Consider the following 113,055-nt stretch of genomic DNA (forward strand, 5'->3'; position numbering starts at 1 on the left):
AAATCCTGCAGCTTGTGTGCAAGCGGCGAAGATGAGGATTAGAGCGGTTACCCGCTTACCCTCCCCTTTTACGCTCGCACTGAACATGACGAGGTAAAGCGTGGCGTTAGGTCATGAAATAGAAGCCGTTCTGGGAACGCACACATTAGAACGCGGGTGCGATCTCGTGGACGATGTTGTGCATGGGCGGGTCTATGGCAATCCGGATGGCCCTATTGTTCTAGTTTTGGGCGGAATTTCTGCAACGCGCTTTGTCTGTGACGCCCCCACCCATAAGCAAGGCCGAAATAATAGAGGGTGGTGGTCGCGTTTAGTCCGTGAAGGCGGCGCGATTGATCTGAACAGGTTTAAAGTCATCGGTTATGATTTCGCGCCGAACGATGGCGGTGAAGCTTGTCCCGAAACGATTACAACGACGGACCAAGCTCGCCGCATCAAAGCGCTCCTTGAGAGCCAAGGCATTTCGAAAGTCGCCGCCCTGATCGGCAGTTCTTATGGCGGTATGTGCGGTCTCGCCTTTTCGCGCGATTACCCAGAGATGATCGGACAGCTTTGCGTGATCGGCGCAGCCCATCGGCCCTATCCAATTGGCGTTGGTTGGCGCGGCATTCAGCGGCGTGTTGTGCGGTTGGGATTGGATGCTGGCAATCCAGAAGCGGGCCTCAAACTTGCGCGCGAATTGGCTATGACGACCTATCGCACGCCCGAAGAGTTTGCGGATCGTTTCAGCCTGACCGAAACTTCGTCTGATCCCATCCAATTCGATATTTGTGATTACCTCGGCAGTCGCGGTGATGTCTTTGCAGCCAATATGGATGCCCGACGTTTTTTGGCGCTCTCAGAGTCTGTCGACCTGCACCGCGTAGAGCCCGAAAGCATTTCGACCCCGACGCTGTTAATGACGGCAATATCGGATCAGCTCGCGCCACTGCCAGATATGCGAGAACTGCGAGATCGTCTATCTGGACCGTCCGAGCTGTTCACCTTTACCTCTCTTTACGGGCATGATGCGTTTCTCAAAGAATATGACGCAATGGAACCGCGTTTGAGCGCCTTTTGCGCAGGACTGGTTTAAAATGAAATCATCACTTCATTTCCTCTGGCTTGTCATCCGCTGCGTAGCCTTCATTTGGATTGTCTCGACGATCTTGATTTTGATCCTTTTCGTCGTGGGCAGTGAAGCCGAAGGCTATAGCTGGGGCGAGCGTCTCGTTATCGCGGTCAAATATGGTGGGTATGTTGGCGGGATATTCGGAACGCTGCTCGCGATTACGCTGGCGCTGAAAAGCTGGCGAATTGAACGTTCGAACAAGAAGAAACTCGCGCGGCGGAATATGAACGCGACCTCAAAGCGCACGAAATGAAACGCTTGCTCGAAATTCTACAGTTTTGGGCGAAGGTCATGTTCGTAGTTTTTGTGCTGACGGGCATGATTGCTTTTGTCTTGCTCATAACGGCAGGAGGTTGGAGTGAAGTAACGCTTTTGGAACGGGTTAAATATGCCCTCAAGAGTGGCGTCGCTAACGGTGTTTTCGTTGGCACGATTGCCGCGCTAATTACGGCGCTATTTATGGTATGGAAAACGCGGCGCGTCATAAGACAAAATCAAAAGAAACTCGCCCTGAGAAACCAGAGCCGAGAGAAAACACAATCATGACCGAACCTAAAACTAAAATCGTCCAAGCAGGCATTGGCAGCGACCCGGCACATGGCTCTGTTGCGCCGCCGCTCTATTTGTCCTCCACCTATCTGTGGCCCAGTCCGTCAGAAAAGCGCGAGTATGATTATGGCCGGTCCAACAACCCCAACCGAGATTTTCTTGCCGAAGCCCTGACCGAGATGGATGGCGGCGCGGGTGCCGTTGTGACGACATCGGGCATGGCGGCGATTGATCTGGTTCTGAACCTGATCAACGCCGATGATCTCGTGATCGCGCCACATGATTGTTATGGCGGGACCCATCGCCTGCTGACCCATCGCGCCGCGCAAGGCCGCATCCGCGTGGCGTTTGTTGATCAAGGCGATGCCGCGGCTTTGGCCGACGCCTTGTCCCGTTCCCCCGCGCTGGTCATGATCGAGACGCCGTCAAATCCGCTTATGCGTATATTGGATGTAAAGGCGGTCTGCAGTGCCGCGAAAGCCGCTGGCGCAATTACAGTTGTCGACAATACCTTTCTCTCGCCGCTGCGTTTGCGACCGCTCGACCTTGGCGCAGATATCGCGCTGCAATCGACGACGAAATATATCAATGGTCACAGTGATATCATTGGTGGCTGCGTTGTTGCGAAATCCCCTGAGCATGTTGAACAGCTGGCTTGGTGGGCAAATGCGGCAGGCGTGACTGCCAGCGCCTTTGATTGTCACCAAACTTTGCGCGGTTTGCGAACCCTCGCGCTACGACTAGATGCCGCTGAATCCAATGCAAAAGCGATTGCGCAATATCTGACGCAACAAACCCATGTCACAGCGGTGCATTATCCCGGACTGAAAACGCATGAGGGCCACGATATCGTCATGGCCCAGCAAGCAGGACCGGGCGCAATGTTGTCGTTTGAAGTTGCGGGCGGTTTGGACGCCGCGACGCGTTTCTGCCAAGCCCTTGAGCTATTCAAACTCGCGGCAAGTTTGGGGGGCGTGGAAAGCCTAATCTGCCTGCCAGAGACGATGACCCATCGCGGGATGGAAGAAAGTGCGCGTCGTGAAGCTGGTATTAGCGAAAGTCTGCTTCGCCTTTCGGTTGGAATCGAAGCTAAAAGGGACCTTTTTGCCGATTTGATGAAAGGTTTTGCCGATATACAGTAGTTTGTCGGAAGAATTATCCGCACAAGGGTCAAAATTCTTGGCAAAGACGCAAATTATTCGCTTGAGGGCAACCATTTGACGCGTTAACGAGATATGAGCTTAAGGAAGATCATGCACCCGCAAGATAGAAACGAAGTCAAAGTGAAGGTCGCGACGCGTCAACAGACGCTTCCGAACGATGCCGCCATGTTTGGTGGACTCATTCTCCTCGTGCTTCTATCTGTCGTCGTCCTCATCGGACGAAGCGCGGGCGGTATGTAGGGAGAACATCCTGGACACAGACCACCCGCTCCGAGAGGAAGCGGGTTTTTTTGTGTTTGGAACCCCTTTGGTTGAGACACCAAAGGCATTGGGACTGAAAGAGTTGAGTATGACAAAACGTAGTGATGCCATCGTCAAAGGCCGTGATCGCGCCGCCGCGCGCGCCATGTTGCGTGCCACGGGCATGGATGACGAGAACTTCGAAGGGCCGATCATCGCTGTGTTTAACACATGGACCAACATGGGTCCGTGTAACATGCATCTCGACAAATTGGCTGTACCCGTCCGTGCGGGCATTCGTGCCGCAGGCGGAACACCTGTCGACTTTAACTCCATCGCCGTATCAGACGGTATCACTATGGGAAGCGAAGGCATGCGCGCCTCGCTCATGTCTCGCGAAGTTATCGCAGACTCCATTGAATTGGCCGTCAAAGGCCACAGTCTTGATGGTGTGATTATCTTGGTATCTTGCGACAAGACCATCCCTGCTGCGGGCATGGCGCTGGCGCGGATGAATATTCCTGGCGTTGTCCTTTATGGCGGCTCCATTATGCCTGGCCATCACAAGGGCAAAGACCTGTCCGTACAAGATGTTTTCGAAGCGGTGGGGGCCTGTGCCGCCGGCATCATTGATGACGAAGAATTAAAAGACATAGAAAAAGCCGCCTGTCCCGGTGCGGGCGCCTGTGGTGGTCAGTTCACCGCCAACTCTATGGCTATGGCGATGACTTTCCTCGGCTTGTCTCCCATGGGCGCGAATGACGTCCCTGCCGTATCCGATGATAAAAACGCCAGTGCTTACCGCGCAGGGCAAATTGTCGTTGATTGCGTGAAAGAGAACCGCTTGCCGCGTGAAATGATTACGCAGCAATCCCTGATGAATGCCGCGATTGCGCTCTCCGCCACGGCGGCCTCCACCAATGCGATTTTGCATTTGCTGGCGATTGCATCCGAGGCCGAAGTCGACGGCTTTGACATTGACGCTTTTGATACGATTTCGCGGACAACACCTGTGATCGGCGATTTGAAGCCAGGCGGGAAATATATGGCCTTTGACCTATATGCCGCTGGCGGATCGGGCTTAATCGGCAAGCGCCTCGTTGCAGAGAAAATGATCGAGGACCAGAAAACGGTCACAGGCAAAAGCCTGTTCGAAGAAATTGAAGCCTCTGTCGAAACTGAAGGCCAAGACGTTGTTCGCTGCTTTGACGATCCCGTTAAATCCCGTGGCGGTTATGGTATTCTGTATGGCGATCTTGCACCTGAAGGCTGCGTTGTGAAACTCGCAGGACATGGCGCGCTTTTCTTCGAAGGCACAGCGCGTGTGTTTGAATCTGAGGAAGATTGCATGGCCGTGGTCCAAGACAATGGCATCCACAAGGGTGATGTTGTCATCATCCGAAATGAAGGCCCCGCTGGCGGCCCAGGTATGCGCGAAATGTTAGGCGTCACAGCCGCCCTCGTTGGACAAAATCTGGCCGATCACGTGGCCCTGATTACGGATGGCCGCTTCTCTGGCGCGTCCTATGGTTTCGTAATTGGCCACGTCGCACCGGAAGCCGCGCATGGTGGGCCGATTGCCCATGTGCGCGATGGCGACAAAATCACCATCGATGTCGAAGCCCAGTTCATCAATGTCGACGCAGATCTTGCAGAACGTGCGAAGGGCTGGACACCGCCCAAGCCTAAGTACCCCTCTGGCGCTTATGCCAAATTTGCTAAACTTGTCGGCTCTGCCTCTAAGGGCGCCGTGACCTCATTTCCATTTGACACCTAATTAGAAAAACTAAGGACTCACTCTCATGTCATCACTCGATATTTATTACGATAAAGATTGCGATCTTTCGATCATCAAGAAAAAGAAAGTCGCTGTTCTTGGTTATGGTTCGCAAGGTCGCGCCCATGCGTTGAACCTAAAAGATAGCGGCGTTGAGGTCGTTGTGGGCCTTCGCCCTGACAGCTCCACTAACAAAAAAGTTATTGCTGATGGCTTGCCGGTCAAAGCCACAGCAGACGCTGTTAAAGGCGCAGACGTTGTCATGGTTCTGACCCCAGACGAGCTGCAAGCCCGCATCTACCGCGAAGACATCGAGCCAAACCTCAAGGAAGGCGCAGCCCTTGCTTTCGGTCACGGATTTGCCATTCATTACGGACAGGTCGCGCCACGCCGTGATCTTGACGTTATCATGATCGCGCCAAAAGCGCCGGGTCATACGGTTCGTAACGAATTTGAAAACGGCCGCGGTATCCCTGATCTGATCGCGGTTGCCCAAGACGCCAATGGCGGTCACGCTTTGGAACTCGCAAAATCATACGCCTCTGCCATCGGTGGCGGACGCACAGCGATTATCCACACAACATTCGGCGACGAAACCGAAACAGATTTGTTCGGTGAGCAAGCTGTGCTTTGCGGCGGTGTCGTTGAGTTGATCAAGATGGGTTACGAGACCCTCACAGAAGCGGGTTATCCGCCAGAGCTCGCTTACTTCGAATGTTTGCACGAAACCAAACTCATCGTCGATCTGATCTATGAAGGCGGCATCGCCAACATGAACTACTCGATCTCCAACAACGCCGAATATGGCGAATACGTCACGGGCGAAGCGGTCATCAATGACAGCTCCCGCGAAGCGATGCGTACCGCGTTGAAGAACATCCAAAATGGTGATTACGCAAAGAGCTTCATCCAAGAAGGCGCGCTTGGCTATCCAAGTATGACAGCGCGTCGCCGCAATACGGAAAAGCACTCGATCGAAAAAGTCGGCGCGAAACTCCGTGGCATGATGCCTTGGATTTCGGCGAATAAAATTATCGATAAAGACGTGAATTAGGGCAATTTACCCAAGGTAAAATGACCAACCCTGCAGCTTTTGCTGCAGGGCAACTCGCTCAGGAAATAAAATGACAACCGCAACACAATTCGATCGTCAAGAGACAGAGATCATCGCAGACCGCGCGCCCAAATCGGGCTCCAAGCTCCTGCTTGAATCCATTGCCGCGCAAGGCGTGGATTTGATCTTTGGCTATCCGGGCGGGGCGATCATGCCTGTTTATGACGAGTTGCCGAATTATCCGCAATTACGTCATATCCTGTGTCGTCACGAGCAAGGCTGCGGCATGGCCGCGATTGGTTACGCGCGCGCGACAGGCAAAGTCGGCACGGCATTTGCCACATCTGGCCCCGGCGCAACGAACCTCGTCACCGCCATCGCCGATGCCTATTTGGATTCCGTTCCCGTTGTCTTCGTCACGGGCCAAGTGCCGACAAATTTGATGGGAACAGACGCGTTTCAAGAAGTCGACATCATCGGCATCACCATGCCAATTGTGAAACATAGCTATATCGTGCGCGACCCTGCAGATTTGCCAGGAATGATTGCCGAAGCTTATTTCATCGCGGCCGAAGGTCGTCCGGGTCCTGTGCTGATCGATATTCCAAAAGACGTTCAAAATGCACTAACAACAGATCGTCACAAGTGGCGGCCTTATCCGAAACAAAAACCTGAAATGGGCCAGAGCGAGGATATTGCAAAGGCTGAACAGTTAATGCGTGAGGCCAAAAAACCCTTGTTCTATATTGGCGGCGGCGTGGCCCAAGGCGACGGCGTTGCCGAATTACGAGAGCTGGTTGAACGCACCCAAATTCCAGGCGTGTCGACGCTCAAAGGCCTCGGCTCTCTGCCATCTGATCACCCGAACTATCTCGGCATGTTGGGCATGCATGGTCTGCGCGCCGCAAATTATGCCGTGCAAGAATGTGACTTGCTGATCGTCGTTGGCGCGCGCTTCGATGACCGCGCGACAGGTAAGCTCGATACATTCGCGCCCGACGCCAAAGTCATTCACATGGACATTGATATTGCGGAGATAAATAAACTCCGCCGCGTGAATGTCGGTCTGGACGGCAGCCTCAAGAAAAACCTCGCCGCGCTGGATCCATTTGATGGCGGGGCTGCCCCTGACATCTCGGATTGGACGGAGCTTTGCTATTCGCGCCGCGCGATGCACGAATGGGATTATGAGGGCGCACAGGCCAAAGCCTCGCCCGGCATTTATGCGCCAAAGCTGCTGCATGATCTGTCGCGCCGTGCCGACGCCATGTTCAAAGATGAATCCGCGGCGATCTTCACCTGTGACGTGGGCCAGCATCAAATGTGGGTTGCGCAACATTGCTATTTTGATGAGCCGAAAGATCACATCACATCGGGTGGTTTGGGCACGATGGGCTTCGGCCTACCAGCAGGCCTCGGCGCGAAACTTGGCGCACCTGAACGTACCGTCATTACGGTATCGGGCGATGGCTCGATCATGATGAATATTCAGGAGCTTGCCACACTGCATCGCTATGGCATTCCGTTGAAAATTGTCCTGCTAGATAACTCCGTGCTGGGCATGGTTCGTCAGTGGCAAGAAGTGTTCTTTGATAAGAATTATTCCGAGACGAACTTGGATGATAATCCAGACTTCGCCTTGGTCGCAAAAGCCTTCCAAATTGACGCCTTCACCGTCAACACAGCCGACGAAATGGATGCAGGCATTGATCGCCTGCTTTCAACAGATGGCCCTGTCCTGATGCATGTTAAAATCGATCCCAATGAAAATGTCTGGCCGCTCGTTCCTCCGGGACGCAGCAATGCCGACATGATGGAGCGGTAGGGTGAGTAACGATAAGATTCAGTTTATTGCGCTAATTGTCCTGGGTGGAGTACTGCTCCTATTCCCCTTTTTTCAAGACACTTATAGTGACGAATTATTCAACGATGCTAAGTCCACGTTAGCTTTCAGCTTGGGCGTCATTTTTTTAAGTGAGGCTTTCACCGATAGCGAAAATTCAAAAGGGCGAAAACGGTTTTTAAGAACCCTGCAGATTATCGCATTAGTGCTCTCAGCATTAATTTTATTAATGCTGTTTTTAGAGGCAATGTCATGACCGAAGAACTCCAACGCGATAAAATTTTTGTGCCTTCCGGCGTATCCGGTAAGTTGAAAATCGTGCTCCACGATGTTTCGGGCACACTTATCAGGGCGCTCGGCACGATCGAGCGCCGTGGATATGACTATCGTGATGTACATTGTACGCAACGCGTTGACGGCGATTTCGATCTGCTCGTCGCGGTTGAAGATACAGGTGGTCCAAATGATTTGGACACGCTCTGTCTTCAACTTGAGCGCCTTTACAATGTCGTCAGTGCAGAAAAAGTCGGCCGCCGCAAGAGAGCGGAACGGGCCTAGATTACAAACCCCTATCATCCCGACGAAAGTCGGGACCCAGCTCCTAAATGAGCACGGAGTTGATAGGTAAGATGATGGGCCCCGCTTTTCAGCGGGGTGAATGGAGATAAAGTGAACCACGTCAAAATATTCGACACAACCTTACGCGACGGCGAGCAAGCGCCTGGATTTTCTATGACAGGCGGGCAAAAACTCCGTCTGGCGAAAGCGCTGGAAGCCCTGAAAGTCGACGTGATGGAAGCGGGCTTTGCCGCTGCCTCCGCTGGGGATTTCGAGGCGATTAAAACAATCGCCACGGAAGTCAAAGACTCGGTAGTGTGTTCCCTCGCCCGTTGCAATGAAGGCGACATCCGTGCGAGCGGCGAAGCCTTGAAACCGGCTGCACGTGGGCGCATCCATACGTTCATCGCGACCAGTCCTTTGCATCGCGAATTCAAACTCAAAATGTCCAAGGCCGAAATACTACGCCGCGCTGTGGCGGGCGTGGAACTGGCGCGGACCTATACAGATGACGTCGAATTTTCCTGCGAAGACGCAATCCGCACAGAACGCGATTACATGAAAACGGTCTGCGAAGCCGTGATCCGCGCGGGCGCAACGACGATCAATATGCCTGACACCGTCGGCTATACCACGCCCGAAGAAATTCAGGACTTGTTCGAGTTTTTGACGACGCAGGTCGAGGGCGCGGAAAACGTTATTTTCTCGGCCCATTGTCACAATGATTTGGGCTTGGCTGTGGCCAACTCCCTCGCGGCTATTCGTGGTGGCGCGCGTCAGGTTGAATGTGCGCTCAACGGCATTGGCGAACGGGCGGGGAATTGCGCGTTGGAGGAAGTCGTGATGGCGCTGCGCACGCGCAAGGATTTCTTTGGCATTACCACGGGCATCGAAACGCAAGGCCTTTACGCCGCGTCGAAATTGCTCGCGACCATCACAGGTAACCCCGTGCCGCGCAATAAGGCCATCGTTGGCAAGAACGCTTTCGCCCATGAAAGCGGCATCCATCAACACGGGGTTTTGGCGAACCGTGAAACCTATGAAATCATGAAGCCTGAAGACGTTGGCGTCAGCACGGATAACCTCGTGCTGGGCAAACATTCAGGGCGCGCCGCATTGAAAGCCCGCGCAGAAAAGCTTGGTTTCACTTTGGCCGACAATCAACTCGCGTCTGTTTTCGCCGCCTTCAAAACACTGGCCGACGACAAGAAAGAAGTCTTTGATTCCGATATCGAAGCCTTGGTTTTGGGCGAGGCTGTTGGTGTTCAGGGACCGTGGACTATCGACTCGCTCTATGTTTCCGCAGGGTCCGACAATAACCGCGAACCCGAGGCGATTGTCCGCCTGTCTCATGAAGACGGCCGCACGGAAACACATGTCAGCCGCGCCAAAGGCCCGATGAACGCTGTCTTCGCCGCGATCTCTGAAATCGCGCAAATCCCGATGCACCTGGAGCATTATGCGGTGACATCTGTCTCCAGCGGCAAAGACGCGATGGCCGAAGCCACCGTGCGCGTCGCAACAGAAGCCGAGACCTATCAGGGGCGCGGCACGGATACGGATACGGTGCTGGCCTCGGCCCTCGCCTATCTCGACGTCATCAACCGCATCGAACGCCGCCAAGCCAGAAACGCCACAGAGGACCGCCCCATCGCGGCGCAGCATTAACATGGCTCAAACTCTCTTCGACAAAGTCTGGAACCGCCACGTTGTTGTGCCCGAGACGGACGCGCATCCTGCGACGCTGTATATCGACCTGCACCTCATCCATGAAGTGACGTCACCGCAAGCCTTTACGGTTCTGCGTGAGCGTGGCCTGAAGGTACGGCGTCCTGATCGCACATTGGCGACGATTGACCATTCGACACCGACCCTCATTAACGCAGATGGCTCTCGCCCCTACGTGACCGAGCAAGCGGGCAAGCAAGTCGAAATGTTACTGGCCAATACCGCCGAGCACGGAATTGAAACCCATGGCTGGGAGTCGGCCAACCGCGGCGTTGTCCATGTTATGGGTCCAGAGCTGGGCGCGACACAGCCCGGCATGACGATTGTCTGCGGCGATAGCCACACCTCAACCCATGGCGCGTTCGGCGCGATTGCCTTCGGCATCGGCACCACACAGGTCGGGCATGTTCTGGCGAACCAATCTATCCTGATGCGCAAACCCAAGACCATGGCGATTGAGGTCAATGGCGAGCTGCAAGCAGGCGTCACGCCCAAAGATGTTATCCTCGCGATTATCGCCAAAATCGGCGTGGGCGGCGGAACGGGCTATGCGCTGGAATATCGCGGCAATGTCTTTGAAGAAATGAGCATGGATGGCCGCATGACGGTCTGTAACATGTCTATCGAAGCGGGCGCGCGTTGTGGCATGATTGCCCCAGATGTGACGACATTTAATTATCTCGAAGGCCGTAAATTCGCACCTGCTGACTATGACGCGGCTTGCGAGGACTGGGCATCTTTGGCGACAGATGATGGCGCGACTTTCGACAAGGTTGTCACCATGCGGGCCGAAGATATCCGCCCTATGATCACCTATGGCACACATCCTGGGATGGCGATGCCGATTGATGCGCTGGTTCCGATTGCCGCCGACGAGACAGAAGCTGCAGCATTAAATTATATGCAAGTCACTGGCGGTGAACGCATGACGGGCTTGCGCGTGGACCGCGTCTTTATTGGGTCCTGCACGAATGCGCGGATCGAAGACATGCGCGCCGCAGCGGGCGTTCTCGCAGGGCGCAAGGTCGCAGACCACGTGACAGCCATCGTCGTACCCGGCAGTGAGCAAGTTAAAATCGAAGCTGAAGCCGAAGGCCTGCATGAGGTCATCATGGCCTCTGGCGCAGAATGGCGAGAGCCGGGATGTTCCATGTGTATTGCAATGAATGGCGACAAGGCCGCCCCGGGAGAGCTGGTTGTGTCGACATCGAACCGTAACTTCGCTGGTCGACAAGGCCCTGGAGCGCGGACAGTTTTGGCCTCCCCTGAAACCGCCGCTGCCGCCGCCGTCATGGGCGTCATCACTGATGCCCGCACATTGGGAGCCGCAGCATGAGCTTTCAGCCCCTAAAAACGATCACGTCGACAACATTGGTTCTGTCAGCGGAGAATATCGATACGGATCAAATCATTCCCGCCCGTTTCCTGACGGTGACGTCCCGCGAAGGTTTGGGCAAACATGCCTTTAATGATTGGCGCTATCATGATGATGGGTCGGAAACAGATCACCAGTTAAATAGCGACGCGGCGAAGGCTTGCCAAATTCTGGTCGGCGGACATAATTTCGGTTGCGGGTCCTCACGCGAACACGCCCCTTGGTCGCTCACCGATTACGGCTTGCGTGTAGTGATTAGTTCGGAGATCGCTGATATTTTTCGCGGCAATAGTTTGAAGAACGGCCTCCTGCCAGTTGTGATCGAAAAACGCGCACACGAATGGTTGCTCGACAATCCCGGCGCGGAAGTGACCGTAGATTTGGACGCCTGTGAAGTGCGCCTACCGCGCAATGGCGGGACCTATAAATTTGAAATTGATGCCTTCTCTCGGCACTGCCTGATGGAGGGCGTAGACGAGATGGGCTACCTGCAAGGGCAATCCGATGCGATTGCAGAGTATGAGGCAAAACGTGGCTGAGATTCATTTCACATATCTTCCGGGTGACGGAATTGGCCCTGAAGTAGGCGCTGCGTCGATCGCGGTATTAAATGCGGTTGCGACCAAGTTTGGCCATAGCCTTAACATCGAGGAGCACCTGATTGGCGGCGCGGCGATTGATGCGGGATTGAAACCGCTTCCCGATGCGAGTTTCGAGTCCTGTCAACGCACGGGCGCCATGCTGCTGGGCGCTGTCGGGGGACCGAAATGGGATTTTTTGAAAGGCGCCGAACGGCCAGAACTAGGATCCCTTCTGCCTCTGCGGAAAAATTTGAACCTCTATGCCAATATCCGTCCGTGCAAACCCTACCCCGCGCTGATCGATCGTGCGCCATTGAAACGCGAACGTCTGGAAGGCGTCGATTTTGTTGTCATGCGTGAGCTGACAGGCGGCATTTATTTTGGCGATAAAGGCCGGGATGAACGCGGCGCATATGACGAATGCCGCTATAGCGAGGCCGAAGTCCGCCGTATTGCGATCAAAGCATTCGACCTTGCCATGACACGTCGCAAGAAAGTGACCAGCGTTGATAAATCCAACGTCTTGGAAACCTCCCGCCTGTGGCGCGAGGCTGTGATCGATGTCGCGAAATCCTATCCTGAGGTCGAGTTAGAACACCTGCTTGTTGATGCGATGACGATGCACATGCTGACCAATGCCCAGAGTTTTGACGTTGTTCTGACTGAAAATATGTTTGGCGATATCCTGACAGATGAAGCGTCGGTTCTGTGTGGGTCCATGGGCGTCATTCCGTCGGCGTCGCTCTCGGACGGCGGCATGGGCATGTATGAGCCTATTCACGGCAGCGCACCCGATATCGCAGGCCAAGGCAAAGCCAACCCGCTCGCGATGATCCTATCAGCCGCATGGATGCTTCGCCTGAGTTTCGGCCTCGAAGCCGAAGCCACTGCCATTGAAGACGCTGTGTCTGCGGCGTTGGAGAAAGAGCAAACAACGGGCGATTTAGGTGGCGCGCTGAGCACCGCCCAAGTCGGTGCGTGGATCGCGGAATATGTCCAAAACTAACTCTCCAACTGTAAATTTGGATGATCTGTGCGCGCGCATTGATGCGGCGCAGGTTTATGGGCTGGCCCGACGTACACCGACGGAATACGCACCAAAATTGTCCAAGGCTTTGGGCCGCGATATTTGGTTCAAACGCGAAGATTTACAGGACGTGTTCTCCTTTAAAATTAGAGGGGCCGCCAATCGTATTTCTGGTTTGAATGATGATGAGCGCGCACGCGGCGTCGTGGCCGCTAGTGCTGGTAACCACGCGCAGGGTGTTGCGGCTGCGGCACGTCACTATGATACGCAGGCCATCATCTTCATGCCAATCACGACCCCGCCAATCAAAGTCGCTGCTGTTGAAGCCATGGGTGCAGCAACGCGACTGACGGGCGACAATTACGACGAAGCCTGTGCGGCCGCGATTGCACACGCCAATGCGACCGGTGCCGTCTTTGTACATCCATTCGACGAACCAGAAGTCATTGCGGGCCAAGGCACGGTTGGCAAAGAAATTTTAGAGCAGATGCCGCGCACACCCAGCGCCGTCTATGTCTGCACGGGTGGTGGCGGCCTTGTCTCTGGCATAGGGGCCTATTTCGATCGCCATGCACCCCAGACCCAAGTCATCGCTGTAGAACCTGCTGGGGCGCAAACTTTAGGAGCAGCTTTAAAAGCTGGCGGACCTATCGCCTTAGATAACGTCGACGGCTTTGCCGATGGTGTGGCCGTGCGCACATTTGGCGCCTTAACCTATCAGATCTGCACCCAAGTCGTTGATCAACACATGTCAGTAACGAATGATGAAATTTGTGCGGCTGTGCGCGATATATTTGAAGCCACCCGCACAGTTGTGGAGCCTGCGGGTGCAGTCGGCCTAGCCGGAGCTATCAAACATATTCGATCTGGTGACGCCCCCGATGGAGATTTGGTTGTCACGATCTCTGGGGCCAATGTAAATTTTGATCGCATAGGTCACATGGTCGATCGCGCCGAATTTGGTGCTGGCGAAGAAATGCTTTTTGCGGCGACGATTCCAGAGCAAGCGGGCGCGTTCCTCAATTTTGTACGCGCCTTGGGCCAACGCGCCGTGACGGAATTTAACTATCGTTTTGCCGATAGTGCGGAAGCGCATGTTTTGGTCGGTTTAAAGACGCGTGATTTAACAGATCGCGCGCAGGTCATTACCGATATGGCGGCGCAGAATATCAATGTGACGGACCTGTCTCACGATCGTCTGGCCAAACGCCATCTACGCCACATGGTTGGCGGGCGCGGTGATAATCAACCCGAAGCCGTTTATCGATTTGAATTCCCAGAGCGCCCCGGGGCCTTGACGCAATTCTTGGAAACGCTGGATGCGCGGTGGAATATTTCCCTGTTCCATTACTCCAATCATGGCGCGGCCGAGGGCCATGTGCTGTGTGGATTTCATGTCGCTGATGATGATATCGGGGCGCTTGAAGCCCAGCTAGGCGGCACAGGCTATCCGATGGCACGGGAGACAGACAACCCGGCCTATGGGTTCTTCCTCAGAGGTTAAACTTACAGAAACAGTCAAGGGTTGAGCGTCTCTCACGCGCATGTGATATCAGGATTCTTGACCGTTCAGTCTATATTCACATATAACGCTTGCAGACAGTGAGAGACTTATGACGAATTTGATTGATACATATTTGCTGAAATCAGGAATGCCCAAGGACGAACTTTGCAAAATTGGTCGGGCAAAGCGGGCTTTTTACTATTATGGCATGGGAACATTAGCCATTGTCGCGATTGCCCTTGGCACCCTCGGCCTCTTTAAAATTTTCGGCTAAGCTGACGCCTTACCTGTCCATCCAGTACGCGTTTTATAAGTAAACTGCCCGCGATCATTCAAGCGACGGCTGATAACGCCTCGATTTTTCAAGCAATTTAAATGTGCGACGGATTCCCCGACCGCCATGATGCGGTTGCTATCATCAATTTTGCGACGGAATAGGGCGGAATAAACACCTGTTGCGAGACGCGGTTCACGACAATGCTCCGCCAGACGATCCAGTGCTTTTTCATGATGCTCAATGAGCTTTGCCAACCGTTTGTGCGCACCGCGAAACGGAATACCATGGGCCGGACATACTAAGACGTCTTCGGGCAACTCCGCAATGAGCAAGTGACAGGATGATATCCAATCTTCCAGTGGGTTGCCTTCGGGTTCAGTCGGCCAAACGGACACATTCGAGCTGATATTTGGCAAAAGCTGATCGCCCGTCAGCGCGACATTGAGTGACTCAGAATACAGACACGCATGTTCTGGGGAATGACCTGACCCGATGATAATGCGCCATTCATTCCCACCGATCATCCCGATTTCACCGCTAACCAAACGGTCATAGCTCTGCGGCAAAGGCGCGATGGCCTTGCCGAACCCACCAAAACGCATTTTATAAAGTTCGATTTGATCGTCGGTAAACCCGCATTTCCGGTAGAAGCGAATACCTTCTTCAGGGGCAGCTTTGCCGGTATCGGCCGCCATCAAACGACAGAGAAAATACTCGCCGCGTGTCATCAAAAGGGGCGCGCCAAATTTGCGACAGAGCCAACCAGCCAAGCCCGTATGGTCGGGATGGAGGTGTGTGCAAATGACCCGGTTCACGGGACGTCCGCCCAAAAGGTCAACGAAGTGCTTTTCCCAAATCTTCCGGCTTACTTTATCGCCAATGCCCGTATCGACAACGACCCATCCATCACCATCTTTTAGCGCCCAAAGATTGATGTGATTAAGCCCCCGCATTGGCAGCGGGAATCGCAACCAAAAAACGCCGGGTGCGACTTCCGTTGCACTGCCGTTTTCAGGGGCCTCCTCGGCAATAAAACTCAGACCGCGACCTTCGTAACCGCTTTCACGGACAAGCGATTGGTCGGCGGGAGTTTTTACGGCGGATCGGGTCATGGACGATAGATAAGCGATTGAAACGCAAATTACAGCAATGAATTGCGCATAGACAAGGTGCAGCGTCGCGGAGCGCATGGACATTGCGCAAGGCCCGACATAGTTTCTGGTAAAAGACCCCGTCTGGGGCAGACAAATTAGGTGGGACTTTTGCCAAAACTGGTTTCAAAAATAAATCCGGACAGCGAGGCCTTTCGCGCCAATCGCGAGGCTATGGACTCACTCGTAAAAGACCTCCGAGAAAAGGTCGCGACGATCTCCCAGGGCGGCTCAGAACGTGCCCGTGAGAAACATTTGGCCCGTGGCAAGCTGCTCCCCCGCGAACGCGTTGAGCGTATTTTGGACCCCGGAACGCCCTTCCTCGAGCTCAGCCAAATGGCGGCTTACGGCATGTATGACAATCAAGTTCCCAGCGCTGGAATGATCACAGGTATCGGCCGCGTTGCAGGTCGCGAAGTCATGATCATCTGCAATGATGCAACCGTCAAAGGCGGGACCTATTACCCGATTACTTGTGAAAAACAGGGGCGCGCGCAGGAAATCGCCCAAGAGAATAAACTGCCCTGTATCTATCTGGTCGATAGTGGCGGCGGAAACCTGCCGAACCAAGCTGAAATTTTTCCAGGCAAAGGCGACTTTGGCCGCTGTTTTTATAACCAGGCCAATATGAGCGCCGAAGGCATCGCCCAAATCGCCGTGGTCATGGGCTCATGCACCGCAGGCGGTGCCTATGTTCCCGCCATGGCGGACGAAAGCATTATCGTTGCCGACCAAGGGACGATCTTTCTGGCGGGACCGCCGCTGGTGAAATCAGCAACAGGCGAAGACATTGATGCCGAGAGCCTCGGCGGCGGCGCGCTTCATGCGCGGACGTCTGGCGTGGTCGATCATCTGGCCGCCAATGATGCACATGCGCTGCAAATGGCGCGGGATTGTATTGAGACTTTGGGCAAAGCAAATCTGTCTTACACCCCTGAGGAGTCACACGAACCACCTGCCTATGACATTGACGAGTTAGATGGCGTTGTTCCGTCTGATCTGCGCCAACCCTATGATTGCCGCGAGATCATTGCCCGCATAACGGACGGCTCAAAGTTTACCGAGTTCAAAAAAGAATTTGGCACAACGCTCGTTTGCGGCTTTGCCATGATCCACGGTTATCGCGTCGGCATACTTGGTAATAATGGCGTGTTGTTTTCCGACTCGGCTGTGAAAGGCGCACATTTCGTTGAGCTCTGCGCGCAACGTAAAATTCCGCTCGTGTTCTTGCAGAACATTACGGGCTTTATGGTTGGCTCCAAAGCCGAAGCGGGCGGCATCGCCAAACATGGCGCGAAGATGGTGCATGCTGTCGCCTGCGCCAAAGTCCCGAAATTTACGATCATTGTTGGTGGCAGCTACGGCGCGGGAAATTACGGCATGTGTGGACGGGCCTACTCGCCGCGCTTGCTCTTCATGTGGCCCAATGCGCGTATTTCCATCATGGGCGGGGAGCAAGCCGCAGATGTCCTGGCGACCGTCAATCGCGACGCAAGCACATGGACAGACGCCGAACGAGAGGCGTTCAAGCAACCGATCATCGAACAATTCGAACGCGAAGGTCATCCCTATTTTGCCAGCGCCCGCATTTGGGATGACGGCATCATCGCCCCCCGCGATACACGGCGAGTTTTGGGCCTAGGTTTGGCGATGGCGGCAAATGCACCGCTAGAGGAGACACGCTTCGGCGTGTTTAGGATGTGACGCAAACATTTGATCCCGTGAATCAAATGGCCAGGAACCGAGGCCGCAGGCATCGGCACCATAAGTAAGAGAAACATGACGAAATCAGTTATAAACATCAAAAAAATCCTGATCGCCAATCGCGGTGAAATTGCGTGCCGCGTGATTAAGACCGCGCGGAAAATGGGCATTGCGACTGTGGCTGTCTATTCGGACGCCGACCGCAAAGCGTTGCATGTGCGCCTCGCAGACGAGGCCGTACATATCGGTCCCAGCCCAGCGGTGGAGAGCTATCTCGTCATAGACAAAATCATCGCAGCGGCCGTAGAGACGGGCGCGGATGCGGTCCATCCCGGCTATGGTTTTCTATCGGAAAATCCAGATTTCGTCCGAGCGTGCGAAAAAGCGGGGCTCATTTTCATTGGGCCATCTGCCGAAGCCATGGAAGCCATGGGCCTGAAAGATGCCGCCAAGAAATTGATGGATGAGGCGGGTGTTCCGATCACCCCTGGCTACCACGGTAAAGACCAATCGCCGAAATTGCTGAAAGCGAAAGCCGGCATGATTGGCTATCCTGTCCTCATCAAAGCCGTCGCAGGCGGCGGCGGTAAGGGCATGCGCAAGGTCGAAGCGGACACCGATTTCGATGCGGCGCTCGCTAGCTGCAAACGCGAAGCCGCCAGCAGCTTTGGCAATGAAGATGTCCTGATCGAGAAATATATCCAAAGCCCGCGCCATATTGAAGTGCAGGTCTTTGGCGACACCCACGGGAACGTCGTTCACATGTTCGAGCGGGATTGCTCGCTGCAACGCCGCCACCAAAAAGTGATTGAGGAAGCCCCTGCCCCCGGCATGACAGACTCCGTCCGCAAAGCCATGACCGACGCCGCGATCAAAGCTGCAAAGGCTGTGAATTACGTTGGCGCAGGCACAGTCGAATTCATCGTTGACGGCTCAGGCAAACTCCGCACGGACGGGTTCTGGTTCATGGAAATGAACACTCGCCTGCAAGTGGAGCATCCCGTGACGGAGATGATTACGGGTTTGGATTTGGTCGAATGGCAGATACGGGTGGCGCAGGGCGAGAAATTGCCCGCTCAAGAGACGATCGAAATCAACGGCCATGCAGTTGAAGCGCGCCTTTACGCCGAGGATCCAATTGGCGGTTTCTTGCCTAGCACAGGAAAGATAGCGCATTTGTGGGACTTCGGAAGCCACGGACGTCATGACAGATTGCGAATTGATACAGGTTACAAAGCACCATCCGAAGTGACAATTCATTACGACCCGATGATCGCAAAAATTATTGGTCATGGGCGAGATCGCTCGTCGGCGATCCAAGAAGTTTTTTCGGGCCTAAATAAAATTTTCGTTCATCCGCTAAAGACTAATAGCTTCACAATTTTCGCTTGCTTGGACCATGATGAATTTTGGAACGAAAATTTATCGACGCATTTTTTCGAAACTTATAAAGACGACCTAATTCCATTCGACATCCGTGAAGATGATCGAGCCTATGGCATTTTAGCCCTAAAACTCGTCTCCTCGCTCACGACTTGTAACAACGATTGCCGGGACGCCAGTATCGAAGGTTTCAATCTCAGAGATGGTTGGCGGATGAACCGACCCGATAATTCTGTCTTCCGTTTCAAACGTGGTGACGGGATTTGCGAAGTAAAAATTATTGGCCGCTACGAGGGATTTGATAAAGTAGAGGTAGATGGAAAGCCTTACGTTTTCCAAGATATAGATTACCCGCCCGGAGGCACGATAAAGGAGAAGCTTGATTATCTTCACGCTTGGTATTTCATCAGAACAAAAGACTACATGATCTTAGACTTTCAGCGGGCGCTGTTTAAATTCGAAATTGCTGATGGGCATCTCGATCTGCTCGCAGCCTCCTCCGACGCCATAACCGCCCCCATGCCCGGCAAGATCATTGCGCTGAATGTCGCTATTGGCGACACAGTCTCCGAGGGGGACGCGCTTGTCGTCATGGAAGCTATGAAAATGGAACAAACGCTAACCGCGCCACGCGATGGCGTTGTGGCCGAAGTTGGGGCAGAGCTTGGCGAGCTTGTAACTGACGGCGCTGTCCTCGTCAGTCTTGAAAAAGAAGAGAAGAAATAGATGTCTACGACCTCCTACCCGACACTCGGCTTTGGCCATTCCGAAACCACCGAGATGATCCGCGAGACGGTGTATCAATTCTGCCAAGCCGAATTGATGCCCATCGCCAATGAGATTGACTCCAAGAATGAGTTTCCGCGCCACCTCTGGGAAAAAATGGGCGCGCTGGGCATGCACGGCATTACCGTGGATGAGGCAGATGGTGGATTGGGTCTTGGCTATCTGGAACACACGATCGCGATTGAGGAAGTCTCCCGCGCGTCGGCGTCCGTTGGCCTGTCATATGGCGCGCATTCGAACCTCTGCATCAACCAGCTCCGTCGTTGGGCGAACCCTGAACAGAAAGCCAAATATTTACCGAAGTTAATTAGCGGCGAACATTTGGGATCCCTTGCCATGTCGGAACCGTCTGCGGGTTCTGATGTTGTCTCCATGCGCCTCAAGGCTGAGTCCGCGCAGGGCGGCTATCTCCTGAACGGCAATAAAATGTGGATCACCAATGCGCCCACGGCCAACCTGTTGATCGTCTACGCCAAGACCGACCCCAGTGCAGGATCTCGCGGGATTACGGCATTCCTGATTACGCCGGATATGGAGGGTTTTTCGACAGCACAGAAACTCGACAAACTCGGCATGCGCGGCTCGGACACTTGCGAACTCGTCTTCGAAGATTGTTTCGTCTCAGAAGAAAACGTTATGGGCAAACCAGGCCAAGGCGTTGAAATTCTGATGTCGGGGTTGGACTATGAACGCGTGGTTCTATCGGCGGTTTCCACAGGTATCATGCAAGCCTGCCTCGATACGGTTTTGCCCTATATCCACGAACGCAAGCAATTCGGCAAAGCCATTGGCGAGTTCCAGCTCATGCAGGGGAAGCTGGCGGATATGTATGTCTCGCTCTCAACGGCGCGGTCTTATTCCTACGCCGTGGCGGCCGCTTGTGATCGCGGCGAAACTACCCGCAAAGATGCTGCGGGCTGTATTTTATACGCAGCTGAACGCGCCACGCAGGTCGCGCTGGACGCCATTCAAATGTTGGGCGGGAATGGATATATCAATGATTACCCAACGGGCCGTTTCCTGCGCGATGCGAAATTGATGGAGATTGGCGCAGGTACGTCAGAGATCAGACGCTGGCTGATCGGACGTGAGTTGTTCAACGAAACAACGTAATAATTTAGATTGGAAGAATGAAGCTCCCGACCACACGGGGCGCAATGGTGGCCAGGAGCTGTCAGTCAAGCTTTGCAGCTCGTCTGCGCCCCTTAATACCGAAATGTTTAGCGCTGTCACCCCATCTAGCTGTGGAAAACACAACTTTTGGGAATTATTTCGTCCAAAAACGCATCAACTTATTGAGATCAGGACGGGCGCGTGGCGAACTGTGCGCTGTTGTCGCACCGATATAGATATAGCCTGCAACACGTTCGCGCTCGGATAAACCCAAGGCTTTATTGATGCGCGCGTCATAGGCAAACCATTCGGTTAGCCATTGGGCGGCAAATCCATGAGCTTGCGCAGCCAGACATAAGTTAAAGCAAACTGCGCCTGCCGATAACTCCTGCTCCCAAACGGGTGTACCCCGCACGCAGTCAACCGGCGATGAGATCACGGCGACAACAAGCGGTGCGCGGGTCAGGCGAGCGCCCTCAAAAATTGCGCGGTCCGCAGGTGCGTCGGGGTTATCGGCCATGAACGCGCTGGCGATATGTTGGCCGAATTGACCCCGTGACTCGCCTTCGAAAATTGTAAACCGCCAAGGGGCTAATTTCCGGTGGTCGGGGACGCGGGCAGCGATTTCTAAAAGCGTGTCACGGGTCGAGGCATCAGGGCCTGGACCCTCCATCAGCTTTGCCATATTTGAACGTCGCGTCGCCAGAAAATCGATCAACTCTGGGCGGTGCGTTGGAAGCGGGAAATGTGTTGGCGTGTCGGTCATGACATCGACATAGCGCCTAGACGCTAGGTTTTAAACGCCTTAACCTCTCGAATGTGAGAAAAGACACTCAGCCAAAGCCCTGCTCAGGAAAGGTACGCATCTGTCCAAATTGCGCAGGGCGTTTTGGGGTCGCAGAGTTATCGGATTTTTTGTTTGGAGAACATTGGAATCGCCTGCGATGTTTCGATTGCAAAAGCTGGAACCGATTTTCAAAACCGTCTCTTATTAGGTTCCTCTTCTACGGGGCCCTTGCCCTACCGTTTCTAGCCTTTGCCTGTGTTCCAACTTTTATCTTGATTGAAATTGGGTACGAGTATGTGGTGCTAGGACGAAATCGAAGCGGCAGAGGGATTGGCATTGTTTTTATTGCGATGTTTTCTCCGGTCATGAGTTATTTCATGATCAAATACCTGATACAGACTCTTCGATTTATGTCTTTCACCTTGGAGCCTTTCACCCATGACACCCGAACAAAAACTAAGTGAACTTAGTCTCACCCTCCCGACACCTGCCGCGCCCGTCGCGAATTATGTACCCTTTGTTAAAAGCGGCAATCTCGTTTTCATATCGGGACAGATTTCGAAGATCGGCGATGAGGAAGTCAAAGGCCGATTGGGCGAAGGGTTGAGCGTTGAACAAGGCCAAGCCGCCGCCAAACTCTCCGCATTGAACCTCATCGCGCAGATGAAAGCCGCCTGCGGCGGCGACCTTTCAAAAGTCAAACGCATCGTCAAATTGGGCGGATTTGTTCAAGCCACAACAGACGCCACCCAAGCCGATATTCCCAAGGTCATTAATGGCTGTTCCGACCTCATGGTCGCGGTCTTTGGAGATGCGGGTCGTCATGCGCGGTTCGCCGTCTCGGCCCCCAGCCTGCCACTGGATGTCGCAGTTGAAATCGATGCCGTTGTGGAGATTGACGCGTAAACAGGCGCTATGTCAGACCCTACCTATACTGCGCGCATTCTCACTCAAATTTCTGACGTCACGGCGTCTGACTGGGACGCGCTTATCCCGCATGGAACGCACCCGTTTCTCTCGCACCGCTTTTTACTCGCGGCGGAAGAAAGCGGCTGCGCGAGCGCGGAGACGGGCTGGATGCCGCGTCATATTTGGGTCGAGGACGATACAGGCACCGCCATTGGCGCCGCCCCGCTCTATGTGAAATCTCACAGCCAAGGCGAATATGTTTTTGATCACGCGTGGGCAGACGCCTTGGCGCGGGCGGGAATGGAATATTACCCCAAGCTGCAATGCTGCGTGCCTTTCACCCCTGCAACGGGGCCGCGTTTGCTGGCCGCGACGGAACTAGGTCGTCAAGCGGTCGCGGGGGCAATGATGCAAGCCTGCGTCGAATGGGATATGTCGGGTGTGCATTTGACATTCCTCACCCCACAAGATCGCCAGACATTGAGCGAGTTGGGCTTTGCTGCGCGGGAAGATCGACAGTTTCATTTCATCAACCGCGACTATGCCGATTTCGATGCGTTCCTCGCCAGTCTCAGCTCTCGCAAGCGCAAGAACATCCGCAAGGAACGCAAAGCCGCCCAAGAAGGCGTCACGATCAAGCGCCTAACAGGCGATGATCTGAAGGACGAACATTGGGACATTTTCTACCGCTGCTATCTTGATACCAGCCAGCGGAAATGGGGACGTCCCTATTTGAACCGCGAATTCTTTGATCGGATGCAGCAAACCATGCGCGATGATATTATTCTCGTCATGGCCTTCGGCAAAGGCGGCGCGATGGATGGAGACCCGATTGCGGCGGCTTTGAATTACATCGGCAGCGACGCGCTCTATGGTCGAAATTGGGGGGCTTTGATCGACAAGCCATTCTTGCATTTCGAGCTTTGTTACTACCAGGCGATTGAAGCTGGATTAGAGCTTGGTCTGCCGCGTGTCGAAGCGGGCGCGCAGGGCGAACATAAACTCGCGCGGGGCTATGAACCCGTCGTCACCCATTCTGCCCATTGGCTCGCCCACCCCGGTTTAATGGGCGCGGTGGAAGACTACCTGACCCGCGAACGCGCCGCGGTTGAATATGAGGTCAATATTTTGGCCGATCATACGCCGTTCAAGAAAGCCTAAATGCACCTCGCCCTATTTCATATAACGAATAATTGGGACGACGCACGGATCGTGCAATCTTATCTGGAATATTACGGGCTCAACCCTGTCATTCCCAATTACCTGCAACTCTCGATGAACCCGTTCAAGATCATGGCCTTTGGCGGGATCCGCATTTACTTGCCCGAGGACCAACTGGAGCTGGCGCAGGAAATCCGCGCCACGCAGGGGGAATACGAAAGCCCCGATCTGGAACCCATGTCAAAAAGCCTTGTCGGTATGAAAATTCGAACGGTGTTCGCCGCCCCTAACTATTTCGTCGTGGCGCTCATCGCCATATGTCCGCCGCTGCTGACTGCGATTTTCTGGGTGGCCCTTTTCCCGTGGCTTTATATGACACTCTATTGGTGGCTCTGCGCGGGGATTATTTGCATTCCGCTTCATGCAAGATACATAGCGGTACCACGTCTGAAAAAGGATACGGCATGAGCCTCCACGACCCCTATAATGATCAGAATATTTTCGCGAAGATTTTGCGCGGCGAGATGCCTTGCGCGAAAGTTTATGAGGATGGCGGAACGCTCGTCATCATGGACGCCTTCCCGCAATCGCGCGGTCATTGCTTGATTATCCCGCGCAATGCCTCAACCAATTTACTCGGAGTTTCGCCCAAAGATATTGGTCGCCTGTTCGGGACCGTACAGCGTGTCACGGTCGCGGTTGAGAAAGCCCTCAAACCTGACGGCATTGTCGTCACACAATTTAACGGCGCGCCCGCAGGGCAAACGGTGTTCCACACCCATGTTCATGTCATCCCGCGCTACGCGGATGTCGCGCTTGGCGCACATGCCAGTGAAATGGCGGACATGAACGAGCTGACTGAACTCGCAACACTCATCCGAAACGAATTGGAGAAATAAATGCGTTACTTCCTCACCACAATCGCCGCTGCCGCCTTGCTCGCAGGGTGTGAAAATGGCGCGTCTTTGAAGCCTTTAGATATGGACAAGGTCGTCGTCGAAGAGGGTGGCTATGACATCGATCGTCAATACGCCAAATTCGCCGAAGTTCCGATGAACCCTGATGTTTCGTTCCTGACCGACACGGAACGACGCGTCGTAAATAAGTTAATCGAAGCCAGTGATTACCTGTCCCAAATTTATCTGCTGCAACGCGGAGCGGATTACCCTGAACGTCGTGCGGAACTCGCCAAGACAGGCTCCGAGATCGAACTAGCGATGTTCGATCTGCATTACGGACCCTGTGATAGCTTGGAGGACGACAATACGGTTTTCACGGGCGACACACCTTGCCCCAAAGGTGGCGGCTTCTATCCCACGGATATGACTAAGGCTGAGTTCGAAAAATGGATCGCCGATCACCCCGCCGATAAAGCCGCTTTCACATCGGGTTATACCGTAATCCGCCGCACGGATGATGGTGGATTGAAAGCCATTCCCTATCACGTCGAATATGCGGAGTATTTGAAACCCGCAGCCGCGCTGATGCGCGAAGCGGCGGCCATTACAACCAATGCAAATCTCAAACGTTTCTTGACGCTGCGCGCTGATGCATTCCTATCAGATGATTATTTCGAAAGCGAAATGGCGTGGATGGATTTGGACGGCCCCATTGAGATCGCGATTGGCCCTTACGAAGTTTATGACGACGGATTATTCGCCTATAAAACGGCTTACGAAAGTTTCGTCACCGTCAAGAACCCAGAGGAATCTGCCGCGCTTGATAAATACAAAGACTTCTTAAAAGACATGGAGAAAAATCTTCCTGTTGAAGAGCGTTATAAAAATTTCGCACGCGGCTTTGAAAGTCCGATTGCCGTGACGTATCAAGTTCACGGTGGCGGCGATAATGAAAATGGCGTCCAGACAATTGCCTTCAACTTACCCAATGATGAGCGTGTCCGCGAAGCCAAAGGTGCGAAGAAGGTCATCCTCAACAATGTACTAGGCGCGAAATATGACCGTATCTTAGCCCCAATCGGCGAGCGCGTTTTGGTGGCCGATCAAGCCAAATTGACAGCGAAGAAATGGATGAGCCACAACACGCTCTTCCACGAACTTTCCCATTCACTGGGACCAGGTACGATCACCGTCGATGGCGAAACGACGACGGTTAATGCGCAGCTCAAAGAGCTATCCTCGGGTCTTGAAGAAGGCAAAGCCGACGTTATGGGGGCCTATAATATCCTCTATATGATGGATCGTGGCGAGCTGCCGATTGCGGAAAAAGAAGCTTATCTGGCGACATATTTTACGGGTAAATTCCGCTCCATGCGTTTCGGCACAGGCGCGGCCCACGCCAAAGGCGCGGCGTTCCAGTATAATTATATCCGCGAAGTCGGGGCCGCCGAGTGGTTGCCAGAAGAGGGCCGTTTCAAGCTTGATTTCGACAAGTTGGAACAGGCGATTTCTGACCTGACAGGCAAGGTCGTACGCATCCAAGGCGACGGGAATTACGACGCGGCCAAAGCATTTTTGGACCAGTATCTGCCGCTCGACGCGGCAGCAGAAACAGTCCTGAGCAACTTGGACGATATCCCCTATGATATCCGCCCGATCTATCCAGACGCGCTGTAAAGCTTATCGCTCCACCTGCTCACCCCGATGAAAGTCGGGGTGAGGGCATTACCCTATAAGGATATTTGAACATGACGGGGTCGACACATCTTCCAAATCTCTTGGCGTCCATGAGCCCTGAATTGCGAGACGAGACGTTTGTCTTTACTACCCTCGCGCCCGATGCGCCCGTCCCTGACCTTGGCGCCGTCATGCAATTTCAAGAAGCAGAAGGCCTCACACTCATCGCGCCTTTGGAGCGGGCCAAACAGCAAGGTTTGGCCTATGAGTTTCCGTGCCGCATGATTACGCTCAATATCTATTCGTCGCTGGAGGCCGTTGGGTTTCTAGCCGTTATTACGACCCATCTGGCGAAACTGAATGTCGGCGTAAATCCTGTCTCAGGATTTTACCATGATCACCTATTCGTCCCAGAAGACCGCGCCACAGATGTGATGACCGCTCTGATCGAATTGGCGCATAGCTATCGCGATCAGGATAGAAGTTAAACGCGAAAAGCCGACTCCAATCTCTTTCCCGTTTTCCATGAAGATAGAATCGAATGGTTTCAGAACCTTACAATTAAATCCAACTATCGTCTCCCCGCTTTCGGATTCTGTGTCATTTTAAAGCTGTCTTCTTTCAACGGGCGGTCATGTGCACATTGACAAAGTGCAGTTCTGTTTATTGAGAATCGAAAATTGGGCGAAGCTGGCCCATTTTTCGATACTCATTTGCCTAAAGCAAAACAGAATTGCACGGACCGGAAAGAAGCGACGCTTGTCATTGGAGGACGCTGGGTAATGTCAGTGAAATTGGGTGGCCTAACGCGAGCTGATTACCCCAAGACTGGGTTGTTCGGCCGTTAGTGGAAAAAGGCGTCGTCGCGTGGGTCCCTTCGGGGCCGAAAACATATTAGCTCTTTTCCGGTTCCGCCGGGCCCTTTGAATACCCACGCGAACATCCCGACTTTCGGGGCATTTTTCCAGACTAAAAGATACAGGAACCGAAATGGGTCTGAGGAGAGCAAAAGCGACGGCCTTGGGGTCGTCCGATCAGCCCGCTTGAGAAAACCGCAACTCATCCCCATCGATGAGGTCGACTTTTGCTGCGCAATTTTCACCATCTGCTTTGCAAAGAACTTCGGGGATTGTGAGCGTGTCAAATGCATCGCAGCTTTGGCCTTCCAAAATAACGCGCGCTTCAGAGCTCTCGCCCGCGGCTGCGGCTGGTGCAAACATATTGCCTTTGGTGTCATCCCCGGGCCCCGTCACGGTAAATCCAATCATGGTGACATTGACGTCGGCGTCTAATCCATTTTCCACGCGGATCGGCACGATACAGGCCCGAGGTTCGGCAACGGGATCGAGCAAGCGGAGCTGCACGATGCCCTCTTTCACAGCGATAACATCGACGGGGGCTGCTGTGTTCAGCTCTGTATCAGCCGTGACTTTGGTCTCATCCGTATTGGCCGGTTGGCAAGCGGCGAGAAGAAAAGCGGCTAGGCAAAAACGTTTCATAGGAGGGCTCGACTTAGATCGGGATAGCATTTTGGGCACAATAATCTTGGATGACACCGCGAAGGGATGAGGAACGGGACTCGATACTCATCTGCGGGATAAGGACCTTGGCGAGGTCATCTGCATCTAGTTTTAATAAGGCCGCTTTCACGGGACCGATCCCTGTGACAGGCATAGAGAGCGTCCGATATCCCAAGGCGGTCAATGCGACAGCTTCCAGCGGACGGCCCGCAATTTCACCGCAGACGGACACAGGGGTATCATTGGCTTTGCAGCGGTCAGAAATGAATTTCAGCACGGAAAGCGCCGCAGGATGAAGCGGATCATAACGGTCTGATACACGGGCATTGTCACGATCTGCGGCAAAGAAAAATTGCATCAGATCATTTGCGCCGACGCTCACAAAATCGGCGTGATCACAGACGGCCGAAACTTGCCACGCCAAGGAGGGCGTTTCGAGCATCACGCCCACTTCAACCTTTGCGGGGAGGTCTAAATCAAGTGACGCCGCGCGTTCAATTTCTCGATCAAAGAGCGCACGCGCTTGCATCATTTCATCCACGGTGGTCACCATGGGGAACATCACGCGTAAGTGCTTTCCAGCGCCTGCCGCCACCAAAGCCCGCAATTGATAGCGCATCAGGCCAGGGCGATCCAAAGCAATGCGAATGGCGCGCCACCCGATAGCTGGGTTTTCTTCGGGCACAGGGTCGATGTAAGGCAGGATTTTATCGCCGCCCAAATCGAGTGTACGGAAGGTCACAGGTCGAGTGCCCGCCGCCTCAATCGCCTGACGATAGAGCGCGGTTTGCTCTTTTAACTTCGGCATGAAGTCGCTGACCATGAATTGGAATTCAGTGCGGAATAGACCGATGCCATCAGCGCCAGCTTGATCAAGTTGCGGCAGATCAACGAGCAGGCCTGCGTTCAATTGCAGGGCGACCGCATGACCATCCTTCGTCACGGTCGGTTGGAATTTCAACGCGTCATAGGCGCGGGTCAGCTCGCCCTTCACATTCATGCGAAGGTTAAAGCTGTCCAAAATACTTGGCAGAGGACGAACATGTACGACGCCCGCTTCGCCATCCACCAGAACGGGATCGCCCGTTTCAATGATGTCCAAGATACCATCTGCTCGCCCGACCAATGGGATGCCTAAGGCGCGGCAAATAATGGCCGCATGAGACGTTGCAGAGCCTTCTTCAAGGACAATGCCACGCAGTTTTTTGCGGTCATAATCGAGCAGTTCTGCGGGACCCAATTCCCGTGCAAAGAGGATCGCGTCATCGGCGAGTTTTTTATTCCCGGGTCCGAGTTTTTCTCCGCTCAGCGCGCGGATCAAACGGTTGGCGAGATCTTCCAGATCATGCAGACGCGCGCGCAAATACGGGTCACGCGCCTTCATCAATCGCGCGCGGTGTTCGTTGCGCACACGTTCAACGGCCGCTTCAGAGGTCAGGCCTGACGACACCGCTTCGCGTAAGCGTCCGACCCATTTTCGGTCATAGGCGAACATGCGGTAGGTCTCGTAAATTTCTTTCGAGGCGCGAGAGAGCGACGCCGCCTCGCCCGACACCATGGCGTCCACACTGGCGCGCAGGATTGTAATTCCCTCTTCCAGTCGATGTTGTTCAACAGGAATATTTTCAGCCAACAGGTTTGCGGGCGCGACGGGCGGAAGATGTAGATGCGCCGAACCACGGATCAAACCGCCAGCGAAGGCTTTGCCCTGAACGGTCTCAGGTTTGGTTGGCGCAAGGGAAATGCCTTTAAGCGCGCCTTTTTTACCGCCCACACGTTCATCATCAATGATGATCTCGGCCAGAACCATCGCGACGGTCAGAAGGTCTTCAACCTCGGCCTCGGTGAAGGTGCGAACCCGGTTAGATTGAACAACCAAGACACCAAGCGTGCGACCGCCTCGCAGAATTGGCACGCCCAAGAAGCTCTTAAATGGGTCTTCGCCTGTTTCGGGGCGGTAGGAGAAAAGCGGGTGCGTCGGCGCATCAGCAAGGTTAAGCGGGCGCGCCGTCAATGCCACATGACCGACCAAACCTTCACCGGGTTTCATGCGCGTCTTATGAACCGCAGATTTGTTCAACCCTTCCGTCGCGGAGAGCTCTAGCTCAGAACCTGGCCGCAAGAGATAGATCGAAGCGACTTTGACAGCCATCGAAGATTGGATCGCGGCGACAAACGCGTTCAGCCGCTCCTGCACCGACTCGGTGCCGCCCATAACACCGCGAATCGCGCGCATCAGCTTGGGTGGCTTGGCCGTTATGTTGGGATCAACGTTCACCGCATTGTCTTAGCAGTCCAAAGCTGAAAAGGCCTATGAAAAACTGGGAAGGTTACGTGTTTTTGTCGGCCTGCTCGGAAATCAGGCGGAAACGGGAGACGTTAGACGTTAGACGTTTAGTCAATCGGCTCATTTGTTGCGGGGTCGTCAATTTCATTCTCGTCTGAGGCTTCAGCGTCAGTTTTATCCCAGTGGGGGTCGCGCCCCATGATGGGCTCTTCAATGTGAATGACAACGCGCCGCCCTTTGATGTCGACTTTGGGTACAGCCGTTTTTGTGAAGGGGTGAAAGAAGCTCGATTGCTTTTCCGCTGATTTAGGAGGCTGGATCTCCAACATGTCACCGGCTCCGAAATCATGGACGCTACGTATGGTGCCGACACGTTTTCCATCCGTGGTTTTCACGTCCAGACCGACGAGGTCCGTGTAATAGAAATCATCTTCATCGGGTTCCGGCAGAACAGAGCGAGGCACGAATAATTGCGTTCCGCGCATGGCCAAAGCTTGCTCGCGTGAGGTAATTTGCTCGGATCTCATAGTGAAGGCATTCCCGACGGGGCGAGGATTTTTGGGGACCAAGATTACCGTTCCATCCTCACCTAAGAGCGGACCATATTCGGCAAAATCTGATGGAACAGCAGTGAAGGATTTGACCTTCACCGCGCCATGCACACCATGCGCGCCAGCTATCACAGCCACACATGTAAGGTCTGTTGGGGATTTTGGTTGATCATCTGACATGGCCGGTCCCTATCCCTCGCCACCTATTTTAGCAAAGGTTTAATCAGACGCATGCGCTCTGAGAGCGCAGTGCATAACAACGACAAACTAGTCTTTAGAGTTTTGATCGAATCTCATCAATCAAGTCTGTTTTCTCCCAAGAGAACTCGCCATTCGGTCCAGGGTCACGGCCAAAGTGACCATAGGCCGAGCTTGGCGCGTAGATGGGCTTGTTTAGGTCCAGATGCTTGCGGATACCATGAGGCGTGAGATCCATCACTTGACGAATAATGCGCTCGATCTTGTCACCTTTGATCGGGTTATTGTCATCCACGTTGACGTAAATCGATGTCGGCGACGCCACACCAATCGCGTAGCTCACCTGAATTTCGACCCAAGGTGCAATGCCCGCCGCAACCAAATTTTTCGCGAGATAGCGCGTGGCATAAGCGGCCGAACGATCAACTTTCGTCGGATCTTTGCCAGAGAACGCACCGCCGCCATGCGGCGCCATTCCGCCATATGTATCGACAATAATTTTACGACCCGTCAGACCCGCATCTCCATCAGGTCCACCAATGACGAATTTGCCAGTCGGGTTGATGTGAAAGATCGTGTTATCAGTGATCCAGCCAGCCGGCAGAACATCCTTGATATAAGGCTTTACGCGTTCCGCGATTGTTTTGGAGTCCAGCGAGGCATCGAGATGCTGCGTTGATAAGACAATCGCTGTCGCTTCGACGGGGCGACCATTGTGATATCGGACTGTGACTTGAGACTTGCTGTCCGGACCCAACCAATCCTGACCCTCTTCTTTTCGGGCTTTGGCCAAGCGTTGCAGAATTTTATGCGAATAATGAACGGGCGCAGGCATTAGCGCATCAGGCACATCGCTAGAGGCATAACCGAACATGATACCTTGATCGCCAGCGCCCTCTTCTTGGTGGAGGCCAGCCCCCGAATCGACACCTTGCGCAATATCGACACTTTGCGGATGCAAGAGCACATCGATATCTGCATGTTTCCAATGGAAGCCATCTTGCTCATAGCCAATGTCGCGAATGGCCTCGCGGGCTACCGCTTCAATACGCTCCGGCGTGATGGAGGCTGGGCCCCGTGTTTCACCAGCGATGACGACTTTATTTGTCGTTGTCAGCGTTTCCGCTGCGACGCGAATTTGCCAAGGGTCCATGCCTTGGGCGATGGCTTCGCGAAAGAATAGATCGACGATTTCATCAGAAATACGGTCACTGACTTTGTCAGGATGACCTTCTGAGACGGATTCAGATGTGAACTCGTAAGATTGGCGGCTCATGGCTCGCTCCTCGATTTTAAGGCTCTACGCTTTTTATTATTATTTAGAGGCAGTGTAGGTGGCCCGATATTGAGCCACCTCGGATTTTCAGTAAGTTTAGTAGCGGTAATGTTCCGGCTTGAATGGGCCTTCTTGTTTCACACCAATATAGTCCGCTTGTTCTTGCGACATTTTCGTCAGCTTCACGCCAATCTTCTCAAGATGCAAACGCGCGACTTTTTCGTCCAAATGCTTCGGCAGCATATAGACTTTATTTTCATACTTCTTGGACGCCGCGTGCGCGTCTTCCCAAAGTTCAATTTGTGCCAGAACTTGGTTCGTGAAGGACGCGGACATAACGAAAGACGGATGTCCTGTGGCGTTGCCGAGGTTCAATAGGCGACCTTGAGAGAGTAGGATCATCCGGTTTCCGCCCGGGAATGTGATCATATCAACTTGGTCTTTGATGTTCGTCCATTTGTGATTTTTCAAAGCTGCGACTTGGATCTCATTATCGAAGTGACCAATGTTACCGACAATCGCCATATCCTTCATTTCGCGCATATGCTCCAAACGAATGACGTCTTTATTGCCTGTTGTTGTGATGAAGATATCAGCTGTTGCGACTGTGTCTTCGAGGGTCGTGACTTCGAAACCATCCATCGCGGCTTGAAGTGCGCAAATTGGGTCAACTTCCGTGACTTTAACGCGTGCGCCTGCACCTGCAAGTGAGGCCGCAGAGCCTTTGCCCACATCGCCATAGCCCAGAACCACGGCCGTCTTACCAGCCATCATCGTATCTGTAGCGCGACGAATGCCGTCAACGAGCGATTCTTTGCATCCGTATTTGTTGTCGAATTTTGATTTCGTAACAGAGTCATTCACGTTGATCGCAGGGAACGGGAGACGTCCTTCTTCGACCAACTGGTAAAGGCGATGCACGCCAGTTGTAGTTTCTTCGGACACGCCAACGATTTGGGCGTGAACTTTCGTGAACCAACCTGGGCTGGCGGCCATGCGCTTCTTAATTTGCGCGAAGATTGCCGCTTCCTCTTCTGAAGCAGGCTCACCTGCGATGAGGTCCGTTTCACCCGCTTCAACGCGAGCGCCCAAGAGAACGTAAAGTGTGGCATCACCACCATCATCAAGAATGAGGTTTGGACCTTCTGGGAACAAGAATGATTTATCGAGATAATCCCAATGCTCTTCGAGAGACTGCCCCTTGATTGCAAAGACAGGCACGCCACTTTCCGCAATAGCTGCAGCCGCATGGTCTTGTGTCGAAAAGATGTTGCATGACGCCCAACGCACATCCGCACCCAGAGCCGTAAGTGTTTCAATTAGAACCGCCGTTTGGATGGTCATGTGAAGAGAGCCGACAATGCGGGAGCCTTTGAGGGGTTTCTCTTCGCCAAATTCTTCGCGCAGAGCCATCAATCCTGGCATTTCGGTTTCGGCGATGTCGAGTTCCTTGCGCCCAAATTCGGCGAGGGAGATGTCTTTTACAATGTAATCTTGTGCGCTCATGGCCAGATGTCCTGATCGATAATATCTTAAATTAGACCGCCACATACGCGCCGCCACACCTATCGTCAACACGATATAACGTTTTTCTTATATGCCCTACTCACCTTATGGCATAGGGTGACTTGTAATCTGTCGCGGGTTAGGTCGTACCCAAATCATTGAGGAACCCACCATACCCGCTATTTCAGTCATTATTGTCAATTACAACGCCGGCGACTATTTACGCCGCAGCGTCGAAAGCCTGCTGGAACAAACCGTATCTGACTTTGAATGTTTCATTGTCGATAATGGTAGCACGGATGGTTCAATGGCGGCGCTTCCAGGTTTGGACGCACGCTTCATCAAAATGGAAATGGGTGAAAACCTCGGCTTTGCAGTCGCCAATAATCGCGCCGCAGACCGGGCCAGCGCAGATTGGATTGCCTTACTCAACCCTGACGCTTTCGCCAGACCCGATTGGCTCGAGCAGGGCCTCGCAGCGCGATCACGTCTGCCAAACGTCGCAATGGTCGGCAGCACGCAGATCTTGGCGCTCGAACCCCATAAATTTGATGGCTTAGGCGATGAGTATCACGCCTTCGGCGTCGCTTGGCGCGCGGGATTTGGCGAGCCCATCAGAGACATTCAGACGCGTGAAGCGTTCGGCCCTTGCGGTGCGGGCGCATTTTATGACCGCCACGTCTATCAGGCCTTGGGTGGGTTTGATGAAAGCTTTTTTTGCTATCACGAAGACGTCGATCTCGCGTTTCGTATACGGTTGGCAGGATATCGTTGTGTGCAGAGTGCGGAGACTGTAATTGATCATGTCAGTTCCGCCATTTCTGGGCGCGCGTCAGAATTTGCCGTTTATCATGGCACGCGCAATCGAATCTGGACCTTTTTCAATAATATGCCCGGACCTCTCTTGATCTTGCTAACGATTCCACACCTGCTCTCAAACCTCGCATTTTTGACCGTTAGTTTGTTTCGCAAAGGGCGGTTTTCCCCGACTTTTCGAGGCATGCGAGACGGGTTTTTTACGCGACCAAATAGTCGGTCTGCAAAGGTGGTTCGGAAAGCCTCCCTTCTGAGCTTATTGAAATCTATGGGATGGAACCCGCTGAAGGTTGTTAAACGGCGCTGCGTCAATGAACGCCCCCTTTCAGATCATTCGGAATAACTCACCGCTGACAGTCACGAGTTGGCCCCTTCTGAAATGTCTGATAGATGCACCAAAAATATGCAGCTGATACAGCGCAGACGGGGTTAAAATGGACAGTAAATTAACACGACGAGGCTTGATGGGTCTAACCGCTGGCGCGGGCTTAGCCGCCTGCTCCGCGCCTAATCCAATCTCTGCGCGGAATGACGGAACCGTCTCTTCGGGCGCTTTCGCCCATGGCGTCGCTTCTGGTGACCCCTTTGCAGAAAGCGTTGTGCTTTGGACCCGTGTGACTCCTGACACGGAAGGCGACATTGAGGTTCTCTGGGACGTCGCTCAAGAACGAGACTTCACCAGTCTTATCGCGACGGGCGCCCTGCAGACAAATGCTGCTAAAGATTATTGCGTCAAAATTGTTGCGGAAGGCCTGTCCCCGAGTACGGAATATTTTTATCGCTTCCGCTCTGGAAACGCCTTCTCTCCCGTCGGGCGCACGCGGACTCTACCTGTGGGATCGCCTGAAAAATTGCGCTTTGCTGTCGTGTCCTGTGCCAACTGGCAGCACGGCTATTTCAATACCTATGACGCCGTGGCCAAACGCGCGGCGGTCGACCCATATGATGCGATGATCCACCTCGGTGATTATTATTATGAATATGGCGAAGAAGCAGCGGGACGGCTACCCGATCGTGTACATGAGCCCAAACATGAGATCGTCAGCTTGGATGATTACCGCACACGTCACGCGCAATATCGATCAGATGCCGCACTACAAGCCGCAACCTCTGCGATGCCGCTGATTGCGGTCTGGGACGATCACGAAACCACAAATGATAGTTGGAAAACGGGCGCCCAAAACCATCAACCCGACATAGAAGGTGACTGGGATGTACGTAAACAAGCGGCCCTGCGCGCGTATTACGAATGGATGCCTATTCGGGAGCCGAAGGTCGGACGCGTTCGCTCCGATATTTACAGGAACTTTCGCTTTGGTGATTTAATGAATTTAACCTGCGTCGAAACACGCCTGACAGCACGCGCGGAACCGATCATTGTCGAGTCCTATTTGGACGAGATCAGCGCAGAAGGCGGCGCAGACAAATTCCGGAAGGACGTCCTTTATGCGCCTGATCGAGAAATGTTTGGGGCAGACCAGAAAGAGTTTATCATCAATGCATTGCGCAGTTCAAAAGAAGATGGCGTCCAATGGCGTTTCTTAGCCAACCAAGTTATCATGGGGCGGTTGCTTACGCCTGATTTCTCGCCTTACATTACAGAAGAAGCCTTCGCGAACATCGAACCAGATTGGCCAGGGGTGCGCGATTTTGTTACGCTCAGCCAATATAATATGCCTGTTTATCCCGACAGTTGGGATGGATATCCGGTCGCGCGCGAAAATTTCTACGCCGCGCTGGATGCTGAAGGCCTAAACGACTTGTTGGTCCTAACCGGCGACGCCCATGAATTTTGGGTCAATGATCTGACGTCAGAAACTGGCACCAAAGTCGGCATGGAAATTGTGACCAGCTCAGTCTCGTCCGAAACGCTGCAGGCTTATCTGGGCGACGGCACAGCTGACCACAATTTACTGCTGACGAAAGAAAACCCAGATGCGCGCTATTACAATGCAACGATCAATGGGTTTATCGATTTGACGGTGACGCCGAAGAAAGTGGATGCACAGATGGTAGGCGTAAATACGGTTTTATCGAAGGATTACACGACGGTCGAAACCGCGCGCTTCGCGTTGAAAAAATCAGGCGAGACGATCAAGGCTAAATCGCCCAAGGGTTTGAGCTTCACCCAACGCGTGTTATTTCACGGGCTCGGTTAAACCCCAGAGGTCATGCTACGTCCCGACGGGGTAGCCCCGGCTGCCCCGAAAGGTGAGGATGGGCCGCAACGTGATCCGCTTTCAATTGCGCCGAGCCTTTTCGAGATCCGTCATGCGACCAGCCGGGCGGCGCAAAGAGATACTTCAACCGCTGACTCACTGATAAGCCGGGCGTAAACGCATCCTTTACCGCGGCCCACATTTCCGCAAATGCAATCTTGATCGGATTATAAGTCCCGACATTTTTCACGAGGCCATATTGGATCTCAACAGTGTCATCCTCTGGCACAAATGTTCCAAACATCTTGTCCCAAATAATTAAAATGCCCGCATAATTTGTGTCCAAATATTGCGGGTTTGTCCCGTGATGCACCCGGTGATGTGAGGGCGTGTTAAAGACAGCTTCAAACCATTTCGGCAAACGTCGGATTGCTTCCGTATGGACCCAATATTGGTAAAGCAGGTTCAGGGAGCCGACAAAAGCCAAAAGGAGCGGATGCACACCCAAGACCACAAGCGGCGTGGAGAGCAAAACAAAGCCCGTAAAGTGATTATTCCAAGGCTGCCGCAACGCCGTTGAAAGATTATAGTGTTCGCTACTGTGATGAACGACATGAGCGGTCCAGAACCATCGAATACGATGGGCTGCGCGATGCTTCCAATAATAAAGAAAGTCTTGCGCGACCAGCGCCAAAATAATCACCGGTAACGTTACGCCCCAATCTAAAACTCGAAACTGCCACGCCCACATTAATACGCCGAGGCTGATAAAGGTCATTGCAATATCTGACACTAAATTTCCGAAGCCCATCAACATTGAGGTGAGCGCGTCTTTTGTTTCATATCGCCCTGCGAGCTTCCCTCGGCGAACAAACCACCACTCTAGCGCAATGGTGATCACAAAGAAGGGCACAGCCAGCGCGAGTACCATTGGAAACTCGGGTGGAGGTATCGGGAGATCAGAATTCATACGCTAATTTCTGTCACATCGTAAGCGGTGTCAATGCGACGCCATCACGCGAGAATTCCCGATTTATAACTGACACGAAACGGTCAACATGCGAGAGCGGCGCAAACTTTAATAGCACGAGCCCGTCTATGACTGAGGTTAAAACACCTGAGCCCAAACAACTAAAGCGAACCGTAGGTTTTCCAGGCGCGGTTTTGTTGGGTTTAGGCTCTATACTTGGGACTGGCGCTTTTGTCGGTTTGGCTCTGGCGGTCGGAATTTCTGGGGCGATGACGCCTTATGCGCTTTTGCTGGCGGGTTTACTTGCAGGCTGTAACGCCCTGTCGAGCGCGCAACTCGCAGCAGCCCACCCTGTTTCGGGCGGAACTTATGCCTATGGCTATCGGTTCTTGTCGCCGGCGGCTGGGTTCACCGCCGGAACCTGTTTCATGCTGGCAAAATCGGCCAGCGCCGCCGCGGCAGGATTGGGGCTGGCAATCTATCTGTTCCCACAATTTAATACGAATATAGTCGCTGCGTACCTTATCATTGGGATTACGGCGCTTGTCGCGCTGGGTCTGCGCCGCGCGAATGTCGTCAACACAGTCCTCGTCATCATAACAGTCAGCGCGTTAATTTGGCTGGCCGTTGCAGGCCTATTTTCGCCCGCGTCCGCGCCATCTATTGAGCGAAAAATTTCATCACCCGACTTTCTGCAAGCCACCGCCCTGCTCTTTGTCGCCTTTACGGGGTACGGACGCATCGCGACCTTGGGCGAAGAAGTGAACAACCCTCGTTCCACCATCCCAAAGGCCATCATCGCCACTATTTTTATTTCAACGGCATTATATTTCGTGGTCCTTCTTTCGGGATTAAATGTTTTGGGCGTCGACGGAATCGAAAAGGCAGCTCTCGCGAAATATGCTCCGTTACAAATGGTGGCCGAAACTCTAGGACACTCTCCGCTTACACTCACAATATCCATTGCCGCAGCGACGGCCATGGCAGGGGTCGCGCTGAATTTACTTCTCGGACTAAGCCGCGTTTTACTAGCAATGGGTCGACAAGGGGACGCGCCAAAAGTCTTTGCCAAGCTAAGCGCAAAGTCTGAGCCCCTTATCGCGGTTTGGGGGGTGGGCATCGCCATTGCGCTTATCGCTGCCTTTGGCGGGCTAAAACTCGTCTGGAGTTTTTCTGCGTTTACCGTTCTCGTCTATTACGCCATCACCAATCTTTGTGCCCTGCGTCTCGCGCCCGCTGATCGTCTTTGTCCACGCGTCATCAGTTGGTTGGGCCTCATTGGGTGCGCGGGCCTCGCGCTCTTCGTCGATCTGTCTGTGATCTTCGCAGGCACGGCGTTAATTGTTGTGGCATTAGGCCTACGGTTCGTTTCTATTCATAAATGAATTTAAGTCACGATGGTGGATCGAGAACTTCAACTCTGATTTTTTTGACGTCCATATTCAAAACCTCCGCCATTTCCCCAGGCCAAACAGACGCATGATCGAGACCCTGCTGTGCCGTCAATGCCCCTGGGCGGAACTCTATAGAGTAGTCTGTCCAACTCTCGGTGAGTTCTCGACGCGTCCACCCGCTATCGCCTGATCCTGCCGAAAAATACCCCATGTCAAAATGCTCAAGGGGATTAATACGAGAGGCGCGCGCCGTCACAGTCATACGCAGCAATCGCGTTGCGAAAGCGCGCTCATATTGCGGTCCCAATGGTGCGAAAACACCCGGTCCGGGAGGAAGGCTCTCCCTTGCAGCGGTGCTGGACAGTCGCGCAAAAGCACTTTCACCACCCGCCGCAGCCACATAAATCGCCTGAGTACCAGGTTGAGCGGTCAAGCGAACCAACTCCTCGCCTTCCATTGTGTACCCATTATCCCAAATCTCGCGGTCGGTCAGGTCGATACGCTCCCCAAGTGACAGTGCAAAGACGATCATTGCGGCAACAATGATGGCGGCGAGCGGGTAAAAATAACGGTCTTTGAGCATGATATGTAGATCGGGTTCAGGGGAGGTTCAATTTTATGCTATAAGGACAAGGAGACGATAGGCCAATGGATTTACGGCGGTCACGAAATTATTCGAAGGCGTAGCCATGACTATTAAATCCATTTTTCATCTGTCCATCTTGACAACAGCTCTGATATGTCCTGCCGCCGCTTTCGCCCATCCTGACAAACCAGAAGCAGGTTCTGAAACGACTGTCGAGCTCTCGACCCTTGATCCAGATGGAGAGCTGTCGGATAAAATCGACGCTAAACTTTCAGAGCACAAACTCCGGATCGCGAAATCGTCGGCGCGTTTGAAACGAAACCTCGATAAGAAGCAGGCTGCCGCTGATGGCGACGTGTCTGAAGAAATCGAAGCGGTCGCCGATCTATTGGAAGATGTCTTTGCCAAAGATGGTCTGTTCCGCGACCTCACCGCACTCGTGAGGGATTTCGCACAAGATGTTGAAGTTGATAAGCAAGACGGAAAGACCGTTCTGCGGTTTGACGGCGCGACCGTCGGCCAGATTGAAACCCGAAAAAGCCGCGATAGCGACGACCGCCTTTCCATTTCAGGGCTTGGTAAGAACTTGACCTTGGACCGCGAAACCATCGTCAAAGATGGCAAGTCTAAGACCCGGATTGTGATTGAAATGGACGGCCAAGACTCTGTCGATATCACGCTTCCCCAAATTGATTAGAACCAGATTGATTAGACTAAAAACAGCACAGCGCGTTCGTCTGCGCGTTCCCGCAATGCACTGCCCAACATATCCGTCAGTTCGCCCGTGAAGCGGGTGGAGGCGGCATCGGTCCACGCCGTCTGGACTGCCGTGATCAAATCTCCGCGCTGCTTATTGACGGCAGATCGGATACGGCCATCGGTCAAAATTTGCCGCGCCACCACAGGCATTTTCGCGCTGCGGACTTTTCCTGAAATTGCCTTCTTCCCAAACAAATAGGTCCCACCCAACATTGCGCCGCCGAGGATAACGCCTAACGGGTTGAGGAAAAGGATGGCAAAGACATTCGCATGCGCCAGTAGCGAACCGATTAAAATCGCTGACAATGTCGTCCCAACTAGGGCCGTATCGCTTTCCACGGATCCGACATTTGGCATGGCGAGTGACATACCCTCCAGATGCCGGGACACATGTTGCGAGTCATTGAGCGACAGCACCATAGCAGGCAGTCCATGATCGCGGCAGAGCGGATCGGTTACCGTTTCAATATCGCGCTGTAGCCCCGCGAACCAGACATCAATCACGGGCCGTAGCGCGGCTTGGGCGGCATCAGACCCGAGCCACTCGGCGACGCGTTTATTTAAGTCGCCTTCAACTTCGTCCAAGGTCGGTATTTTGCCCGTCCGCCAATCGCGAAACGCGGGCAGAATACAAGCATCCGTAATGGCGTCGACCAAAACGGGGGCGAGTGTTTTGCCAAGACCGCCTGAGGCTTTCGCAGCCTTGGCGGCAATGTCCCCGCCTTCGCGTGTGTGGCGGCCGACTTCGGTTTTGAAACTGGCGTGAAGATGTTCGAACCGTCCGAGCCAGGCTAGACCGCGTGCAATCGCGAATTCCGGTTCCGCACCCCGAACAACGCGGGCTTTGGGGAACGCGGCTTTGGTCGCCGGAAGGACCAACGGCAAGCGGGACGCCCCGCCCGTGAGTAAGATCGTGTCAGGCGCGCGACCCCCGAGATTTTCAACCGTTTCCTTCAACGCAAAATCGAAAGCCGAACGCCAGCTATAGCCGTGAAGCGCGGCGAGCGGTTTGTCCAAAATCATGTCGGCATCGGCTTTGTCGAGGCGAATATCGAAGACGACGCCGCGTCCAATCGGGAGCCGTTTCAGGAGTTCAACCGTGACTTCTTCGCCGGTAAAATAGGCTTCTTTAGCTTCACGGCACCAATATTCCATGATCGGGCGGTAATGCGGATATTTTGCTATCAGTTGTTCGATCTTTTTACGGTCTTTCTGCCGCGCTAAGTTCAGCTCGAAAATTTCGGTGTCGAGCAAGCCTGAACCCAAAACATTATGGCCCACATCCTGCGCATCCAGATCGCGGCAATAGGTGAAGTCCGTGGTGGACGACCCGATATCGACGATCAAGACGGAGGCGCGAGTGTCTTCGATGGACAGATAGCCCTGCTCTAGCGCGGTCATCAGGGCCGCGCGGCTCTCTGGCACGATGCGCACCTCGCTCAGCCCTGCGGCTTGGAACACGGCGCGATAGTCTGTGCGGTCCTCGGACGTCCAGCCAGAGGGACAGCCGACGATGAAGCGGCTTTTCTTAGCGCCCAAAATCGTGCCGTCCGCCGCCAGCCCGTCGATCAGCGTTTGCGCGAAGGCGATGGTCGGTTCGCGCACCGAACTTACGTCCAAATCGCGAGATTTAAATTTCACCGCGACATTGGCTTTTGGGCCGAGCGCGGCGAGGTTCAGCGCGTCTGCGCCGATTTTCACGCCGCTTTTATCCGTGGCGACAGCGGTGACAAAGCTGCGCCGGCCGCGCCATTCCAAAATTTCAGGCTCGCGGACCGTTGCCCCGAAGGCACGACCCAGCGCCGTTTCGCCATGACCGAGATCAAAGCCGATAAATTCTAGCTGCGAAACAGGTCCTTTTGCCATCATGATCGCACCCACACCGTCCCGCGCCGTAGCACGCTGCCGTCTTCGCGGAGCAAAGCTGGCGCGGCCATTTCCACTTTTGCGCCCTCGCCCATTCCGGGGAGTTCGTCGAAATAGCTGGCCGTTTTCTTCGAATACTCCACCACAGAAATCCCGCCACTGCGGAGCAATCCGGGGAGTTCTTTGTCAATCAAGTCCAGCGCGAAGCCCGTGTCGCCTGCCCCGCCCGCTTCGAGCAAGTTTTGCAACAGCGCGGCCAAGCGTGGCGTGTCGGCCCAATGGGTCTCGGCTTGGGGTTCGGCCAATCGCACCAAGATGTGGTCGGCGGTTTTCAGCGCGTCTTCGATCTGGCCGATCAAGCCCTGCGCATCGGTGGTCAGGCGCGCCTCGGCGGTGAATTGCCGCCCTGTGTGATCTTCCAAGGCTGCGGGTGGTTTCCTGTTCGGCAAGATCGAGAGCAGCTTTTTGAACCGCTTTGGCTCGAGCGTATGTAACCCCGCGAGGACGGCGGCCGAAAGCATGACCAACCCCGCGCCCTGCACCAATCCGACGAGGCCCAAGACGGCGGCCGCGCCATAAAATAACGTCGGCTGTCCCAAGAGGCTCGACACGCCAGCACGAGGTGTCCCTGTTTCGACATAGGCGACCTCTGCGGAGACCGCGCGGTCCAACACGCCCGTGCCGGATTTAATGACCTCGATCAGCCACAGCCCCGCCTTTTGCAGGGCGGGGTCTTCGGTCGTCCGCGCAAAGGCCGCGCCTGTGCGGTCCAAAGCCGAGCGGATCGCGCCGACGGTTTGCGCGGAAGAGTTTTCACCGCGAAGCGCCACTTCCAATTCCGCGCGCTGGGCCGCAAAAGCGGGCAAGAGCGACGGTGCGGTTAAGGCGGTCGCGGCAGGGTTGGAGAGCGACTTATTTGTATTTCGGGGCCCAAGTGACATGAGTCAGATGTCGTGGCCGCAGACCAAAGTGTCAACCCAAGGACCATAGAGGTTTATGTGACGTTCAGACAAGCGATCGCGCGCACTGCCCATCTAGGGAGCAGCTAGTTTCCAACGCGGTTCGGGCTGTTGAATTTTCCGTAGGAAAAATCAACGGGGCGGCGAACCGCAAATAGAGGGCGAAGCCCTCGAAAAAAGGACAGCCCGCGTTGCCGATATCCGCGACGGATACCGGAGTGTTTAGTGTTGTTTTACGCGAAGATCAGCAACGCGGCAGCGGTTTTTGAAGAAGCGGCCAGTCATAAACCCCGCAGTTGGCACACTTGGAACCAGCGGTCGGCTCTCACTCCTAAAGCCCCGGCACCTCCAGATGTCTCACCACCTGACGCTCAGACCCACCGTCCCTCGAACCAGAAGATGAGCTCAACCTGTCCCATGTCCGAGAGAACGAGTTTAAAAATAGGCGTAAAGGGTGGGGGCGGGGACGCGATTTTTGAGATTTTTTATAAGCCGTTGAAACTGGGTATTATTTGTCCCGCAAACGTCATGCATAAACAGGGAAAGACTTTCAAAGCACAGCCTCGTTTCGTGTCTAATCCCGTTTCCAATCCCGTCATCACAAGACCCGTTCTTATGATCCAAAAGTAACTACCCGTGGATTGCAAGGCCAAGCCTTGCAATGACGGACGTCGAGAGGGTTGAAGGAAGGCGGGGACGCATCTCGCCCGAAAAGGGTCTGGGAGACCTCTTTTAGAGATGCGCCGAGCAGCTAATCTGTTCGGATATAACGGAGCTTTCGGTGTTGGAAAATGAGCGCTGAAAACAATTTATGCAGCGATAATCAACCACTATCTGTCAAAACTGCTGTTTCATGAAGTGCTTGAGACAAGATGCTGAAGGTAGTGCCTAAATTTAACCTTACCCTACTATCGGTGGGTCACCCGAACGGTTCCCTGAACAGGGATTGACCGATGAGGAGCTATACAAATAGAAATGAGGTAGTATTATAGGGAATGGCCATTCAAGTTTTAGCGACATCATACGACAAAGTAATTAAAAGTTACGTAGCAACAGGAACATGCACTTATCAGTATGCTCTTGATAATATTTTTCCTTTGATCAACAAATTTCCTGCTCAACGAAAACTCCAGAACCAGAAGTTCTACAAACGTTTACGAAGTGACATAGTTGCTGGATGCATAATGCCCGCAATAACGTTGGCAATAGTAGGTGAAACGACCGAACAACTACTAAACAAAGGTAATTTTGAAACTAGGTTAGTGGACGAAATATCTAACTCCGTTGTTCTTGACGGAATGCAACGATTAAACACTTTGCATGCAGCAAGTGAAGACGAAGGTTTCGATGCTGATCGGTTACTTTACGTCAACTTCATCCTAGCTCCAGACCAAGATCGACTTTTGTATCGTATGATTACGCTAAACAATGGTCAAAAACCTATGACCGCGCGTCATCAGATCGAAATTCTTACTCACAGTATATTTGACTTTGACGCATTCGAGAATTTCGAAGTGCAAACAGAGAAAGAAAGTGAGTTAAAACGTAAAAACAGAGCCTTTAAATTAGCCGATGTTTCTAAGTCCTATACCGCATTTCTGACGAGAAATGTTAACAATGAAAACAATAAAATCATAGACCAGAAAATGGATGATATCTTAGTGTCAAGAATCATTGCCGAAGGTGTTGAAGACGATTCTGTGAACTTCGAAAACGTATTGAATTTAATCGATCGATTTTGTGTATCAGATGCAGCTCTTTCCTGGTTCAAGGTGAATAACAACCTTATAGGATTCACTGCGGCAATAAAAAATTCATTTGATATTTTATCAGACATGTCAGTCAAAGAATTTGAGGTCGCCATTCAAAACTTTGATAATGCATTTAAGATAATTAAAGTTTCTGCGGTCAATTTAGGTAAGATGAGACGAAGTTTAGCACATGAGTTTATAAACCATATTGATAGGTTTAAAGACTTTAATCTCGAAGATTTAGAATCGCATTTTATCGACTTTACTGCCTAGAAAACATGAAACAGTTTGAACTTGGAGAACGTTTTAAAAACCAGTCGCATCTGGCGCTGCCCGCTCAGTCTAAGTTTCCCTTATGCAGAAATTATGAGAGCTGGTCTTTTCTTAAGATAATTTCTGCATCCGCGTCTTACAAACATTACAAAAGCAATCGATTTGTTGCGCAACGTAAAAACTTTCTTCGGCCGAACCTGTCTGACTTTGGCGGACATTGGCATACTGGGTTCGCGAAGTACCTATCTGAAGACGCGCCCTTCGAAGACATCTTCGAGCAATATGAAAATAGAGGTACTTTAGAAAACGCTTTTTATAAATCTTTAAACGTTGAATTATTAAATTTTCTAAGATTCCAAAACCTAGGGCACCATACCTCAGCATTCATCCATTTATACCGTATGCTTGAACATTCTGCTTATGCAGCTCCCATGTTGTTCGTTTTGTCGGAGCGTTCATTTGTTAAATCATACAACGAACTATCGAGATGGTTCACGGCTGAAAAACAGAGGTCAGAGTTAGCGTTTTTCAAAAAATTCGTAGAAAGCGTTTTCGACTCTAGCATGATGCTGACGGAACTCGAATTCAGTTTGTTAGCACCAACTGACGAGATACGAGAAAAGCACTATAAGACACTAAAAAGAATGGCGGGAGGGAAGTCATATAACTTTACAGAAATTGTCCTAAATGAAAATTTCTCTGTCCCGTTCAGTGAAGTAAGTAGCTTTATTATCACCATCAGAAATAGGTTTTTTCACTACGGCATTACCAATAATGGAAATATTTCTTCTGATGACTTAATGGACAGTGACGATTTTTTTTATTCATTAAACGATATGCTAATGCACTGGTTATCAACTTTGTTAGTGAGTTTGGCACAGCGCTCAATTTCTACATAAATATACTCACTCTTATTAGTCGACCAACGCCGCCGCCCGTTCTTCAACCGCCGCGACAATCTCATCGACCATCACGTCATTATCGGTCTTCCCCGTCTTTTTCCCCGCGTGATACATCATGCCATATCCCGCACTGCCGCCTGTGAAGCCGATGTCGGTGAACATGGCTTCGCCGGGGCCGTTGACGACGCAGCCGATGATGGAGAGCGTGATTGGGGCGGAGATATGGGCGAGCCGTTCTTCCAGCGTTTGAACCGTTTTGATGACGTCAAAGCCTTGGCGGGCGCAGCTGGGGCAGGAAATGATATTCACACCGCGCGTGCGCAGGCCGAGGGATTTCAGCATATCAAAGCCGACTTTGATTTCCTCCACCGGATCCGCCGAGAGCGACACACGAATTGTATCGCCAATCCCCGCCCAGAGCAGATTGCCCATCCCGATTGAGGATTTCACCGTGCCAATGCGCAAACCGCCTGCCTCTGTGATGCCCAAATGCAGCGGCGCGTCCGTGGCATCGGCGAGTTGGTGATAGGCCGCGACGGTCATAAAGACGTCAGAGGCTTTGACCGAGATTTTGTAATCATGGAAGCCTTCGTCATCGAGCATGCGGGCGTGCATTAGCGCGCTTTCCACCATGGCGTCGGGGCAAGGCTCTCCGTATTTTTCCAGCAGGTCGCGTTCGAGTGAGCCACCATTGACGCCGATACGGATGGAGCATCCATTGGCGCGGGCGGCGGCGACGACTTCTTTCACGCGATGTTGCCCGCCAATATTGCCGGGGTTGATGCGCAGGCAGGCCGCGCCTTGGTCGGCGGCTTCGATCCCGCGTTTATAATGGAAATGAATATCGGCGACGAGCGGCGTTTGCACTTGGTCGACAATGGCGCGCAGGGCGGCGGAGCTTTCTGGGTCGGGGACGGAAACGCGGACAATATCTGCGCCAGCCTCTTGCAGGGCGAGGACTTGGGCGACGGTGGCGTCAATGTCATGGGTCAGCGTGTTCGTCATGGACTGCACAGCAATGGGCGCGTCGCCGCCGACTTCGACGGAGCCGACTTTGATCTTGCGGGACTTGCGCCGCTCAATCGTGCGCCAAGGGCGAATGGAGTTAATGTCTGTGGGTGTGCCGCTCATGCGCTGGCTATAGCGCGGCGGTGTGGCGGGTCAAAGGCTTGATTGCGCCTGAAATGCGGTGAAGCTTTGCGCGAGATTATTGATTGAGCGACAGGGTCAGGCCGTCAATCGGCTCGCCCACTTCACCCAAGGGACCGACAAGACGCGCGCCGTGGTAAAGCTCGACCGCGCCTGCATCACGAACCGACACGCGGTAGCCGCCATTGGTCGGGCCTTGCCAGGTTTCGCCCGTAACGAAAATGCGGCTGATGAGGGTCGTGCCGCTCGCGTCGGTGACTTTGACCCAGCTGGGCGCGGTGGTGCGCAAAGTGAACAAATCGTCGCTGAGGATGGGTGCGGCGGGCGCTAGCTCTGCGAGGTTGGGCTGGGCCGTGAGCGGTGTCGTCGCTGGCGCGGCAATGGCTTCGGACTGCGTGCCGTACCAAAGGCCGACCATCAGCGCGACAGAGGCGACACTCACCGCCGAGAGAAACCCGCGCGGCAGGCGCAACTGGCGACGTAAAATGACATGCGGCGCATCGCGCAGTGGGACTTTGGTCAGGGCGATGTCGGCTTTATATTCCTTGACCGCGACATTGCCGTCCATGCCCAGCGCTTTGGCATAGGTCCGTACAAAGCCCAGCGAATAGCCAATGGCGGGCAGCGCCGTTTCGTCCAAGCTCTCTATGGCTTCGATATAATCAATGCGCAGGTTCGTCGCCGCCGACACATCCGAAATTGACAGGCCGAAACGCTCGCGCCGCAAACGCAGGCGCGTTCCAAAGTGATCTGCCGATCCAGGTGTCGAATTGAGCGTATGGGGCATTCTGGCCAATGGTATAGGGCGGGGGACTTACAGGAGTGTTAACGAATTGGACATTATGCGTCGAGTCAAAAAGAGACAGGTCCAAAATCTGTTTGCAGGTGGGACAATATATGGCGACCCTGTCACGTGACAGGGCGCGTGCGCATGATTATAGGGCGCCTATGATTGGTTCTTGGCTGAAAACTTTGCACGCTCACCGCGCTGCGCCGCTGGTCGCCCTGCTCGTTTCGGGCGGGTTATTGGTGGGCGCTTGGATTTTCCAATATGGCTTCGGCTATGTCCCCTGCCAAATGTGTTATTGGCAGCGTCACGCGCATAAGGTCGTCTTGGGCTTGGCCGCGCTTTGGGTCGTGCTGCGGGCCTTGGGCGTCAAATCTGGTGAACTGTTGAAATGGGCGGTGGTGGTGGCGCTGCTGGTAAGCTTTGGAATTGCGGCTTGGCATATGGGCGTTGAATATGGCTGGCTGGAAGCGCCGAAATCCTGCGTGGCGGGCAATCTGGGGACGCTGGCGGTGGATCAGTCTGATCCGCTGGCTTTCCTCGACAACAACATTCGCCCGCCTGCCTGTTCCGAAGCCGTTTGGCATTTCCTCGGCCTGTCGATGGCGGGCTGGAACGCCCTGATCTCCTTGATCTCGGCGCTGTGGATCGCCACATCCAAGGTGAAATGATGACCCAAAAACCGCAAACAAAGAAAACGAACCCGAGGATTGCAGAAATGCTCCGCGTCGACCATGCGGGCGAATATGGCGCTGTCGCGATTTATCGTGGCCAACAAGCCGTCTTCCGTCGCCAACGCGCCACGCAACCTATGGCCGCGCAACTCGCCGAAATGGAAGCCGAAGAGCAAAAGCATCTAGACGCCTTTGATAAGCTGCTGATCGAACGCAATGTTCGCCCGACGGCCATGACGCCGATCTGGAACGTCGCGGGCTATGGCCTCGGCGTTGTCACGGCGCTGATGGGCGAAAAAGCGGCCCATGCTTGCACGGAAGCTGTGGAAACCGTGATCGAGGAGCATTACGCTGAACAGGCGGAAGCCTGCGCGACCGAAGACCCCGAACTCGCCGCGACTTTTCTCGAATTCCGAGAAGATGAATTGCACCACCGCGACACCGCCATTGCGGGCGGATCACAAGACGCCCCCGCCTACCGCACCCTCAGCGCAGTGATCGAAGCCGGTTGCCGTGTCGCGATTGCAGTGACAGCGAAGATTTAATTTACGGGACGATAAAGCCGATCGAGTCCAATGGCGCACCTAGACGCTCCAATTTAAACGCGCTTTCTGTTCGCTTGAAATTTGGACCAAAATAACCGCGACAGATTTCGTATGGGTGATAGCAATAGCCGAGCTTTTCAGCGTCATAATATTTCAACCCTAGATCATAGCCTGGCATTGCCGCCCGTATGATCGGCATATGTTCTTGTTCGAAATAAGCTTCCTGCTGCTCAAAAATGAACCGAAGAATTGTATGGTCTATGTTCATACCACCCTCCAATGTGGAGCGGTCCATGACGTCTAACTTTTGATGCAGAGACGACGCAGTAGCAGCCTCATCAATAAAAATTCTAAGCGCACGGTCAGTTTCTGGGAAATCACGCAGAGAATAGGAAACGCCTTTAATGTGCGGCATGTGCGTCTCAATCGCGTCATTAAATCGACCTAGGTCAGACCATATATTTTTCAAATCGCCCTCACAGACATCTTCTTTATTCGGATCAAATCCGGTGTTTTCACCAATCCAGAACCGTAAGACTTGCCTTTCACGCCATCGATCATGAAACGACTGCGCCGATAGCATTTGAGGGCAATTTAAGGGCTCACCTGTCCCGATAATTTTTGGCGTTTTATGTGACGTCACCCAGCTGGCATCGACGACGTTAGGTGTCGGGTCCACGACTTCAATTGCGGGAACCTCCGACAACACATCACTCGAGGTTTCGGTTTCAACCTTACATCCAACCGCCCCGAACAAGAGAAGGCCGAACCAAACTGCAGTGGATGTCATCCGCATATTCATGAGGTTTGAGCTTATTGGCGATCGGACCATTTGTCGACCCGCAGGCCCAAGTGGTTTGATTTCACCTTGGCGTTTCTGCCTTTGTTGATAAGCTACCGTCATGAGCCCACGCATTGTTACATCTGAAACTATTACCTCCGATCTATCTGGGCGATATAAATCAACGGCGGGGTCACAGGCGAATGTTGACCCCGGCAAAGTCGATTCAGCTCTGCAAAAGATTAACCGCGACGGCTTCATCATTATCGAAAACCTCTTCTCACCCGACGAAATGGACGCCCTCAAAGCCGATGTGGAGCCGCGCTTCAAACATGAGGCAGGGCGCAATAATTTCGAAGGATTAGCGACCCAACGCCTCTATACAATGATGGCAGAAACGGACATCGCGAACCCGATGGTGGAACATCCTTTGATCTTGGGTTTGCTGGACAAAATATTTGAGCCGAATTATTTATTATCGCAGTTACAAGTCATCAACATCCATCCCAATGAAGCCGCGCAGCCGCTGCATTATGACGACGGATTTTATCCCTGGCCCAGACCCCGCCGCGCGTTGGGGGCCGCGACAATCATTGCCGTCGATGATTTCACCGAAGACAATGGCGCGACAATCTTAATTCCGAAATCTCATCTCTGGGGGGATCGCATGCCCACGGCAGACGACAAAGCCACATCTATTAAAGCCGTAATGCCCAAGGGGTCAGTCTTGTTTTTCCTTGGCACGCTCTGGCATGGCGGTGGCGCGAACCAAAGCAACAGCCCCCGCATGTGTCTGACTGCCCAATATTGCGCGCCCTTTTGCCGAACGCAGGAGAATTTTTCGCTCTCCGTTCCAAAGACGCGTGTCAAAAAATTTTCGGCAAATATTCAACGCTTACTAGGTTATTCCATTCATCCCCCTTTTATGGGCATGGTCGAAGGCAAACATCCGCGGCGCGTGCTGAAAGACCTTTAGCGCCACTGGAATAATATTTTCCTTTGGCGCAACGCTCGCTCTCCCCTACAGTTTACCAAAAGCCAAAGGGGAGACAGGCAATGTTACGGAATTTCGGACTCGGCATCATGCTCGGCTTTGGGGCCTTAACGCTCGGGGCCTGCGACGCCCCGCGACAGGTGACTGCGCCACAAGTCAAATTTGATGCCGCCGTCGTAGATGTCGCCCTATCAGAGTTAGTTTCTGACGGCGCGGTTATGGGAACATCGGCCCTCATCTACCAAAATGGCCAAGAGGTCTATTTCGGCGCTTTCGGACAAGCCGATGCCGAAGTTGGCCGCCCTTTTCGACGTGACACATTGGCCGCAATCTATTCCATGACCAAGCCCGTCGCGAGCGTGACATTAATGTCGCTTTATGAGGAAGGCTTGTTCGACCTGGAGGCGCCATTGGCCGATTACCTGCCCGAATATGCCGATGTGAAAGTCTATGCCGGCCAAAATGAGGATGGCAGCCTCATTCTGGAGCCCCCGACGCGTCCAATTAAAGTCATTGATATTTTTCGCCACACGGCATGTTTCGGATATGGCTGGGGAGATGATCCAGTTTCAACCGCGATGAATAAGGCCGACATTCTGAACCCGTCCAAACCTCTGTCTCAATTCAGTCAAGAGCTGGCGGCGCTGCCCCTATATTGCCAACCGGGCAGCGAGTGGAAATATAGCGTCTCCGTCGATGTCCAAGCCCGCCTCGCCGAAGTTCTCACCGGACGTGTTTACGAAGACCTCGTGCAATCGCGTGTGCTGGATCCGTTGAAGATGACAGAGACCGCCTATTTCGTGCCCCCGAGCGAGAAGCCGCGCCTTGCCGCACATTACACGCCCAACAAGATGGGAGGGCTCACGCGTATCCCTGATCGTGAGATTTATAGCTTCTACGACGAGAAGCCCGTCCAAATTGGCGGGGGTTCGGGTCTAATTTCGACGCTGGATAATTACATGCGCTTTGCCTTGATGCTGCAAAATGAGGGCAGCTTTGACGGCGTTCAAATCCTGAAGCCCGAAACCATTGCGTTGATGACAAAAGACCATTTGTCTCCCGACATCACAGAGCGGTCCTTTTTGCCGTTCAAGGGCCAGATGGGATTCGGCCTAAATTTCGCCGTACGCACAGCCCCACCCGTGGACGCGAAAGAACCTTTTGGCGTGACGGGCGAGTTTTTCTGGGACGGCGCAGCCAGCACGCTGTTCTGGGTCGATCCAAAAAATGATTTAACCGCCGTCTTCTTTATTCAGGTCCAACCCTTTGACGGCGTCTCCCAAGCCAAATTCCGCCGCGCCGTCTATGATGCTTTGGAGTCAATGCCTTAGAAATGAAAGCAACCAAATACGTTGCTTAAGCTACATGCCTCGCAAAAACATCCGCCATCTTCTTCTGCGCCGCTACCTGCTCCCGCAGCCCGAGGCTCAACACGGGCATGCAGGTTTTGTTGACGTCTACGATGTAGATTTTGCCGTCGTGTTTATCGCGCATCACGTCGAGGGCACCGAAATCTAGACCCATTTTTTCGCAGAACGCGTGAATTAAATCGATCTCCTCACCCGAGAAAACTGCCTCCGCAGATTTGATATCGACATTGAGGTAATGCGTGCCGAAGCGATCATCCACCGGTTTGTACTTGTGATAGACGAGCGCGATTTCACCGAGGACATAGGCGACGCGCAAATCCTCTGACGTGGTGCCGTCGAATGTACTGTCGATGAGGCGTTGATAGGTTTGGTCGGCTCTGACCTCTGAGCTAGCAATGGGAAAATCCATTTCTATGCCATCATGGGTGCCATTGCTGTTGGATTTGCGAATGCCACGCCCCACATAGATTGTCGGGTCGATGCGTAGGTTGTAACCAAAGACAGATTCAAAAACTTCGGCCACATGATCTTTGGAAATATCATCAATGCGGTGATTGATCAGGCGTGTGTCTGAGCCGTCCGCGAAGTTTTTATCATATTCCGAGAAAGTTTTGTCCTCGAAAATAAAGGTATAATCGGCGGTTGAAACATCGTCGGTAAATTTAAATCCCGCTAGCTGCGTAACGTACCAGATATTATACCATGGCCCCGGCGTTTGCGGATGGAAGGCTAACGTGCCTTTAGCCTTGGGACGGGTGAAGACATGTTTGAGCTGTCGGGCTTTGAAATAGCCATAGAGTTTCAGGACTGCCCACGCGCTTTTTCGGAAGGGCTTGTCAATCGCAATGACCGCCCCCGTCGAGGCGATATGCAGGTGGCCGTTTTCGAAACGTATCCCGCGAAAATAGTCTGCAAACCGAGTCATAGGATTCGCGTCTAAATCAATCCCGAACAAATCCGAACATCAATTTAGCGTTAGGCGGCCGTGTTCTCTCGCGCGATCTTTTGCGCTTTGTCTTTCGCGTCCCAATAGACTTTCAAATCCGCTTTGACTTCGGGGGCCATAATATAAAGCCCGATGAGATTTGGGATCGCCATGACAAAGATCAGAGCATCCGCAAAATCCAAAATCGCTTCGAGTTTTACGGCCGCACCGATGACGATGAAGATACAGAAAATGAAACTAAAGACGCGTTCCTTGTTTTTGGACTGGCCAAAAATATAGGTCCACGCTTTCGTCCCGTAATAGGCCCAGGCCAGCATGGTCGAGAAGGCGAACATGATCGCAGCGAAAGACAGCGGCACAGGCGACCAAGGGATCGAATTTTCGAAAGCCGAAGATGTCAGCTCAATTCCCGCGACACCCCCGCCCATGAGATAGTCCGTCGGGAAGGCCGTCAAAAGGACGAGACCCGTCAGCGTGCAAATCACGACGGTGTCGATGAAAGGCTCTAGCAAGGAAACAAAACCTTCTGTTAGCGGCTCATTTGTCTTCACGGCGGAATGGGCAATCGCGGCCGAGCCGATGCCCGCTTCGTTAGAGAAGGCAGCCCGTTGGAACCCGATGATCATGATGCCCAAGACGCCTCCTGTAACACCTTTCATCGTAAAAGCCCCGACGAAAATAGAGGCGATCGCGGCGGGTACGCGCGCACCGTTCATGGCGATCACAATAATCGCGCCGATAATATAGAGCAGGATCATAAAGGGCACGAGGCGCACGGTGACCCTGGCGATAGATTTAATACCGCCAATGACGATCGCGCCGACAACCACGGCCAAGATCAAACCCACGAGCCAGCCTTTGTCAGCGAGGGCGCCCGCCTCTCCACCTGTAACTTGCAGGAGCTGCACATAGGCTTGGTTGGATTGGAACATGTTGCCAATGCCGAGACAGCCGATCACAATACTGATCGCGTAGAACATGCCGAGGAATTTGCCGAAACCTGTCATGCCGCGTTTGGCGAGGCCATGTTTTAAATAATACATCGGACCGCCCGACACACTGCCATCGGCGTTCTTCTGGCGATATTTAACGCCCAAGGTACATTCCACAAATTTCGTCGTCATCCCGATCAGACCTGCGACGATCAGCCAGAAAATCGCGCCTGGGCCACCGGCAGAAACCGTAATCGCAACACCCGCGATATTCCCAATTCCTACCGTTCCCGACACAGCGGCGGTCAAGGCTTGGAAATGCGAAATTTCGCCCTCATGCAGAGGGTCTGCGAATTTTCCTCGGACAATATTCACCGCATGTTTGAAGCCGCGCACATTGATAAAGCCGAGATAGCCAGTGAAAAACACCGCCCCAAAGATCAGCCAACATACGATCAGCGGCACATCCGCCGTCCCAATGCGCACAGAATAGAAAATGAAAGCCGACAGCTTGTCCGTGATGGGTTGGACGTTTGCATTGATCGCTTCGTCAATTCCCGCCGCCGAAGCGGGAACGGCCATAAACGCGACGCTGATCATCAACAGCACCCGCAACCAGAAAGACGCGAGATTAGAACCAGAACGGTCTATGTCACGGCTCGGTCCAATATTGCCAGAGAGGTGCAGCCCATCGCGTGTCATTCTTTACCTTAAAGCCTTGCGATCGCCATTCCAGAGAAGGCCTGACAACACAGACATGAATTTAATGTCAAACCAACTCGCCGACCAAAAGGCGAGATGGGAGATCCGAACGACACACATATATTCGCGCGCTCAAGAGTATAAGCAACGGTACATGGCTGAGATCATATGACCATGATCAGATGCAGATTAATCTTATCCAATCAATCACGCGCTACATCATCGACGCGACTTCATCCGCAAAGCCTTCCAGCGCCTTTGCGCCTTCGGGTGTGAGGCCATAGACGCCGCGGTCTATTTTTTCGAACCAGCCATAATGGTTCGACGCCATACAATTTCGGGCTTTCTCAAAGCCTGCCATTTTCGCAACATAAGCTGCTTTACAAGCCCCTTCATCGTGCAAAACTTTGGCGCAGCGAAGCGCGCCTTGACGGTAAGATGTCATCATGCCGGATGACGTCATGCCGCCAGTATTGGGATCACCATGGCGGTTTTCAAACTCGGAGATGAGCTTCGTCTTACGGGCTTTGATCTTTCGCGGCGTAAAGGGTGCAGGGTCACAGTGAACCGTAATCGCTCCGTCGGAAAGACGGACGGTTATTAAACCGATCCCCAAACGACGGCAGAGCATTTTGTTTCGGCGGATCGCGACCAATGCAGCTTTCCCCGTTTTGCGCGGCACAGCAATATAGACTTGGTCGGTCATGGACTGACGGTTAATCGCCTGATGAAAAAGGGAGAGCGTGAAGCCTGTCTTTAACTCGATAATAATTGGGTCAGGCGCGTCTTTGGCCAACGGGTCGGCACAGGGTAGCAATGCCACCATGTCCGCAGCGCCCACTTCCCCTTTGACTTGATATCCTTGGGCTTCGAAATGGGCCTTCACTGGACCGTAGAGGTCTGTCTCTTTAATCGCGGGTTTCGCAGTTCGTTTTTTGGCGGCTTTAGCGATGGGTTTAATTCCTAAAAGAGCGTCTGAGCCCATCTTAGAGGGTTCACGCCACGACGTCATCCCGTCAGTTGGGTTACGTTCAGCTATGATGGTTTAAGAGGACATACGGGTTAAGATTAATCGAGGTCGAACATCTGCCTCACCCCGAACTGAAAGATATGAACATGGACTTTATGAATCTTGCAAAAGGTATGCTGGCTGAAAAAATTGGCGGCGATAGCGCAGCCATCGGCGGCGTGATGGATAACCTTCTCGGCAGTGGCGACAAGGTCGACATCGGTAGCCTCTTGGGTAGCTTCAAAGAAAAAGGTCTTGGCGATGTAGCGTCGTCCTGGTTGGGCGACGGCGCGAACGCGCCTGTATCGGCTGATCAACTCAAAGAGGTTCTAGGCGGACAGCAAGTTGCACAAGCTGCAGCCCAACTTGGAACCGATGAGGGCTCCCTTCTGAACGGTCTCAAAGACGCGCTTCCACAGCTGATTGATCAAGCCAGCAGCGGCGGGAAACTCTTGGACTCCGTTGGCGGCCTCGGCGGTTTGGCGGGCATGGCGAAGAAATTCTTCTAAACCTCCCCAGGTATTGAATACGTACTAGTTTTACACAGAGGCGTGCCGGAAACGGCGCGCCTTTTTTGTCCGAGAATATGCGACCAAAGGGATTGAAACCCTGTCGTCTTGCCCACAAATAAGGGGCGATGTCGAACCCTTCCACATTTGCACCGTCCTTTTCTCTGGCGGATATGGATATGCGCGCACGGGACATTTTCCGTGACGTTGTCGAAGGTTATTTGGAGACAGGATTGCCTGTCGGATCCAAGACTTTGGCTTTATCGGGCGGACGGTCTTTGTCTCCCGCCACGATACGTTCTGTTATGGCGGAGCTGTCGCGATACGGCCTGCTTACCAGCGCCCATGCCAGCGCGGGACGTGTGCCGACGCAAGCAGGATTGCGCCTCTTTGTGGATGGTTTGCTGGAAATTGGCGATATCGGCAAAGCCGAACGGAATACGGTGGAAGCCAAACTCGCCGCAGCGGGTCAAGACCCCGAAGCCTTGATGCAGAATGCCTCCGCCATGCTGGCAGGGCTGACGGGCGGCGCAGGTTTGGTGCTGGCCCCGCTTTCTGGCACGCAGGAACGCGCCCTCCGCCATGTCGAATTTGTCAATCTGGATGGCGATCAAGCATTGGTCGTGCTGGTCCATGAAGACGGCGCAGTGGAAAACCGCATCATGGCGCGTCCAGCGGGCCTTTTACCCAGCAGCTTGGAACGCGCCGGCAATTTCCTATCAGCACGCCTGAAAGGCCGCCGCTTATCCGAGGCCCGCGAAGACGTACTGGCCGAGATCGCCGCAGGTGAAGCCCAAATTGATGTTGCCGCCGCGACGCTTATAAAAAAAGGCTTGGCGGAATGGTCAGAGCCAGAAGACCGACAAAGACGCAGTTTGATTGTCCGTGGACAGTCCCACTTACTTGACAATTTAGAGGCTCGAACCGATGTGGAGCGCATACGTCAATTATTCGACGATTTGGAACGTAAGGAAGAGCTGATCGACCTGATGGACCGGACTGAAGATGCCGATGGCGTGAAAATTTTTATCGGCTCAGAGAACCCTTTGTTCTCTTTGTCGGGTTCGTCTGTTGTGATCGCCCCCTACCGCGATCAACAGTCGAATATTTTGGGAGCTTTGGGCGTGATTGGCCCAACACGATTAAACTATGCGCGCGTGATTCCGATGATGGATTATACGGCGCAATTGCTGGGTCGCCTGCTTCACCGCTAGGCGTGCTTGGTCTAAAGAACGGCAAAAGAGAGAGACACCCATGACAATGGCTGACAATACACCTGCTGAGAATGATGGCCCTAAAGATGAGTGGGACGATCTGATTGGTGAGATCGAGTCCGAGAAATCGGCATCCAAACGTCGTGCTGCCGTCCAAGCGGCTGCAGATGACATTTTGAAAGCGGCTGGAAAATCCGTCCCCGAAACAGAGCCGCATGATGGCGATGAGCAAGCCCCTGACGCGGGCGCCGCTGCGGTGGCCCGTATCGAAGAATTAGAGTTGGAGCTTGCGACGCTTAAAGACCAAGCCCTACGCGCTATGGCCGAAGCAGAAAACGTAAAACGGCGCTCGGAAAAAGAAGTCGCGGCCGCGCGCATCTTCGGCATTGAGCGCTTCGCCAATGACGTTCTGTCCGTTCATGATAACCTCTCCAGCGCGCTGCAAAGTCTTGAGGGTACAGATAAAACGGAAATGGGTGACAAGGCCAAGAACTTGGTTGAAGGTATTGAGCTGACAGAAAAGAACCTGATGGCGGTCTTGGCGCGTCACGGCGTGACCGCGGTTCCGGGTGTCGGCACAAAATTTGACCCGAATGTCCATCAAGCCGTTGCCAATATTCCGTCATCAGAAGACAAAGGCAATGTGGCGACAGTTATGCAAAATGGCTTCAAAATCGGCGACCGCACATTGCGCGCCGCCATGGTCGCCGTGAGCACAGGTAAGGCCTAAAGCTATTCCAGAACTCCCCGAAGTCGAAACAGTACGGCGCGGACTTGCGCCTGTGATGGAGGGCGCGGTGTTTGACCGCGTCACCCTAAACCGTCCCGACCTGCGGTTTCCATTTGGGGATGACTTTATATCCCGCATCCAAGGGCAGCGCCTTGTGCGCCTGAGCCGCCGCGCAAAGTTCCTACAGGCGGAGCTGTCTTCAGGTGAGCGGCTGTTTATGCACCTCGGCATGAGCGGGCGGTTTATTATCGACGGCGATAATCGGCTAGCAGACTTCACCCATGAACACGCGGCCAATACAAAACACCATCACGTCGTTTTCAAAATGGATAGCGGTGCAACGGTGACCTTTAACGACCCGCGTCGATTTGGTTTTATGGAGTTGGTCGGAGTCGATGAGCCCTACCGCCTGGACCATATCGGGCCAGAGCCACTCGGCAATAGTTTCAGCGGCCCTGTTTTGCGTGAAGCCCTCAAAGGCAAGAAATCCAAAATCAAAGCCGCGCTGCTAGATCAACGCGTCGTCGCAGGATTGGGCAATATATATGTCTGCGAAGCCCTCTACCGCACAGGTATCAGCCCCCGCCGCGCCGCAGGCCGTCTCAAGGTCGCCGAAACGGACGCCTTAGCGGGACATATCAAAGAGGTCTTGCGCGCCGCGATTGAAGCCGGCGGTAGCTCTCTGAAAGATTTCAGCAATACAGACGGCAAACTCGGGTATTTCCAACACAGTTTTGACGTCTATGGCCGCGAAGGCGACCCTTGCAAAACCTGCGACGCGCCGATCAAACGCATTGTGCAAAGCGGACGGAGTTCGTTCTTTTGTGGGACTTGTCAGGGGTGAGCCTGTCAAAACAGACACCCACCGAAATATCCGCGCCCCTTTTACGACGATGGTATGCAGCCCTATTTGACATTTCATTATTCGTGACGTTTGTTTGTGGCCTGCGGTCACAGTCTTGAATGGCGTCATAGCGTTTGACGGGTTTGCTAAAACGATTTTAGGCCTCACCTGGCTGATTTATAATTGGAGCCTCCAGCGTTTTACAGGCGCAACCCTTGGGCAAAGACTGTTTGGCTACCGTATTGTTCCGACCGGAGGTAAATCCCCACTTTATCTTTTGCGTGTCATCTTAGGCTATTTTGGCTTCATCTGGTCAATCTACACCCTTGTGTCTGATATGAAGTCGACGGACGACATCTATTGGTGGGACAAACGCTCCCGCACGCGCGCGTTGCTCATGAAGAAACCTGACCCGCCGTATTGAAGCTTAACGCAACATAACCTCCCGATTGCGCTTCCCTCGCCATCGCGCTATGCGCCCCGCTACATAATTGCCTGATACATAAAGAGAGCCTCTCCCATATGGCCTATGATAATATTGAAGTGACCCGTGACGGCGCTGTGGCGACAATCCAATTGGACCGCCCCAAAGCTTTGAACGCATTGAATGTTGCGATGATGAGCGAGCTCGCCACGGCTCTAGCAAAACTCGAAGCTGACGATACGGTTGGCTGCGTGATCCTGACGGGTCACGATAAAGCCTTCGCTGCGGGCGCAGACATCAAAGAGATGATGGAAGACGAATATCTCGATCTCTATAAAAACGACCGTTTCGAGCAGTTCCACATGGCGACGGAACGTTTCCGTAAGCCAATCATCGCTGCCGTGTCTGGCTATGCGCTGGGCGGCGGCTGTGAGCTGGCGATGATGTGCGATATCATCATTGCCGCTGATACGGCAAAATTTGGCCAACCTGAGATTAATCTGGGCGTGATGCCAGGCATGGGTGGAACGCAGCGCCTGCTACGCGCGGTCGGGAAATCCAAGGCCATGGACCTGTGCCTAACGGGTCGCATGATGGACGCTGCAGAAGCCGAGCGCGCAGGTCTTGTTTCGCGCATTGTGCCTTTGGATAAGCTGATGGAAACAGCCAAGGAAGCGGCCGCTAAGATCGCGAGCCAAAGCCAACCCATCGCGATGATGACCAAGGAAACCATCAATGCAGGCTTTGAAATGAGCCTAGAGCAAGGCATCCGCCTTGAGCGTCGTACATTCATGTCGATGTTCACAACCCATGACCAAAAAGAAGGCATGGCCGCCTTTGCTGAAAAGCGGAAGCCACACTTCAAAAACCGCTAGGTCAGACGACTGAACACTCTGGGTCACAGCCTATTGACGGACCGCTTAGGCCCCTATATATGCCCAGCAGATTTTGACACAGCCCGCGTCACCGCGCGGGCTTTGTGTATTGATAGATAAGCCCCCAGATGGGCCGACCGAGTAGAAAGAGACACACATGGCAAATACGTCCTCCGCCAAGAAAAACGTTCGTAAAATGGCTCGCAAAACAGCCGTTAACAAAGCTCGCCGTTCATCCGTGCGAACTTTCCTTCGCCGCGTCGAAGAAGCGATCACAGCTGGCGACAAGACAGCCGCGACTGCAGCCCTTCAGCAAGCCGAACCGGCCCTGATGCGCGCTGTTTCCAAAGGCGTGTTCCACAAGAACACAGCCAGCCGCAAGATTTCCCGCTTGAACAAGCGCGTCAAAGCGATCGCATAAGCGAACCCCGCTTCACAATATTTGAAAAGACCGGCCTCAGGGCCGGTTTTTTTATGCCTGAAATTTACATTCCTCTAGGGCCTAGAGCGTGGCGCTCGGGCTGTCCTGCCGACCGATTCTTAGCTAGAGGCCCTTCTCCTATCGACAAGGTTGCACCAAGCGACGACACGCCGAGAGTCAAGAAATATTCGGCAGAAAATTCTGCATTTTTTTTTCGAGAAAAATGGTTGCGATTCAATGCTCTTTTTGAGTCAAGAATAGAATCGGCTCCGAATCGAATTTTCTCACGTTGACGCTATGAAAATGGACTGGTTAATAGGGGTCAGGGAATGAGACTGCGGGGGCAAGGCTCATCACTGAGGGGACGTCCTCGCATAGTTTGGCCAGACAGCCATTATGTTGGGATTCCATATATATACTAAGGGTTTCAAGGGCTTGAACTGTTTTTCGAGCCGCAGGTTTCGTGCGGCTTAATTTTCAGGGAGGTTCGCAAAGGGTTTTGGCATGGGTAGAGTTGCAGATAATATGACGACAGCGAAAGCACCTGATCTGTACACTGGCGAACCACCGCTACAATCAGCCCACAACACGTGGAAACTCGTCAAGACAGATCTAGCTTATGCCTTGGGACCAAATGTCCACCGGTCTTGGACAGGACGTCTTCATATTACCCAAGCTGATGAGAGCGTCGTTACACTTTCCGCCCCAACCCGCTTCATTGCTTCGAAAATCGAAACACAATTTGCAGATACGGTGCGACGTCTATGGGACAAGCATGATCAGGTTGACCCACCGCGTCGCCTAGCCTTCGCCGCCAATCCGTCTGCCGCGGTCCGTTCAACCGCGGCTATCCCTGGTCCGAAAGCGGCATCAGAGCGAGCGGCACCGGCGCCAGCGCTCCGGGGTCAGCCTTCGGCACCCATCAGCCCAGTTGCTGCGACGCGCCCTGCACCGTCCAAGACGAGCGAAAGCCCGAGAGACCGCTTTACATTTGAAAATTTTGTCGTGGGTGCGTCTAACGAACTCGCCATGGCCGTTGCGCGTCAAGTCGCCAGCCAAACTGGCACAGGTCGTGCTCCGCAATATAACCCCATTGTTATTCATGGTTCCAACGGCATGGGGAAAACCCATCTTCTTTATGCCATCGAAACCGCCATTCGCGATGCAAACCCTGAGAAGCGTATGCGCTTTATCTCAGCGGAAGATTTTGTTTCGACCTTCGTCGCCAGCGTGCGCGGTCAGGGTCGTGAAGGCATGGCGGCCTTTAAAGCCAGCCTGCGTGATGTGGACTTGCTTGTCATTGATGATGCCCACTTCATCGCCGACAAACCCGGCAGCCAAGAAGAACTACTGCACACGCTAGTCAGCTTGGTCGATAGTGGAAAGCAAATCCTCATCGCAGCGGACCGGCATCCTGATAAAATCGAGAAGGCTTCAGAACGCCTCAAGAGCTATATGTCTTCGGGCCTGGTCTGCAAGATTGGCGCAGCGGACTATGAGCTACGGTTACGCATCTTGGACCGCCTTATCGCGCGGCGTCGGGCGAGTGGACATCTCGATTTGGCAATTCCGCAAAATGCACGCGATCATTTGGCCGCGCGGATGAATGCAACACCTCGTGATCTTGAAGGCGCCTTCAATCAAATCGTCGCCCAAAGCGAATTCTTGGGGACAGCGATCACGCTGGAAAGCGTTCAAGAAACCCTGTCAGACTCCCGCTACATGATGGGACAACGCCTCACGGTGGATCGTATCCAACGCGCTGTCTGCGAAGTCTTTTCGGTGACGCCAACAGATATGGTCAGCAAGCGACGCGCCCGCATCATTGCACGACCCCGTCAAGTTGCGATGTATCTGTGTAAGAAGCTGACGAAACGGTCCCTGCCCGATATTGGCCGACGCTTTGGTGGGCGTGATCACACAACGGTTATGCATGCGGTCAAACGTATCGACGCCCTGCGGGCTGATGACCCTAGCTTTAATGCCCAGATCGAAGCCGTGGAAACCTTGCTGAAGGCTTAAACCTTCAGCGGAGATAGGTGGGTCTTTGAAGTTCTGTTGCGGTCAGTGAAGAAGGTTACTTTGGTCGCTTCAAGTAGAAGACGCTCGGATAGGCATCGGTTTTCACGTGGTAGCATTCCCAACCCTGAAGACCCCAATTATTGAGAATGGTTTCGCTCTTTTTTCGAATCCCGTCACCCGTCATACCTTGACCGCCTTCGACAATTTTATATTCCCATTTGTCAGACATCTTAGGCCCCGCGTTTCAGATACAGACGTTGTGATGTACCATAGGGCAAAGCGGTGACAAGTTCCCACCCTTCGAGGCCTAGACGCGTCAAACGGTCTTGAATTTCAGCATCCTGTTTTTTTAATTTTGTAGTCCACACCGAAACTTTTACGGTTTCGACTCTATACTGCCACCGTCCATTACTCATCTTCTGTCTCCGTTTTCAGTCGGCCCTGATGTCGCAAAGCTTCCCGCAGCGCCCATTCAATCTGGCCGTTGAGAGAGCGCAAGTCATCGGCGGCCCAAGCTTTCATTGCGGCCAGCACCGGAGCGCTGATCCGCAGTGGATATGATTTTTTTTCTGCCACAACCTTTAGTAGAGGGAGCCAGTGTTGACGATCGGCTGGGTGGCTTTGTCAGAACAGAGAACCACCAACAGATTGGACACCATCGCCGCGCGGCGTTCGGCATCTAACTCGACAATATCCTTTGTCGTCAACGCTTCCAAGGCGTCTTCAACCATGCCGACAGCCCCTTCGACAATGAGTTTACGCGCCGCGATAATAGCGCCAGCTTGTTGCCGCTGTAGCATCGCGCCTGCGATTTCTGGCGAATAGGCCAAATGGGAAATGCGGGCTTCGATAACATGGATGCCTGCTTTGGCGAGACGGTCTTGAATTTCATCGCGTAGGCGATCTGAAATCTCTTTCGGGTGGGACCGTAGGCTAATATCGCCATCACTATTCTGATCATAGGGATAACTTGTCGCCATGGCGCGGATGGCAGCTTCGGACTGGATTTGAACAAAGCTTTCGTAGTCATCGACGTTAAAAACGGCTTCAGCGCTGTCATTGACCTCCCAGACGACAATCGCCGCAATTTCAATCGGGGAGCCTTCCAGCTCATTGACCTTCAATTTTCCACTTTCAAAGTTGCGTACCCGAAGGCTGATTTTCTTTTTTGTAAAGAAGGGGTTGTTGAACCGTAAGCCTGATGTGCGGACAGTCCCGATATATTTCCCAAATAAGGACAGCACGGCGGATTGGTTAGGCTCGACTTTATAAAGACCCGAAAACCCAACCAGAAGACATGCGATCCCTAAAAATAACACGATCAACTTTTGCCATTTGGCATCCAACCCAACAACCGCGAATGCGGCGGCCACTGCAATAGCGATCAGTAGGAATAAGAACGGTATTCCGCTCACGGATTTGACTTCTTTTTCTCGAATATCAGCCATTTTTCTCTCCTCTAAATTTATTTTCTCAACATATGTAAGCCTGGCACTGACTATAATGTGATATCTTTTTCATATCATATTATTGAAAATCGATAAATGTCAAGACGTTATTCAATTTGGAATACGCATATGATTTCGTCTTTTGGGGTGGGAGACAGGGCTTCAATCCGCTAAGCGCCTAATATGTTCGAAACCGCCATATTCGTAAGCGCCTTCACGACGCTTTTTGTGATTATTGACCCGCCCGGCTGTGCGCCGATTTTCGCGACACTGACAAAGGGTACAACCCGTAAACATCAGCGAGAAATGGCGTTTAAATCCGTAGGCATTGCCGCGATTATTTTGATCGGCTTTGCCTATGTGGGCGAATGGCTGTTTGGAAAACTGGGTATCAGCCTCGATGCTTTACGCATTGCAGGCGGAATTATGTTGTTCATCATTGGTTTGAACATGGTGTTTGAGAAACGCACGGAGTCACGCGAAGACCGCGCAGAAGAAATGCTGGAGGAGATTGAGGATCCCGAAGATATCTCTGTTTTCCCAATGGGCATTCCAATGATTGCTGGGCCGGGCACGATGGCGACCCTCCTGATCCTCATGAGTGATAATCCTTCGCATGCAGGACAGTTAGCTATTCTCGCCGCTCTCATTCTGACTCTGATTATTACATTAGTCACCTTTTTGATCGCAGGCCCATTGATGAAATTAATGGGCAAGAGTTTTACGGATGTACTTACACGGGTCTTGGGAGTTTTGCTGGCTACATTGGCCGCTCAATTTATTATCGATGGCGTCAAAGGTGCGTTATTTTAACGTAAAATGCTCTCCGCATTCTTTTGGTGCGTAAATAGGGCATGCATTTAAAATCTGTCACAGCGCCACCTAAATCTGAACCTCGCCTCGGTTCGGCTTATTCGCAACTACCCATGAACTGGGACATTCCTCTCCCCGATGGGTCATCTCTGGCAGATTATTATAGCTGGGAAGAAGCCCGACTGAACGCCATGCGCGCAGGAGAAGTCAGTCCCTTGGCTTATGTCTGGGTGCCCGCACGATCCATCTCTCTATCACGACGCGAAGCCGCACGTTTAGACTTGCAACGATTTAAAGACGAACCTTTGGCAATTCGCGGGACGGGGGGAACTGCTGTCCCGCAGGGTCAGGGTACCGCAAATATCACGCTCTTTACACGGCACGACCGCGCCCCTGGAATAACGGCATTTTACCAGCAAATGTGCGGCGCGCTAATGCGTGGTTTTGAAGCCATAGGTTTAACGACGACGATCGGGGCAAAATCTGGCTCGTTCTGCGACGGTGACTTCAATCTTTTGTATAAAGGACAAAAGTTAGCAGGCACGGCGCAAAGATGGTGCCGGGCACAGAATGGGCAGACCTTGGGATGTCATCACGTCGTCGTCTTAACAGGCGGGAACCCAGCTGAATTGTGCCACCGCATCGAAGCCCTTTACGCAGCGGCCGGTGCGGTCGAAACCTACTCCGCAGATGCACATAGCGACCTAGCTATTCAGATTACCGACCTAAGGGCCGCCATGCAGGAGCCTTTGAGCCACCTCGTGGAATCATGATTTCATAAAATGAAAAAAGCCCCGATCGCAAAATCGGGACTTTTCATAATACTGGAAGAAACTACTTCGCGGCGTCTTCGATGGCTTCGCCTGTGCTTTCGATATCTTGGCCTGCGCCTTGTATCGTATTGCACGCGGTCATCGACAGAGCTGACGCCGAAATAACGGCGATGCTGATCCATTTAGCGACATTCTTCATATTAAATCTCCGTGTTGCGATACCTAAATAACCCTCGAGGTCTGAAGTAGTTCCCACGGTGGCGAAGAATTATAATGTGCCCAGCGCACCTTCGTTTTTCGCCAAGAGATAATAAAATGTCACGCGCGACTTCATGCGGTCTACCTTCATTGTCTCGCAAACAGCCGCAACTTTGGCCTCCAGAGCCGCCATGTCCGCTTCAACGCCGAGCTTTTTCAATAACCATGCTTTTGCGACTGTTTCGCGCTCTGTCGGATCTGTACACGCCACAAATTTCCCGTCGCGAGAGCTGAGCGCCACGCCGAGGTGATCGACAATCTTCTGAATATGGAGTGCGTTAAGGTCCGCATCATATTTAGATGCGCCGTCTACATAAGCAGCGTATTTATCCTTAGATAACGTTTTCACTTGGGCTGCTTTCGGTTTTGTCGCAGAGGTTTTTTTGGTCTTTGTTTTCGGCGTGATATCTGTCGCCATATCCGCGCGCTTGGCAGGTTTGGTTTTTTTGACAATACGGGTTGGCTTCACATCTACAGTGATTGGGCCGTCGGATTTAGGCAAAAAGTCGCCAATTTTTTCTTTAGCGGCATCGAGGGCATCAATTGCGTCAGCCTCAACTGTCTCGCCTTTGACAACAAGATATTCGCCCAAGGTCTTCAATTGGCTCAAACGCATCTGAGCGCGTTTCTGCGCAAATTCGAAAGCCAACACATGCGCCCCAATGTAGGCGCGACGGGTGCGCCGTGCTGTGGTCAGAACCGCGTTCAAGGGTGTTTGTTTCGCAATTTCCATTGGGTAAATCTCTTTTAGTGATGAAGGGCGGCGTTAGGTCACCAGCAACTAAGCTCAAAAATTAGAAACCGCGCCCTAAGGCGTATTTATGCATGACACTAAAAAAAATGCCCCATCCCACCAAGTGGAACGGGGCTTAATTTGATGCCAATTATAAAGTTGGATTAAGCGTTGTGGGCGCCAATAAACCACGCGTCTTTGTCGACTTCACGGCTAATTTCCGTGAATAGATCCGCTGTGTCTTCATCGCCATTGTCACCAGCTTTAGCAATGCCATCTCGGCACATCGCACCGAAATCCATGAAACGCTTTGTCAGGGCTTCGACATGGTCTTTTTGGTCTGTGATGTCTGCAGGATAGGCTTCCAAGCATGTGTTCTTAGCAACCTCTTGCGTGGTGCCATGTGTCTGGCCGCCCAAGATTACGAGACGTTCTGCGATCGTGTCAGAATGCTCATAGGAGCGGGTTGCAACTTCGTCGAGCAGCTCGTGCAGACCGATGAAGCTTGGACCTTTAATGGTCCAATGGGCTTGTTTGACGGCAAGTTGCAAATCGATCGCTGCGGCCAGTGCGGGCTTGAGCAGATTGATTGAGGATTTGCGGGCGTCGGCGTCTAAATTACTTACATAATGCTCGGGCATATTGGCTCTCCGTAATGATGAATGTCTGCCTAACATACGGGTGAGCCACCTAATTCGTTCCAAAAAAAAGCCGCCCCCGAAGGAGGCGGCTTGATCATTTGCCTTTAGAAAAGGCCTACTCTTCAGCAGGTGTTTCTTCTGCGGCTGGCGCTTCTTCGGCGGGTGCTTCAGCAGCAGCCTTTGCAGCGGCATCAGCAGCTTTTTTGGCTTCAGCAGCAGCTTCTTTCGCTTCTGCTTCTGCAGCAGCGCGGGCTTCGGCTTTTTCTTTACGCTCTTCGATGCGCTCAAGCGCTTTTTCGCCTGGCTTACCTTTTTCTGGGTTATTGCCAGCTTTCCATTCCCAGAGGCCAGCGGCACCGAGGAAACGTGCAACGCGCTCTGTTGGGCGCGCGCCTTTTTTCAACCAAGCTTGGACCTTTTCAACGTCCAATTGGACGCGCATTTCGTCGTCTTTTGCAAGCATTGGGTTATATGCACCAACTTGTTCGATGAAGCGGCCATCACGTGGCGCGCGGACGTCAGCGGCAACGATACGGTAGTAAGGGCGTTTTTTTGCGCCATGACGCGCGAGACGAAGTTTAACAGCCATGAGAGTTTTCCTTTGGTTGGCAGTTCTAAAATTTGGTTTTGTTAGGCGTAGTCTTTTTCAATTAAATGTCTGGTTTAATTATTTCTTTTTTCCGAAGGGCGATCCCAATCCCGGGAGGCCTCCGCCACCAAGGCCGGGAAGCTTTGCGCCGCCTAGTCCAGGTAATTTTGGTAATCCGGGCATACCGCCCATTTGTTTTTTGAGCGCTTCAAGTTGGGCTGGGTCCATTTTGGACGGGTCAGGAAGCCCCCCGCCGAGACCGGCTTGGCTGGCTTTGGAACCTGGCATCATACCGCCCATTCCACCCATGCCGCCGCCCATGCCTTGCATGGCTTGCATCATACCTGCCATTCCGCCTTTGGACATTTTCTTCATCATATCCGACATTTGGCGATGCATTTTCAGCAGCTTATTGACTTCCTGCACGCTCATGCCGGAACCCGCAGCGATACGTTTCTTGCGGCTAGCTTTCAACACGCCAGGGTTTTGACGCTCATGCGGTGTCATCGACAAGATTATTGCTTGTTGCTGCTTCAGTAGCTTGTCATCGACGCCGCCTGCGGCATCGAGTTGTTTCTTCATTTTACCCATGCCTGGCATGAGTTTCATGAGGCCGCCCATGCCGCCCATTTTTTGCATTTGGCCGAGTTGTTTCGCCAGGTCGTCCAGATCAAACTGGCCCTTGCGCATTTTTTCTGCGGCGAGGGCGGCGTCTTTCTCATTGATAACTTGTGAGGCTTTTTCAACGAGGGAAACAATATCGCCCTGCCCCAAAATTCGGCCCGCAAGACGTTCAGCATCAAAGGCTTCGAGCCCGTCGAGTTTTTCACCTGTGCCGAGGAATTTGATCGGAAGGCCTGTGACCGCCCGCATTGACAGCGCAGCGCCACCGCGACCATCGCCATCAATCCGCGTTAGGACCAAACCCGTGAGCGGAAGGCGCGCATTAAACCGGTTGGCGGTTTCAACGGCGTCTTGGCCTGTCAAACTATCGGCGACGAGAAGCGTTTCAATCGGGTTGGTCGCTTTCGCGATCGCCTCGACTTCATCCATCAATTCGTCATTGACTGTGGTGCGGCCCGCCGTATCGAGGAAGACGACATCATAACCGCCCTTGGCACCTTCGGACATCGCGCGCTTCGCAATTTGTAGCGCGGTTTCGCCTTTGACGATGGGCAAGAACCCTGTCCCGGCTTGTTCAGCCAACATACCCAGTTGATCCATCGCAGCGGGGCGGTTGGTATCGAGAGACGCAAAGAGAACTTTTTTCTTCAACGCTGTGCGAAGATATAGGCCCAGCTTACCCGTCGTGGTCGTTTTACCTGAACCCTGAAGACCCGCCATGAGGATCGCAACCGGCGGACGACCCGCGAGATTTAGTGCGTTCGCTTTTGCGGCTTCGGCTTTATCAGCATCATCATCGGACAATGTCCCGCCGAGCATATCAATGAGGGCGTCATTAACGATCTTGACGACCATTTGGCCCGGCTTGATCGATTTGATGACCTTTTCACCAACAGCTTCTTTTCGGACTTTTTCGACAAATTGTTTGACAACCGGCAGGGCGACGTCGGCTTCCAGCAGCGCAATACGAATTTCGCGCATGGCTTTATTGACGTCTGATTCTGAGAGCGCACCGCGCCCGGTCAAACCGTCAAATACATTACCTAGCTTATCACCAAGGGCTTCAAACAAGTCTTTTTCTACCTTTCAACAGGACAACGCAAAATGCCGTGGCGAACGAAACTCGTCGGCCACGGTACTCCGTCTGCATCCTGCACAGCGCGGAGCGCAGGGTTAAAACTGCGCGAATGCGGGGCCATTACGGACAAATGAGAGAACTGTCAACCATTTGCAGGCTGGCGCCAAACCTTAGGATTGGGGCGCAACGGCGGTCGTGCTGGCGCTGACCCGCGGCACTTTTTGGCATGCGATGTCGGGACCCGCCTTTCTTTAGGCAATAAAAAAGGCCCCCTCACGGGAGCCTTCAATATTCGAAATGTGCTTAAGCTTACGCTTTGACAGTGTGCGGCGCAGATGCGTGCTTTTTCGCTGTCTCTACGAGAGCGGCAAAAGCTTCTGGCTCATTGCCTGCCATGTCAGCCAAAACTTTACGGTCAAGGTTGATATCCGCTTTGTTCAAACCATCCATGAAACGACCATAAGTCATTCCGTGAAGGCGTGTTGCAGCGTTAATACGCTGAATCCACAATGCGCGGAACTGACGCTTTTTCAGTTTACGACCAATATATGCGTACTGGCCGGCTTTTTCGACGGCCTGGTTCGCGATGCGGAAGGTATTCTTCCGGCGACCGCGATAGCCTTTGGCGCGTTTTAGGATTTCTTTATGACGTGCGGACTTGGTTACGCCGCGTTTGACTCGTGCCATGATAATTCTCCGGTATTTAAGTAGGGCGGCGCTTAGCCGTAGGGCATGTACTTTTTCTTGATGACCTTAGCATCACAGTCCGCAAGGACTGTGGTACCGCGAAGCTTACGAATCTGGTCATTCGTCCGCTTGATCATGCCGTGGCGTTTGCCAGCCTGGCCTGCTTTTACCTTACCGGATTTGGTAATCTTGAAGCGCTTTTTCGCGCCTGACTTCGTCTTCATTTTGGGCATTTCGGTCTCCATTTATATGGGTTACCTCGCGAATAAAGTGCGGATAACCTAGCCTTTCGAACGATCAGGCATGCCATTTAGCCTAATGCGTTGCGTCACAACACAGGTCGTGAAGGCGGGCGTATAGTCCCCTCTCGCCCCTTTGGCAACCCAAACGCTACAGCTGATGCAGGTTTGGCAATCGCAGCGATTGGACATCGGATAGTTAGGCGAAATCTAACGCGGATCGATCAAAACGCGATAGGTTCGGGAATATGCCCGCCAGTTCGCCATCGTCTAAACCAAACCACCGACCAAGTGTGGCGGCGTGCTGTTCCACAGAGGTTGTAGGGATTAATCGCCCACGACGTCGCGTATATTGCGGGTGGCCTGTATCGATCTCAGGAACGTCCCCATATATCTGACCACCACGGACGGAACCGCCCAACACAAAATGATGACCACCCCAACCGTGATCTGACCCATCGCCGTTTCCGACCATCGACCGACCAAAATCACTCATAGTGAATACAAGGACATCATTCCAAAGACCTAGCTCAACCATGGCAGCGCGAAACGCCAGCATCGCGTCGTTCAACTTTTGATGCCGCTCGGGTAAGTTCTGCGCTTGGGAATCATGCGTGTCATAACCCCCTTGAGCGGCGTAAAAGACCTGACGTTTTACATTAAGGGGCCCACGCAGCGACATAGCTTGCGCCACGCCTCCCAATTGACGGCCCAGATTTGTATTAGGAAATATTGTCCCCAACGGCGTCGCGCTCGCAGCGCGCTCTGAATAACTAATTTGATTATCAATGCCGCGCGCCGACATTCCGCTGGCGTCTTTCCGGAATAAGTTGGTGTGATCCGCGGACTGTTTCCGCAGGTAAGCGTTTAGCTTGGTGCGAGCTTCATCGCTGTCGTCGCCGCGCCCCAAATGAGAACGAATACGATCAGCATCCAGTGTCAATCGTTGGCCCGCCCGTGGCACGCGAAAAGCGCGGGCACGATCCCCCGCCAGGAATACGTCTGATGTAGTGGCCGTGATCGCTGCGTATAACGGGTTAGCGGTCGCGTCAGACGCCAGAACGGCATCGGCGAATTGTCCACCCCAGCCCTTGCGTGCCCCTTCCGTGCTCAAGGACATCCATGTCGATTGCTGATCATTGTGAGAGAAGATGCGTTTGGGCAAGCTAACGCGCCCTGTTTCAAAGTCATCGCGGTTTGCAGGCTCCAATAAAGGTCCGACATTGCCCACGATGGCGGCATCCCCCGCATTGAACATATCCTGCACGGCGGATAATTCACGCGGCAGACCAAAGCGCCGACCATTAAATTGGCTCGCATTTTCTACATTTAGCTCAAGAATGTTCTCGCGATGACGCGAGCTTTGCGGGTCGTCTGAATTATGGCTGGCGAAGATACCTGGGCGGAACCCCTTTAGAGCGTCATAGCTATCTTGGTCTTTCGGAAGCAGCGTATCACTATGGTCCATGCCGCCCTTGAGCATAATGCCAACAATTGCTTTATATCCGCTGATATTTGCCGCTTGGGCTGCGCCGTGACCCAAAAAAGAAAGACCCATCGTCGCGCCCGCAAATCCGAGCGTGGAACGGGTGATGAATTGACGTCGATTATAATATGTCATGGTTCGCGCCTCTAATTCTGAACAGCGTAAGCGGCCGAAGTCACAATCATCAGGATTGCGGTCTGGACACGCTTACGGCGTTCTTCTTCGGCGTCATCGCCATCAACAATTAAGGTCGACACAACATCGACAATTTCGGCTTTCGTTGCTTCTGAAAGCTGTCCCGCCGTCAGTTTAACATTCAGGTGGTCCACCAAAGTTGCGGCGTCATCGGCGAGATTAATTTCTGTTGTGAAGTCGGGTTGAAAGCCAGGGTAACGGTCTGGGTCGTCGGCGGGGCGCATGATGTAATGCGTCAGGAAATTCGTAAAGCCGAGGGAGGCGCCCTCATTCACGATCTGAAACTCAGGGGCGGAAAGTTGCGCCTCTCCCGTCTCTGAGCCAGGCGCGATAAAACCGGGACGGTAGAAATTAAATACCGAAGCGCTTCGCAGCGGGTGCTGTCCCAATCTCTCATTCGGGTCGCTGGTGTTATTTAATCGCCATTCCTCCCACACATCGATGTCTTTGGCGCCGAACGCCCGGGTGTAATGAACGAATTTTAGAACAGGCTCTCTGACTTTCCCTTCATTTGTATTCTGGATGTCGTCATGTACCGACTCATCCAATAAAATCGCGGCAATCACGGCTTGAAGGTTTCCACGATCTCCGACACCAAAATCCTGACCATTTGGCGCGCGATATCGTCCGGCCTCAAACACCTCGGCTACACGCCGCACATAGTCAGGCGAGGGCGATGAAGCGGTAAAACGCTGGATCAGTTGGCGAGAGATAAAGGGCGCAACATTCGGATGGTTGGCGATCGTGTCCAATGCGATTTGAATAGATTCATCGCCCTTTGTGTTCTCAGGAATTGTCACACCCAAAAATGTCTTTTCCAATTCGGAATGTTCCTCATCGAACATTTTCAACCGTTGGATTGACCAATCCTCAACATGATCCCGAGACTTAAAACTTGATCCCTCCCCCGACAATCCTGTGAAAACCCGCGCCAACCCGATGATATCCTCATTGTCATAGGTCTCAAGCTCCCCAGCTTTGGGCGTTCCATCTAATTCTAATTCTGTCAGACCGATGGAGAAGAGCTGTAATACCTCACGAGCATAATTTTCGTCGGGCATACGGCCTGAGCGTTCATCGCCTTTTCTGTTGCGGTAATAAGTCAGATATCGGCTCATCGCGGGCGAATAGGTCACCTCTTCCAAAATAGACCGATAATTTCCGAAAGCCTGATCGCTCAGAATATCCGCGTAGTGAGCGGTCATAAATCCACGGTCAGAAAAACTATTCGTGGAGATTACAAAAATCTGGGACAGCGCGAACGTCATTCGCTGGCGCAATTGATCATCTGCGGTGAGTAAAGTTTGCCACATCATGCGACTGTGGTTTTGGTCCGTGTCCTGACTCGTTCCATATCGCGCCTGCATTTGCGGTAACGTCAAGGTCGCAGGTTTGCGCATCTCGTTGACGATCCAATCCGCCGCATCGGTTCCGACAAGCGCGTCGATTTGCGCATCTGTTCCACCAAAACCAGCCTGCATGAGAAAACGGGCCGCTTCTTCACGGGTTTCGAGATTTGTGTAGGGTTTCGTCGCGGGCGCGGGTGGCGGCGTGTCGCCTCCTGTCGCGGGTGTTGAGAGTGAAGACGGAGGCGATGATCCGTCGCCGCCGCCACAAGCCGCTAGAAATGATGCCGCAAATAGTGTTCCGAGAACAAATTTTAGTTGGTATCTCACCCGCAATCTCCCAATCGCCCCCCAGCCTTCGGCAATGGGCTATCGGAATAGGATTAAATACGGCTTAAATCAGGCGCAATCTAACGGCGTGATGAAGCTTTCGTTAAGGCGCGGAAACCTTTGGTGCCGACGCCGTGTGAAGCTCAAATGCGCTATGTAGGGCCCGGACAGCAAGCTCTGTATATTCACTATCAATGAGCACAGAGATTTTAATCTCTGAGGTCGCGATAACTTTGACGTTGATATTCCGCTCCGCCAACGCTTCAAACATTGTCTGCGCAACACCCGTGTGAGACCTCATGCCGATGCCAACGACTGAGACTTTTGTCACATCTGAGTCAGATTTAATGCCATCAAACCCGATCTCGGCTTGAGCATCATTCAAAGCTGCGAGCGCCTTCTCCAAATCGCGCTTCCCAACCGTGAACGTCAAGTTGGCGGAACTGTCGGATCGAGAAATACCCTGAACAATCATATCAACAATGACATTTGCATCGCTCATGGCGCGGCAAACTTTGGCAACCATGCCAGGTGCGTCTTTCAGACGTAGGAGTGTGATTTGGGCTTCGTCGCGTGAATAAGCGACGCCGCTGACGACGCGTTCTTCCATGGTTTCATCCTCGTGGCAGACCAATGTTCCGGGGTTAGGGTCACCGACTTCGGCCATGCTGGTCAGTACACGGATCGGTAGATTATTATTCATAGCCAGTTCGACTGACCGGGTTTGCAAGACTTTCGCGCCCAGCGAGGCGAGCTCTAACATTTCTTCAAATGCGATACGGCGCAAGCGGCGCGCATCTTTGGCGATGCGCGGGTCAGTGGTGTAGATACCGTCGACATCGGTATAGATATCACAACGGTCGGCTTTCAGCGCGACCGCCATCGCCACGGCAGATGTATCTGAGCCGCCACGGCCTAAGGTCGAGATACGGCCATCATCACTAATGCCCTGGAAACCCGCAACAACGGCGATGTTACCCTCAGCCATTGACGGTCCAATGGCCGACGATTCAATTTCTGCAATGCGAGCTTTGGAATAGGCCATGTCCGTACGCAACGGGATTTGCCAACCCAGCCAACTGCGTGCTTTCAATCCGCGACGACGTAAAGCGATGGCCAGCAAGCCCGATGTGACTTGCTCGCCCGTGGCGACGATGGAATCATATTCATCGTCGATATCACCGCCTAACGCTTCACCCTGCTTAACGCGGTCGGCATCAAGCCCGTCCACGAGTGCGACCAAACGGTTCGTTTCTCCACTCATTGCCGAAACAACGACTGCGACTTCGTTGCCCGCTTCGGCTTCTGCGGCCACAAGGCTCGCAACGTGACGAATTCTGTCCAAGTTGGCGACGGACGTACCGCCGAATTTCATGACTATGCGGGCCACTTAGGGTCTCCGAGGGAATGCTCTATAAAATATAGAAGGGTCTTAATTTAAAAATCGGCCACCTCTTAGTGCTACACTTCGCTGGACGCAATAAATTGTTGCCTAGAGACACGCTTCAAATGAGGCACGCTCCAAATTTGCGCATAAAAAAGCCGCGCAACCTCTCGGCGCGCGGCATATATCCTAAAACGGGAAGTTCAGGATTTACTCGATTGCGTCTTTCGCATCTCCGACTGCGTCTTGCGCGCGGCCCTTTAATTCCTGGGCTTTGCCCTTGGCTTGCATTTCTTTGTTGTCGATTGCATCGCCAATTGATTGCTTGGCTTTACCTGCAGCTTTATTCGCTGCGCCTTTGATGTGTTCGGACTCCATAATTTTTCTCCTGTTGAGTTGAGTTACGTATATAGAACTCGCGATCCCAAAATTTGTTCCGATTTGAGAGTTTAGAATGGCACATACAGATAATCAGCCCGAACGTTTGTCTCGTATTTCTGTAGACCCGGCGGAGATGGCCAGCTTCTCTCGTATGGCCGCAGATTGGTGGGATCCGACCGGTCCATTTAAACCACTGCATATTATGAATGGCGCACGATTAGATTATATCAAACAAACCGTTTGTGACCATTTCGGCCTCGACCCTAATGCTGAGCGCCCCCTGACTGGGCTTCGTGTCCTAGACATCGGTTGTGGCGGCGGATTGCTTTGCGAACCAATGGTCAGGTTGGGCGCCAAAGTGACGGGCGTCGACGCGCTAGAGCGGAATTTGAAAACAGCAAAAACCCATGCCGAACAGGTCGGTGTTGAGATCGATTATCGGCACGGCACAATTGAACAAATGGTGGAAGCAGGCGAAGCGCCCTATGATGTGGTCCTAAACATGGAAGTCATTGAGCATGTGGCCAACCCGCCAGAATTCATGGCCGATTGCGGCGCAATGGTCAGGCCTGGCGGCATTATGTTGTGTTCGACCATCAACCGAACATTGAAAGCCTTTGCGCTTGCTATTGTCGGGGCCGAATATGTTCTGCGTTGGCTGCCGCGTGGCACGCACCAATATGCGAAGCTTGTCAAACCCGTCGAGATCACCCGTTGGATGAGCGATGCGGGTCTAAATATTACCGAGCAAATCGGGATGAGCCTCAATCCGATCACCAATGTGTGGACACTCTCTGGGGATAAGTCGATCAACTACGTCACCGTGGGTACAAAGAGCGCTTAAATAATTAGTTAACAATTTACTAATTCCAAAGTCACCTTTCGACGCGAAGGTGATTTAACCGTGTTTGCCTTATTCTTGACAAAACTTGTTATATAACAGGCGCCTAATACGTTAATTCACGTTAACGACTTTGGCGTTTTTTTAATGGAACGGATATGTTCCCGTAAACGTAGAAAGTTCATGTTAGCGTTATATTAAATATGGAGGACGCCCCCATGTCCCACATCGAAACAAGCCCTGTGGATATGTTCATAACTTTGCGACCTCGCCTATTAGGCGGTCGATTGTTGCAAGATGTGAAAGCTATGCAGGCCTCTATTGCTCGCTTTGGCCTGCTTTCACCTATCGTCGTTTCACGCGCAAATGACCGATTGGTCGTCGTTGATGGACGAAAACGTCTCGCCGCAATTCGTCGATTATCATTTCTGGGGCGTTTGCCGCGGTCTCTTGTGAATATTCCCTATGTTGAAGTTCAAGCGGGACAAAACGAAGTTAGACAAACGCCGTCCTTAATGTCCAATCGTGAGCTCTATAACACAGTCACAGACATGTATCGTGAACATCGTGACGTTGACCTGATTGCGACAGAGCTCTTCCTACCACGTGGCTGTGTCCGTCAAATTCTGACGTTATCGTGCCTATCCAAGCGGGTTCGTCGGGCCTTTTTTGACAAGGTGATCGGCTTTACTCAAGCCAGAGCTTTTGCCACTTTGCCTGATCATAAAGCACAGGATAAGGCTTTTATGGCGCTCGGCCCCTTCGCCGAAGAAGCTGAAATTCTGGATTATATCCAAGCAGGTTCGAAAATGGCCCCAGCAGCAAATTTGAGCCTAGCGGCCTAGTCTGTCTCGGACTTTAACGGGCGCGTCAGAAGCTCGGCCATTGCTTCAGCGGGTGTGATGTTGCCACTCAGAACGCGATCCACGGCGATACAAATCGGCATGTCGACGTCGTGTTTGGCCGCCAAGCGCACCAATGCAGGCGCCGTTGCAACGCCTTCTGTTACAGAATTTCGGGATGACAAAATGTCTTGGAGGGCTTCACCCTCGCCAAGCCGCATACCACACGACATATTGCGAGATTGGGTTGAACTGCACGTCAGCACGAGATCTCCCAGACCACACAGACCAGAGAGTGTTTCCGTCCGCGCACCCAACGCCGCACCCAAACGGTTCATCTCCGCGAAACCGCGCGCAATCAGGGCGGCATGCGCACTCTGCCCTAATCCCATACCCAGCAGCATACCGCAGGCAATGGCGAGCACATTTTTTACAGCGCCACCAATCTCTGCCCCAATCATATCGTCCGTCGTATAAGGTCTAAAAGTAGGTCCCTGCACGAGTGGCGCGAGCGCGTTGGCAGCTGCTAGATCATCCCCCGCCAGCGTCACCGCCGTCGGGAGGCCCTTAACGACGTCGCGCGCAAAGCTGGGGCCGGATAAAACAAAGCGGGCCGCCTGAGGGACGGTTTCAGCCAAGACCTCATTCATAAATTCTAAAGTGGAGATTTCGATCCCTTTGGAACACAAGACAATCGGCAATCCGTCTAGGATATAAGAGGCAAATCTCAGGAGCTGTGCACGCGTGTGCTGGGCCGGGATGACGGAGAGACAAAGATCGGCTTGCGCAAAATTCGGTATGTCGGCTGTCGCCGTGATCCCCTCATGTAAATTTGCGTCGGGTAGGTAGCGCGCATTTTGGCGGGTCGCATTTATGTCCGCCGCTTGGTCAGCATCCCGCATCCATAATGTCACTGCATGACCATTAGCCGCCAACAGCTGAGCCAATGCAGTGCCCCAAGAGCCTGCGCCTAAGACAATGGCGTGATATTTCGGCATTAATTCAACTTTGGTTTGGCGGTTTCAGGGACAAATGCGTCTGGCAGAGCTTGGGCCGCAATACCCTCTTCTTTCAGGGCCGAAGATTCTTCAGGCGTGACGGAGCCATAAATGCCCCGTTCTGGCTTTTCGCCATAGTGGATGGCCCGCGCTTCATCCGCGAATTTAGCGCCAACATTGTCACAGTTTTTTTCGATCTCTTGGCGAATTTTCGCGGCGACAGCGTTCATCACTTTCGCCTTATCTTCTGCGCGGGCTTCGGTCTTTCGTGCAGTTTTAACAGCTGGCGCCATGATCGCTTTGCTGATTTTTGCATTTCCGCAAAGGGGGCATGACAGCAAACCAGAGCGGGCTTGTTCGTCATAGTCCGACATGGAGGCGAACCACCCCTCGAACTCATGCTCATGTTCGCAAAGGAGATTATAACGGATCATGCGCTCTCTCCGCGCCAAGCAGGAACACGAGAGCGAGCCTGCTTGACAGCCGCTAGATCCAGTTCGGCTAAAATATATCCGGGTTTATCATGATCTAATGCGCTGATGATCTCACCCCATGGACCAATGATCATTGAGTGGCCCCATGTTTTTCGACCATCTTCATGCGTGCCACCTTGAGCTGGGGCGATGATAAAAGCGCCTGTCTCAATCGCGCGGGCTCTTAACAATGTTTCCCAATGCGCTTTCCCTGTGGCCACGGTGAAAGCCGAAGGTGCAGCGATTACATCAACCTCATCTCGGGCATAGCTTCCGTAAAGGGCAGGAAAGCGAAGATCATAACAGATTGAGAGCCCCATCTTCATATCTGTAACATGGGCGGTCACTGGCTCTGTCCCCGCCGTGTACGTGTCGGCTTCGCGGTAGCTTTCTTGGGTGGAGATGACAGCTTCGAACAAATGAATTTTGTCATATTGGGCGACAATTGATCCATCAGGTCCGAACAAAACGCTTCGATTGGCGATCTGCCCATCATCTCGCAAAATAGCCAAGGACCCAATCAGCAAATGAACCGATAATTCGTCCGCCAACGCAAAGAAAGCGCGAACGCCCAGATCATCTTTCATTGTGCGAACGCCGAGCCGCAAAAGATCGGCATCTTTCTGTAAGAAATGCGTCATTTCGGGCGTACAAATCAACTCTGCGCCCGCATCTTTCGCCGCACGGATAAGCTCCGACGCCGCGGCAATATTAGCAGCAACATCGACGCCAGACCGCATTTGTATGGCCGCAGTTTTCAAAATCTAAAGTCCTAAAAGAGCGTCCAACTTGCCCGACCGCTCGAGCGCAAAGAGATCATCACATCCGCCGACATGTTTACCGTCGATGAAAATTTGTGGAAAAGTGTTGCGGCCAGAGCGCTCGTTCATTTCTCTTCGCTTATCGCGGTCCATGGCGGCAGGAATATCATCAACTTTGACGCCTTTCCCTTTGAGCAAAGACTTCGCCCGAACGCAAAAAGGGCAAAAGGCTTTGGTATACATTTCGACGTTTGGCATTTTATCTCTTTCGTGTTGAAGGTCTTATGTAGGCAGTGCTGCAGCTTTTGCCACTCGCGCAAGGCATAAACCATCAACGCGCGCGACGCCCGCTCGTTTCAACGTTCTAGCGCAGGACTCCAGAGTTGCCCCCGTTGTTAGAACATCATCGATAAGAACAATGTTTCGCCCCTTGATTTTTTCTGGGTCACGGACGTCGAACGCGCCTCTCACATTCTCTGCCCGCGCCCGCGCATTGAACTGCCCTTGGCTTTCCGTTTTACGCATGCGGAACAATACATCCGGGGCAAATCTGGCAGGCGTAATTTTGGCCAAAGCCCGCGCAAGAAGCGTCGCTTGATTATAACGCCGTCGGATTAAACGGCTTGGATGCAGGGGAACAGGGACAAGTAGGTCCGCATCCGTCAGCAATTCCCGCCCGGCCCGACGCATTTGCGCAGCAAAGCTTGGCAAGCCCTCCGTCCGCCCGCCGTGTTTGAATGACAGTATCAACGCCCGCGAGCCTTCATCATAGGCCATTGCGGCTCGAGCGCGGTCATAGGCAGGCGGCTTTACAGCGCAGCGCCCGCATAATCCGCCGTCTTTTATTTCATATTCAAAGGGGAACCCGCACGCGTCGCACCAGGGCGCATCCAGAAATGTGACGTCGGCCCACATCCGCCGCGCAATCGGATCGCCGTCCAAACCCAGCAAGGCTTGCGGCGGCAAGATGGTATTGATCACGGCCTCACCAATTTGCTTGGCGGATCGCGATGTCACTTGTGTCAGGCTGTCATCTTGCGCTTTGAGCATGGGAGTGAGAATAGCGGAGCGGTATGACCACGTCGCCACAAAAAATCTTCAATCCAACCGCTTTAGAAAAGGCCCGTCAGCGCAGCCTTCGTCGGCAAGCGAGAAAGGGCGTTTCCTTCCTCTATTTGCGAGCGGCCGAAGATGCGGCGTCTCGGCTTGAGGACATCAACCGCAGGTTTTCCCGCGTTGTCCTGATCGGCAATTTAGATGGCCGAGACCTCGTGAAAGCTGCGTTACGAGAAGACCGGCAGCCTGAAAAATTTGAGTATGTCGCTGACGTGAGCCAGTTGAGCGGAGACTATGACCTTATCTTGTCCTTATTGGACCTACAGAGCGATGATGCCATTCCGGATACGCTTACACATGCAAGGCAGCACTTACGGGCAGATGGCATGATGCTCTTCGCGTTTTTAGGTGGAGAGACACTAACAGAACTACGCCAAAGCCTTTACGCCACGGATCAACAAATATTAGGCGGGGCAACCGCGCGCGTTTTCCCGATGGTCGATTATAGCCAAGCCGCCATGTTATTAGGCCGGACAGGCTTGGCTCTGCCCGTTGTGGACACGGATCGTATCAATGTGGGTTATAGTCATCTCAGCAATCTGATCGAAGATTTACGAGACTTAGGTTTAACGAATGTCCTCACGGCGCGCGACACCCGCCCGCTAAATCGTACATGGCTGGCGGCTCTGCATGCGAATTACGCCCAGCATTTCGGGCGTGAAGATGGCAAGGTCAAAGCGACCTTGGAAATTATCTGGATGACAGGATGGGCACCGCATGAAAGTCAGCAAAAACCCTTAAAACCTGGCAGCGCGAAAATGCGTTTGTCAGACGCATTGGGGTCAAAAGAAACCAAGCTTTGATCGTCAGACGACCTAGGGCGTAACGCCGGCCGCTTTTAAAGCCGACAGCTTACCCGCATCATACCCTAGTTCTGCGAATATGGCATCTGCGGCTTCATTTGCACTGGGGACGTGGAAATCTGGATCGTGCTCACTGTCAGAAAAAACGGGAGCGGGTCGCGGGTGAACAAAAGGCCCCTGTTTGCGCAGTCCACCGCGCGCGCTATTCTGGGGGTGGTTCGGCGCTTCGTCATAGGTCAAGACGGGGGTGACGCAAGATTCTGTGCCATCAAAGATTTCCGACCACTCATCACGTGTCTTGGACGCGAATATCCCTTCAAGCAACGCGTGTTGTTCTGGAAATTTCGACGCGTCATTCTGGCTGCCATATTCAGCCTTATCGACCCCCAAAATACGCAGCATTTCTTTGAAAAATTGCGGCTCTAAGGGACCCACAGCCATAAATTTTTCATCTTTCGTTTCGTAACATCGATAATAAGGGCGCGCACCGTCCAGCAAATTCACGCCCCGTTCCGGTGACCATTGCCCTAATCCGGACAGCATATGCAGAATACTCATCATTGAGTTTGTACCGTCAATAATCGCGGCGTCGACAATATCGCCTTTACCCGTACGGCCCGCACGAATGAGCGCCGCCAGAATACCATTGACCAAAAATAGCGAACCACCGCCATAGTCTCCGACCAGATTCAGGGGTGGGGATGGCGGGACACCTTTGCGGCCCATTGCGCCGAGCGCGCCTGTGATCGAGATATAATTGATGTCGTGACCGGCAACTTTGGCCCATGGCCCCGTCTGTCCCCATCCCGTCATGCGTCCATAGATTAGTTTTGGGTTCAAATCGTGGCAGACATCGGGACCAACACCCAAACGCTCTGTCACGCCAGGACGCAAACCTTCTATGAGGACGTCAGCCGTTTTTATTAAGTCCAATACAATTGTGGCCCCTTCGGGTTTACGCAGATCGAGCGTGATCGCTTTTTTACCGCGATTGGCGGGATTGGGGATCGCCCCCATTGGTCCAGGTCTGTTCACGAGAATGACCTCGGCCCCCATGTCTGCGAGCAATTGCCCCGCATAAGGTCCAGGACCAATCCCGGCGAGCTCAACGACGCGAATACCGTCTAAAGGTTTGGACATGCCGAAGGCTCCGGTTGGATTGTGTAACGTTGTGTACGAATTAATGTGCGCTCGAATTTCCGTGTTCTGGAACGATCGCCGGTGGCATCTGACCATTCCAAACCCAGACGCGCGGCATAGTGCAGGGCTGTCCGGGAGCAGACTTCAACTGCACCCAACGAGATGGCGTGGGAGCGCTTATCTTCAGGGATGTCATAATGAGGGTGGCTGGCTTTGGGCGGTGTTTGAAACCATCGTCGCTCCATGCCGATTAGATCGGCCATTTGATGGAGTTCATCCAAACTATCGGCGATCATGTGACACATGATATATCCCCGAAAAGGGAACTTGGCCGGATCGACATAAACGCTCATGTCCAAAACCTAAGGCGCGCCCTGTAAGGCTGCAACCCACATATACGTTGATGATCGCGACGAATGCGAATGGGGAAACGGAACGATCTAAGCTTTTTTCGGCGGGCGCATCATGAGCACCGGTGTTTGAGCCTTATAAGTTTCATAATCTGCTTGGCCGGCCCATTTTTTGTCTGAGCTCTTCTCCAGCATAGGGACACCGCTCACGCGGGTCAGCAAGAGGTAGACAAAGACAGGGGAAATCAGCACCACATGTTGCCAGCCCTGAAGGACTGGTAAGGCAATCACAGCAATCCCAAGCCATAGTAGAATTTCGCCAAAATAATTCGGATGGCGAGACCACGACCAGAGGCCACCGGTAATAAACCTGCCTTTGTTCGCAGGATCGGCGCGGAAGGCTTTCTTCTGGCTATCAGCAATCACTTCGATGCCGAACCCAATGACCCAAAGCACAATCCCGACATAGGCGAAGATACCGAGTGGAATATCGCGCCCGGACGTGACGACAGCAATGGCCGCCGCCGTCGTTAAAATCACCCAGAGCGCTTGCAATGTCCACGCGTTAAGAAACCTGACGAAAACAGGTTTAATTGGGTCGAATCTTTGGTCTTTTCCGTCTTGGGAAATGCGGTTGAACAAGAATGTTCCCAACCTTACCGCCCAAATTGTAACAAACAGCGTCACGATAACACCGCGTAACGACAGGGGTTGGGAGAGCGCGGCCGCGATCAAAATCGTTGATGAATTCGTGAAAGCCCCAATCAGGTCATAGAACTTCTCGGTTTGCTTTAGATATGCAGGGATGAAGGCGACCCAGTTAATGACAAATGCCCAAACACCGCAAATCACAAAAACTGACAGCGGCCCAAAACGCGTACCACCTTGGCCACCGGCAAAAACAACCCCTAAGCCAATGAGAGTGATGATAAGAAAGACAATCACGCCTTTTGAGGTTTTATTTGTCACACTAACGTCCTTTGTATTTCGGGACTTGTTTGGCCTGTCCCCCAGCCCGTGTCATGCAATTTTTTAGGGTTCGCAGAAGGCTGCGGTCATGGCTTTGGAATATAGTCCCACCAATACTTCAAACTCAGCCGTTCTAGAACATTCGCCCGCTGAGCAGGGTCGTCAAAATTTGGGAGGAGTTCATTTTTCCAAAGTTCTAAATTATCGAGCGTCAAAGCGTCCGCCGACCATTCGTCGACGAAAACCACGGGTAAATGCTTATAGGCGTCGTAAAGGCTGTTTCTGCGGATTATAGGGATAGCGCCGCGCAAAAGGGCTTGCCAGGCTTTTGGCGATGGGTCCAATCCGCCTCCCTCCGCACAGAGAACAAAAGAATGCGCGTCGATCAAATTCAGGAAAGCCTCCTCTGGAATATCTTCGTCCAATATTGTGGTGAAGGATGCCCAATACGCTTTGGCTGTATCAGTGATGGCTTTACGGGCGTCCCACTGTTGCCCCTCTCTAACGCGATGCCCGCACAATATGTTCAGAGGTCTTTGGGCAAGATTTGGCGCCTTTGGCACAGGTATAGTTTCACGTATTTGGGGGGCATCGGAATAGACCAACCCTAAAGGTAGCGGACTCATGAGCGGGTGCGATACGTTATCGGCATTCTCTGCCACCCAATGATGAAGGTGTGGATGATCCAAGATCATTTTAACGCGGCGTCGATTCTGAGCATTCAGGGGAACCCATCTTTTATCAACTTGAAAGGGCACAGTCGCATCGGAGGAACCAGAAATGAGGGTAAACGCACTATCGATTTGCGGAAGAATAGTTTCGGTAAAATATTGAAGGGCCCGTTCATGGTAACGCAACGATAGAAAAATCGTTTTGGGTGCGCCCTCCGTCTTATTTTTATGAAAATGGGTGTGGGGCAATCCATAATCGGTTAAAATGACCCAATCGCATTTCGATGCGATACCCGTGATTTTATATTTATCAGCGCCTTGAAGCCGGGGAAGCAAGCGCGTCGAGTGCGGATTCAACATCGTCTAATTCGCATATTCCTGAAGTTCGAAATATATACGAAGTGCGTCCTTCGGCACTGGGATTTCAGGACGTTCGAAATGCTTCAACTCTCTGTCGAAAAATCCTCTCGCTTCATCTGACATCTCGTGGTTCAGTTGAATTATCAGCCGTTCAAATGACGACAGCATTTCATCCGCGTCGCTCACAAACTCCACGATAGGAAAGGGATTGTTCCTCAGAAGTTTTAAAAGCGCCCTGTTGTAAACGGACCAGATGTGAAAGCAGTTTTCCAAATCAAATTGATTTCGATCATTAATCGAAGACGCAACTTCTGCCGGGTGACGAAATATTCCCGCGCGGCCAAGATCTGGCAAAACCTCCAACCAACCATCCATCACTAAAACTGTACGCGGGTCCTTGAAAGCCCAAACGCGTTCTGATTGGCGAGACTCAATAAAGAGGTTGCGTACAGCCTTATGCAGGGGTTCCCATTCTGGATCTGTGGGCGGGTTGTGCCACGCTCCTCCAGATTTCACCAAGAGGTCTTCATGCATATAAAGGATAGACGCAGGTTCGTTTAAACCTTTTTCATTCCGGGGAAGTTTTTGATCTAGAACTTCGCCAAAAGATATTCCGCAAGCTCTGAGCGTTCCCGCGAGTGTGCTGGTCCCGCTCCGATGCATTCCGAGCAAGGCGATCCCGTGTGATGGTGAGTGTGAATTCATTTATCTTGCCCCCGCAGATATTCTGGGACTCAAATCGCCCCATTCGGAATCCTCTAAACCAATTTGACTTTCACAACTAGTACCGAAGCCTTTCAAAGGGAAAAACTATTGGTTATTTCGAGCAACTATCGAAATGATCACCTGACAGAACCCGCCCGAAATTAGTCAGAAAACTCAGGATTAAATCGATTCAACACTTTGTTGCATTTTTTGAAAAACAGCGGTATGATTTGTTGGGCGCGATTAAAAGTTAGCCCATATAACGTAGATTTACGGGGCAACAAAATGCAAAAGAACACTCAATTAAATCGCAGGTTATTTATCGGCGGCCAAGTTGCGCTCGCCGCATCTGTGGGCTTTGGCGCATCCGCCTTTGCATTGGAAAACCAATCTAGCTTTGGGTTGGAAGAGCAAGTGAGCTGGAGAACAGGAACAGCAGACCAGTTCGCCAAACTCATCAATCAACAGTTTACGGCAGTGACGCCAAATGGCGGCCTTCTGCAAATGAAACTTGTGGAAGCAATCCCAAATTCCTCTGGCTCTGCGCGTCCAAAACATCTGTCGCGGCAAGAAGGCGTTTCTCTCATCTTTGAGAGCGATTTCGCGGAAGACCTTGCTGCGAAGGGACATCATATAACATCGGTGTGGAACTCAGTCCTTGGAGAATCAAAGATGTTCTTGGGCACAATCCCACGTCGTTCTGGCGGATATGAAATTGAAGTTATTTTAAACTAGTTTCAGCAGGTTAATCCTACTTGATGTTTTTCTGATAATGGCAATTGGAGTTGCGGTCATCGGACCCAACACTGCAATGCGTATTCCCTAAATCGGGAGCCAGATGTTTTGTGTGGCTCTCAAGCACCAATTTTTATTGGCGCGAATAGTATAAAGTCCTTCCATGACGATTGACCCGATCACAGCGACCGCTGAGACATTTAAACCCTTCTTAAAACAATCGTTTCAGGTCCAAACTGAGAGTGGCCCGATTGAGGTCATCTTGGATAATATTAAAATTTACGAGAACTCAGGCGTAAGAGACAGTCATTTAGAGATTGATAGTCGGGTGTATCCTATACGCCAAGCCTTCGCGTTAACGTTCGAGGGTCCAAGGGAACCAACTTTAGTTCCCCAGATATATACAATCACCCATCCCGAAGCAGGACTGTTGGAACTCTTCATTTCTGGATTTCGACAAGACCATAGCTGCATGCTCTACGAAAGCATTTTTAATTGAACTGAAGCATCTAGCCTAGAACTCTCGGGCAGAAAAATCACCCTTCCATTCCATGGCGAAGTGAAGGCCATTCACGCCCGTCTTTTTAAACCCATGACGCGAGTAGAATTGAATGGCCGAAGTATTGTTTTGGTTGACATGTAACCTGACCGGGACCTTGCCGCCATAGGCCTCATTGATCAAACTCTTTAAAATATCTGAGCCAATTCCCCGTCCTTGATATTGCGGCAATATCGCGAAATCAATTATCAGTAGTTGCTGGTCTTGGCGGTCAAGAATGAGACGCCCGATATCCACACCGTCGAGCTGAATAATCCGATAAATCGCGCCCAAATATCGCATTTTATAGGTTTTATCTTGTGCCTCATACTGACTTTTCAAAAAGAGCTGTCTTTCTGCTTTTGGCCAACTGGTATATTGAAATTCCCATTCGCGGGTGCTGGCGTAGACATCAAACAAAAAGCCTTTGTCCTGATCTGTGATTATTCGAAAATCTATTTTTCCTCGGCTGCCCAACATTCGATAAACCCTAATTGTCTTGGATACAAAAAAACTCGCAACAAAGCGGTGCGAGTTCTAATTTTATAATTCACGACTGAAGCCTGCTTTACCGCAAGAACTCAGGTCCCGTTGTTACGAATTTTAGCTACGAGACGGGTAAATACCGACCAGGGCGATAACGTAATTCATCACCAGATATGGCTGCATATTGTTGAAAGAGGTGTCGCCGCCTACGGATTCGATCATGCCCGCATCCATCTGCACCGTTGCGGGACCATTGTGATAAACCCTTTGTGCGGTTCGCTCAGATTTGGCAAGAAAATCGCTGCCCGGACCCGTCAAATTTCCGATCGCATTCGTCGCGTTCACTCGGTGACTATGCGACGGCATATTTGCCACAGTTAAAGTGGTCGTTTCGGTCCCAGCTCTTTGTCCAATCCGTCGATCCGTCAATCCTGGCCCGTTACCCGCTCCGACAACGCAGCGCCCGCGCGTGTCGGGAAGACCCATGGTTGTTCTTCCGTCACCGCCAAATACTGTACCAAGTAATGAGAATAAGGCTGTATTTTGAGCGATTGCCAATAATTGACCGTGGCAAAAAGCCCAGCCCCGCGGCGCGAAGTTCCAACCGCCAAGCGTGATTTCTCCAACAAATGGTTCTGACATTTTATAGGCCCCTATAAATTATTTATTTAATAGTCAAAATATTGCATATTTATCTATCTTTGGCAAGGTTTCTATTTTGCAAATCTTCAAATCCAAACTGGATTTTTAATAAAAAAACCCGCCACGAGGTGCGGGTTTATTTATCACAATTTAATTCAGACGCTGACACAGGGTTCGAAAACCTACATCAACACTGTTCTGCCTAGCTACGAGATGGGAAGATGCCTTGAAGCGCGATAACGTAATTCATCACCAGATATGGCTGCATATTGTTGAAAGAGGTGTTGCCGCCTACGGATTCGATCATGCCCGCATCCATCTGCACCGTTGCGGGACCATTGTGATAGACTTTTTGTGCGGTTCGCTCAGATTTGGCAAGAAAATCGCTGCCCGGCCCCGTCAAATTTCCGATCGCATTCGTCGCGTTCACTCGGTGACTATGCGACGGCATATTTGCCACATTTAAAGTAGTCGTTTCGGCCCCACTTCTTTGTCCAATCCGTCGATCCGTCAATCCTGCCCCCCGCCCAGCGCCGACGACGCAGCGCCCACGCGTATCGGGAAGGCCAAAGGTCGTTCTGCCATCACCGCCAAATGTTGTACCGAGTAATGAGAATACAGCGCTATACTGACTGATTGGCAATAATTGACCGTGGCAAAAAGCCCAGCCCCGTGGTGCGAAGTTCCAACCGCCAAGCGTGATTTGTCCAAGATATGGTTCTGACATTTTATAGGCCCCTATAAATTTTTTTATTTAATGCGATAAGCTATGCACACTTATGCAAAATTAGCAAGAATGAAAATTTTTCTTGTCTGGCCAGGAAAGTGTAATTTTTTTGCTTGAGGTTTCCCAGTGTCCCTGAAAAGTTGATCAGGAATTTAGAAAAACGGGGCAAGCGCGATGAATAGTGACAATTTGAATTTAGACGTTGGCCCACTCGTAATAGGAGGGGTGGGCGGGAGCGGTACGCGGGTACTTTCAAAACTTGCGCAAGACATGAACGTCCACATGGGGCAGTTTTTTAACAAGCCTTTAGATAATCTTTGGTTCTCTTTATTTTTCAATCAGCCCAAATGGGCGGCCGCCGCTCATGAGCATGAAGTTTTGCAATCGCTTGATCTATTTGCGCGTGCCTCGCTTGAGGGGTTCAAAGGAAACGCCAGCCCCGAAACCGAGGCTTTAATTGACGCGTGCCTGTCAACCTCGCGCCTTGCCATCCGAGCACCTGAATTGGGTGAGGCCACAAAGCGTGATATTTTGCACTCCGTCGGAATTGAAACCTCAGCCTATAAACAATGGGGCTGGAAAGAACCCAACAGCCATATATTTATCCCTCAAATTGCCAAGTTTTTTCCTGAAGCCCGCTTTATTTTGATGGTGAGAAATGGCTTAGACATGGCTTTTTCCCGCAACCAAAACCAGGTGATACTCTGGGGTAGACGGTTCGGAGTTCAATTAGATGACCCCGCTAACGTCAGCCCCTCGCAGTCTTTGCAATATTGGCTCGCAGCGAATGCTCATGCACGACGAAATTTAGAAGAGCTGATGCCAGGTCGCTGGCTGGAGGTCCGCTACGAAAATTTGCTGGCCGATCCCGTCGCTGAAATTGTGCGCATTGCCGAATTTATCGGCACCAACCTCGATCCTGAATTGTCGCAAGAGCTGGCTAAACTCGTTGAGCCCCCGGCGACAGTCGGTCGATTCCGCGCCAAGGGTTTGGAGGCCTTCCACCCTGATCAAATCGAAGCCGTGAAAGCGCTCGGTTTTGTGGTTGAATAACCACCCTTGTCGGTTTTCATGTCGCACGGTTTCACACAAATATTACAGGACTCTGGATAAATGACTGATCGCACAACTCCTCTCAAAGCGCCGACCATGGTCGGCATTCTCGGGATGCACAGAAGCGGGACAAGCTGCTTAAGCGGATGTCTTGAGGAATACGGCCTGCCCTTGGGCGACGTTTCAAATGCCGCGCCAAATAACCGTAAAGGGAATAAGGAAAACCTAGAATTCAGACAGATAAATGACGCTGTTTTGGCCCTGAGTGACGGAGCGTGGGATCGACCGCCAAAGCAATTGATTTGGGATGATGAGTTACGTCGCCGAAGAGACGCCTATTTGGCTAAACATAAGATTTTCGATCTTTGGGGGGTCAAAGATCCCCGCACATTACTCACACTGCCTTTTTGGGAAGAAGCCGATTTGAATATGCGGTGGGTCGGTACATTTCGTCACCCGGCGGCCGTTGCCGCGTCATTAAAATCCAGACCGAACCTACTACCCGCGACGCCCAGTCTGGACCTATGGAAACTTTATAATCTTAATTTGCTGGACTATGTTCGCCGTCACAAAGTACCGATTATCTCATTTGATCTTTCCCGCGCAGAATATTTAGCGGCGGTGGAAAAGGTCTCACAATATCTGGGATTGAAAGCGCGGTCGCAAGATGAATTAGATTTTTTTGAAGAAGACTTCCGACACCACGCGCCGAAGAATTTTGCGGGAAGCGACTGTGGAGCAGACTACATCACGCTCTATGATGAGCTTTTAGATCACGCAATAACGGGGAAATGACATGCAGACAGACACAACAAGAACGTCTGAAGACAAAGTCGAGATGAAATTAAAGCTGAGTGTTGTTGTTATTTCTTTTAACATGGCCCGGGAGATTCCAAGAACGCTTTTATCCCTCTCCCCTAAAATGCAAAACGGGATGGCCGCAGACGACTATGAAATCATTGTGGTGGATAATGGGTCAACACGGCCTTTCGATGATGAAGCCTGCAAAGCCATTTCCCCAAACATCAAAATCATCCACAATGACCCATGCGGGTCCGTGTCGCCTGTGGGCGCCATCAAGCGCGGGCTTGAAGCCTGTCAAGGCGAACTCATCGGTGTCCTCATTGATGGGGCGCGCATGGCTTCACCGGGGCTACTTGCGACCGCGCTGCAAGCCTCGCAGCTCTCGGCCCGTCCTGTCATTGGGACTCTGGCCTTTCACCTGGGTCCTGATGTTCAGATGAAGTCTGTTCACAATGGGTATGATCAACACGCCGAAGACGCACTTTTGAAAACTGTGCCTTGGGAGACGGACGGCTATCAACTGTTTAATATCTCCGTTTTTGCTGGATCCTCTGCGACGGGATGGTTCAAGATTCCCGGAGAAACAAATGCTCTGTTCATGCGCGCAGACTTATGGTCCGAACTTGGCGGGTATGATCAGGGGTTTCAGACGGTCGGCGGCGGGCTGACCAATCATGACATGTGGCACCGCGCTTGTAAAAGCCGCAATAGCGATGTTTTTTTATTGCTGGGCGAAGCGACGTTCCATCAGTTTCATGGCGGCGTCGCAACCAATGCAAAGGTTTCACCTAGTGCCGACTTTCACAAGGAATATAGAGCGCTCCGCGGAACTGATTATTCCCGCCCTTGGGCACCTTTCAAAATTTTCGGCTCCATTAAGCCCGTCCACGCCGATTCCCTAAAAGCTTCAAAATAAGGTGAGAGCATTTAACCGTGCGCGGAGGCCTGAAAGCTGGAGAGCTTTGGCCAAAAATCTGGGAAAAATGGAAAATTTGGAGCGGGCGATGAGATTCGAACTCACGACCCTCACCTTGGCAAGGTGATGCTCTACCACTGAGCTACGCCCGCTCACGAGATTTACGTAGACAATGACCGAAAGTCGGGGCCACTGATTGGTAGGCGCGCCGTATAGACTCAAAAGGATTGACTAATCAAGCGTCTTGCCTGTCTTTTTTGCATATGCGACGAGCCACCCATTATGAACACCAACGCGCCCGATAATTTAGCCGCCAAACATCCGAAAGAAGCCGCGCTATTTGCGCGGTTGGACAGCCTCGGAATCGCCCATCATACGGAAGAGCATCGCGCGGTCTTTACCGTGGACGAAGGTGCAGATGTTAAGGCGCGTCTACCAGGCGGACATACCAAAAACCTGTTTCTGAAGGATAAGGCGGGAGCCTATGTGTTGATCAGCGCGTTGGGCAGTACCGAAATTCGCTTGAACCAGCTTCATAAGCGAATTGGCACCAAACGGCTATCCTTCGGAAAACCGGATGCCCTGAAGGCGTTGCTAGATGTTGTGCCCGGATCGGTGACGGTTTTTTCGGTACTGAACGACACAGAGGGCCAAGTTCGCCTGATTTTGGACAAAGCTCTTTTCTCACATGACAGCGTGTGGTTTCATCCTTTGCGGAATACGGCGAGTACCCGCGTACGCAGTGCAGACTTGCTAAGATTTGCCGATGGCGTTGGTCACCCCGCGACACTTATCGATTTTAAGGAGGATATAACGTGAGCTTTGGTTTGACAGTTCTGGGGTCGGTGAACCTCGACCTCCTTGTTCAAGTTGCGGAACTCCCCAAAGCGGGCGAGACCGTCACAGGCGGCACTTACAGCGCCCTACCCGGCGGCAAAGGTGCAAATGTCGCCGTTGCGGCGCGGCGTCTGGGGGCTGAAACAGAGATCGTGGCCGCTGTGGGGGATGATGACTACGCGGCGCAGGCTTTGGTGAATTTGAAAGCCGACGGCGTATATTTGGACGCTGTCAAAACTGTCGACGCCCATACAGGCCTTGCCTTTATTACCGTGTCTGCGGATGGCGAGAATCAGATAGCTGTGGCGAGTGGGGCCAACGCAGCCTTCACGCCAGAGCATCTGCCAAAACTTTGTAGCGATGTTTTGATAACCCAATTCGAAATTCCGATTGCCGTGATCGAGGCGGCTTTGAAAGATTACGCTGGATTTGTTGCCGTCAACGCCTCGCCTGTCACGCCAAATGTGGATCGAATTTTAGCGCGGGCCGACCTCGTGATTGTCAATCAGGGCGAAGCCGACGCTTACAGGCTTTCGGGGCGCGAGGGCTTGCTCGCTATTACTTTGGGCGGCAGTGGGGCCGAGCTTTGGCGCGACGGTGAATTAGTGGCACGTGCACCCGCCCCTAAAGTCAATGTCGTCGATACGACGGGCGCGGGCGATGCTTTTGCTGCGGCGCTGACTGTGGCCTTGGCCGAAGGTCAGGCGGAGCAAGAGGCGCTAGAATTTGCTTGTGCTGCGGGCGCACTGACAACGACGCGTTTGGGCACGCAAACCGCCAGCCCAACCCGCGTCGAGGTCGACGCTTTATTAAAGACCTAGAATTTAGGATTCATGTCGAAATAACGTTTCGGCATCGTGCCCCGCGCGCGCAATTCTTCCTCTGAACAGCCCCGCAGCTCATGCGGGAACACAGTCCACTCATCCGTTTCATGGACATAGAAATCTGGATTACGGTCTGTCAGATTGCGTTTGGGCTTATAATAAATCGTCGCGACGCGAATATCTTTGGGCGTATTTTTGCGACAGCGTGCCCGGACCTGACGGATAATCGCATCGACGCTACGGCCACTGTCAAAAATATCGTCAATTATGAGAAGACGGTCTTCGGCATCAACCACATCCACAATATGTTGCAAGCCCAAGACTTCGACTTCAGGCAAGGCTTCTTCGCCATCGAAACTTGTGGTGCGCGCGCCATAGCTGGCGGTCCGAATGGCGAAATGGTTGGTGGGGCAGTCGAGCGTTTCTAAAACTTCCTGAACGGCGATCCCAACGGGCGTGCCGCCGCGCCAAACACCCAGAATGAAAGTGGGGTGAAAGTCTGACTCATGAATGCGCAAGGCGAGTTCGAATGAATCTTCCAAAAGGTCGCGAGAACTTACGAAAACTTTTTCAATTTGAGGAGTCGGTTCGGCCATAGGGATCTTCTTTGGACAGTCTTAGGGTGCGGACTAATAATCTATTGGCGCGCGACATAAGCCAATGCGGGCTTCCCCTCAATTCTTTTCCTGCGCATAAGGCGCAAATGAAAAAACGAACACCCGAAACACGCCCACTCATTTTAGATTGCGACCCCGGACAGGATGACGCCATCAGCTTGATGATGGCACTCTCACCCAGCTCGGGTTTAGATGTCCGTGCGATCACGGTCTCGGCGGGCAATACATCGCTGGATAAGTGCCAGCGAAATGCGCGACTGATCGCCGAAATTTGCGGCCAGCAGGGCGGCGCGAGAAACATACCCGTTTTTGCAGGCTGCGAAACACCGCTTCATTACCCCCTTGCCACCGCAGAAGAGGTCCATGGCGTAGAAGGCCTCGACGGGATCGACATTTATGAGCCAGCGCTGCCGCTGCAAGATGAACATGCGGTAGATGCGATTATCCGCCTCTGCCGTGAGTTAGATGACGTTGTTCTGGTTCCGACAGGTCCACTGACCAATATCGCAACGGCCCTGACCCGCGCGCCAGATATCGCACCGAAAATTGCAGAGATCGTTTTAATGGGCGGCGCCCGCAGCGAAGCGGGCAACATTACGCCCAGCGCTGAATTCAACATCTATGTCGATCCCCATGCTGCCGCGATTGTATTTAACGCATCTGTGGCCAAGACGGTCTTCGCTTTGGATGTCACGCACAAGGCGCTCATTCGTGACACACATGTTGACAAAATTGAAAAGTTGGACACGCCCATGTCACGCATCTTAACGGGTATGTTGCGCAGTGATTATGCCGAATATGACCGCGCGAAATTTGGGACGTCAGGGACACCTATCCATGATGCTTGCACGACCGCCTATTTACTCCGCCCGGATGTCTTCACGTTTAAGGATGTCAGCGTGCAAGTTGAGGCCGACAGTCCAATTACACGTGGGCACACCAGCGTTGATTATTGGCAGATGACCGGCAACCCTACGGATACGAAATGGGCGATCGATGTCGACGGCGCGGGCTTTTTTGATTTGATGATTGAGCGTATCGCCGCCTACCCCTGATCGACGTCTTCATCAGGTGAACCGCTTTCGGTCGAATTGATCCCTATCAAGGTTGCGTGTCCCAGCGTCGTCAAGGTCTTGTATTGCACCCAATCAGCCGCCACATAACGAACCGAAAACGACTCCAAGAGGTTCATTATGACTGACGCAAACACAGATATCGTGAAAGATAGCTCCGACATGGCGTTCATGGCCGATGTCATCGAAGCCAGTAACGACGTCCCCGTCATTGTTGATTTTTGGGCGCCGTGGTGCGGCCCTTGTAAACAGCTGATGCCGCGTTTGGAACGCGCTGTAAAAGCCGCTGAAGGCAAGGTAAAACTCGTCAAAATTAATACACAGGAACATAATGGCGTCGCCACGCAACTCGGCGTGCGCTCAATCCCTGCTGTTTATGCGTTTAAGGACGGACAGCCCGTTGATGGTTTTATGGGCGCACAACCTGACACCGCCCTGAATGAATTTATCGCGCGCCTGACGGGTGAAACTGACCCTAAGGAAGAAGCTAAAACCCTTGTCGCGCGGGCGCGTGACAGCCTAGCGGCGGGAGATCCAGGCGGAGCCGCCCAAGATTATGCTGGCGCATTGGCACTTGATATTGAGAATGCGTCTGCCCGTGCGGGATTGGCGCGTCTGTATCTGGACGGCGGCAATGACGACGCAGCACAAGCCCTAATTCAGGACGCTCCGGAAAGTGTCTTGGAGAACCCAGAAATCGTGGCTTTAAAGGCCCAATTTGATTTGCGCGCCAATCCTGTCGAACCCGATGAGACCGCAGAACTATCAGCCAGAGTTACCGCAAACCCTGATGATTTAGATGCCCGCTTGGAATTGGCGAAAGCTCTTTCAGGTGCGGGCCGAAACGCCGACGCAGTCGAGCATTTGATTTATTCCATCGGGAAAAACCGCGCCCATGACGGCGAAGCGGCTCGGTTGTTCTTACTGACCATCTTTGAGGCAGAAGGCACGGAATCCGACGTGTCCCGCGAGGGCCGAAAGAAACTCTCATCGATCCTTTATGCTTAATCATGTGATGAGCCAGTCTGCGTAATTGACACGCGCGGGTTGGCTCCCCACTTTGCGTCCATGAGCGCACATTACAAATCATTGGCCCGACGGACAAATCCGGAGTCGGCGGCATTATTTCCCCTAAGCGGTACAGTGCTACTGCCTGGGTGTGACCTGCCTTTGAATATTTTTGAGCCACGATACTTGAATATGATCGACGATGCCCTGCGTGGCGAACGTTTGATTGGGATGGTGCAATCGCAAGGCTCCGACCTCGCGCCGATTGGCGGCTTGGGACGTATTTCCCAATTTTCAGAGACTGAAGACGGACGCTACCTTGTCGTTTTAAAGGGGCTCAAGCGTTTTCGCTTGGGCGAAGAATTGGACGTCAAAACGCCCTATCGTCAGGCCAAATTGATCTTTGATGGTTTCGAAGCTGACGCAGATACGCATGACGCCAAGCAGACCTCCGAAGCGCTTTCGGAATCTGGGCGCTCTGACCGCGCCGCCTTGACCGTCGCCATGAAATCTCTGGCGAAAGCCGTCGGCGTTCAAGTTGATTGGGACACATTAAAAGAAATTCCATTGCCGCTGCTAATCAATCAAGCTGCGATGATTTCGCCTTTTCAAGCTGAGGATAAACAAAGCTTACTAGAGGCCGCCACATCGGATGAGCGCAGACGCTTGCTGATCGGATTAATGCACCTTTATGCAGGGCAAATTAATGGCGGCGGAGAGCAACCCACACAATGACCGATTCTGATCCAAAACCGACGCCCAAGCAAAGTAAGATCGACCCAAAAATGCTCAGTATTTTGGTCTGCCCAAAGACGCGCGGGCCGCTTGTTTATGATACGGAGGCGCAGGAAATGATCTCGAAAAAAGCCAAACTTGCCTATCCAATCCGCGACGGCGTTCCGATCATGTTGGTCAATGAGGCCCGAGACTTATGAGCCAGCTCGAGAAAATACCCACGCTCTCACAAGCCCAACAAGACGCTTTAGATGCGGCCACCTTTCGTCGGCTGCTGCAGCATTTGGATGAAAACCAAGATGTCCAAAATATCGACTTAATGATCCTCGCGAATTTCTGTCGGAATTGCCTGTCTAAATGGCACGTCGAGGAAGCCCGCGAACAAGGTATAGACATCGATTTAGACGCCGCGCGCCTCCGCGTTTACGGCATGGATTATGCCGAATGGAAAGCCAACCAACCCGAGGCCACCCCCGAACAAATTGCCGCCTACAACGCCAAGACGAAGGGGTGTTAGGCGATATCTTCCAGCGCGCTTACGACCTGCGACGGAAGCTTTTTGGATCATATGTCACTAAAACCCACAACAAACCGCGGCCGCAGCCCCCTACACTTACTATCTGCCCCCACAGGATTTCTTGGATGCTGTTGCCGCAGGCGATATCGTCAAAATTATAATCCAAAGTATCCCTCCCAGTCGTAAATATGACTCTGAACGCATGTGGGTGATTGTCACGGAACGAGACGGTGAGACATTTACTGGAGTCTTAGACAATCAGCCCTTTGATATTCCACAACTGGCGTCAGGCGATCTGATTCCATTCTCCAGACAAGACATTATTGATATAGATTGGGATGAAGACGCCCTGGAAGAACGAGGCCTAAAAGCGGAAAAAAAGCGGGAGTATTGGGAAAGATGTAAGGTCGAGAGTGTCATTTTAGATGCTGGCATACCTGTGCAATATGTTTACCGAGAAGAGCCTGACTCAACCAAAGACGGAGGCAAATACCCAGATAGCGGTTGGCGTATTCAAGGCAATGTCGACCTCATGACCCAAGAACAGTATGATTCCCCCCATTCAGTCTACATAGCTATTGGAAAAGTCCTGAATGCTGATGATAGCTGGCTGCATTTGATCGACTCCCCAGTCGGATCTCGCTTTATCAAAGACGAAGTAACAGGGAAGTTCGTCCCCGAAACAGACGACTGACTTGCAAAACTAACCCCCAACCCCACATCTGCTTTATGACTTACGACCCTCACCATGATTATGCCGATGCCAGCCAGTGGCGCGGAACGACAATTTTAACTGTGCGGAAAAATGGTAAGGTTGTGGTTGTCGGCGACGGGCAAGTCAGCGCGGGCAATACCGTCATGAAGGCCACGGCCCGCAAAGTGCGGACTTTGGCAGGCGGGACCGTGTTAACAGGCTTTGCGGGGGCGACGGCAGATGCCTTTGCCTTATTGGAACGCCTCGAGGCTAAGCTAGAAGCGCATCCGACGCAGCTTGCACGCGCCTGTGTGGAACTGGCCAAAGACTGGCGGATGGACAAATATTTGCGTCAACTCCAAGCGATGATGATCGTCGCCGATAAGCATGAAACCTTTGTTCTGACGGGGAATGGCGACGTTGTTCAACCGGATACATTCGAGACGGGATCAGGCATCACGGCCATCGGATCAGGCGGGAACTACGCCCTCTCTGCGGCGTTGGCGATGGATGAATATGAAGAGGATGCCGAAATTCTGGCGCGCAAGGCCATGGCCATTGCGGATCGCATTTGTGTCTTCACCAATAATAATCTGACGCTCGAAAGCCTCGCCTCAGACTAAGCCAACCACGCCTTATTGGCTGGCATCGCCGTTTCGACTTTTAAGCGCGCGCCGTCCAACTCCCCCGCCGCCAGCGCCGTGAGCTTCGCCGCGTCCATGTCTTGAAGTTTCGCATAGAAGCGTGTGCCATCTTCCAGCTGTCCAATGAGCGTTGCGTCGACGGGTTCGCCGCGTTTGTGTTGGACAATATAGCTTTCCATCGTCGCAGGTCCTGATGGCCTATCGGTATGACCGGGAGACGATTGAGCCGCGACTTGGGCCGCAATCGCTGTTGTATCTGCAAAAACGTCGCCATCTTTCCATACCGTTGAATAGAGCCCGACAGCCTGCTTGCTCATCCATCCGCCATTGCCATGGGCGAGGCCGAGTGATCCAGGCGCGCGGCGGCAGGCGGCCACAACTTCGCAAATCCCATGCAGCGTATAATTATTTCCTGGCCCCCCAAAGAAGGGCAAACCGCCTGTCAGTGTCATGGGCTTTCCCTTGCGATCTAATTGCGTCGCGGCCTGATCAACCACACACGGGAAGCAGGAATAAATATCAGCATGATCAATATCAGATGTGCTGGCATCGGCAGCCTTGAGCGCTTCGGCAATGACGATATCCATCGCGACGCTGCGCGAGATGTCAGCGCGATCGAGCATGAGGTTTTCTTGCGCCTGCGCATGGCCGCGTAGGTAAACCCATTTATTTTCGGGCACACCCAATTCGCGTGCGGTGCCAATGGTCGTCATCACCACGGCGGCCCCTTGATTGATGCCGTCTTTGGCGACCATATTTTTCAAGTAAGGCGAAATTAGGTTGCGGTTTGCCGCGCTCGGCGTTGCAATATCATCGGCTGTGAACACCTCTTTGAACATCGCAAATGGATTGCGGCTCGCCACCTCTGACATGGGCGCGATTAGCTCCGCCATATAGCGGCGATGGACCCCGACAGAACGTCCGGCCCGCAGTCGTCGCGCGGTTTCGATAAAACCATAATAGCTCATGGCGTCTATCAGGCCATGTGCGAGTTCGGTTTGAGAGACGATCATCGCCCCCTGAAATGGACCGCGATCCGTCCAGTCACCTTCATGTTCTTCAGACCAGTCCAGCGTCGTTCCGCTGCGTTGGGCCGCGCGCATATTTGCAAGGGCTTCACCCCCCGCGATCACAGCCACCCGGACTTCACCCGACATCAGCGCTTGTGCGGCTTCGGCCACCAAAGTCTGCGGGGATTGCCCACCGATGACATCGTAAATTGCGGTTGCTGGCGTAGCCCCTATCCGTGCCGCTACCGCCAGGGGAAACTTATTCGGTCCACCAAAAGGACAGGCATAGGCTGGGCTGCTGTCTGAGAATGTCCGAACGCTGGCCATCCAGTCAACTGATTCACCATACAAACCCGCATCCATCATTGCCGCAACTGCAGCATGACCCGCCATATCCGCATGAGAGCCAGCTGGCTCTGAGTCCCAATACTTCAGGTTCTCTGGTACGGGTTCCATGTATTGTCCAACACCAATGAGAATAGGAGTATTATCTTGCATAATCGCGGTGTGGCGAAGGGCGGAAGCGATGGCAAGCCCCTTCCCGAATGCCGCGATGGATTTAGGCTTTGATAACCATTTGCCTTTCCGTGACCTCAATAGATTTCGGATAGGGTTCCTCCGCAATGTGGGAAACATCACGACATATTCGGCGCATTTCGCGTCCGATGGCGGCGCTGTCGAGTGGCGTATTAATCGCGTCAACGGCCTTTGCCGCGACAGCTTTTGCCGCAGGTGTAGACCGTCCATTTTTCCGCGTTCAATCACTCGTCATCGTCATCGGTGCGACCGAAAACGAGGCCAATGGCGGGGTTGCACCTGTCGCTGTGGATTTTAACCTGCTCACGCCCGCCTCATCGGGTGGGGCCGCACCCGACATCATCGGCGTCGATGGCTATATGTTCAATTCCAATTCCGGCTTTGACGCAGGACATGACTTTTCGGGGGGAGCCTCCCGCCTTGACCTTGAAAATGAAACATCGGGCGGAAACTTTGGGAATCCCGGGGGCGGTGACATCGACTACTTAGAAGCCAGCGATAGCCTCAGCGCCTTTGGCCTAGACGGGTCAACCGACCTAAATGTTCGCCAGTCTCGCCATGTCTCGCGCTTTCTGGTCGTGTCAAATGCGGCCTTTGATATGTATGCTCAAGCGAGCAACCTAACCCGCACAGGCGATTTCACAGCGCTAAATTACGAAAACATCGGGTTTCGCGCGCTGATCAATACAAGTGGCGGGTCTGGCGCGGGGCAATGGGGCTCTGCCGCGCAAAACCCAACCATCGGTGGCGGTGGCATAGATACAAATATAAGTGATTTGGCAGATCTCAGTGCGGGACCGACGAAATTATTTGATGGCGGTCGCCGCACGGCGCGCAATCGTGGCTCACTCTTAGAACAAGCTGTTTCATTCAATATTCGATATGCGCTCAGCGGGTCTGCCGATGCCAGCCACACGAACGCTTATGACTTCGCGCTAGGTGTCGGTACAATTGGCGCAGATGTCACCTACACGGTCTACACGCCCTGAGTTTGTAGCCTTATCTCTGAGACTTTAATTCTGGGACTTTAACTCTGGGGTGCGCCGCAGACTTCCATTGATTCCACGTCCAGCCGAAAGGGTCCGTCCTGTCCATCGGCAAGGATAATCCCGATCGACTGTACCTTGGACGGATCAAATTTTGCCCCTCTGACGGGACGACCAAACACCGATGGTTTCAGCTCATTGAACGGCACGGTCACATCGACCCAGTCGCGCTCGGACCCGACGGGCAAGGGAGCTTGGAAAGACACCTCCCGCCATCCTTTTCGGGCATCGGTTCGAAAGGTTGCTTTGTAAACACGACCGTCTGATTTCACGCGAAATTTCACGCCGTCCATCCCCGCAAAGGCGCCCGGGGCGACCTGTGCGCGGATAGAGGAAAATCCACCGCCATCCGTATTGATGACACCGGCGAAGACCATATGGGAATCCTCAAATCGCGGACCCCCCGATGACAACCCGCCCATCACGCCATCATTGACAGATCGCCAATTGGACACGGCTTCAGCCGAATTCATCGTGACTTTGAGCGGGCAGTCCTGCGCGAAGAGTTCAGATGGCAAAAGAAGGGCTCCCAATATGATTGTCAATGATAAGATGCGCATGATGACGTCCTGATGTGTTCAGGGTGTTTACGCACAGGGGCGAATGAAAGTTCAAACCCTGCAGATGATGGTTCCGATAAGTCGTGGGGCAGGAACAAGTTAATCCCGTTTTATTCCAAAATTTTATGGCCTGTTTTTAAAGCGGTATAACAAAATTAGTAAGAATGATCCCCGCTCTCAAAACCCATGATATGTTGTTTAAGTTCTTTCGGACATGGGACAGGTAGGACGTCACCTTCTGGTTCGAGAGGCTGTGTGTGAAACGAGACTGGTTTGACAGCTTTGCTCGTTATCTCACGCATTGGAGCCTGACCAGATAAGCGGCGGCGTTCGATGAGTTGAAACCTTAGTTTCAACGAGACGGCGCAAGCGGTGTAACGGGAAACATACTAATGAGGCCTTTGCGTGAAACGTCACAGCCGCGTGGTTTGTACTCGCGTAAAACATAATTTTTCTATTTCGGTATCCGTCGCGGATATCGACCACGCGGACCGTCCCGCTTTATTCGTCTCGGCAGTTCCTCATGTTGAAACCAAAGTTTCAACGCGGGCTGCGAGCCTAAGCGCTTGTCTGCTCCCCTCTTGAACCATCGACCCGTTCCACCCATCTGGAAACTATGACCGAAAGCTCTCTGACCCCGCGTGAAATTGTATCCGAATTGGATCGCCATATTGTCGCCCAAGGCGACGCCAAACGCGCGGTCGCCATCGCGCTGCGTAATCGCTGGCGTCGACGGCGCGTGGCAGATGATCTGCGCGATGAAGTCACACCCAAGAATATTCTCATGATCGGGCCGACGGGCGTGGGGAAGACCGAGATTTCTCGGCGCCTCGCGAAGTTGGCGCAAGCGCCCTTCATTAAGATTGAGGCCACCAAATTCACGGAGGTGGGTTACGTCGGCCGCGATGTTGAACAAATTGTCCGAGATTTAGTCGAAGCCTCTATCTCGCTCCTTCGTGAAGAGAAGCGGGCACAGGTCCAAGCCCAAGCCGCCAAAGCGGCGGAGACTCGTATTGTGGAAGCCCTCGTAGGGGCCAATGCCTCCGAAACCACGCGTGAAAAATTTCGTAAGAAACTATTGTCGGGTGAGTTAGATGATACGGAAGTCGAATTAGAACTGTCCGACTCTGCATCGCCCTTTCAAGGCTTTGAAATCCCAGGACAGCCGGGTGGGTCGATGGGCATGTTGGACCTCTCCGCGATGTTTGGAAAAGCAGGGAAAACCAAAACTGTCAAACTTCGCATTGGGGACGCGCATGGGCCGCTCCTATCTGAAGAATCCGACAAGCTCTTGGACGATGACGCCATCAAACGCGAGGCGGTCGCACGTGCCGAGCAAGACGGCATTGTGTTTTTGGATGAGATTGACAAAATCACGACGCGTTCCGATGCGCGAGGCGGTGATGTTTCGCGTGAAGGCGTACAACGGGATTTACTGCCGTTGATCGAGGGGACAACCGTGTCTACCAAATATGGCCCCGTCAAAACGGACCATATTCTGTTTATCGCCAGTGGGGCATTTCATGTGGCGAAACCGTCGGACCTTTTACCCGAACTGCAGGGTCGTCTTCCCATCCGAGTCGAGCTTCGCGCGTTGACGGAAGCGGATTTTGTACGAATTTTGACCGAGCCTGAAGCCAGTCTTATTCGTCAATATACAGCGCTTATGGCCACAGAAGAGGTCACGTTAGACTTTACCAAAGACGGTATTGCGGAGATCGCGAAACTCTCTGCGCAAGTGAATGCGAGTGTCGAAAATATCGGCGCACGACGTTTGCACACGGTTATGGAACGTCTGCTGGATGAAATTAGCTTCACGGCCAGCGATAAGGGCGGACAGACCTTTGTGATCGATGCGGCCTATGTTCAGGAACATGTCGGTAAACTGGCCCGTGATCAGGACCTCAGTAAGTTTATTCTCTAACTCAGGAGGCTTAGAACCTGCGTGCGGTGAGTGCGCAGGATCGTTTTGGAATAGCCCGCCTTAACCATTACATGACCGCCGAAATAGGCCGTCCAAATGAGTTCGACTTTGTCGTGTGCTGGCGTCTCTTTGACGCAGAACTTGATGGCGCTTCGAAGACGCGACAAAGCGTCGGAGACGGCCTTTTCGACGGCCTCATCGAAGGGCGACTGTTCAATTGCAGCATTGCAAAGCAAGCAGCCCCAGCGCCCCTGTGGCGTTTGGGCCGCTGTCACAAGGCTGGTGAACAAGGTTTTGATACGGTCCTCTGGCGATAGACTATTGTCCCGCAACATTCTAACGGCCCCGCAAATAAATTCTTGATCATAGACGGCAATGGCATGTTGGTAGAGCGCGCGTTTGTCGCCAAAGCTGGCATAAAGCGACCCTTTATTCAGGCCGGTCGCAGCCATGATGTCGGGATAGGACGCGCCTTCATAGCCATGCTTCCAAAAGACAGCGCGTAGGGCAGTCTTGACTTTGGCTTCATCAAATTGACGGGGTCGGGCCATATTTTAAACTCTCACGGGTTGCTCTCGCCGATGTGATATCACGTTAATTGAACGTGTGGTCAAGTAAGGGCCTTAAGGTCTTAGGCCGCTAATTTTCCATTCGCTCTTTACCCAGCGGCTCTATTTTTAAACTTTAATTGACCAAACGGAAAAAATTAAAAGAGACTGATATGATAACTTTGAACACATCCCTGAACTCCGTAGCTGGCCTGGGCGCAATGATTGCCATCGTCGCGGGCCTGAACCTCAGCCCTCTAACCCCCCAGACAGCGCATGCTGCCGAACCTGCCGTCGCAGCGGCCATGGCCGACAAAGCCCAAAGCGGCGAGTTCACGAAGGCTAACTTTGACATCAAGGGGCAATGGGAAATTATACGCCAAGACGGACAAACAATTTTTCGCTTATCTGAAGATTTCAGAACGAAGAGGGGTCCCGATTTGAAGCTTTTTCTGTCTCCGAAAAAAGTGAGCGCCGCCACGGGTGAAACCGCGACAACTAACGCTGTAAGATTGGGCGCACTGAAATCCAACAAAGGCACGCAGGAGTACATCCTTCCCGGCGATATCGATTTGTCTAGCTTCAGATCCATCCTGATCCATTGCGAAGCCTATTCCAAACTTTGGGGTGGTGCGGATATTTGATTCAAGCCGCCACAGGATTGGAAATTCGGCGCCCGCGCATTGTGCGGGCCTTAACGATTATCGCTTCAGGAAAACATACCATGCACCCGAGCCACCATGTCGGATATGTGCGGGCGCGTAGCTTGCGACTAAAGGTCGTATGGCTGGGTCCGCGATCCAGAGCGGGAAATTCCGACGCAAGACACCATCTCCGCGCATGCCCTTGCCCGTGACGACTAAAACGCAGCGTTTATTACGATTAGACGCGCGTATGACGGCGCGGTGCAAGGCCTGTTTGGCCGTCAATTGCGTCAAATCATGGAGATCGATTTTCGTATCGATTTCGATACGCCCGCGTCGCACGCGTTTATCTTGGTTCACATCCAATGTCTGCGGCAGGGGTCGCGCGGCTAGTACCGATGGCGCTGGCAGCCGCAACATATTGGCAAAGTCTTCGCGGGTCGGCAGAGGCTTGGCACTGCCCTTGCCCTTGGGTTTGCGGCGCGGACTAACGGTCTGGGCGACATGCCCCCAGATCTGTTTCTCGCCCGGTTTGAGAGGGCGCTGGGTCATGACGTCGAAAAGGTCATGAAATCGGCGGGTTGGCTAGACCTAGGGGAAGAAGGACCGTCCAGCGTACGGGATGTTTCTGAACCCCTGCACGATCACCCGCCTCGTCACCCGAGCCGAAGAATAAATCGGCGCGCAGCGGTCCTTTTATGGCACTCCCTGTATCTTGCGCGGCAACCAAAATACCGGTCGGCGTTCCGCGATAATCGCCGCCCTCTGTGGGCAAGGTCGTCTCCAACCAAAACAGACTACCATAGGGATGATAACGCGGGTCTATGGCAATTGCGCCCATCGCGGTCAGCGGAACCCGCATCGCGCCCTGAGGACCTTCACCTGGCAAGATCGCTTGCTCGGTGAAATAGATATAGCGAGAATTTTCATTCATCAGCGCGCGGGCGGCAACGGGGCCACTTCGCTCCATCCAGTCGGCAATAGATTGCTTCGACGCCTGCTCGCGCGTGAGTTCACCACGCTGAATTAAAACGCCCCCGATTGACCGATATGGGCGTCCATTATTTGCCGCATACGCCGCGCGGAGAATGCGGCCATCCCGGTATTTCAACCGACCTGACCCTTGGATTTGGAGGAAGAACACATCAATCGGCTTACCGTAAGCAATAACCCGGCTGGTCCGCGCGTTCACTTTGGACCGAGGCAGAGCAAGGGCTTCAGCAGAGTTCGGCTTCGCGAGGATAGGCTCAGAAAACTCGAATGTCGGCTGGACGCTGACATCGACTTCTGGCTCATAGTAGCCGGTGAGTAGTCCTTCTGGCGCAGCAGGGGTCGTCAATGTTACTGGCGCAAACCAACTCTCGAAGAATGTCCGCGCGTCGGCAGCAGCGGGTTCAACAGATTGCAAAACACTCGCTGACTGACAGGTCATTTGCCAGTCTGCATATGTTCCATATTGCGGAAGATTAGCATTGAGCGGCGCTTCGGGTTCGGCCTTGGCCCATGTCTCACAGCCTCGGACAAATGCAGCCAAGGCGGGTCGCGGATCATGCGTTGACCAGTGAGTCAGCGCGGCAAATCCTGATGGCATAGGTGCTTCTATCACAGGTTCTGGCGGGGGTTCGGTCGGCGCTGGCGGCGGTGTCTGAACCCGGGGCGCAGAGGGCGGCGTCGGTAGAGGCTCTGCAATGATGATCAAGCCTGGGTTTTCAACATCCGGATCGGGATAAGCTGGCCCCTTGGGTACCGTAGTGCAGGCCGTCGCCAAGATAGCGACAGAGATCGCCGCTATCCTTTGACAAGACAGGAGGACACGCATGTCGAGCTAGGTCGTTGTATCTGGCGTCGGGTCCGCCTCCAGGGCGTCGCCCTCGCTTGGCTCGACGGCGGCCAAACGCCAATTCAGGTCACGACCTTTCAAATCACGCTCAAATTCCCAAACTTCGGAAATCGAAGACAAGACATCTGGATCACCCATAATCACTGTACCCTCGGCGTCCAAAAGGGCGGAGGTCAGATCAGCTTCGTATATTACCGAGATGTGCCCAACGGAGCCTTCCACACGCGCGGCCTTAATCGTCGCTTTGCGTAGCCGGCCTAAATCTGTGACTTGAGTCTGATCGGCAGCTTCGCGGGCTGTGATGGCTTCATCATAAATTTCGAAAGTGTCAGCGGTGAGCAGATCTTTCAACAAATCACGGTCGCCGCTCGCATAGGCTTCCAAGATCATCGAATAGGCGGCTGTCGCTCCATGCATGAAATGCGCGATCGTAAAAGAAGGGTCCAGGCGTGTGATGCCAGACAGGCCCAAACGCTCTACATCTGGATCTGGCGGAGAATCATTTTTTCGATTCGGGTCGTCCATTCCAAAATCAACAGGATCGGATTTTTCTTCGGGAACACCCCCGAATCCAGTTTGTTTCCCCAAGACGGAGTAAAAAACGACCACAACAATCGTCGCTAAAGCGGCATAAATCATAACGTCGAACATTGAAGACCTTTATATTGCAGTTTGCCAACCTATATACGGCTCAACAGACTACTTGAGTTATTGAATTGATAGCTAAGGTGCGTTGCAACCCGTTTCAAGGAAAGAGCATTATGGCCAAGAAACCAAAGAAGGGTGAAGAGACACCCGCAGAAGACACACTATCCATTGAGGGCGCCCCCACGGATGTCAAAGAAAATTCTGTAGCGGACGCCCCACAAGGGCCAATGCTTTCCGTTTTAGCCCAATATACCAAGGATCAGAGTTTCGAAAATCCAGGCGCACCCAATAGTTTGCGTTCAGGACTAGCTGCCCCCCAAATCGGTGTGAACATCGAAATTGGCCGTCAAATGCTGGATGATGATACAGTCGAAGTCACATTGATGCTGAAAGCTGAAGCTCGTCGTGAAAATGACGTCGCATTTATCGCAGAGCTGGAATATTCAGGTCTTTTCGCTTTCCAAGGCGTTGGCATCGAAGAGATTCAGCCATTGATTATGATTGAATGTCCGCGTTTGCTCTTCCCATTTGCCCGTCAGATCATGGCGTCTATGACACAAAATGGTGGCTTCCCGCCGATCCTGCTTGATCCGCCCGATTTCGCCGCCATGTTCCGCGATGAAATGATGCGTCGCGCCCAAGACGCAGCGGTCAACTAAACTTCCCAATAATATCCACTTTTTAGACCCGCCCAGCCCTGCTGTGGCGGGTTTTTTATGAGCCATAAGACTTCACATGCGCGCACGTTGCGTTATGGTTAAGACTGTTATTTTCTCTCGCAAGGTTCGTCATGAGACTCTCCATCGAACGCAACGCCCTTTTAAAGGCGCTTGGTCATGTCCAGAACGTCGTTGAGCGTCGGAATACCATTCCGATTCTCTCTAACGTTTTGATGAGCGCCGAAGACGGCGTACTCTCACTTGTCGCAACAGATTTGGACATCGAAGTGTCCGAATCGACAGAGGCTGACGTCTCCGCCCCCGGTCAAGTTACGGCACCGGCGCATACGCTCTATGACATTGCCCGCAAATTGCCCGATGGTTCACAAGTGGTCTTACAGATCAATTCTGATGATCGCTTAGACGTCGACGCGGGCCGCTCACACTTCACGCTTCCACTGTTGCCTTCAGGTGACTTCCCGAAAATGACCGCCGACGGGTTCACCCATGAGTTCTCAATCTTGGCCAAAGATTTGTCGCGCTTAATCGACAAAACGAAATTCGCTATCTCAACGGAAGAAACGCGCTATTACCTTAATGGCATTTACGTACATGGGCATGATGGAAAACTTCGCGCTGTCGCCACCGATGGTCACCGTTTGGCGCTGGCAGAATCCCCAGCCCCAGCGGGTGCTGAAGATATGCCAGGTGTAATCATTCCACGTAAGACGGTTGCAGAGATCCGCCGCCTTATTGACGGCGTTGATGGCGACGTCCATGTCAGCGTCAGTGAAGCCAAAATTCGCTTTAAGACTGGTCACGCCATCATGACCTCCAAGCTGATCGATGGGACATTCCCGGATTATGAGCGCGTCATTCCAAAGGGTAACACCAAGGAATTGACCATTGACAATAAAGTCTTCGCCAGCGCCGTTGATCGTGTCGCGACAATCTCTGCGGAAAAATCGCGCTCCGTCAAAATGAGCCTTTCAGAGCATAACCTGTCCCTGACCGTAAATAACCCAGAGAGCGGGAACGCGAACGAAGACTTACCCGTTGATTATGCAGATGAGCCACTCGAAATTGGGTTTAATGCGAAATATCTTTTGGATGTCGCAGGACAGATCGAAGGTCGTGACGCGACATTCTTCCTAGAGAGCCCTGCGTCGCCTGCCCTTGTGAAGGACAGCGAAGACGAGCATGCGCTCTTTGTACTGATGCCGCTTCGCGTCTAGGCGCACGCTGAGACGTGCCGTCCATAGCGTCACTACGTCTTATCGATTTCCGTTCCTACGCCGCCTTGGACGCGGCATTCGAGCCCAGCGTGGTCGCGCTTTACGGGCCCAATGGCGCAGGCAAAACAAACCTCTTGGAAGCTGTTTCCCTCCTTGCGCCAGGGCGGGGCTTACGCCAGGCGGGCGTTGGGTCATTGGCGCGAGTCGAAGATGGGATGAGCCAGCCAGCATGGGGCATCAATGCACAGCTCCACTCTCTTGAGGGTGATATAGACGATCCGACCCGAATTTCGATTGGGCAAGTCCCAGAGCACCCCCGCAAGCGACAACTCAAAATCGATGGCCGCCCTGCGACAGGGCCAGAGCTGGCACGTCGTTTATCTCTGCTCTGGCTCACGCCCGCGCAAGACCGTTTGTTCTCAGGAGCCGCATCTGACAGACGAAAATTCATTGATCGATACGCGCTTGCCTTCGCACCCGATCACGGCACAAATGCCTCTAGATTTGAAAAAGCCCGAACAGAGCGCAATCGGCTTCTATCTGAAAATGTTAGCGATCGCCTCTGGTATGAAGCCATCGAAGCCGATCTTTCGAATTATGGCGCAAGGGTGGCTCAAGCCCGCATGACCACGGTTACAAATCTCCAAATTGAAGTCTCAGCGCGCAAAACGGCCTTCCCGCAGTCCCTAATTGGGCTAGACGGTAATCTAGAAAATCGCTTCGCCGACGGTGCTGACCTCACGACTGTGGCCGAAGACTATCGCGCACAGTTAGCGAGCACGCGAAGCATAGATCTTCGTGCGGGGCGAACCTTAATTGGACCCCACCGCACTGAACTCCACGTCACCCATGCAGAGAAAGCTATGCCTGCGGCACTCTGTTCAACGGGAGAGCAAAAAGCACTCCTGATCGGGCTTATTCTCGCGCAGGCCCGTGCGGTTCATGACAAAGAACCAATCTTACTACTGGATGAAGTCGCTGCCCATTTAGACGCAGTCCGACGCGCCGCTTTAGCAGAAGAGTTGCTGGATCTAGGCCTACAGATATTCATGACAGGAACGGACCAGTCCCTTTTTTCAGACTTTGGGGCGCGCGCTCAATTTTTCCATGTCGCAGATGGGGCCTTGGCTAATCTAGACGGGATGGAGGAGTAGAGAGAAAAAGCGCCCTGTCCTGCGCGAGGCGCGGGACAGGGCTACGATACCGAAACGGGGCGCAGTTGTTCGATACCGATTTCTGTGCGGCGGGTGATAGGCCGCTCAAGCTGAACCCTAAGTGAACGATATTTCTACCGCTGTCTCATCAAGGTAGGCAACTCTCGCGCTTCACCTGAGGCACGTTTAACGAGCGCGGATTTGGTCGCGGTCGACCTGTTTGTCAAGGCCAGTCCCAGCCGCCGTATGTGACCGATTGACCCAAAATTTCTCCGCGAGGTTTCGGAAATCAAATGCGTGACGACACCAAGGCTTCGCGAGTCAGCATTTCTCCAGTGATCATATTCAAGCAAGCTGGCCACGCCAATATCTTGTCCTGTATCCCGCGCCATTTTTACGCCGTCGGCGATGGCAGCAGCGTCGCGTATGCCCAGGTTGAACCCCTGCCCTGCCAGTGGATGAATGACATGTGCCGCGTCCCCCACCAGCGCTAAGCGAGTAGCGGTAAATCCGTCGGCCATTTGTAGGCGCAACGGATAGCATTGACGTTGAGCGGCAATCGACATGTCGCCCAAATACCCATCCATTTTCTCGGATAAGAGCGCGACAAAGCTATCATAATCCATCGCGGTCGCGGCCTGAATACCCGCCGTCGGGCCAGACCAAACGATCTGGCTACGTTGACCGGTCAGAGGTAAAACCGCTAACGCACCGCCTGGGATCAAGCGTTGCCACGCTGAGCCATCATGGGGAAGCTCATGCTTAATTGTTGTCACCAGAGACGCCGAATCATAGTCAAAACGCTGAGTCGTAATTCCAGCCTTTCGGCGCAAAAGGGACTCCCGACCATCCGCTGCAATGAGCAATTTGGCGGTCAAGGAACCCTGATCCGTTTCAGCGATCACATTTTTAGCGGAGCGCGTGACATCTCGAATACCAATCGGAGCGAAAATTGAGACGTCTTTTTGCAGCTTCACTTGCTTGAGCAGTGCCGCCTTTAAGGGTGCGTTTTCCACTAACGCCCCGAGATCACCCCCGTCTCCATCGCCCTCGAAATGTAGTCGCCACGGGCTATTGGGCGCGCCTTCGGTCACAAGCATGTCTTTAATCGGCTGCGTCAAACCCTTTAGATCGACACCTAAATTCTCAAAGAGCCGAAGAGAGGTCGTGGAAAGTGCCGAAGCGCGCCCGTCTGATCCTGTATCAACAGCATTTCGATCCAATAGGGCAACTGTTGCGCCACTATCCGCACAGGCCAAAGCCGTTGTCAGACCGGCCAAACCTGCACCCACGATCAAAATGTCAAATTCTGTTTTCATAACTCCCACATAGGCTGCCTTTGACGCGAGTAAAAGGCGACATATCGGGTCGTATTTGTCACGGAGCGTCTCTGAAATCCCAGCTCGCCTTAACCCCGCATTCACGCTTCGCATTTACGTCTTGGTAAGAGATGAATTCCTGTCCGAGGTCCCGATGACGCCACCGCCTTCCGCTACTGCCAATTACGACGCGGGTTACCAATATGCGCCCGAAGACATTCATGCCATGATGGCAGAGGTCACGGCGCAACAGGGTAACAGCTTCTGGCGTGCGGTTCGGGCGCTTTTCATGACGGCTTTGGGCTGCATTATTTTGCTCTGCGTTTTAGCGTATAATCCGTTTGACCCAACGGGTGACACGGCCGGCATCGGTGTGGGTCGACATCCTCTGGGTGCAGGGGGTGCGAACGTCGCCAACATCATCATGCAAACTTTGGGCTGGGGTGGCTTGATGGGCGGCGGATTAATCGTGCTGTCTGGAATCCGTCGATTGATGGGCCGCGTCGGTTATCGAACGCGCCTGATGAAATGGAAGCGATTTGGGATTGGCGCTGGCGCCGTGCTGCTGGGTACCATGACCCTTTCCGCCTTCCCTATTCCGCAAAGTTGGCCAATGGCCAGTGGTTTGGGTGGCTGGATCGGAGATCTACTTCATTTGACCCCAAAAGGCTGGCTTGATGCGTTTAACGTGCCGCTCTCTGGTCTTTGGATCGCGATTTTATCCTTTGCCAGCGCTGCCTATCTCCTCGCGCTTTACTTAGGAGTAGTGACAAAAGATCTATTGGATATAGCTGATGCTGCCACTTTGGTTTGGGCTTATATCCGTGTTTGGTTTGACCGTTTGTCTGCGTGGCTGGTCCGGATTTTCCGTCGCGGCTATGAAGACCCAATGGACGCGCAGATGCAATCTGAACCTATCTATCGCGACATTCCAGATACACCATTGCCCATTGCTGAACCCATTGCTGAACCCGTGACCTACGCACCGG

General features: G+C 52.8%; 122 protein-coding genes, 1 tRNA gene and 1 riboswitch (2 of these 124 only partly in view). Of the genes, 69 read left to right on the forward strand and 54 right to left on the reverse strand.

The features are described 5' to 3' along the window. Window positions 1-38, forward strand: a riboswitch (SAM riboswitch); it begins 85 nt to the left of the window's first position. A gap of 62 nt (window positions 39-100) precedes the next feature. The 16 genes from metX (at window position 101) to IE073_RS12985 (ending at window position 14,784) form a co-directional block, all read left to right on the forward strand. Beyond that, complete coding sequence (gene metX / locus IE073_RS12910) at window positions 101-1,075, forward strand: homoserine O-succinyltransferase MetX (RefSeq protein WP_189586869.1); 975 nt, start codon at window positions 101-103, stop codon at window positions 1,073-1,075. A gap of 1 nt (window position 1,076) precedes the next feature. Next, window positions 1,077-1,364: a hypothetical protein gene (locus IE073_RS12915; protein WP_189586871.1), complete on the forward strand. Its 288-nt coding sequence runs from the start codon at window positions 1,077-1,079 to the stop codon at window positions 1,362-1,364. After that, window positions 1,361-1,657 (forward strand): hypothetical protein, encoded by a 297-nt coding sequence (locus tag IE073_RS12920; RefSeq protein WP_189586873.1) that lies wholly within the window; start codon window positions 1,361-1,363, stop codon window positions 1,655-1,657. The genes IE073_RS12915 and IE073_RS12920 overlap by 4 nt, the downstream gene beginning before the upstream one ends. Next, window positions 1,654-2,802: a cystathionine gamma-synthase gene (metB, locus tag IE073_RS12925; protein WP_189586875.1), complete on the forward strand. Its 1,149-nt coding sequence runs from the start codon at window positions 1,654-1,656 to the stop codon at window positions 2,800-2,802. Before IE073_RS12920 ends, metB begins: the two co-directional genes overlap by 4 nt. A gap of 93 nt (window positions 2,803-2,895) precedes the next feature. Further along, window positions 2,896-3,063, forward strand: coding sequence for a hypothetical protein (locus IE073_RS12930; RefSeq protein WP_233350077.1), 168 nt, complete (start codon window positions 2,896-2,898; stop codon window positions 3,061-3,063). A 109-nt stretch (window positions 3,064-3,172) separates the two neighbouring features. Then, window positions 3,173-4,840 carry a dihydroxy-acid dehydratase gene (gene ilvD / locus IE073_RS12935; RefSeq protein ID WP_189586879.1) on the forward strand — a complete coding sequence of 556 codons (1,668 nt, stop codon included), beginning with the start codon at window positions 3,173-3,175 and terminating at the stop codon, window positions 4,838-4,840. Window positions 4,841-4,865: 25 nt separating this feature from the next. Then, a complete protein-coding gene (gene ilvC / locus IE073_RS12940) occupies window positions 4,866-5,894 on the forward strand; it encodes a ketol-acid reductoisomerase (RefSeq protein WP_189586881.1) in 1,029 nt (342 codons plus the stop codon). Between the two features lie 70 nt (window positions 5,895-5,964). Further along, window positions 5,965-7,719: an acetolactate synthase 2 catalytic subunit gene (gene ilvG / locus IE073_RS12945; protein ID WP_189586883.1), complete on the forward strand. Its 1,755-nt coding sequence runs from the start codon at window positions 5,965-5,967 to the stop codon at window positions 7,717-7,719. Window position 7,720: 1 nt separating this feature from the next. Next, on the forward strand, window positions 7,721-7,993 hold the full coding sequence (locus tag IE073_RS12950) for a hypothetical protein (protein ID WP_189586884.1): 273 nt from the start codon (window positions 7,721-7,723) through the stop codon (window positions 7,991-7,993). Further along, window positions 7,990-8,295: an ACT domain-containing protein gene (locus tag IE073_RS12955; protein ID WP_189586886.1), complete on the forward strand. Its 306-nt coding sequence runs from the start codon at window positions 7,990-7,992 to the stop codon at window positions 8,293-8,295. Before IE073_RS12950 ends, IE073_RS12955 begins: the two co-directional genes overlap by 4 nt. 111 nt (window positions 8,296-8,406) lie before the next feature. Next, on the forward strand, window positions 8,407-9,963 hold the full coding sequence (locus IE073_RS12960; RefSeq protein WP_233350079.1) for a 2-isopropylmalate synthase: 1,557 nt from the start codon (window positions 8,407-8,409) through the stop codon (window positions 9,961-9,963). A gap of 1 nt (window position 9,964) precedes the next feature. After that, entirely contained in the window at window positions 9,965-11,359 is a 1,395-nt protein-coding gene (gene leuC / locus IE073_RS12965; protein WP_189586890.1) for a 3-isopropylmalate dehydratase large subunit, read from the forward strand. Beyond that, window positions 11,356-11,937, forward strand: coding sequence for a 3-isopropylmalate dehydratase small subunit (leuD, locus tag IE073_RS12970; protein ID WP_189586892.1), 582 nt, complete (start codon window positions 11,356-11,358; stop codon window positions 11,935-11,937). The genes leuC and leuD overlap by 4 nt, the downstream gene beginning before the upstream one ends. Continuing rightward, on the forward strand, window positions 11,930-12,985 hold the full coding sequence (gene leuB / locus IE073_RS12975; protein WP_233350081.1) for a 3-isopropylmalate dehydrogenase: 1,056 nt from the start codon (window positions 11,930-11,932) through the stop codon (window positions 12,983-12,985). The genes leuD and leuB overlap by 8 nt, the downstream gene beginning before the upstream one ends. Beyond that, window positions 12,972-14,510: a threonine ammonia-lyase, biosynthetic gene (ilvA, locus tag IE073_RS12980; protein WP_189586895.1), complete on the forward strand. Its 1,539-nt coding sequence runs from the start codon at window positions 12,972-12,974 to the stop codon at window positions 14,508-14,510. Before leuB ends, ilvA begins: the two co-directional genes overlap by 14 nt. 109 nt (window positions 14,511-14,619) lie before the next feature. Then, the gene (locus tag IE073_RS12985) at window positions 14,620-14,784 is read left to right on the forward strand and encodes a hypothetical protein (protein ID WP_189586897.1); all 165 of its coding nucleotides are present in this window, start codon (window positions 14,620-14,622) and stop codon (window positions 14,782-14,784) included. Here IE073_RS12985 and IE073_RS12990 read toward each other — a convergent pair. Next, window positions 14,781-15,983, reverse strand: coding sequence for an MBL fold metallo-hydrolase (locus IE073_RS12990; RefSeq protein WP_233350083.1), 1,203 nt, complete (start codon window positions 15,981-15,983; stop codon window positions 14,781-14,783). The genes IE073_RS12985 and IE073_RS12990 overlap by 4 nt on opposite strands. 66 nt (window positions 15,984-16,049) lie before the next feature. On the opposite strand from IE073_RS12990, the gene IE073_RS12995 reads away from it, so the two are divergent. The 3 genes from IE073_RS12995 to IE073_RS13005 all read left to right on the forward strand — a co-directional run bounded on the left by IE073_RS12995 (window position 16,050) and on the right by IE073_RS13005 (window position 20,924). Then, window positions 16,050-17,642: a carboxyl transferase domain-containing protein gene (locus IE073_RS12995; protein ID WP_189586899.1), complete on the forward strand. Its 1,593-nt coding sequence runs from the start codon at window positions 16,050-16,052 to the stop codon at window positions 17,640-17,642. A 75-nt stretch (window positions 17,643-17,717) separates the two neighbouring features. Continuing rightward, complete coding sequence (locus tag IE073_RS13000; RefSeq protein WP_189586901.1) at window positions 17,718-19,751, forward strand: acetyl/propionyl/methylcrotonyl-CoA carboxylase subunit alpha; 2,034 nt, start codon at window positions 17,718-17,720, stop codon at window positions 19,749-19,751. Next, complete coding sequence (locus IE073_RS13005) at window positions 19,752-20,924, forward strand: isovaleryl-CoA dehydrogenase (protein ID WP_189586903.1); 1,173 nt, start codon at window positions 19,752-19,754, stop codon at window positions 20,922-20,924. A gap of 154 nt (window positions 20,925-21,078) precedes the next feature. Here the strand turns inward: IE073_RS13005 and IE073_RS13010 are convergent, their stop codons facing one another. Next, complete coding sequence (locus IE073_RS13010) at window positions 21,079-21,690, reverse strand: nitroreductase family protein (RefSeq protein ID WP_189586906.1); 612 nt, start codon at window positions 21,688-21,690, stop codon at window positions 21,079-21,081. Between the two features lie 459 nt (window positions 21,691-22,149). Between IE073_RS13010 and IE073_RS13015 the strand changes: the two genes are divergently transcribed. From IE073_RS13015 to IE073_RS13040, 6 genes are all read left to right on the forward strand, one after another. After that, on the forward strand, window positions 22,150-22,617 hold the full coding sequence (locus IE073_RS13015) for a RidA family protein (protein WP_189586908.1): 468 nt from the start codon (window positions 22,150-22,152) through the stop codon (window positions 22,615-22,617). A 9-nt stretch (window positions 22,618-22,626) separates the two neighbouring features. Next, complete coding sequence (locus IE073_RS13020) at window positions 22,627-23,781, forward strand: GNAT family N-acetyltransferase (RefSeq protein ID WP_189586909.1); 1,155 nt, start codon at window positions 22,627-22,629, stop codon at window positions 23,779-23,781. Window positions 23,782-23,832: 51 nt separating this feature from the next. Further along, complete coding sequence (locus IE073_RS13025) at window positions 23,833-24,249, forward strand: hypothetical protein (RefSeq protein WP_233350085.1); 417 nt, start codon at window positions 23,833-23,835, stop codon at window positions 24,247-24,249. Then, entirely contained in the window at window positions 24,246-24,680 is a 435-nt protein-coding gene (locus tag IE073_RS13030; protein WP_189586913.1) for an HIT family protein, read from the forward strand. Before IE073_RS13025 ends, IE073_RS13030 begins: the two co-directional genes overlap by 4 nt. Beyond that, window positions 24,681-26,357, forward strand: coding sequence for a DUF8614 domain-containing protein (locus IE073_RS13035; RefSeq protein ID WP_189586915.1), 1,677 nt, complete (start codon window positions 24,681-24,683; stop codon window positions 26,355-26,357). A 71-nt stretch (window positions 26,358-26,428) separates the two neighbouring features. Next, window positions 26,429-26,845, forward strand: coding sequence for an ACT domain-containing protein (locus tag IE073_RS13040; protein ID WP_189586917.1), 417 nt, complete (start codon window positions 26,429-26,431; stop codon window positions 26,843-26,845). Window positions 26,846-27,391: 546 nt separating this feature from the next. Here IE073_RS13040 and IE073_RS13045 read toward each other — a convergent pair. The 5 genes from IE073_RS13045 to ahcY form a co-directional block, all read right to left on the reverse strand. Then, window positions 27,392-27,856, reverse strand: a complete 465-nt coding sequence (locus tag IE073_RS13045) for a hypothetical protein (protein WP_189586919.1) — start codon at window positions 27,854-27,856, stop codon at window positions 27,392-27,394. 13 nt (window positions 27,857-27,869) lie between these two features. Continuing rightward, complete coding sequence (ptsP, locus tag IE073_RS13050) at window positions 27,870-30,092, reverse strand: phosphoenolpyruvate--protein phosphotransferase (RefSeq protein WP_189587117.1); 2,223 nt, start codon at window positions 30,090-30,092, stop codon at window positions 27,870-27,872. A 179-nt stretch (window positions 30,093-30,271) separates the two neighbouring features. Continuing rightward, a complete protein-coding gene (rimM, locus tag IE073_RS13055) occupies window positions 30,272-30,895 on the reverse strand; it encodes a ribosome maturation factor RimM (RefSeq protein WP_189586921.1) in 624 nt (207 codons plus the stop codon). 94 nt (window positions 30,896-30,989) lie between these two features. Next, on the reverse strand, window positions 30,990-32,189 hold the full coding sequence (gene metK / locus IE073_RS13060) for a methionine adenosyltransferase (protein ID WP_189586923.1): 1,200 nt from the start codon (window positions 32,187-32,189) through the stop codon (window positions 30,990-30,992). Window positions 32,190-32,285: 96 nt separating this feature from the next. Next, window positions 32,286-33,695, reverse strand: coding sequence for an adenosylhomocysteinase (gene ahcY / locus IE073_RS13065; protein ID WP_189586925.1), 1,410 nt, complete (start codon window positions 33,693-33,695; stop codon window positions 32,286-32,288). Between the two features lie 181 nt (window positions 33,696-33,876). On the opposite strand from ahcY, the gene IE073_RS13070 reads away from it, so the two are divergent. Then, a complete protein-coding gene (locus tag IE073_RS13070; protein ID WP_267905579.1) occupies window positions 33,877-34,854 on the forward strand; it encodes a glycosyltransferase family 2 protein in 978 nt (325 codons plus the stop codon). A gap of 91 nt (window positions 34,855-34,945) precedes the next feature. Continuing rightward, window positions 34,946-36,670 (forward strand): alkaline phosphatase D family protein, encoded by a 1,725-nt coding sequence (locus IE073_RS13075; RefSeq protein WP_189586927.1) that lies wholly within the window; start codon window positions 34,946-34,948, stop codon window positions 36,668-36,670. 10 nt (window positions 36,671-36,680) lie between these two features. Here IE073_RS13075 and IE073_RS13080 read toward each other — a convergent pair whose 3' ends face one another. Continuing rightward, window positions 36,681-37,640, reverse strand: a complete 960-nt coding sequence (locus IE073_RS13080; protein WP_233350088.1) for a sterol desaturase family protein — start codon at window positions 37,638-37,640, stop codon at window positions 36,681-36,683. A gap of 128 nt (window positions 37,641-37,768) precedes the next feature. On the opposite strand from IE073_RS13080, the gene IE073_RS13085 reads away from it, so the two are divergent. After that, on the forward strand, window positions 37,769-39,025 hold the full coding sequence (locus tag IE073_RS13085) for an APC family permease (RefSeq protein ID WP_189586929.1): 1,257 nt from the start codon (window positions 37,769-37,771) through the stop codon (window positions 39,023-39,025). A gap of 7 nt (window positions 39,026-39,032) precedes the next feature. Here the strand turns inward: IE073_RS13085 and IE073_RS13090 are convergent, their stop codons facing one another. After that, complete coding sequence (locus IE073_RS13090; protein ID WP_189586931.1) at window positions 39,033-39,617, reverse strand: hypothetical protein; 585 nt, start codon at window positions 39,615-39,617, stop codon at window positions 39,033-39,035. Window positions 39,618-39,723: 106 nt separating this feature from the next. On the opposite strand from IE073_RS13090, the gene IE073_RS13095 reads away from it, so the two are divergent. Then, window positions 39,724-40,317: a hypothetical protein gene (locus tag IE073_RS13095; RefSeq protein WP_189586933.1), complete on the forward strand. Its 594-nt coding sequence runs from the start codon at window positions 39,724-39,726 to the stop codon at window positions 40,315-40,317. A gap of 11 nt (window positions 40,318-40,328) precedes the next feature. On the opposite strand, the gene IE073_RS13100 is transcribed toward IE073_RS13095, so the two are convergent. Both IE073_RS13100 and IE073_RS13105 read right to left on the reverse strand, forming a co-directional pair. After that, the gene (locus tag IE073_RS13100) at window positions 40,329-42,248 is read right to left on the reverse strand and encodes an Hsp70 family protein (protein ID WP_189586935.1); all 1,920 of its coding nucleotides are present in this window, start codon (window positions 42,246-42,248) and stop codon (window positions 40,329-40,331) included. Next, window positions 42,245-43,186, reverse strand: coding sequence for a hypothetical protein (locus IE073_RS13105; RefSeq protein ID WP_189586937.1), 942 nt, complete (start codon window positions 43,184-43,186; stop codon window positions 42,245-42,247). Before IE073_RS13105 ends, IE073_RS13100 begins: the two co-directional genes overlap by 4 nt. Window positions 43,187-44,199: 1,013 nt before the next feature. Here IE073_RS13105 and IE073_RS13110 point away from each other — a divergent pair. Together IE073_RS13110 and IE073_RS13115 are read left to right on the forward strand one after the other, a co-directional pair. Further along, complete coding sequence (locus tag IE073_RS13110; RefSeq protein WP_189586939.1) at window positions 44,200-45,228, forward strand: hypothetical protein; 1,029 nt, start codon at window positions 44,200-44,202, stop codon at window positions 45,226-45,228. Between the two features lie 5 nt (window positions 45,229-45,233). Next, the gene (locus IE073_RS13115; RefSeq protein WP_189586941.1) at window positions 45,234-46,127 is read left to right on the forward strand and encodes a hypothetical protein; all 894 of its coding nucleotides are present in this window, start codon (window positions 45,234-45,236) and stop codon (window positions 46,125-46,127) included. 15 nt (window positions 46,128-46,142) lie between these two features. On the opposite strand, the gene ispG is transcribed toward IE073_RS13115, so the two are convergent. Then, on the reverse strand, window positions 46,143-47,261 hold the full coding sequence (gene ispG / locus IE073_RS13120; protein ID WP_189586943.1) for a flavodoxin-dependent (E)-4-hydroxy-3-methylbut-2-enyl-diphosphate synthase: 1,119 nt from the start codon (window positions 47,259-47,261) through the stop codon (window positions 46,143-46,145). Window positions 47,262-47,337: 76 nt separating this feature from the next. Beyond that, window positions 47,338-48,066: a helix-turn-helix domain-containing protein gene (locus tag IE073_RS13125; RefSeq protein WP_189586945.1), complete on the reverse strand. Its 729-nt coding sequence runs from the start codon at window positions 48,064-48,066 to the stop codon at window positions 47,338-47,340. A 161-nt stretch (window positions 48,067-48,227) separates the two neighbouring features. Between IE073_RS13125 and IE073_RS13130 the strand changes: the two genes are divergently transcribed. Continuing rightward, on the forward strand, window positions 48,228-48,737 hold the full coding sequence (locus tag IE073_RS13130) for a disulfide bond formation protein B (protein ID WP_189586947.1): 510 nt from the start codon (window positions 48,228-48,230) through the stop codon (window positions 48,735-48,737). After that, window positions 48,737-49,285 (forward strand): demethoxyubiquinone hydroxylase family protein, encoded by a 549-nt coding sequence (locus IE073_RS13135; protein ID WP_373298713.1) that lies wholly within the window; start codon window positions 48,737-48,739, stop codon window positions 49,283-49,285. Before IE073_RS13130 ends, IE073_RS13135 begins: the two co-directional genes overlap by 1 nt. Window position 49,286: 1 nt before the next feature. Here the strand turns inward: IE073_RS13135 and IE073_RS13140 are convergent, their stop codons facing one another. Next, the gene (locus tag IE073_RS13140) at window positions 49,287-50,075 is read right to left on the reverse strand and encodes a hypothetical protein (RefSeq protein WP_189586950.1); all 789 of its coding nucleotides are present in this window, start codon (window positions 50,073-50,075) and stop codon (window positions 49,287-49,289) included. A 112-nt stretch (window positions 50,076-50,187) separates the two neighbouring features. Here IE073_RS13140 and IE073_RS13145 point away from each other — a divergent pair, with 112 nt between their 5' ends. Further along, window positions 50,188-51,042: a phytanoyl-CoA dioxygenase family protein gene (locus tag IE073_RS13145; RefSeq protein WP_189586952.1), complete on the forward strand. Its 855-nt coding sequence runs from the start codon at window positions 50,188-50,190 to the stop codon at window positions 51,040-51,042. Between the two features lie 80 nt (window positions 51,043-51,122). Further along, window positions 51,123-52,391, forward strand: coding sequence for a serine hydrolase domain-containing protein (locus IE073_RS13150; RefSeq protein ID WP_233350090.1), 1,269 nt, complete (start codon window positions 51,123-51,125; stop codon window positions 52,389-52,391). Between the two features lie 25 nt (window positions 52,392-52,416). On the opposite strand, the gene IE073_RS13155 is transcribed toward IE073_RS13150, so the two are convergent. From IE073_RS13155 to IE073_RS13165, 3 genes are all read right to left on the reverse strand, one after another. Beyond that, the gene (locus tag IE073_RS13155; protein ID WP_189586954.1) at window positions 52,417-53,355 is read right to left on the reverse strand and encodes an ATP-grasp domain-containing protein; all 939 of its coding nucleotides are present in this window, start codon (window positions 53,353-53,355) and stop codon (window positions 52,417-52,419) included. Window positions 53,356-53,405: 50 nt separating this feature from the next. Then, the gene (locus tag IE073_RS13160) at window positions 53,406-54,908 is read right to left on the reverse strand and encodes an alanine/glycine:cation symporter family protein (RefSeq protein WP_189587121.1); all 1,503 of its coding nucleotides are present in this window, start codon (window positions 54,906-54,908) and stop codon (window positions 53,406-53,408) included. A 316-nt stretch (window positions 54,909-55,224) separates the two neighbouring features. Then, window positions 55,225-55,995, reverse strand: coding sequence for a DUF2161 domain-containing phosphodiesterase (locus IE073_RS13165; RefSeq protein WP_189586956.1), 771 nt, complete (start codon window positions 55,993-55,995; stop codon window positions 55,225-55,227). A 131-nt stretch (window positions 55,996-56,126) separates the two neighbouring features. On the opposite strand from IE073_RS13165, the gene IE073_RS13170 reads away from it, so the two are divergent. From IE073_RS13170 to dnaA, 8 genes are all read left to right on the forward strand, one after another. After that, entirely contained in the window at window positions 56,127-56,528 is a 402-nt protein-coding gene (locus tag IE073_RS13170; RefSeq protein ID WP_189586958.1) for a YidB family protein, read from the forward strand. A 128-nt stretch (window positions 56,529-56,656) separates the two neighbouring features. Beyond that, window positions 56,657-57,742 carry a heat-inducible transcriptional repressor HrcA gene (gene hrcA / locus IE073_RS13175; RefSeq protein ID WP_189586960.1) on the forward strand — a complete coding sequence of 362 codons (1,086 nt, stop codon included), beginning with the start codon at window positions 56,657-56,659 and terminating at the stop codon, window positions 57,740-57,742. A 40-nt stretch (window positions 57,743-57,782) separates the two neighbouring features. Then, complete coding sequence (locus IE073_RS13180; protein ID WP_233350094.1) at window positions 57,783-58,472, forward strand: nucleotide exchange factor GrpE; 690 nt, start codon at window positions 57,783-57,785, stop codon at window positions 58,470-58,472. A gap of 4 nt (window positions 58,473-58,476) precedes the next feature. Beyond that, window positions 58,477-59,316: a bifunctional DNA-formamidopyrimidine glycosylase/DNA-(apurinic or apyrimidinic site) lyase gene (mutM, locus tag IE073_RS13185; RefSeq protein ID WP_189587123.1), complete on the forward strand. Its 840-nt coding sequence runs from the start codon at window positions 58,477-58,479 to the stop codon at window positions 59,314-59,316. A 115-nt stretch (window positions 59,317-59,431) separates the two neighbouring features. Further along, window positions 59,432-59,740 carry an RDD family protein gene (locus IE073_RS13190; protein WP_189586962.1) on the forward strand — a complete coding sequence of 103 codons (309 nt, stop codon included), beginning with the start codon at window positions 59,432-59,434 and terminating at the stop codon, window positions 59,738-59,740. A 98-nt stretch (window positions 59,741-59,838) separates the two neighbouring features. Continuing rightward, on the forward strand, window positions 59,839-60,615 hold the full coding sequence (locus tag IE073_RS13195; protein ID WP_189586964.1) for an enoyl-CoA hydratase: 777 nt from the start codon (window positions 59,839-59,841) through the stop codon (window positions 60,613-60,615). Window positions 60,616-60,772: 157 nt separating this feature from the next. Beyond that, on the forward strand, window positions 60,773-61,036 hold the full coding sequence (gene rpsT / locus IE073_RS13200; protein WP_189586966.1) for a 30S ribosomal protein S20: 264 nt from the start codon (window positions 60,773-60,775) through the stop codon (window positions 61,034-61,036). 504 nt (window positions 61,037-61,540) lie between these two features. Continuing rightward, entirely contained in the window at window positions 61,541-63,058 is a 1,518-nt protein-coding gene (gene dnaA, locus IE073_RS13205; protein WP_189586968.1) for a chromosomal replication initiator protein DnaA, read from the forward strand. Window positions 63,059-63,113: 55 nt separating this feature from the next. Here dnaA and IE073_RS13210 read toward each other — a convergent pair whose 3' ends face one another. From IE073_RS13210 to IE073_RS13220, 4 genes are read right to left on the reverse strand one after another with little or no spacing between them, the layout of a single operon-like run. After that, the gene (locus tag IE073_RS13210; protein WP_189586970.1) at window positions 63,114-63,287 is read right to left on the reverse strand and encodes a DUF4177 domain-containing protein; all 174 of its coding nucleotides are present in this window, start codon (window positions 63,285-63,287) and stop codon (window positions 63,114-63,116) included. Window position 63,288: 1 nt separating this feature from the next. Then, the gene (locus IE073_RS14180; RefSeq protein ID WP_233350095.1) at window positions 63,289-63,474 is read right to left on the reverse strand and encodes a hypothetical protein; all 186 of its coding nucleotides are present in this window, start codon (window positions 63,472-63,474) and stop codon (window positions 63,289-63,291) included. Beyond that, window positions 63,467-63,634, reverse strand: a complete 168-nt coding sequence (locus IE073_RS13215) for a type II toxin-antitoxin system antitoxin (protein WP_189586972.1) — start codon at window positions 63,632-63,634, stop codon at window positions 63,467-63,469. Before IE073_RS13215 ends, IE073_RS14180 begins: the two co-directional genes overlap by 8 nt. 5 nt (window positions 63,635-63,639) lie before the next feature. Further along, window positions 63,640-64,497 (reverse strand): SPFH domain-containing protein, encoded by an 858-nt coding sequence (locus IE073_RS13220; RefSeq protein ID WP_189587124.1) that lies wholly within the window; start codon window positions 64,495-64,497, stop codon window positions 63,640-63,642. Between the two features lie 192 nt (window positions 64,498-64,689). Here IE073_RS13220 and IE073_RS13225 point away from each other — a divergent pair, with 192 nt between their 5' ends. Continuing rightward, window positions 64,690-65,319, forward strand: coding sequence for a MarC family protein (locus IE073_RS13225; protein ID WP_189586975.1), 630 nt, complete (start codon window positions 64,690-64,692; stop codon window positions 65,317-65,319). Window positions 65,320-65,360: 41 nt separating this feature from the next. Further along, window positions 65,361-66,092, forward strand: a complete 732-nt coding sequence (locus IE073_RS13230) for a lipoyl protein ligase domain-containing protein (protein ID WP_189586977.1) — start codon at window positions 65,361-65,363, stop codon at window positions 66,090-66,092. Window positions 66,093-66,153: 61 nt separating this feature from the next. Here IE073_RS13230 and IE073_RS13235 read toward each other — a convergent pair whose 3' ends face one another. From IE073_RS13235 to IE073_RS13285, 11 genes are all read right to left on the reverse strand, one after another. Further along, window positions 66,154-66,291 (reverse strand): entericidin A/B family lipoprotein, encoded by a 138-nt coding sequence (locus IE073_RS13235; RefSeq protein WP_189586979.1) that lies wholly within the window; start codon window positions 66,289-66,291, stop codon window positions 66,154-66,156. Between the two features lie 69 nt (window positions 66,292-66,360). Further along, window positions 66,361-67,083 (reverse strand): DUF2853 family protein, encoded by a 723-nt coding sequence (locus IE073_RS14185; protein ID WP_233350097.1) that lies wholly within the window; start codon window positions 67,081-67,083, stop codon window positions 66,361-66,363. Between the two features lie 164 nt (window positions 67,084-67,247). Further along, complete coding sequence (gene dps, locus IE073_RS13245) at window positions 67,248-67,724, reverse strand: DNA starvation/stationary phase protection protein Dps (protein ID WP_189586981.1); 477 nt, start codon at window positions 67,722-67,724, stop codon at window positions 67,248-67,250. Between the two features lie 115 nt (window positions 67,725-67,839). Next, window positions 67,840-68,313, reverse strand: a complete 474-nt coding sequence (gene rpsP, locus IE073_RS14250) for a 30S ribosomal protein S16 (protein ID WP_189586982.1) — start codon at window positions 68,311-68,313, stop codon at window positions 67,840-67,842. Between the two features lie 78 nt (window positions 68,314-68,391). Further along, a complete protein-coding gene (ffh, locus tag IE073_RS13255) occupies window positions 68,392-70,008 on the reverse strand; it encodes a signal recognition particle protein (protein ID WP_189586984.1) in 1,617 nt (538 codons plus the stop codon). Between the two features lie 316 nt (window positions 70,009-70,324). Then, complete coding sequence (gene rplT / locus IE073_RS13260) at window positions 70,325-70,702, reverse strand: 50S ribosomal protein L20 (protein ID WP_189586986.1); 378 nt, start codon at window positions 70,700-70,702, stop codon at window positions 70,325-70,327. Between the two features lie 32 nt (window positions 70,703-70,734). Next, window positions 70,735-70,935: a 50S ribosomal protein L35 gene (rpmI, locus tag IE073_RS13265; RefSeq protein WP_189586988.1), complete on the reverse strand. Its 201-nt coding sequence runs from the start codon at window positions 70,933-70,935 to the stop codon at window positions 70,735-70,737. 205 nt (window positions 70,936-71,140) lie between these two features. Beyond that, window positions 71,141-72,562: a DUF1501 domain-containing protein gene (locus IE073_RS13270; RefSeq protein WP_189586990.1), complete on the reverse strand. Its 1,422-nt coding sequence runs from the start codon at window positions 72,560-72,562 to the stop codon at window positions 71,141-71,143. Between the two features lie 11 nt (window positions 72,563-72,573). Beyond that, entirely contained in the window at window positions 72,574-74,298 is a 1,725-nt protein-coding gene (locus IE073_RS13275) for a DUF1800 domain-containing protein (protein WP_189586993.1), read from the reverse strand. A gap of 103 nt (window positions 74,299-74,401) precedes the next feature. After that, window positions 74,402-75,688: an aspartate kinase gene (locus tag IE073_RS13280; protein ID WP_189586994.1), complete on the reverse strand. Its 1,287-nt coding sequence runs from the start codon at window positions 75,686-75,688 to the stop codon at window positions 74,402-74,404. A gap of 204 nt (window positions 75,689-75,892) precedes the next feature. Continuing rightward, window positions 75,893-76,060, reverse strand: a complete 168-nt coding sequence (locus IE073_RS13285; protein ID WP_189586996.1) for a CsbD family protein — start codon at window positions 76,058-76,060, stop codon at window positions 75,893-75,895. A gap of 76 nt (window positions 76,061-76,136) precedes the next feature. Here IE073_RS13285 and ubiG point away from each other — a divergent pair, with 76 nt between their 5' ends. Continuing rightward, on the forward strand, window positions 76,137-76,907 hold the full coding sequence (ubiG, locus tag IE073_RS13290) for a bifunctional 2-polyprenyl-6-hydroxyphenol methylase/3-demethylubiquinol 3-O-methyltransferase UbiG (protein WP_189586998.1): 771 nt from the start codon (window positions 76,137-76,139) through the stop codon (window positions 76,905-76,907). A gap of 215 nt (window positions 76,908-77,122) precedes the next feature. Continuing rightward, window positions 77,123-77,749, forward strand: a complete 627-nt coding sequence (locus tag IE073_RS13295) for a ParB/RepB/Spo0J family partition protein (RefSeq protein ID WP_189587000.1) — start codon at window positions 77,123-77,125, stop codon at window positions 77,747-77,749. Here the strand turns inward: IE073_RS13295 and IE073_RS13300 are convergent. From IE073_RS13300 to IE073_RS13320, 5 genes are read right to left on the reverse strand one after another with little or no spacing between them, the layout of a single operon-like run. Further along, on the reverse strand, window positions 77,746-78,744 hold the full coding sequence (locus IE073_RS13300; RefSeq protein ID WP_189587002.1) for an NAD(P)H-dependent glycerol-3-phosphate dehydrogenase: 999 nt from the start codon (window positions 78,742-78,744) through the stop codon (window positions 77,746-77,748). The genes IE073_RS13295 and IE073_RS13300 overlap by 4 nt on opposite strands. Further along, complete coding sequence (locus tag IE073_RS13305; RefSeq protein WP_189587004.1) at window positions 78,744-79,178, reverse strand: DUF1178 family protein; 435 nt, start codon at window positions 79,176-79,178, stop codon at window positions 78,744-78,746. The genes IE073_RS13300 and IE073_RS13305 overlap by 1 nt, the downstream gene beginning before the upstream one ends. Beyond that, complete coding sequence (locus IE073_RS13310; protein WP_189587006.1) at window positions 79,175-79,978, reverse strand: carbon-nitrogen hydrolase family protein; 804 nt, start codon at window positions 79,976-79,978, stop codon at window positions 79,175-79,177. The genes IE073_RS13305 and IE073_RS13310 overlap by 4 nt, the downstream gene beginning before the upstream one ends. Before the next feature lie 3 nt (window positions 79,979-79,981). Then, window positions 79,982-80,236: a glutaredoxin 3 gene (gene grxC / locus IE073_RS13315; RefSeq protein WP_189587008.1), complete on the reverse strand. Its 255-nt coding sequence runs from the start codon at window positions 80,234-80,236 to the stop codon at window positions 79,982-79,984. Between the two features lie 24 nt (window positions 80,237-80,260). Continuing rightward, entirely contained in the window at window positions 80,261-81,067 is an 807-nt protein-coding gene (locus IE073_RS13320; protein ID WP_233350098.1) for a ComFC family protein, read from the reverse strand. On the opposite strand from IE073_RS13320, the gene IE073_RS13325 reads away from it, so the two are divergent. Beyond that, the gene (locus IE073_RS13325) at window positions 81,052-81,897 is read left to right on the forward strand and encodes an SAM-dependent methyltransferase (RefSeq protein WP_189587010.1); all 846 of its coding nucleotides are present in this window, start codon (window positions 81,052-81,054) and stop codon (window positions 81,895-81,897) included. The genes IE073_RS13320 and IE073_RS13325 overlap by 16 nt on opposite strands. Before the next feature lie 12 nt (window positions 81,898-81,909). Here the strand turns inward: IE073_RS13325 and IE073_RS13330 are convergent, their stop codons facing one another. From IE073_RS13330 to IE073_RS13350, 5 genes are all read right to left on the reverse strand, one after another. After that, entirely contained in the window at window positions 81,910-83,037 is a 1,128-nt protein-coding gene (locus tag IE073_RS13330; RefSeq protein WP_189587012.1) for a CaiB/BaiF CoA transferase family protein, read from the reverse strand. Beyond that, complete coding sequence (locus IE073_RS13335; protein WP_189587014.1) at window positions 83,022-83,390, reverse strand: DUF4031 domain-containing protein; 369 nt, start codon at window positions 83,388-83,390, stop codon at window positions 83,022-83,024. The genes IE073_RS13330 and IE073_RS13335 overlap by 16 nt, the downstream gene beginning before the upstream one ends. A gap of 87 nt (window positions 83,391-83,477) precedes the next feature. Then, the gene (locus tag IE073_RS13340) at window positions 83,478-84,356 is read right to left on the reverse strand and encodes a DUF1295 domain-containing protein (protein ID WP_189587016.1); all 879 of its coding nucleotides are present in this window, start codon (window positions 84,354-84,356) and stop codon (window positions 83,478-83,480) included. Window positions 84,357-84,442: 86 nt separating this feature from the next. Next, entirely contained in the window at window positions 84,443-85,387 is a 945-nt protein-coding gene (locus tag IE073_RS13345; RefSeq protein WP_189587018.1) for a hypothetical protein, read from the reverse strand. A 3-nt stretch (window positions 85,388-85,390) separates the two neighbouring features. Continuing rightward, complete coding sequence (locus IE073_RS13350; RefSeq protein WP_189587020.1) at window positions 85,391-86,092, reverse strand: sulfotransferase family protein; 702 nt, start codon at window positions 86,090-86,092, stop codon at window positions 85,391-85,393. Window positions 86,093-86,377: 285 nt separating this feature from the next. Here IE073_RS13350 and IE073_RS13355 point away from each other — a divergent pair, with 285 nt between their 5' ends. Then, the gene (locus IE073_RS13355) at window positions 86,378-86,827 is read left to right on the forward strand and encodes a DUF6916 family protein (protein ID WP_189587022.1); all 450 of its coding nucleotides are present in this window, start codon (window positions 86,378-86,380) and stop codon (window positions 86,825-86,827) included. A 163-nt stretch (window positions 86,828-86,990) separates the two neighbouring features. Continuing rightward, window positions 86,991-87,326 (forward strand): DUF6916 family protein, encoded by a 336-nt coding sequence (locus IE073_RS14315; protein WP_373298710.1) that lies wholly within the window; start codon window positions 86,991-86,993, stop codon window positions 87,324-87,326. 15 nt (window positions 87,327-87,341) lie between these two features. Here the strand turns inward: IE073_RS14315 and IE073_RS13360 are convergent, their stop codons facing one another. The 3 genes from IE073_RS13360 to IE073_RS13370 form a co-directional block, all read right to left on the reverse strand. Further along, window positions 87,342-87,845, reverse strand: coding sequence for a GNAT family N-acetyltransferase (locus tag IE073_RS13360; RefSeq protein ID WP_189587024.1), 504 nt, complete (start codon window positions 87,843-87,845; stop codon window positions 87,342-87,344). A gap of 123 nt (window positions 87,846-87,968) precedes the next feature. Continuing rightward, window positions 87,969-88,493 (reverse strand): phage tail protein, encoded by a 525-nt coding sequence (locus IE073_RS13365; RefSeq protein WP_189587026.1) that lies wholly within the window; start codon window positions 88,491-88,493, stop codon window positions 87,969-87,971. A gap of 202 nt (window positions 88,494-88,695) precedes the next feature. Continuing rightward, a complete protein-coding gene (locus tag IE073_RS13370) occupies window positions 88,696-89,220 on the reverse strand; it encodes a phage tail protein (RefSeq protein WP_189587028.1) in 525 nt (174 codons plus the stop codon). A 174-nt stretch (window positions 89,221-89,394) separates the two neighbouring features. Between IE073_RS13370 and IE073_RS13375 the strand changes: the two genes are divergently transcribed. The 3 genes from IE073_RS13375 to IE073_RS13385 are packed head-to-tail and all read left to right on the forward strand — an operon-like array spanning window position 89,395 to window position 91,993. Beyond that, complete coding sequence (locus tag IE073_RS13375; RefSeq protein ID WP_189587029.1) at window positions 89,395-90,273, forward strand: sulfotransferase family protein; 879 nt, start codon at window positions 89,395-89,397, stop codon at window positions 90,271-90,273. Between the two features lie 60 nt (window positions 90,274-90,333). Continuing rightward, entirely contained in the window at window positions 90,334-91,068 is a 735-nt protein-coding gene (locus IE073_RS13380) for a sulfotransferase family protein (protein ID WP_189587030.1), read from the forward strand. 1 nt (window position 91,069) lies between these two features. Continuing rightward, the gene (locus tag IE073_RS13385; RefSeq protein ID WP_189587031.1) at window positions 91,070-91,993 is read left to right on the forward strand and encodes a glycosyltransferase family 2 protein; all 924 of its coding nucleotides are present in this window, start codon (window positions 91,070-91,072) and stop codon (window positions 91,991-91,993) included. Between the two features lie 77 nt (window positions 91,994-92,070). On the opposite strand, the gene IE073_RS13390 is transcribed toward IE073_RS13385, so the two are convergent. Continuing rightward, a tRNA-Gly gene (locus tag IE073_RS13390) sits at window positions 92,071-92,145 on the reverse strand. Between the two features lie 130 nt (window positions 92,146-92,275). On the opposite strand from IE073_RS13390, the gene IE073_RS13395 reads away from it, so the two are divergent. Together IE073_RS13395 and IE073_RS13400 are read left to right on the forward strand one after the other, a co-directional pair. Then, window positions 92,276-92,812 (forward strand): prolyl-tRNA synthetase associated domain-containing protein, encoded by a 537-nt coding sequence (locus tag IE073_RS13395; protein WP_189587032.1) that lies wholly within the window; start codon window positions 92,276-92,278, stop codon window positions 92,810-92,812. Then, a complete protein-coding gene (locus IE073_RS13400) occupies window positions 92,809-93,651 on the forward strand; it encodes a ribokinase (RefSeq protein ID WP_233350099.1) in 843 nt (280 codons plus the stop codon). Before IE073_RS13395 ends, IE073_RS13400 begins: the two co-directional genes overlap by 4 nt. Here IE073_RS13400 and IE073_RS13405 read toward each other — a convergent pair. Further along, window positions 93,648-94,250 (reverse strand): phosphoribosyltransferase, encoded by a 603-nt coding sequence (locus IE073_RS13405; protein WP_189587033.1) that lies wholly within the window; start codon window positions 94,248-94,250, stop codon window positions 93,648-93,650. The genes IE073_RS13400 and IE073_RS13405 overlap by 4 nt on opposite strands. A 107-nt stretch (window positions 94,251-94,357) precedes the next feature. On the opposite strand from IE073_RS13405, the gene IE073_RS13410 reads away from it, so the two are divergent. The 7 genes from IE073_RS13410 (at window position 94,358) to hslV (ending at window position 98,921) form a co-directional block, all read left to right on the forward strand. Further along, complete coding sequence (locus IE073_RS13410; RefSeq protein WP_189587034.1) at window positions 94,358-95,326, forward strand: nucleoside hydrolase; 969 nt, start codon at window positions 94,358-94,360, stop codon at window positions 95,324-95,326. Between the two features lie 138 nt (window positions 95,327-95,464). Further along, a complete protein-coding gene (gene trxA / locus IE073_RS13415) occupies window positions 95,465-96,352 on the forward strand; it encodes a thioredoxin (RefSeq protein ID WP_189587035.1) in 888 nt (295 codons plus the stop codon). Between the two features lie 60 nt (window positions 96,353-96,412). After that, the gene (locus IE073_RS13420; RefSeq protein ID WP_189587036.1) at window positions 96,413-97,087 is read left to right on the forward strand and encodes an LON peptidase substrate-binding domain-containing protein; all 675 of its coding nucleotides are present in this window, start codon (window positions 96,413-96,415) and stop codon (window positions 97,085-97,087) included. Continuing rightward, window positions 97,084-97,287 carry a Trm112 family protein gene (locus IE073_RS13425; protein WP_189587037.1) on the forward strand — a complete coding sequence of 68 codons (204 nt, stop codon included), beginning with the start codon at window positions 97,084-97,086 and terminating at the stop codon, window positions 97,285-97,287. The genes IE073_RS13420 and IE073_RS13425 overlap by 4 nt, the downstream gene beginning before the upstream one ends. Then, entirely contained in the window at window positions 97,284-97,604 is a 321-nt protein-coding gene (locus tag IE073_RS13430; RefSeq protein ID WP_189587038.1) for a DUF1244 domain-containing protein, read from the forward strand. Before IE073_RS13425 ends, IE073_RS13430 begins: the two co-directional genes overlap by 4 nt. A gap of 121 nt (window positions 97,605-97,725) precedes the next feature. After that, a complete protein-coding gene (locus tag IE073_RS13435) occupies window positions 97,726-98,298 on the forward strand; it encodes an immunity protein Imm33 domain-containing protein (RefSeq protein ID WP_189587039.1) in 573 nt (190 codons plus the stop codon). A 35-nt stretch (window positions 98,299-98,333) separates the two neighbouring features. After that, window positions 98,334-98,921 carry an ATP-dependent protease subunit HslV gene (hslV, locus tag IE073_RS13440; protein WP_189587040.1) on the forward strand — a complete coding sequence of 196 codons (588 nt, stop codon included), beginning with the start codon at window positions 98,334-98,336 and terminating at the stop codon, window positions 98,919-98,921. Here the strand turns inward: hslV and IE073_RS13445 are convergent. After that, on the reverse strand, window positions 98,918-100,450 hold the full coding sequence (locus IE073_RS13445; RefSeq protein ID WP_189587041.1) for a TLP1 C-terminal extension domain-containing protein: 1,533 nt from the start codon (window positions 100,448-100,450) through the stop codon (window positions 98,918-98,920). The genes hslV and IE073_RS13445 overlap by 4 nt on opposite strands. Before the next feature lie 125 nt (window positions 100,451-100,575). Between IE073_RS13445 and IE073_RS13450 the strand changes: the two genes are divergently transcribed. Continuing rightward, window positions 100,576-101,478 (forward strand): hypothetical protein, encoded by a 903-nt coding sequence (locus tag IE073_RS13450; RefSeq protein WP_189587042.1) that lies wholly within the window; start codon window positions 100,576-100,578, stop codon window positions 101,476-101,478. Window positions 101,479-101,516: 38 nt separating this feature from the next. Here IE073_RS13450 and IE073_RS13455 read toward each other — a convergent pair whose 3' ends face one another. After that, window positions 101,517-102,095, reverse strand: a complete 579-nt coding sequence (locus IE073_RS13455; RefSeq protein ID WP_189587043.1) for a CIA30 family protein — start codon at window positions 102,093-102,095, stop codon at window positions 101,517-101,519. Between the two features lie 616 nt (window positions 102,096-102,711). Between IE073_RS13455 and hslU the strand changes: the two genes are divergently transcribed. Beyond that, complete coding sequence (gene hslU, locus IE073_RS13460; RefSeq protein ID WP_189587044.1) at window positions 102,712-104,019, forward strand: ATP-dependent protease ATPase subunit HslU; 1,308 nt, start codon at window positions 102,712-102,714, stop codon at window positions 104,017-104,019. Here the strand turns inward: hslU and IE073_RS13465 are convergent. Next, window positions 104,016-104,570 carry a TetR/AcrR family transcriptional regulator gene (locus IE073_RS13465; protein WP_189587045.1) on the reverse strand — a complete coding sequence of 185 codons (555 nt, stop codon included), beginning with the start codon at window positions 104,568-104,570 and terminating at the stop codon, window positions 104,016-104,018. The genes hslU and IE073_RS13465 overlap by 4 nt on opposite strands. Window positions 104,571-104,740: 170 nt before the next feature. On the opposite strand from IE073_RS13465, the gene IE073_RS13470 reads away from it, so the two are divergent. Continuing rightward, window positions 104,741-105,211: a DM13 domain-containing protein gene (locus IE073_RS13470; RefSeq protein ID WP_189587046.1), complete on the forward strand. Its 471-nt coding sequence runs from the start codon at window positions 104,741-104,743 to the stop codon at window positions 105,209-105,211. Between the two features lie 57 nt (window positions 105,212-105,268). Here the strand turns inward: IE073_RS13470 and IE073_RS13475 are convergent, their stop codons facing one another. The 3 genes from IE073_RS13475 to IE073_RS13485 are packed head-to-tail and all read right to left on the reverse strand — an operon-like array spanning window position 105,269 to window position 107,702. Next, complete coding sequence (locus tag IE073_RS13475; protein WP_189587047.1) at window positions 105,269-105,763, reverse strand: Smr/MutS family protein; 495 nt, start codon at window positions 105,761-105,763, stop codon at window positions 105,269-105,271. Between the two features lie 13 nt (window positions 105,764-105,776). Further along, window positions 105,777-107,030, reverse strand: coding sequence for a murein transglycosylase A (mltA, locus tag IE073_RS13480; protein WP_189587048.1), 1,254 nt, complete (start codon window positions 107,028-107,030; stop codon window positions 105,777-105,779). 6 nt (window positions 107,031-107,036) lie between these two features. After that, entirely contained in the window at window positions 107,037-107,702 is a 666-nt protein-coding gene (locus IE073_RS13485; protein WP_189587049.1) for a Tim44/TimA family putative adaptor protein, read from the reverse strand. Between the two features lie 110 nt (window positions 107,703-107,812). On the opposite strand from IE073_RS13485, the gene secB reads away from it, so the two are divergent. From secB to recF, 3 genes are all read left to right on the forward strand, one after another. Then, the gene (gene secB, locus IE073_RS13490) at window positions 107,813-108,358 is read left to right on the forward strand and encodes a protein-export chaperone SecB (RefSeq protein ID WP_189587050.1); all 546 of its coding nucleotides are present in this window, start codon (window positions 107,813-107,815) and stop codon (window positions 108,356-108,358) included. 131 nt (window positions 108,359-108,489) lie between these two features. Beyond that, complete coding sequence (gene dnaN, locus IE073_RS13495) at window positions 108,490-109,593, forward strand: DNA polymerase III subunit beta (RefSeq protein ID WP_189587051.1); 1,104 nt, start codon at window positions 108,490-108,492, stop codon at window positions 109,591-109,593. Between the two features lie 14 nt (window positions 109,594-109,607). Next, window positions 109,608-110,747, forward strand: a complete 1,140-nt coding sequence (gene recF / locus IE073_RS13500) for a DNA replication/repair protein RecF (RefSeq protein WP_189587052.1) — start codon at window positions 109,608-109,610, stop codon at window positions 110,745-110,747. A gap of 134 nt (window positions 110,748-110,881) precedes the next feature. Here the strand turns inward: recF and IE073_RS13505 are convergent, their stop codons facing one another. Next, window positions 110,882-112,066, reverse strand: coding sequence for an FAD-dependent oxidoreductase (locus IE073_RS13505; RefSeq protein ID WP_189587053.1), 1,185 nt, complete (start codon window positions 112,064-112,066; stop codon window positions 110,882-110,884). 154 nt (window positions 112,067-112,220) lie between these two features. On the opposite strand from IE073_RS13505, the gene IE073_RS13510 reads away from it, so the two are divergent. After that, window positions 112,221-113,055 carry the 5' portion of an FtsK/SpoIIIE family DNA translocase gene (locus tag IE073_RS13510; protein WP_189587128.1) on the forward strand. 1,613 nt of this gene lie beyond the right edge of the window, so only the first 835 of its 2,448 coding nucleotides appear in the window; its start codon is at window positions 112,221-112,223; its stop codon lies off the right edge, out of view.

It is taken from the genome of Litorimonas cladophorae, from assembly GCF_014652455.1.
Classification (GTDB): Bacteria; Pseudomonadota; Alphaproteobacteria; order Caulobacterales; family Maricaulaceae; genus Litorimonas; species Litorimonas cladophorae.

Coding starts and splice junctions, on each gene's coding strand:
- IE073_RS13100 (WP_189586935.1), bottom strand. CDS start 42,248: ATGATGGCAAAAGGACCTGTTTCGCAGCTAGAATTTATCGGCTTTGAT.
- IE073_RS12955 (WP_189586886.1), top strand. CDS start 7,990: ATGACCGAAGAACTCCAACGCGATAAAATTTTTGTGCCTTCCGGCGTA.
- ispG (WP_189586943.1), bottom strand. CDS start 47,261: ATGAGCGGCACACCCACAGACATTAACTCCATTCGCCCTTGGCGCACG.
- ilvA (WP_189586895.1), top strand. CDS start 12,972: ATGTCCAAAACTAACTCTCCAACTGTAAATTTGGATGATCTGTGCGCG.
- IE073_RS13405 (WP_189587033.1), bottom strand. CDS start 94,250: ATGGCCGAACCGACTCCTCAAATTGAAAAAGTTTTCGTAAGTTCTCGC.
- IE073_RS13330 (WP_189587012.1), bottom strand. CDS start 83,037: ATGTCCAAACCTTTAGACGGTATTCGCGTCGTTGAGCTCGCCGGGATT.
- ahcY (WP_189586925.1), bottom strand. CDS start 33,695: ATGAGCGCACAAGATTACATTGTAAAAGACATCTCCCTCGCCGAATTT.
- IE073_RS12930 (WP_233350077.1), top strand. CDS start 2,896: ATGAGCTTAAGGAAGATCATGCACCCGCAAGATAGAAACGAAGTCAAA.
- IE073_RS13045 (WP_189586919.1), bottom strand. CDS start 27,856: ATGAAACGTTTTTGCCTAGCCGCTTTTCTTCTCGCCGCTTGCCAACCG.
- IE073_RS13020 (WP_189586909.1), top strand. CDS start 22,627: ATGTCAGACCCTACCTATACTGCGCGCATTCTCACTCAAATTTCTGAC.
- metK (WP_189586923.1), bottom strand. CDS start 32,189: ATGAGCCGCCAATCTTACGAGTTCACATCTGAATCCGTCTCAGAAGGT.
- IE073_RS13195 (WP_189586964.1), top strand. CDS start 59,839: ATGGCCTATGATAATATTGAAGTGACCCGTGACGGCGCTGTGGCGACA.
- IE073_RS13420 (WP_189587036.1), top strand. CDS start 96,413: ATGAGCGCACATTACAAATCATTGGCCCGACGGACAAATCCGGAGTCG.
- IE073_RS12920 (WP_189586873.1), top strand. CDS start 1,361: ATGAAACGCTTGCTCGAAATTCTACAGTTTTGGGCGAAGGTCATGTTC.
- IE073_RS13010 (WP_189586906.1), bottom strand. CDS start 21,690: ATGACCGACACGCCAACACATTTCCCGCTTCCAACGCACCGCCCAGAG.
- IE073_RS12990 (WP_233350083.1), bottom strand. CDS start 15,983: ATGTCCATGCGCTCCGCGACGCTGCACCTTGTCTATGCGCAATTCATT.
- IE073_RS13465 (WP_189587045.1), bottom strand. CDS start 104,570: ATGGCCCGACCCCGTCAATTTGATGAAGCCAAAGTCAAGACTGCCCTA.
- IE073_RS13090 (WP_189586931.1), bottom strand. CDS start 39,617: ATGCTCAAAGACCGTTATTTTTACCCGCTCGCCGCCATCATTGTTGCC.
- IE073_RS13075 (WP_189586927.1), top strand. CDS start 34,946: ATGGACAGTAAATTAACACGACGAGGCTTGATGGGTCTAACCGCTGGC.
- hrcA (WP_189586960.1), top strand. CDS start 56,657: ATGTCGAACCCTTCCACATTTGCACCGTCCTTTTCTCTGGCGGATATG.
- grxC (WP_189587008.1), bottom strand. CDS start 80,236: ATGCCAAACGTCGAAATGTATACCAAAGCCTTTTGCCCTTTTTGCGTT.
- secB (WP_189587050.1), top strand. CDS start 107,813: ATGGCCAAGAAACCAAAGAAGGGTGAAGAGACACCCGCAGAAGACACA.
- IE073_RS14185 (WP_233350097.1), bottom strand. CDS start 67,083: ATGGAAATTGCGAAACAAACACCCTTGAACGCGGTTCTGACCACAGCA.
- IE073_RS13015 (WP_189586908.1), top strand. CDS start 22,150: ATGACACCCGAACAAAAACTAAGTGAACTTAGTCTCACCCTCCCGACA.
- IE073_RS13110 (WP_189586939.1), top strand. CDS start 44,200: ATGGCCATTCAAGTTTTAGCGACATCATACGACAAAGTAATTAAAAGT.
- IE073_RS13450 (WP_189587042.1), top strand. CDS start 100,576: ATGTGGGAAACATCACGACATATTCGGCGCATTTCGCGTCCGATGGCG.
- IE073_RS13425 (WP_189587037.1), top strand. CDS start 97,084: ATGACCGATTCTGATCCAAAACCGACGCCCAAGCAAAGTAAGATCGAC.
- rimM (WP_189586921.1), bottom strand. CDS start 30,895: ATGTCAGATGATCAACCAAAATCCCCAACAGACCTTACATGTGTGGCT.
- IE073_RS13470 (WP_189587046.1), top strand. CDS start 104,741: ATGATAACTTTGAACACATCCCTGAACTCCGTAGCTGGCCTGGGCGCA.
- IE073_RS13140 (WP_189586950.1), bottom strand. CDS start 50,075: ATGACATCCACTGCAGTTTGGTTCGGCCTTCTCTTGTTCGGGGCGGTT.
- leuC (WP_189586890.1), top strand. CDS start 9,965: ATGGCTCAAACTCTCTTCGACAAAGTCTGGAACCGCCACGTTGTTGTG.
- IE073_RS13225 (WP_189586975.1), top strand. CDS start 64,690: ATGTTCGAAACCGCCATATTCGTAAGCGCCTTCACGACGCTTTTTGTG.
- IE073_RS13080 (WP_233350088.1), bottom strand. CDS start 37,640: ATGAATTCTGATCTCCCGATACCTCCACCCGAGTTTCCAATGGTACTC.
- rpsT (WP_189586966.1), top strand. CDS start 60,773: ATGGCAAATACGTCCTCCGCCAAGAAAAACGTTCGTAAAATGGCTCGC.
- IE073_RS12915 (WP_189586871.1), top strand. CDS start 1,077: ATGAAATCATCACTTCATTTCCTCTGGCTTGTCATCCGCTGCGTAGCC.
- IE073_RS13395 (WP_189587032.1), top strand. CDS start 92,276: ATGAACACCAACGCGCCCGATAATTTAGCCGCCAAACATCCGAAAGAA.
- IE073_RS14180 (WP_233350095.1), bottom strand. CDS start 63,474: ATGAGTAATGGACGGTGGCAGTATAGAGTCGAAACCGTAAAAGTTTCG.
- IE073_RS13455 (WP_189587043.1), bottom strand. CDS start 102,095: ATGCGCATCTTATCATTGACAATCATATTGGGAGCCCTTCTTTTGCCA.
- IE073_RS13370 (WP_189587028.1), bottom strand. CDS start 89,220: ATGTCAGAACCATATCTTGGACAAATCACGCTTGGCGGTTGGAACTTC.
- hslV (WP_189587040.1), top strand. CDS start 98,334: ATGACTTACGACCCTCACCATGATTATGCCGATGCCAGCCAGTGGCGC.
- IE073_RS13410 (WP_189587034.1), top strand. CDS start 94,358: ATGAAAAAACGAACACCCGAAACACGCCCACTCATTTTAGATTGCGAC.
- IE073_RS13170 (WP_189586958.1), top strand. CDS start 56,127: ATGGACTTTATGAATCTTGCAAAAGGTATGCTGGCTGAAAAAATTGGC.
- IE073_RS13150 (WP_233350090.1), top strand. CDS start 51,123: ATGTTACGGAATTTCGGACTCGGCATCATGCTCGGCTTTGGGGCCTTA.
- IE073_RS13430 (WP_189587038.1), top strand. CDS start 97,284: ATGAGCCAGCTCGAGAAAATACCCACGCTCTCACAAGCCCAACAAGAC.
- IE073_RS13235 (WP_189586979.1), bottom strand. CDS start 66,291: ATGAAGAATGTCGCTAAATGGATCAGCATCGCCGTTATTTCGGCGTCA.
- IE073_RS13445 (WP_189587041.1), bottom strand. CDS start 100,450: ATGCAAGATAATACTCCTATTCTCATTGGTGTTGGACAATACATGGAA.
- rpsP (WP_189586982.1), bottom strand. CDS start 68,313: ATGGCTGTTAAACTTCGTCTCGCGCGTCATGGCGCAAAAAAACGCCCT.
- IE073_RS13165 (WP_189586956.1), bottom strand. CDS start 55,995: ATGGGCTCAGACGCTCTTTTAGGAATTAAACCCATCGCTAAAGCCGCC.
- IE073_RS13000 (WP_189586901.1), top strand. CDS start 17,718: ATGACGAAATCAGTTATAAACATCAAAAAAATCCTGATCGCCAATCGC.
- IE073_RS13115 (WP_189586941.1), top strand. CDS start 45,234: ATGAAACAGTTTGAACTTGGAGAACGTTTTAAAAACCAGTCGCATCTG.
- IE073_RS13300 (WP_189587002.1), bottom strand. CDS start 78,744: ATGCCGAAATATCACGCCATTGTCTTAGGCGCAGGCTCTTGGGGCACT.
- IE073_RS12985 (WP_189586897.1), top strand. CDS start 14,620: ATGACGAATTTGATTGATACATATTTGCTGAAATCAGGAATGCCCAAG.
- IE073_RS13295 (WP_189587000.1), top strand. CDS start 77,123: ATGTCCCACATCGAAACAAGCCCTGTGGATATGTTCATAACTTTGCGA.
- IE073_RS13155 (WP_189586954.1), bottom strand. CDS start 53,355: ATGACTCGGTTTGCAGACTATTTTCGCGGGATACGTTTCGAAAACGGC.
- IE073_RS13485 (WP_189587049.1), bottom strand. CDS start 107,702: ATGTTCGACGTTATGATTTATGCCGCTTTAGCGACGATTGTTGTGGTC.
- dps (WP_189586981.1), bottom strand. CDS start 67,724: ATGCCCGAGCATTATGTAAGTAATTTAGACGCCGACGCCCGCAAATCC.
- IE073_RS13040 (WP_189586917.1), top strand. CDS start 26,429: ATGACGGGGTCGACACATCTTCCAAATCTCTTGGCGTCCATGAGCCCT.
- IE073_RS13505 (WP_189587053.1), bottom strand. CDS start 112,066: ATGAAAACAGAATTTGACATTTTGATCGTGGGTGCAGGTTTGGCCGGT.
- mltA (WP_189587048.1), bottom strand. CDS start 107,030: ATGCGTGTCCTCCTGTCTTGTCAAAGGATAGCGGCGATCTCTGTCGCT.
- ilvG (WP_189586883.1), top strand. CDS start 5,965: ATGACAACCGCAACACAATTCGATCGTCAAGAGACAGAGATCATCGCA.
- ubiG (WP_189586998.1), top strand. CDS start 76,137: ATGGCACATACAGATAATCAGCCCGAACGTTTGTCTCGTATTTCTGTA.
- IE073_RS13095 (WP_189586933.1), top strand. CDS start 39,724: ATGACTATTAAATCCATTTTTCATCTGTCCATCTTGACAACAGCTCTG.
- IE073_RS13355 (WP_189587022.1), top strand. CDS start 86,378: ATGCAAAAGAACACTCAATTAAATCGCAGGTTATTTATCGGCGGCCAA.
- IE073_RS13375 (WP_189587029.1), top strand. CDS start 89,395: ATGAATAGTGACAATTTGAATTTAGACGTTGGCCCACTCGTAATAGGA.
- rplT (WP_189586986.1), bottom strand. CDS start 70,702: ATGGCACGAGTCAAACGCGGCGTAACCAAGTCCGCACGTCATAAAGAA.
- IE073_RS13305 (WP_189587004.1), bottom strand. CDS start 79,178: ATGATCCGTTATAATCTCCTTTGCGAACATGAGCATGAGTTCGAGGGG.
- IE073_RS13180 (WP_233350094.1), top strand. CDS start 57,783: ATGACAATGGCTGACAATACACCTGCTGAGAATGATGGCCCTAAAGAT.
- leuD (WP_189586892.1), top strand. CDS start 11,356: ATGAGCTTTCAGCCCCTAAAAACGATCACGTCGACAACATTGGTTCTG.
- metB (WP_189586875.1), top strand. CDS start 1,654: ATGACCGAACCTAAAACTAAAATCGTCCAAGCAGGCATTGGCAGCGAC.
- IE073_RS13035 (WP_189586915.1), top strand. CDS start 24,681: ATGCGTTACTTCCTCACCACAATCGCCGCTGCCGCCTTGCTCGCAGGG.
- IE073_RS13105 (WP_189586937.1), bottom strand. CDS start 43,186: ATGTCACTTGGGCCCCGAAATACAAATAAGTCGCTCTCCAACCCTGCC.
- IE073_RS13380 (WP_189587030.1), top strand. CDS start 90,334: ATGACTGATCGCACAACTCCTCTCAAAGCGCCGACCATGGTCGGCATT.
- IE073_RS13145 (WP_189586952.1), top strand. CDS start 50,188: ATGAGCCCACGCATTGTTACATCTGAAACTATTACCTCCGATCTATCT.
- IE073_RS13160 (WP_189587121.1), bottom strand. CDS start 54,908: ATGATCAGCGTCGCGTTTATGGCCGTTCCCGCTTCGGCGGCGGGAATT.
- IE073_RS13385 (WP_189587031.1), top strand. CDS start 91,070: ATGCAGACAGACACAACAAGAACGTCTGAAGACAAAGTCGAGATGAAA.
- dnaA (WP_189586968.1), top strand. CDS start 61,541: ATGGGTAGAGTTGCAGATAATATGACGACAGCGAAAGCACCTGATCTG.
- IE073_RS13325 (WP_189587010.1), top strand. CDS start 81,052: ATGACCACGTCGCCACAAAAAATCTTCAATCCAACCGCTTTAGAAAAG.
- IE073_RS13285 (WP_189586996.1), bottom strand. CDS start 76,060: ATGGAGTCCGAACACATCAAAGGCGCAGCGAATAAAGCTGCAGGTAAA.
- ptsP (WP_189587117.1), bottom strand. CDS start 30,092: ATGGGCGGCACCGAGTCGGTGCAGGAGCGGCTGAACGCGTTTGTCGCC.
- IE073_RS13350 (WP_189587020.1), bottom strand. CDS start 86,092: ATGAATTCACACTCACCATCACACGGGATCGCCTTGCTCGGAATGCAT.
- IE073_RS13345 (WP_189587018.1), bottom strand. CDS start 85,387: ATGTTGAATCCGCACTCGACGCGCTTGCTTCCCCGGCTTCAAGGCGCT.
- hslU (WP_189587044.1), top strand. CDS start 102,712: ATGACCGAAAGCTCTCTGACCCCGCGTGAAATTGTATCCGAATTGGAT.
- IE073_RS13270 (WP_189586990.1), bottom strand. CDS start 72,562: ATGACATATTATAATCGACGTCAATTCATCACCCGTTCCACGCTCGGA.
- IE073_RS13365 (WP_189587026.1), bottom strand. CDS start 88,493: ATGTCAGAACCATTTGTTGGAGAAATCACGCTTGGCGGTTGGAACTTC.
- IE073_RS13130 (WP_189586947.1), top strand. CDS start 48,228: ATGATTGGTTCTTGGCTGAAAACTTTGCACGCTCACCGCGCTGCGCCG.
- IE073_RS13230 (WP_189586977.1), top strand. CDS start 65,361: ATGCATTTAAAATCTGTCACAGCGCCACCTAAATCTGAACCTCGCCTC.
- IE073_RS14315 (WP_373298710.1), top strand. CDS start 86,991: ATGACGATTGACCCGATCACAGCGACCGCTGAGACATTTAAACCCTTC.
- ilvC (WP_189586881.1), top strand. CDS start 4,866: ATGTCATCACTCGATATTTATTACGATAAAGATTGCGATCTTTCGATC.
- IE073_RS13135 (WP_373298713.1), top strand. CDS start 48,737: ATGACCCAAAAACCGCAAACAAAGAAAACGAACCCGAGGATTGCAGAA.
- IE073_RS13085 (WP_189586929.1), top strand. CDS start 37,769: ATGACTGAGGTTAAAACACCTGAGCCCAAACAACTAAAGCGAACCGTA.
- IE073_RS13125 (WP_189586945.1), bottom strand. CDS start 48,066: ATGCCCCATACGCTCAATTCGACACCTGGATCGGCAGATCACTTTGGA.
- IE073_RS13005 (WP_189586903.1), top strand. CDS start 19,752: ATGTCTACGACCTCCTACCCGACACTCGGCTTTGGCCATTCCGAAACC.
- IE073_RS13360 (WP_189587024.1), bottom strand. CDS start 87,845: ATGTTGGGCAGCCGAGGAAAAATAGATTTTCGAATAATCACAGATCAG.
- rpmI (WP_189586988.1), bottom strand. CDS start 70,935: ATGCCCAAAATGAAGACGAAGTCAGGCGCGAAAAAGCGCTTCAAGATT.
- IE073_RS13475 (WP_189587047.1), bottom strand. CDS start 105,763: ATGACCCAGCGCCCTCTCAAACCGGGCGAGAAACAGATCTGGGGGCAT.
- trxA (WP_189587035.1), top strand. CDS start 95,465: ATGACTGACGCAAACACAGATATCGTGAAAGATAGCTCCGACATGGCG.
- dnaN (WP_189587051.1), top strand. CDS start 108,490: ATGAGACTCTCCATCGAACGCAACGCCCTTTTAAAGGCGCTTGGTCAT.
- IE073_RS13335 (WP_189587014.1), bottom strand. CDS start 83,390: ATGAGCGTTTATGTCGATCCGGCCAAGTTCCCTTTTCGGGGATATATC.
- IE073_RS13210 (WP_189586970.1), bottom strand. CDS start 63,287: ATGTCTGACAAATGGGAATATAAAATTGTCGAAGGCGGTCAAGGTATG.
- ilvD (WP_189586879.1), top strand. CDS start 3,173: ATGACAAAACGTAGTGATGCCATCGTCAAAGGCCGTGATCGCGCCGCC.
- IE073_RS13030 (WP_189586913.1), top strand. CDS start 24,246: ATGAGCCTCCACGACCCCTATAATGATCAGAATATTTTCGCGAAGATT.